General features: G+C 47.2%; 91 protein-coding genes and 1 riboswitch. Of the genes, 28 read left to right on the forward strand and 63 right to left on the reverse strand.

Features of this window, described 5'->3' with window-relative positions; genetic code table 11:
• Nucleotides 1–643 precede the first annotated feature (643 nt).
• Nucleotides 644–2,209 (forward strand): M4 family metallopeptidase, encoded by a 1,566-nt coding sequence (locus A6049_RS18355; protein WP_063566071.1) that lies wholly within the window; start codon nt 644–646, stop codon nt 2,207–2,209.
• Between the two features lie 182 nt (nt 2,210–2,391).
• Here the strand turns inward: A6049_RS18355 and A6049_RS18360 are convergent, their stop codons facing one another.
• Complete coding sequence (locus A6049_RS18360; protein ID WP_063566072.1) at nt 2,392–7,623, reverse strand: WIAG-tail domain; 5,232 nt, start codon at nt 7,621–7,623, stop codon at nt 2,392–2,394.
• Between the two features lie 394 nt (nt 7,624–8,017).
• Between A6049_RS18360 and A6049_RS18365 the strand changes: the two genes are divergently transcribed.
• Nucleotides 8,018–9,148 carry a YheC/YheD family endospore coat-associated protein gene (locus tag A6049_RS18365; RefSeq protein WP_063566073.1) on the forward strand — a complete coding sequence of 377 codons (1,131 nt, stop codon included), beginning with the start codon at nt 8,018–8,020 and terminating at the stop codon, nt 9,146–9,148.
• An 85-nt stretch (nt 9,149–9,233) separates the two neighbouring features.
• Complete coding sequence (asd, locus tag A6049_RS18370; protein ID WP_063566074.1) at nt 9,234–10,025, forward strand: archaetidylserine decarboxylase; 792 nt, start codon at nt 9,234–9,236, stop codon at nt 10,023–10,025.
• Between the two features lie 500 nt (nt 10,026–10,525).
• Here asd and A6049_RS18375 read toward each other — a convergent pair whose 3' ends face one another.
• Both A6049_RS18375 and pdxR read right to left on the reverse strand, forming a co-directional pair.
• On the reverse strand, nt 10,526–11,311 hold the full coding sequence (locus A6049_RS18375) for a helix-turn-helix domain-containing protein (RefSeq protein WP_053783204.1): 786 nt from the start codon (nt 11,309–11,311) through the stop codon (nt 10,526–10,528).
• Nucleotides 11,312–11,432: 121 nt separating this feature from the next.
• Complete coding sequence (gene pdxR / locus A6049_RS18380; protein WP_063566075.1) at nt 11,433–12,890, reverse strand: MocR-like pyridoxine biosynthesis transcription factor PdxR; 1,458 nt, start codon at nt 12,888–12,890, stop codon at nt 11,433–11,435.
• A 136-nt stretch (nt 12,891–13,026) separates the two neighbouring features.
• Here pdxR and A6049_RS18385 point away from each other — a divergent pair, with 136 nt between their 5' ends.
• The 3 genes from A6049_RS18385 to A6049_RS33625 all read left to right on the forward strand — a co-directional run bounded on the left by A6049_RS18385 (nt 13,027) and on the right by A6049_RS33625 (nt 15,542).
• Nucleotides 13,027–13,644, forward strand: coding sequence for a pyridoxamine 5'-phosphate oxidase family protein (locus A6049_RS18385; RefSeq protein ID WP_063566076.1), 618 nt, complete (start codon nt 13,027–13,029; stop codon nt 13,642–13,644).
• A gap of 178 nt (nt 13,645–13,822) precedes the next feature.
• Nucleotides 13,823–15,121: an aminotransferase class I/II-fold pyridoxal phosphate-dependent enzyme gene (locus tag A6049_RS18390; RefSeq protein WP_063566077.1), complete on the forward strand. Its 1,299-nt coding sequence runs from the start codon at nt 13,823–13,825 to the stop codon at nt 15,119–15,121.
• Nucleotides 15,122–15,404: 283 nt separating this feature from the next.
• Nucleotides 15,405–15,542, forward strand: coding sequence for a hypothetical protein (locus tag A6049_RS33625; protein WP_162842448.1), 138 nt, complete (start codon nt 15,405–15,407; stop codon nt 15,540–15,542).
• Nucleotides 15,543–15,701: 159 nt separating this feature from the next.
• Here the strand turns inward: A6049_RS33625 and A6049_RS18395 are convergent, their stop codons facing one another.
• From A6049_RS18395 to A6049_RS18415, 5 genes are all read right to left on the reverse strand, one after another.
• Nucleotides 15,702–16,919, reverse strand: a complete 1,218-nt coding sequence (locus A6049_RS18395) for an ABC transporter permease (protein WP_063566078.1) — start codon at nt 16,917–16,919, stop codon at nt 15,702–15,704.
• Between the two features lie 2 nt (nt 16,920–16,921).
• Nucleotides 16,922–17,674, reverse strand: coding sequence for an ABC transporter ATP-binding protein (locus A6049_RS18400; protein ID WP_063566079.1), 753 nt, complete (start codon nt 17,672–17,674; stop codon nt 16,922–16,924).
• A 27-nt stretch (nt 17,675–17,701) separates the two neighbouring features.
• Nucleotides 17,702–19,075 carry a DEAD/DEAH box helicase gene (locus tag A6049_RS18405; RefSeq protein ID WP_063566080.1) on the reverse strand — a complete coding sequence of 458 codons (1,374 nt, stop codon included), beginning with the start codon at nt 19,073–19,075 and terminating at the stop codon, nt 17,702–17,704.
• Nucleotides 19,076–19,287: 212 nt separating this feature from the next.
• Complete coding sequence (locus A6049_RS18410; RefSeq protein ID WP_063566081.1) at nt 19,288–20,061, reverse strand: SDR family NAD(P)-dependent oxidoreductase; 774 nt, start codon at nt 20,059–20,061, stop codon at nt 19,288–19,290.
• Nucleotides 20,062–20,117: 56 nt separating this feature from the next.
• Nucleotides 20,118–20,576: a chemotaxis protein CheX gene (locus A6049_RS18415; RefSeq protein ID WP_063566082.1), complete on the reverse strand. Its 459-nt coding sequence runs from the start codon at nt 20,574–20,576 to the stop codon at nt 20,118–20,120.
• A gap of 447 nt (nt 20,577–21,023) precedes the next feature.
• Between A6049_RS18415 and A6049_RS18420 the strand changes: the two genes are divergently transcribed.
• Nucleotides 21,024–21,926 (forward strand): LysR family transcriptional regulator, encoded by a 903-nt coding sequence (locus tag A6049_RS18420; protein WP_063566083.1) that lies wholly within the window; start codon nt 21,024–21,026, stop codon nt 21,924–21,926.
• Between the two features lie 32 nt (nt 21,927–21,958).
• Nucleotides 21,959–22,768 (forward strand): histidinol-phosphatase, encoded by an 810-nt coding sequence (locus A6049_RS18425; RefSeq protein WP_063566084.1) that lies wholly within the window; start codon nt 21,959–21,961, stop codon nt 22,766–22,768.
• A 474-nt stretch (nt 22,769–23,242) separates the two neighbouring features.
• On the opposite strand, the gene A6049_RS18430 is transcribed toward A6049_RS18425, so the two are convergent.
• The 6 genes from A6049_RS18430 to A6049_RS18455 form a co-directional block, all read right to left on the reverse strand.
• Nucleotides 23,243–23,875 (reverse strand): GNAT family N-acetyltransferase, encoded by a 633-nt coding sequence (locus A6049_RS18430; RefSeq protein WP_090810516.1) that lies wholly within the window; start codon nt 23,873–23,875, stop codon nt 23,243–23,245.
• Between the two features lie 177 nt (nt 23,876–24,052).
• Nucleotides 24,053–24,787 (reverse strand): metallophosphoesterase family protein, encoded by a 735-nt coding sequence (locus A6049_RS18435; protein ID WP_063566085.1) that lies wholly within the window; start codon nt 24,785–24,787, stop codon nt 24,053–24,055.
• A gap of 39 nt (nt 24,788–24,826) precedes the next feature.
• Nucleotides 24,827–25,768, reverse strand: a complete 942-nt coding sequence (locus A6049_RS18440; protein ID WP_063566086.1) for a metallophosphoesterase — start codon at nt 25,766–25,768, stop codon at nt 24,827–24,829.
• Between the two features lie 177 nt (nt 25,769–25,945).
• Nucleotides 25,946–26,710 carry a succinate dehydrogenase iron-sulfur subunit gene (gene sdhB / locus A6049_RS18445; RefSeq protein ID WP_063566087.1) on the reverse strand — a complete coding sequence of 255 codons (765 nt, stop codon included), beginning with the start codon at nt 26,708–26,710 and terminating at the stop codon, nt 25,946–25,948.
• A gap of 341 nt (nt 26,711–27,051) precedes the next feature.
• Nucleotides 27,052–28,794, reverse strand: a complete 1,743-nt coding sequence (gene sdhA, locus A6049_RS18450) for a succinate dehydrogenase flavoprotein subunit (RefSeq protein ID WP_063566088.1) — start codon at nt 28,792–28,794, stop codon at nt 27,052–27,054.
• A 43-nt stretch (nt 28,795–28,837) separates the two neighbouring features.
• Nucleotides 28,838–29,506 carry a succinate dehydrogenase cytochrome b558 subunit gene (locus A6049_RS18455; RefSeq protein ID WP_063566173.1) on the reverse strand — a complete coding sequence of 223 codons (669 nt, stop codon included), beginning with the start codon at nt 29,504–29,506 and terminating at the stop codon, nt 28,838–28,840.
• A 312-nt stretch (nt 29,507–29,818) separates the two neighbouring features.
• Here A6049_RS18455 and A6049_RS18460 point away from each other — a divergent pair, with 312 nt between their 5' ends.
• Entirely contained in the window at nt 29,819–30,742 is a 924-nt protein-coding gene (locus A6049_RS18460) for a LysR family transcriptional regulator (RefSeq protein ID WP_063566089.1), read from the forward strand.
• Between the two features lie 55 nt (nt 30,743–30,797).
• Here the strand turns inward: A6049_RS18460 and A6049_RS18465 are convergent, their stop codons facing one another.
• Nucleotides 30,798–31,469: a potassium channel family protein gene (locus A6049_RS18465; protein WP_063566090.1), complete on the reverse strand. Its 672-nt coding sequence runs from the start codon at nt 31,467–31,469 to the stop codon at nt 30,798–30,800.
• A gap of 17 nt (nt 31,470–31,486) precedes the next feature.
• Nucleotides 31,487–32,821, reverse strand: coding sequence for a TrkH family potassium uptake protein (locus A6049_RS18470; RefSeq protein ID WP_063566174.1), 1,335 nt, complete (start codon nt 32,819–32,821; stop codon nt 31,487–31,489).
• A gap of 475 nt (nt 32,822–33,296) precedes the next feature.
• On the opposite strand from A6049_RS18470, the gene A6049_RS18475 reads away from it, so the two are divergent.
• Nucleotides 33,297–34,994: a CPBP family intramembrane glutamic endopeptidase gene (locus A6049_RS18475; protein ID WP_063566091.1), complete on the forward strand. Its 1,698-nt coding sequence runs from the start codon at nt 33,297–33,299 to the stop codon at nt 34,992–34,994.
• Here the strand turns inward: A6049_RS18475 and uvrC are convergent.
• On the reverse strand, nt 34,963–37,053 hold the full coding sequence (gene uvrC / locus A6049_RS18480) for an excinuclease ABC subunit UvrC (protein ID WP_063566092.1): 2,091 nt from the start codon (nt 37,051–37,053) through the stop codon (nt 34,963–34,965). The two genes, A6049_RS18475 and uvrC, sit on opposite strands and share 32 nt — an antisense overlap.
• 350 nt (nt 37,054–37,403) lie before the next feature.
• Entirely contained in the window at nt 37,404–37,721 is a 318-nt protein-coding gene (gene trxA, locus A6049_RS18485) for a thioredoxin (protein ID WP_036605788.1), read from the reverse strand.
• Nucleotides 37,722–37,983: 262 nt separating this feature from the next.
• Between trxA and A6049_RS32655 the strand changes: the two genes are divergently transcribed.
• Complete coding sequence (locus A6049_RS32655) at nt 37,984–38,139, forward strand: YqzM family protein (protein WP_090810527.1); 156 nt, start codon at nt 37,984–37,986, stop codon at nt 38,137–38,139.
• Nucleotides 38,140–38,255: 116 nt separating this feature from the next.
• Here the strand turns inward: A6049_RS32655 and dnaI are convergent, their stop codons facing one another.
• From dnaI to A6049_RS18540, 11 genes are all read right to left on the reverse strand, one after another.
• Nucleotides 38,256–39,206: a primosomal protein DnaI gene (gene dnaI, locus A6049_RS18490; RefSeq protein ID WP_053783224.1), complete on the reverse strand. Its 951-nt coding sequence runs from the start codon at nt 39,204–39,206 to the stop codon at nt 38,256–38,258.
• A 230-nt stretch (nt 39,207–39,436) separates the two neighbouring features.
• Nucleotides 39,437–42,214, reverse strand: a complete 2,778-nt coding sequence (locus tag A6049_RS18495) for an alpha-mannosidase (protein ID WP_063566093.1) — start codon at nt 42,212–42,214, stop codon at nt 39,437–39,439.
• 4 nt (nt 42,215–42,218) lie between these two features.
• Nucleotides 42,219–45,392: a beta-galactosidase gene (locus tag A6049_RS18500; protein WP_063566094.1), complete on the reverse strand. Its 3,174-nt coding sequence runs from the start codon at nt 45,390–45,392 to the stop codon at nt 42,219–42,221.
• Complete coding sequence (locus A6049_RS18505) at nt 45,389–46,708, reverse strand: glycoside hydrolase family 125 protein (protein WP_063566095.1); 1,320 nt, start codon at nt 46,706–46,708, stop codon at nt 45,389–45,391. The genes A6049_RS18500 and A6049_RS18505 overlap by 4 nt, the downstream gene beginning before the upstream one ends.
• A gap of 291 nt (nt 46,709–46,999) precedes the next feature.
• On the reverse strand, nt 47,000–50,107 hold the full coding sequence (locus tag A6049_RS18510; protein WP_063566096.1) for an alpha-mannosidase: 3,108 nt from the start codon (nt 50,105–50,107) through the stop codon (nt 47,000–47,002).
• A 4-nt stretch (nt 50,108–50,111) separates the two neighbouring features.
• Entirely contained in the window at nt 50,112–52,460 is a 2,349-nt protein-coding gene (locus A6049_RS18515; RefSeq protein ID WP_205412029.1) for a glycoside hydrolase family 3 N-terminal domain-containing protein, read from the reverse strand.
• 34 nt (nt 52,461–52,494) lie between these two features.
• A complete protein-coding gene (locus A6049_RS18520) occupies nt 52,495–53,349 on the reverse strand; it encodes a carbohydrate ABC transporter permease (RefSeq protein ID WP_205525065.1) in 855 nt (284 codons plus the stop codon).
• Nucleotides 53,350–53,433: 84 nt separating this feature from the next.
• Nucleotides 53,434–54,363 carry an ABC transporter permease gene (locus A6049_RS18525; protein ID WP_063566098.1) on the reverse strand — a complete coding sequence of 310 codons (930 nt, stop codon included), beginning with the start codon at nt 54,361–54,363 and terminating at the stop codon, nt 53,434–53,436.
• Nucleotides 54,364–54,438: 75 nt separating this feature from the next.
• Nucleotides 54,439–55,911 (reverse strand): ABC transporter substrate-binding protein, encoded by a 1,473-nt coding sequence (locus A6049_RS18530; protein ID WP_063566099.1) that lies wholly within the window; start codon nt 55,909–55,911, stop codon nt 54,439–54,441.
• A gap of 282 nt (nt 55,912–56,193) precedes the next feature.
• Nucleotides 56,194–57,708, reverse strand: a complete 1,515-nt coding sequence (locus tag A6049_RS18535; RefSeq protein ID WP_063566100.1) for a response regulator transcription factor — start codon at nt 57,706–57,708, stop codon at nt 56,194–56,196.
• A gap of 1 nt (nt 57,709) precedes the next feature.
• Complete coding sequence (locus A6049_RS18540; RefSeq protein WP_063566101.1) at nt 57,710–59,539, reverse strand: sensor histidine kinase; 1,830 nt, start codon at nt 59,537–59,539, stop codon at nt 57,710–57,712.
• Nucleotides 59,540–59,750: 211 nt separating this feature from the next.
• Between A6049_RS18540 and A6049_RS18545 the strand changes: the two genes are divergently transcribed.
• Complete coding sequence (locus A6049_RS18545; RefSeq protein WP_063566102.1) at nt 59,751–62,507, forward strand: endo-beta-N-acetylglucosaminidase; 2,757 nt, start codon at nt 59,751–59,753, stop codon at nt 62,505–62,507.
• 88 nt (nt 62,508–62,595) lie between these two features.
• Here A6049_RS18545 and A6049_RS18550 read toward each other — a convergent pair whose 3' ends face one another.
• The 5 genes from A6049_RS18550 to A6049_RS18570 all read right to left on the reverse strand — a co-directional run bounded on the left by A6049_RS18550 (nt 62,596) and on the right by A6049_RS18570 (nt 67,109).
• Nucleotides 62,596–63,252, reverse strand: coding sequence for a hypothetical protein (locus A6049_RS18550; RefSeq protein WP_063566103.1), 657 nt, complete (start codon nt 63,250–63,252; stop codon nt 62,596–62,598).
• The gene (locus A6049_RS18555; protein WP_063566104.1) at nt 63,253–63,771 is read right to left on the reverse strand and encodes a DinB family protein; all 519 of its coding nucleotides are present in this window, start codon (nt 63,769–63,771) and stop codon (nt 63,253–63,255) included.
• Between the two features lie 95 nt (nt 63,772–63,866).
• A complete protein-coding gene (locus A6049_RS18560) occupies nt 63,867–64,838 on the reverse strand; it encodes a helix-turn-helix transcriptional regulator (RefSeq protein ID WP_063566105.1) in 972 nt (323 codons plus the stop codon).
• Nucleotides 64,839–64,924: 86 nt separating this feature from the next.
• Complete coding sequence (locus A6049_RS18565) at nt 64,925–66,460, reverse strand: replication initiation and membrane attachment family protein (protein WP_063566106.1); 1,536 nt, start codon at nt 66,458–66,460, stop codon at nt 64,925–64,927.
• 355 nt (nt 66,461–66,815) lie between these two features.
• The gene (locus A6049_RS18570) at nt 66,816–67,109 is read right to left on the reverse strand and encodes a YuiB family protein (RefSeq protein ID WP_053783239.1); all 294 of its coding nucleotides are present in this window, start codon (nt 67,107–67,109) and stop codon (nt 66,816–66,818) included.
• A gap of 230 nt (nt 67,110–67,339) precedes the next feature.
• On the opposite strand from A6049_RS18570, the gene hemQ reads away from it, so the two are divergent.
• Nucleotides 67,340–68,086: a hydrogen peroxide-dependent heme synthase gene (gene hemQ, locus A6049_RS18575; protein WP_063566107.1), complete on the forward strand. Its 747-nt coding sequence runs from the start codon at nt 67,340–67,342 to the stop codon at nt 68,084–68,086.
• Between the two features lie 133 nt (nt 68,087–68,219).
• Here the strand turns inward: hemQ and A6049_RS18580 are convergent, their stop codons facing one another.
• Complete coding sequence (locus A6049_RS18580) at nt 68,220–68,474, reverse strand: hypothetical protein (protein WP_024632648.1); 255 nt, start codon at nt 68,472–68,474, stop codon at nt 68,220–68,222.
• Entirely contained in the window at nt 68,471–69,664 is a 1,194-nt protein-coding gene (locus tag A6049_RS18585) for an NAD(P)/FAD-dependent oxidoreductase (RefSeq protein WP_024632649.1), read from the reverse strand. The genes A6049_RS18580 and A6049_RS18585 overlap by 4 nt, the downstream gene beginning before the upstream one ends.
• 534 nt (nt 69,665–70,198) lie before the next feature.
• Between A6049_RS18585 and A6049_RS18590 the strand changes: the two genes are divergently transcribed.
• The gene (locus A6049_RS18590; protein ID WP_211754064.1) at nt 70,199–71,173 is read left to right on the forward strand and encodes an NAD(P)/FAD-dependent oxidoreductase; all 975 of its coding nucleotides are present in this window, start codon (nt 70,199–70,201) and stop codon (nt 71,171–71,173) included.
• Between the two features lie 84 nt (nt 71,174–71,257).
• Nucleotides 71,258–71,509: a hypothetical protein gene (locus A6049_RS32960; protein WP_072735483.1), complete on the forward strand. Its 252-nt coding sequence runs from the start codon at nt 71,258–71,260 to the stop codon at nt 71,507–71,509.
• Between the two features lie 21 nt (nt 71,510–71,530).
• Here A6049_RS32960 and sda read toward each other — a convergent pair whose 3' ends face one another.
• Entirely contained in the window at nt 71,531–71,674 is a 144-nt protein-coding gene (sda, locus tag A6049_RS18595; protein ID WP_024632651.1) for a sporulation histidine kinase inhibitor Sda, read from the reverse strand.
• Nucleotides 71,675–72,029: 355 nt separating this feature from the next.
• Nucleotides 72,030–72,689: a YheC/YheD family protein gene (locus tag A6049_RS18600; RefSeq protein ID WP_063566108.1), complete on the reverse strand. Its 660-nt coding sequence runs from the start codon at nt 72,687–72,689 to the stop codon at nt 72,030–72,032.
• Nucleotides 72,690–72,925: 236 nt separating this feature from the next.
• On the opposite strand from A6049_RS18600, the gene A6049_RS18605 reads away from it, so the two are divergent.
• Both A6049_RS18605 and A6049_RS18610 read left to right on the forward strand, forming a co-directional pair.
• Entirely contained in the window at nt 72,926–73,180 is a 255-nt protein-coding gene (locus tag A6049_RS18605) for a hypothetical protein (RefSeq protein ID WP_063566109.1), read from the forward strand.
• A 26-nt stretch (nt 73,181–73,206) separates the two neighbouring features.
• Nucleotides 73,207–74,733: a Ppx/GppA phosphatase family protein gene (locus A6049_RS18610; RefSeq protein ID WP_063566110.1), complete on the forward strand. Its 1,527-nt coding sequence runs from the start codon at nt 73,207–73,209 to the stop codon at nt 74,731–74,733.
• Here the strand turns inward: A6049_RS18610 and ppk1 are convergent.
• A complete protein-coding gene (ppk1, locus tag A6049_RS18615; RefSeq protein ID WP_063566111.1) occupies nt 74,693–76,774 on the reverse strand; it encodes a polyphosphate kinase 1 in 2,082 nt (693 codons plus the stop codon). The genes A6049_RS18610 and ppk1 overlap by 41 nt on opposite strands.
• Before the next feature lie 247 nt (nt 76,775–77,021).
• Between ppk1 and A6049_RS18620 the strand changes: the two genes are divergently transcribed.
• From A6049_RS18620 to A6049_RS18630, 3 genes are all read left to right on the forward strand, one after another.
• Nucleotides 77,022–77,249: a hypothetical protein gene (locus A6049_RS18620; RefSeq protein ID WP_063566176.1), complete on the forward strand. Its 228-nt coding sequence runs from the start codon at nt 77,022–77,024 to the stop codon at nt 77,247–77,249.
• Between the two features lie 416 nt (nt 77,250–77,665).
• Nucleotides 77,666–78,646 carry a glycoside hydrolase family 53 protein gene (locus A6049_RS18625; RefSeq protein ID WP_231952713.1) on the forward strand — a complete coding sequence of 327 codons (981 nt, stop codon included), beginning with the start codon at nt 77,666–77,668 and terminating at the stop codon, nt 78,644–78,646.
• A 486-nt stretch (nt 78,647–79,132) separates the two neighbouring features.
• Complete coding sequence (locus A6049_RS18630) at nt 79,133–79,642, forward strand: hypothetical protein (RefSeq protein WP_063566112.1); 510 nt, start codon at nt 79,133–79,135, stop codon at nt 79,640–79,642.
• 102 nt (nt 79,643–79,744) lie between these two features.
• On the opposite strand, the gene A6049_RS18635 is transcribed toward A6049_RS18630, so the two are convergent.
• Nucleotides 79,745–80,386 carry an NAD(P)-dependent oxidoreductase gene (locus tag A6049_RS18635; RefSeq protein WP_063566113.1) on the reverse strand — a complete coding sequence of 214 codons (642 nt, stop codon included), beginning with the start codon at nt 80,384–80,386 and terminating at the stop codon, nt 79,745–79,747.
• A gap of 218 nt (nt 80,387–80,604) precedes the next feature.
• The gene (locus tag A6049_RS18640) at nt 80,605–80,961 is read right to left on the reverse strand and encodes a HesB/IscA family protein (protein ID WP_063566114.1); all 357 of its coding nucleotides are present in this window, start codon (nt 80,959–80,961) and stop codon (nt 80,605–80,607) included.
• A gap of 628 nt (nt 80,962–81,589) precedes the next feature.
• Here A6049_RS18640 and mqnE point away from each other — a divergent pair.
• Together mqnE and A6049_RS18650 are read left to right on the forward strand one after the other, a co-directional pair.
• Nucleotides 81,590–82,696, forward strand: a complete 1,107-nt coding sequence (gene mqnE / locus A6049_RS18645; protein WP_063566115.1) for an aminofutalosine synthase MqnE — start codon at nt 81,590–81,592, stop codon at nt 82,694–82,696.
• A 207-nt stretch (nt 82,697–82,903) separates the two neighbouring features.
• Complete coding sequence (locus tag A6049_RS18650; RefSeq protein WP_063566178.1) at nt 82,904–83,965, forward strand: NAD(P)/FAD-dependent oxidoreductase; 1,062 nt, start codon at nt 82,904–82,906, stop codon at nt 83,963–83,965.
• Here A6049_RS18650 and A6049_RS18655 read toward each other — a convergent pair.
• Nucleotides 83,962–84,216: a YuzB family protein gene (locus A6049_RS18655; RefSeq protein WP_063566116.1), complete on the reverse strand. Its 255-nt coding sequence runs from the start codon at nt 84,214–84,216 to the stop codon at nt 83,962–83,964. The two genes, A6049_RS18650 and A6049_RS18655, sit on opposite strands and share 4 nt — an antisense overlap.
• 80 nt (nt 84,217–84,296) lie before the next feature.
• Between A6049_RS18655 and A6049_RS18660 the strand changes: the two genes are divergently transcribed.
• Complete coding sequence (locus A6049_RS18660; protein ID WP_024632664.1) at nt 84,297–84,542, forward strand: NifU family protein; 246 nt, start codon at nt 84,297–84,299, stop codon at nt 84,540–84,542.
• Nucleotides 84,543–84,610: 68 nt separating this feature from the next.
• Here A6049_RS18660 and A6049_RS18665 read toward each other — a convergent pair whose 3' ends face one another.
• Entirely contained in the window at nt 84,611–85,390 is a 780-nt protein-coding gene (locus A6049_RS18665; protein ID WP_063566117.1) for an SDR family oxidoreductase, read from the reverse strand.
• Nucleotides 85,391–85,714: 324 nt separating this feature from the next.
• Here A6049_RS18665 and A6049_RS18670 point away from each other — a divergent pair, with 324 nt between their 5' ends.
• A complete protein-coding gene (locus A6049_RS18670; RefSeq protein WP_063566118.1) occupies nt 85,715–86,713 on the forward strand; it encodes a DUF2167 domain-containing protein in 999 nt (332 codons plus the stop codon).
• Between the two features lie 185 nt (nt 86,714–86,898).
• Here the strand turns inward: A6049_RS18670 and A6049_RS18675 are convergent, their stop codons facing one another.
• The 6 genes from A6049_RS18675 to A6049_RS18700 all read right to left on the reverse strand — a co-directional run bounded on the left by A6049_RS18675 (nt 86,899) and on the right by A6049_RS18700 (nt 92,435).
• Nucleotides 86,899–87,735 (reverse strand): MetQ/NlpA family ABC transporter substrate-binding protein, encoded by an 837-nt coding sequence (locus tag A6049_RS18675; protein ID WP_053783256.1) that lies wholly within the window; start codon nt 87,733–87,735, stop codon nt 86,899–86,901.
• Nucleotides 87,736–87,814: 79 nt separating this feature from the next.
• Complete coding sequence (locus A6049_RS18680) at nt 87,815–88,474, reverse strand: methionine ABC transporter permease (RefSeq protein ID WP_063566119.1); 660 nt, start codon at nt 88,472–88,474, stop codon at nt 87,815–87,817.
• Nucleotides 88,475–89,509 carry a methionine ABC transporter ATP-binding protein gene (locus A6049_RS18685; RefSeq protein WP_063566120.1) on the reverse strand — a complete coding sequence of 345 codons (1,035 nt, stop codon included), beginning with the start codon at nt 89,507–89,509 and terminating at the stop codon, nt 88,475–88,477.
• 127 nt (nt 89,510–89,636) lie between these two features.
• A riboswitch (SAM riboswitch) is annotated at nt 89,637–89,778 on the reverse strand.
• Nucleotides 89,779–89,908: 130 nt separating this feature from the next.
• Nucleotides 89,909–90,637: a Cthe_2314 family HEPN domain-containing protein gene (locus A6049_RS18690; RefSeq protein ID WP_063566121.1), complete on the reverse strand. Its 729-nt coding sequence runs from the start codon at nt 90,635–90,637 to the stop codon at nt 89,909–89,911.
• 212 nt (nt 90,638–90,849) lie between these two features.
• A complete protein-coding gene (locus A6049_RS18695) occupies nt 90,850–91,788 on the reverse strand; it encodes a COX15/CtaA family protein (protein ID WP_063566122.1) in 939 nt (312 codons plus the stop codon).
• 302 nt (nt 91,789–92,090) lie between these two features.
• Nucleotides 92,091–92,435, reverse strand: coding sequence for a thioredoxin family protein (locus A6049_RS18700; RefSeq protein WP_063566123.1), 345 nt, complete (start codon nt 92,433–92,435; stop codon nt 92,091–92,093).
• Nucleotides 92,436–92,578: 143 nt separating this feature from the next.
• Here A6049_RS18700 and A6049_RS18705 point away from each other — a divergent pair, with 143 nt between their 5' ends.
• Nucleotides 92,579–93,859, forward strand: coding sequence for a DUF2515 family protein (locus tag A6049_RS18705; RefSeq protein WP_063566124.1), 1,281 nt, complete (start codon nt 92,579–92,581; stop codon nt 93,857–93,859).
• Nucleotides 93,860–94,010: 151 nt separating this feature from the next.
• On the opposite strand, the gene A6049_RS18710 is transcribed toward A6049_RS18705, so the two are convergent.
• From A6049_RS18710 to A6049_RS18760, 11 genes are all read right to left on the reverse strand, one after another.
• Nucleotides 94,011–95,639: a putative polysaccharide biosynthesis protein gene (locus tag A6049_RS18710; RefSeq protein WP_063566125.1), complete on the reverse strand. Its 1,629-nt coding sequence runs from the start codon at nt 95,637–95,639 to the stop codon at nt 94,011–94,013.
• Nucleotides 95,640–95,699: 60 nt separating this feature from the next.
• Complete coding sequence (locus A6049_RS18715; RefSeq protein ID WP_063566179.1) at nt 95,700–96,140, reverse strand: DUF456 domain-containing protein; 441 nt, start codon at nt 96,138–96,140, stop codon at nt 95,700–95,702.
• Between the two features lie 54 nt (nt 96,141–96,194).
• On the reverse strand, nt 96,195–96,944 hold the full coding sequence (locus A6049_RS18720) for a Cof-type HAD-IIB family hydrolase (protein ID WP_063566126.1): 750 nt from the start codon (nt 96,942–96,944) through the stop codon (nt 96,195–96,197).
• 672 nt (nt 96,945–97,616) lie between these two features.
• Nucleotides 97,617–98,489, reverse strand: a complete 873-nt coding sequence (locus A6049_RS18725) for a metal ABC transporter permease (RefSeq protein ID WP_063566127.1) — start codon at nt 98,487–98,489, stop codon at nt 97,617–97,619.
• Entirely contained in the window at nt 98,489–99,448 is a 960-nt protein-coding gene (locus A6049_RS18730; protein WP_063566128.1) for a metal ABC transporter permease, read from the reverse strand. The genes A6049_RS18725 and A6049_RS18730 overlap by 1 nt, the downstream gene beginning before the upstream one ends.
• A 3-nt stretch (nt 99,449–99,451) precedes the next feature.
• Complete coding sequence (locus tag A6049_RS18735) at nt 99,452–100,273, reverse strand: metal ABC transporter ATP-binding protein (protein WP_240321484.1); 822 nt, start codon at nt 100,271–100,273, stop codon at nt 99,452–99,454.
• Between the two features lie 31 nt (nt 100,274–100,304).
• Nucleotides 100,305–101,288: a metal ABC transporter solute-binding protein, Zn/Mn family gene (locus A6049_RS18740; protein WP_063566129.1), complete on the reverse strand. Its 984-nt coding sequence runs from the start codon at nt 101,286–101,288 to the stop codon at nt 100,305–100,307.
• A 201-nt stretch (nt 101,289–101,489) separates the two neighbouring features.
• Nucleotides 101,490–103,469: a peptidoglycan D,D-transpeptidase FtsI family protein gene (locus tag A6049_RS18745; protein WP_090954697.1), complete on the reverse strand. Its 1,980-nt coding sequence runs from the start codon at nt 103,467–103,469 to the stop codon at nt 101,490–101,492.
• Between the two features lie 287 nt (nt 103,470–103,756).
• Nucleotides 103,757–105,781: a peptidoglycan D,D-transpeptidase FtsI family protein gene (locus A6049_RS18750; RefSeq protein ID WP_063566131.1), complete on the reverse strand. Its 2,025-nt coding sequence runs from the start codon at nt 105,779–105,781 to the stop codon at nt 103,757–103,759.
• A gap of 105 nt (nt 105,782–105,886) precedes the next feature.
• Entirely contained in the window at nt 105,887–106,984 is a 1,098-nt protein-coding gene (locus A6049_RS18755) for a transglutaminase domain-containing protein (RefSeq protein WP_063566181.1), read from the reverse strand.
• Nucleotides 106,985–107,053: 69 nt separating this feature from the next.
• Nucleotides 107,054–107,509 carry a hypothetical protein gene (locus A6049_RS18760; protein ID WP_063566182.1) on the reverse strand — a complete coding sequence of 152 codons (456 nt, stop codon included), beginning with the start codon at nt 107,507–107,509 and terminating at the stop codon, nt 107,054–107,056.
• A gap of 216 nt (nt 107,510–107,725) precedes the next feature.
• Between A6049_RS18760 and A6049_RS18765 the strand changes: the two genes are divergently transcribed.
• Both A6049_RS18765 and A6049_RS18770 read left to right on the forward strand, forming a co-directional pair.
• Nucleotides 107,726–108,901, forward strand: coding sequence for an MFS transporter (locus tag A6049_RS18765; RefSeq protein ID WP_063566132.1), 1,176 nt, complete (start codon nt 107,726–107,728; stop codon nt 108,899–108,901).
• A gap of 506 nt (nt 108,902–109,407) precedes the next feature.
• The gene (locus tag A6049_RS18770; protein ID WP_063566133.1) at nt 109,408–109,755 is read left to right on the forward strand and encodes a toprim domain-containing protein; all 348 of its coding nucleotides are present in this window, start codon (nt 109,408–109,410) and stop codon (nt 109,753–109,755) included.
• 80 nt (nt 109,756–109,835) lie between these two features.
• Here A6049_RS18770 and A6049_RS18775 read toward each other — a convergent pair whose 3' ends face one another.
• Both A6049_RS18775 and cyoE read right to left on the reverse strand, forming a co-directional pair.
• Complete coding sequence (locus tag A6049_RS18775; RefSeq protein ID WP_082935236.1) at nt 109,836–110,447, reverse strand: SCO family protein; 612 nt, start codon at nt 110,445–110,447, stop codon at nt 109,836–109,838.
• A gap of 229 nt (nt 110,448–110,676) precedes the next feature.
• Nucleotides 110,677–111,606 (reverse strand): heme o synthase, encoded by a 930-nt coding sequence (cyoE, locus tag A6049_RS18780; protein WP_063566135.1) that lies wholly within the window; start codon nt 111,604–111,606, stop codon nt 110,677–110,679.
• Nucleotides 111,607–111,859: 253 nt separating this feature from the next.
• On the opposite strand from cyoE, the gene A6049_RS18785 reads away from it, so the two are divergent.
• A complete protein-coding gene (locus A6049_RS18785; protein ID WP_063566136.1) occupies nt 111,860–112,840 on the forward strand; it encodes a metal-dependent hydrolase in 981 nt (326 codons plus the stop codon).
• A gap of 107 nt (nt 112,841–112,947) precedes the next feature.
• Here A6049_RS18785 and A6049_RS34150 read toward each other — a convergent pair.
• Nucleotides 112,948–113,052, reverse strand: a 105-nt coding sequence (locus tag A6049_RS34150; protein WP_240321487.1) for an alpha/beta-type small acid-soluble spore protein, incomplete at its 5' end; no start/stop codon positions are given.

Below are 113,052 nucleotides of genomic sequence, written 5' to 3' on the forward strand. Positions count from 1 at the left end.
GGCTCAGTCAATCCATTTATTTAGACAGAATTCGTCAAAATATGCGAAATATGCTACGGCTCCCCTACTTCAGACACAATTTTTAAAAAAATTTAAAATTGCATCTTTTCCAAACTTTTACATTGTGATAATATACGTTGCAAGCAGTGGATTGACAAAAAAATCCTAATGAGGAACGAATGTTCCTTAGTGATCTTTTTTCATTCCTGTTAATTGACCTGGGGTTAATTATGCGTACAGGATGATACAAGAGGCTGTTTTTGCTCTGTTGCATGTACCTTGAGAGGAGTGATGCCGTTCAATACGTAGTTCAGGCTCTATTATGTGAACCCGGAACGAACACCCCGGCTCCGTAAGAACATCTTCTGCTTCGCAAGTGGACAAGACCCCTGGCTTCTGAAAGAGGAACCACAATGAACGATTAAGCCTCATGGCTGAACCGGATAAACGGTACTCCTTTGACACGCCCAACCACAGGCATACAGGATCTGCCGACTTTGTTCCTTATCGTTTCTTGTCATATTCCACGTTTCAGATTCAGCCCCACACTCCGCGCTGCCCAAGTTGCAGACGGAACTCCAACCGAGATTGGCATAATTATGTGTTTTCCAAAAAAATCATATTGAGAATGGGAGAGTTTACTATGAAATTTGCTAAAGTTATGCCAACAATTCTTGGAGGAGCTCTTTTGCTCGCTTCCGTATCTTCTGCTGCTGCAGCTCCATTGTCTGATCAGTCCATTCCATTGCAGGCCCCTTATGCCTCTGAGGAGGGTATCCCGTTGAACAGCGGTTCTGACGAAACAATCTTTAATTTCCTTGGACAACAGGAACAATTCCTGAATTCCGACGTGAAATCCCAACTCAAAATTATTAAAAGAACTACGGACACCTCTGGTGTAAGACACTTCCGCCTGAAGCAGTACATTAAGGGAATTCCAGTCTACGGTGCCGAGCAAACGATCCACCTAGACAAAACAGGCCAGGTTTCATCCGCACTTGGAGATCTCCCACCGATTGAAGAACAAGCCATCCCTAATGACGGTGTCGCTGAAATCAGTGCAGAAGATGCGATCAAGATTGCATCGGAAGAAGCCACTTCCCGCGTTGGAGAGCTTGGCGAACCACAGAAAACCCCTGAAGCGGAACTAAACATTTACCACAACGAGGAAGATGACCAAACCTACCTTGTTTACATTACGGAAGTCAATGTGCTGGATCCCGCCCCATTACGTACCAAATATTTCGTGAATGCCGTTGACGGCAGTATCGTATCTCAATATGACCTCATCAACTTCGCAACAGGAACAGGTACAGGTGTACTTGGTGATACCAAAACCCTTACAACCACCCAATCCGGCAGTACCTTCCAACTGAAAGATACCACTCGCGGCAATGGGATTGAAACTTACACTGCAAACAATGGTTCCTCCATTCCAGGTACACTCCTGACAGATTCCGATAACGTATGGACTGATCGTGCTGGCGTAGATGCCCACGCCCATGCTGCTGCCACGTATGATTTCTACAAAAACAAATTCAACCGCAACGGTATTAATGGCAACGGTTTGCTCATTAAATCCACTGTGCATTATGGCTCCAACTACAATAATGCATTCTGGAACGGAGTACAGATTGTATTTGGTGACGGTGATGGAACGACTTTCCGTTCACTATCTGGTGATCTGGATGTAGTAGGCCACGAATTGACTCACGGTGTCATTGAGTATACAGCCAATCTGGAGTACCGCAATGAGCCAGGTGCATTAAATGAAGCCTTCGCTGATATTTTCGGAAATACGATCCAAAGCAAAAACTGGTTGCTTGGCGACGATGTCTACACCCCTAACATTGCAGGTGATGCACTACGCTCCCTATCCAACCCTACATTGTATGGACAACCTGACAAATACGCTGACCGTTATACTGGAACAGCGGACAACGGAGGCGTTCATACCAACAGCGGTATCATTAACAAAGCGTACTATCTTGCAGCTCAAGGCGGTACACATAATGGTGTCACTGTAACAGGGATCGGGCGTGATAAAGCCATTCAAATCTTCTACAGCACACTCGTGAACTATCTGACACCTACATCCAAATTTGCTGCTGCCAAAACAGCGACAATCCAAGCCGCTAAAGATCTGTACGGTGCGACTTCGGCTGAAGCTACTGCAATTACCAAAGCTTATCAAGCTGTAGGACTGTAAGAATCATTCGTTGTTGAACTCATATTAAATCGTTCAGGCACCCCTCATCGTCCGAACGGAGCAAGCTTATATATGAAAAAAAGCGGTGTCCCGGACATATCCGGGAACCGCTTTTGTCTATTTAAACATGTGAAATCATTCGTCTACAGATGTCTTGAATGAGGACACATGATCTCGCATTCTTACACGGAAGGCCCAGCGGCAATCCATGACAATAATCCATAGGTGTGTGTGGAGCCCGTAGTTCGTGACACTTCCAGTACGGCTTCATCCTCACTCTGGGAGAGGAGCGACACCTGGAATCCCCGATCATTACACATGGCTACAATCACATAATGCTCCGATATAAACGACTCCTCAAAGGCTACCGTTACTTCCACGCACTGTTCATCCTCAGGCAATATAAAGGCCTCCATACCGAACTGCTGCACCACAGGCTGACGGCTGACACTTCGTACGGGCTGGAATGACAGGTGTTCAGGACCCACAGCTCCATGCTGCAACTGGCTGCTTCCAACAGCTCCATCACTCAAATGCTCCTGCTTAACTGCTTGCTCCCTCAGCTTGAACTCCTTAATTCCATCGATCTCATGTGAAAATTCAGGCTGTGGTAGCGGTAGCTGTGGCTGGACCGTGCCAGCTGTCGTCAATGAATCTCCAAGCTGGTTAGCTTGCGATGGATGCTCTTGTTGTTGCCCCAGCTCCTGACCCGACGTCTGGATAAACTGCGTTTCCTTCAGATCGACACTTGAGGGTTCCACGACAATTGCCGGCTGTGATGGCGGTACTGCCTCACTTCCTGCTTGAAGCAATCCCTCTTGTCTTTTGATAGCTGCCAGTTGTTCCAGCGTTTCTCCACTGAACTGACGAATCGCATTCCATATCTCTTCGCTCAAATGCGCCGGACCTACAATCCCCGCATTCAAATGATTAGAGGTAATACTCTGCTCACTCAGTTTGCTGCCGTTCACGCTGCCATCGGCCAATTTGGCACTTGTGACGGACCCATTCTGTAGATGGATCCCGCTTACTGCTTCCTCTTCCAGATGGGTTGTGCGAATACTGCGTTCCTGAATATGATCAGCAAGAATCGTTCCATCCTGAATATGCCGAGATTGCACACTTTTGTCTGCTATGTGGATAGCCGATACCGCACCTTCAAGCAATTTATTACCGTTTACACTGCCGTCAGCCATTTTGGCACTTGTTATGGAACCATTGTGCAGATGAATCGAACTGACCGATTCCGCTTTGAGGTGGGAGATTCCAATGCTTCGCTCTTGAATATGGTCAGCATGGATGGCTCTCTCTTGGATATGACTGGATTGCACACTTCCATTGGCAATATGGACATCCGACACCGCATCTTCAAGCAGTTTGCTGCTGCTCACACTGCCATCGGCCAGTTTGGCACTCGTTACGGACCCATTTTGCAGATGAACCGCACTTATTACTTCCTCCTCCAGATGGGACGTACCAATGCTATGCTCCTGAATATGATCAGCAAGGATCGCTCCTGCCTGGATATGGCGAGTTTGCACACTTTCCGACGCGATATGGCTCCCCAATACAGCATCTTCGAGCAATTTGCTGCCGCTAATGCTACCGTCAGCTAATTTAGCACTCGTTACGGACCCATTTTGCAGATGAACCGCACTTACTGCTTCCTCTTCCAGATGGGTTGTGCCTATGCTTCGCTCCTGAATATGATCAGCTTGAATGGCTCCTGCCTGAATATGCTCGGATTGCACACTTTCCGATGCGATATGAATCCCGGATACCGTACCTTCGAGTAACTTGCTGCCGGTTATACTGCTATCCGCCAGTTTGGCACTCGTTACAGATCCATTTTGCAAATGAATGGCACTTACCGATTCCTCTTCCAAATGTGCTGTGCCGATGCTTCGCTCTTGAATATGATTAGCAAGGATTGTTCCCTCTTGAATATGACGGGATTGCACACTATCGTCTGCAATGTGGATATCCGATACTGCTCCTTCAAGCAACTTGCTGCCGGTTACACTGCCGTCGGCCAACTTGGTACTTGTTACAGATCCATTTTGCAGATGAATGGCACTTACTGCTTCCTGTTCCAAGTGAAGCATGCCAATGCTGTGCTCCTGAATATGGTCAGCAAGGATTACTCCTGCCTGGATATGGCGGGATTGCACACTTTCAGAGGCGATATGGATTCCCGACACCGCATCTTCGATCAACTTGCTGCCGGTTACACTGCCGTCGGCCAGTTTGGCACTGATGACAGACCCATTTTGCAGGTGAATCGCACTTACTGCTTCCTCCTCCAGATGGGTTGTGCCGATGCTCCGCTCCTGAATATGGTCAGCATGAATGGCGTCTGCCTGAATATGCTCGGATTGCACGCTTTCGGACGCAATATGAATCCCCGATACGGTTCCTTCAAGCAATTTGCTGCCGTTTATACTGCCATCCGCCAGTTTGGCACTTGTTACAGATCCATTTTGCAAATGAACCGCACTTACAGACTCCTCATCCAGATGAACTGAGCCAATACTGCACTCTTGAATATGATCAGCAAGGATTGCTCCTTCTTGGATATGACGGGTCTGCACACTTTCATTAGCAATGTGAGTAGCCGATACGGTTCCTGCGGCTAATTTACTGCCATCCACACTACCAGTTGCTAGTTTGGAGCGTGTTACAGATTCATCCTGCAATATAATCGTACTTACCGCTTCTTCTTCCAGATGAGACGTTCCGATGCTGCGTTCATGGATATGATGAGGAAGAATCTCACCATCTTGAATATGACGGGAATGCACAGCTCCTTGCTGCAGATGAACAGCACTTGTCGACTCTGCCTGAAGATGCAAACCACTAATTAAACCTGGCTGAAGATGAGCCGCTGTAATGGATAAAGGTGCCAGATGGTCTGTTTCAACAGATCCAGGTGCCAAGTGATGCGATGTGACCACCTGTTCAGCAATATGCTCCTCATGAATGATGTCTGCCTTCAGATGCTGTGAGCTAACTACTTGAGTTCCCAAATGGTCAGATTTCACGCTGCCTTCAGCCAGATGGACGGATTGTACAACGGATGGCTGCAAGTGCTCGCTACCTACAGCAGCCTGTTGTAGTTCTGTCCCCGATACCGAGTCTGCTGTCAAATGGTCCGCACTTATGGAGTCATGCCGAAGTTTGTTGCCGGTAATACTGCCATCAGCGAATAATTCCGGCGAGCGTATTTCTTCCGACAAATGTTCCAAGGAAACGGCATGCTGCTTCAGGTGATATCCGCGAATGGTTCCTGATGGAATATGTTTGGCGTTAATGCTCTCTGCCATAATCTTGGAAGAAGTCACGCTGCCGTCTGCCAGTTTAGCTGACGTGACAGCAAAATCCGCCAGTTTATCTGTGGCAACACTCTCTGGTGAAAGCTTGGGGGAGGTAACCGCATGATCTGTTAGATGAGGCGGAAAAATGGACCCGCCAGCCAGCTGGGCTGAAGTTACACTATCAATAGCCAATTTATCTGTTGTGACCGCGGCCCGTGCAATCGCATCCGTTTCAACACTGCCTGGCTGAAGATGAGGCACACCTACGGCATGTTCTGTCAGATGTTCCGATTTCACTGCATAAGGTCTCAGAGCCTCGGAACCCACGCTGCCTGGAGCCAGATGTGTACCTGTGACTCCACCACTCGCAAGATGCGAGGATATAACACTTCCCGGGGCAAGCGCTCTGCTACTCACCGATGCCGTTCCAAGCTTTTCTGTTGTCACACTTCCATCCGCGAGTTTAACGTCTGTAACGGCAGCATCCTGCAATTCATACGTACCCACGGCCGACTCTGCAAGATGCCGCTCACACACCACGTCGTCTGCGAGAGCATCTCCGGACACACTTGCGGTAGATAGATGAGTTGCCTCGATGCTCCCACTTGCAATGTGAATGGAGTGAATTGCAGAATTGTCCACATGTACCGGTGTAATTCCCCGATTCGCAATGTGTTCCGCACGAATGGACCCTTTGGCAAGATGTTTACCTTGTACGGCTTCATCCGCAATTTTGGAAGAAATGACGCTCTGATCAGAGATCTTGGATGCCGTAATGGACTGCTCCAGCAATTTTGCTGTTCCCACAGACTGGTCTGCCAGTTTGCTGCTGGTTACTGCACCTTCCGTCAAATGCTCACTGCCCACTTCTCCATTGCCAATCTGCTCCTTGCCAACAGAATGAGCGCGAATCTGGCTTGATCCGATTGAACCGTCCAAGAGATGTCTTCCACTTAGTGAACCCTCAGCTAAATGTCTTGTTTGTATGGACCCATCCTCTATCTGGTCACTTCCAATACTGCCATTTAATAGTTGTGAACGACCGACAGACCCTTCTGCCAGATGTGTCTGTTTAACAGCACATGCCTGAATATGGTGAGACTCGATGGATAGTTCTTCGATTTTGCTGCCTGTGACAGCAGCTTCCCGAATTTTGGATGTAGTCACTGCATCGTCAGCCAGTTTGGAGGTATTCACAGCTCCCCCCGTGAGATGTCTTGTATCCACCCCGCTAATCGCAATCTTGTCTCCAGTTACGGCATGATTCTTGATTAATTCTTCCGTTACCAGCATGCGGCTGAGATGTCTTGTGCCGATGGAACCGTCGGCAATTTTGGCCGAATCGATGACCTGGTTGCCAAGCTTCTGAGAAGTAATGCTGCCATCTCTGATTTTCTCACCTGCAATAGAAGCATTTCGTATTTTATGACCAGACACAGAGCCGTCAATCAGGTGCTCCTCAGATACAGACGCTTCCGCAAGTTTCGCTGAAACAATGGCCCCGTCTGCTATGTGTATGCTGGTCACCGCATAATCCTGCAATGCTTCACTGCCGACCGCATCCGGTTTCAGCTTGGAGGCATCCACAGAGAAAGGAGCCAGTTTGCTCTCCGTAACAGCAAATTCACTCAAGTCGTCCGTGTAGATATAGTGTCCGGTATGACCAGGCATCTGGTTCTGGTTCAGGATCTGCAACCGGTCCCTGCTTGCTGTTTCTTGCTTGTTGATACCCAGCTCTTCTTCCAAAACAAGCGGAGCCACGCTGCTGACCTGAATCTGCTTTTCCAGGATATCTTGCGTCTCGACGACTTTCTCGCTATCAGACTCTACGGGTTCCGGTTTGATGGCTTTGGTTACGATCTCCAGGTCTTCCAGCTCGTTCGTTGAAGCAGGTAGCTCCATTGATTCGGATAGGAATTCTTCTGATGCCTGAATGGCCTTCGAATTCCGTTTATTTGTATTCAAGCGTTCTTCCCTATTCGAAGTGAAACCTGAGTCCATTGTGTCTGACCGTCGATTGGTCAGATCCAGTTCCTTAAATTTAGGACTCACATGCCGCAGTTTTGGCGTAGGAACCTTCTTATTGCCTTTTTTACTCATACAGCTAGCTCCTTCCTCTAACGTTCGTCTCCGGCATCTTATGCGTCAGTATGGGCATCTGCCACTGTAATTCATGACTTTGGTGGGTTACATTTTCATCGCTGCACAAGCTTCAAGGTATGAATGATCGAGCTGTCCCTATTGAAATAGGCTGTACCCGTTCACTTATGTAAGGCGGCTGTCCACGCCCCTACCCCAGAGATGTCATACGATATCATGTAAGCCATTTGCATAAATCCATATGATGCAAAGGGCTGGAAAGAGCACTCTTTGATGCATATCGAAGCATCATGATTCCGGTCTGCGTTATCGTGATGTCCAACCATGCGGTGACAGGCCGGCATTCCATGGATGGACGATCCATGGTCGCGATAACATTGAAGGAGGAACGGTCATGCTACAAGAAACGATCGGTATTCTGTTCGATTCACGCATGTACCGGGGGATACCGGCTGGAAGGACGGGTCAGGAATCACTCGCGAATGTTGAACAGGCAGCGGCCTGTTATGGATTAACCCCTTGTTTTTTGCGGCTGGAAGACGTGGATTCGGACAACAAAACCTGTATGGCTTATGTAAAAAAAGAGGGTATATACGTTCGTCAAAGGATGCCATTGCCCTCCGTTATTCATAACCGGGCTCTCCAGCTTCGCCGTTCGGAGCAGCATCAGGTGACCAAACTGCTGTTGCAGGGCATACAGGTTTACAATGTCCGCAATCGATACCGCAAAGACCACATTCACGAGATGCTTTATCAGGACCCCGGTCTCAGGCAACATCTCCCCCGTGCGGTCAAAGCTACACCTGATTCTTTGGCATATATGATGGAACATTACGATGATCTGGTAATCAAGCCATGCAGCGGAAGCATCGGTCACGGCATTATGCGGATATTCCAAAAGGACGGTCAATGGAAACTGACATGTGAGACAAGGACTTCACGCAAGGGATGGGCCACCTTTCGACTGAATAAGGGACAACTGCCATCAGCCACCCTGCGCCGTATTTTCCGGCATGCCTATCTCATTGAAGAACGCATACCTCTGGTTCGTTTTGAGGGAAGACCTGTAGATCTGCGGGTATCCGTGCAACGAGGAAGTGACGGATTGTGGGCGATCACAGGCATATTCGCCAAGGTGGCTCCGGCGCATACGTTTGTCACGAATATCGCCCAAGGCAGCAAAGTCATGACGCTGGCTGAAGCTCTTGACTTGCAGGCAACCGACTGGCATGCACTTGAACTGGAGAACAGAATCCGGTCTGTCGGGCTCCGAATCGCACGGACGCTGGCTTCGAGCCTGCCTCATCTTGCGGACCTCGGACTTGATCTGGGGATCACAGAGAAGGGCCAGATTTATTTTATCGAATGCAACGGAAGGGATCAGCGCTACGGTTTCCGCAAGGCCGGAATGACGGAGACTTGGAAAGCCAGCTACCGGCAGCCGATGGCTTATGGACGTCTGCTGCTGGAGCAGAATTCGCGCATACCAAGGCAACCCCAGACGTATGATCGCGGCCTATATTGATTTCGTGGGCATTCTGTGTCAATATTATGCAGAACGGCCGGCCCTGCCGGCCTTGAAGTTCGCACTAACCCTAAGGGGGATATTCATGGCAAAAACGCTGTTGCGGTTAATGACCGAGCTTTCTTCTCGCAAATGGATCTCCCGGACTGTGGGAGCCTTCTCCAAGAGCCGGGGAAGCAAGGCATTTATCCCTTATTTTGTCCGGACCTACGACATCCCTGTTCAGGAAGCTGAGAAAGACTGGAAGGAATATCGTTCATTGAATGATTTCTTTACCCGTAAACTTAAACCGGGCATGCGCCCGCTTGAACTTTCAGAACATGCACTGATCAGTCCGGTCGATGCCAAAATCACGGCAGCCGGTCCTGTATCTGCTGGAACGCTCCTGAATGTTAAGGGACAAAATTATACACTTGCTGAATTATTAAACCACTCACCACATCTGGAGAAGTACAAGCACGGTTATGCCTTTGTCCTGTATCTCAGCCCACGCGACTATCACCGCATTCATGCTCCTGTTAGCGGTCGCCGCATTGAGAGTGAACATATTAAGGGCAAGGTTTATCCCGTAAATGATTTTGGTCTGACCCATATGAAATCGGTGCTGAGTCGGAACGAACGGCTCATTACGTATATTGCTCATGATTATGGAGAAGTTGCTGTCGTGAAAGTAGGCGCAATGAATGTGAGCAGCATACAGTACGCTGGTGCGGATGTAAGTTCATGGGCACAAGGCGATGATCTCGCATATTTTGAATTCGGTTCCACCGTCGTACTGTTAACACAGAGCGGTACATTCGAACCGGACCCAGGCTTGCAGCCTGGCGACTCCGTCAAAATGGGAGAATTGCTCGGTCGGTTAAAACCAATCCATTGAGCAATACGCAGATGATTCCTGAATAACAGGAGTCATCTTTTTTAATTTCTGATCTCAAGAAACAGATTACACAGAACTTTGGCCTATATAAAAAAATAAATATAAAAAGGTACTCACAGCCGGAACACCTTTTAGGGTAAAGTGTCCAGGCTATGAGTACCTTTTGCCGATCAGAGAATCCGATTATCCGCTTCAGAGCTATGTAGAAGTCAGGATGATTACCGTTCCCATTCCATGTATACATGCAATACGAAGCTAAGCTTCGTCATATTGGTTTTCTGACCATTCCTTAAAACCATACGTCCTGCATTTCCTCTGCCGGTTTGGAGCGGCGCAGGCGGTTCCGGAAAATATTAAAGCCCCTGATAGAGCATCCCCGGTTGCGGACCCGACGTTTTCCGTTCATCACAAGTTCCCCCTTTCGATCGTCTGGAATGCTACATACTTACCCCTGCTTCCCGGAATTGAAACGTTACCATATTCTACCGGACAGAGAGGCCCTAACGAATCTCGGACGGACTTTTGCCGGTATACTGCTTGAACTGACGACTGAAGAAAAAGATATCGCGGTACCCCAGGGCATCTGCCACTTCGGTCACATTCATGCCGGTATGCACCAACAGATGCTCAGCCCGCTCAATGCGCATGCGAATGATATAGGATTGCACGGACGAACCAATCAATTCCTTGAACTTGATCGAGAAGTATCGCGGCGATAATCCAGCCCTTGCAGCGAGGTCTTCCACGCGATGTGTTATCCCCGGATGTTGGCGTACATAGTTAGCTACCTCCTGTATGACATCGGACAACTGGTTGCTCACCTTTTTCTCCACAGGAGCTTCTGTATCTGCACGCAGCAAATGAATCATCAGCTGTTTCAGAATCAGTCGGCTCTCCTCATCCCGCCCATATACATCGGATAGGAACAGTCTTACATAACGAGCCAGCAAGTGCTCGAATTCCACCGTTTCCAGTACCTCACGATAGGACTGGGGAACATCATTAACGGGTATATCTACATCAAAATGAATATACGTTAGTACCAACGGTTTTTGCTTATTATGTGTTGCAGTAGGATGATCGCCTGGCCTGAACAGAAAACAACTACCCTTGCCAACTTCATACGACCGGTCATTCAGCACAACGGTCCCTTCACCACTCCATACATAAAATAAGTCATAGTTTTGCATCGGTTTTTCCCGCTTCTGCCACTTCCATCCCGGTTCGCAGACAATTTTGGCGACGGCGGGCAAAATAACAAAAGATGACGGCGATGCCTGCAGCATGTCGCCACTCCCCCTTGAAAGTTAATCTCTTTTGCATACTGCATCAAAAATGATGCGATATGTGTTTATATATTTCTGCTCCTGCTGGAGCGAAACGTCTTATTCCATTATACAGCGGAATTCACCGAAACGAAAATGTGCACTTCTCCCATGCTAACCGCATTCGCCTTATCCCCTCTTCAATCTCCTCTTTCTCCAGATGTGCAAAGCCAAAACACACAGCCGGCGGACCTGGAGTCAGCCAATAACGAACCGCATCACGGAATACGACACCTTCTTCCTGAGCCAGTGCCTTGAACCGCTCGTAACTGTCAATATCCCCTTTCCACGTAGCATAAATATGCAATCCAGCATCCCCAGGCTGCATGATGAAAGGTTGCGGTAATTCCTGCTTCATCTCACTGACAAAAAAAGCATGCCGTTCCCCATAGAGACGGGTTAACCGTCTTAGATGGCGCAAATACCCTCCTCGGGCCATAAACTTCGCAAGTGCACGCTGCTCCAGAAGGGCAGGAGGTACAGGTTCGTACAGTGCTTTTGCAGCGATCAGTGGCTGCACCAGACTGGGTGGCAGAACCGCGTAACCAAGCCGGAAGGATGCAACCATCGTTTGTGAGAACGATCCGACATAAATGACCCGTTGTTCACGATCGAGTACTTTGAGCGGTTCAATCGGCCTACCTCCCCAGCGAAATTCACTATCATAATCATCTTCAATAATGACGGCATTTCGCTCCGAGGCCCATTCAAGTATGGCTCTCCGTCTGTCCAGACCAAGGACAGCCCCTGTAGGAAACTGGCGGGTAGGTGTCACAAATAACGTCTGTGCTTCCCAGGACTGCGGAATAATCCCCCCGGTATCTACTTCCGCTGGAATAATCTTTCCTCCGCAGGACTTAACGGCATGAGCAATTCCCTGATATCCCGGGTTTTCCAATACAACAGCGGCCCCCTCAGGGATAAGCAGCTGTGCTATCAAAGTGATGCCCTGCATGGAACCACTAAACAGTACGATCTGTGATGCCTCAGCCTGAATGCCCCGTGTCCACCTCAGATGTGATGCGATGGCCTCACGCAGTTCAAGGTCTCCAGCAGCACCACTTCGTTCATGCGATCCGCTCCGATGAACGGCGGCCAGCGCACTTTTCCATTCCGCTTGTGGGAAATGCTCGGCAGGCATACGCTGTACATGGAAGTTGATGACCCGTTGCTCCCGGTCAATGGCTGACGGTTTTTCCTTTTCATTCTGAATATTCAGCGTACTCAACCGCTCTCCCCATGGAGAAAGTTGAATCATTGCCTCCTGCTCTGCATGGTCCTGTGCTGTTATGGTGTCCGAAACAAAAGTCCCTCTTCCCCTATGCGCTCGCACGTAACCATCAGCCAGCAGCATGTCATATACCTGTGCCACGGAGCCGCGTGACATTTCATATTGACGTGCCAACTCTCGAGTGGAAGGCAGTCTTGTGCCTCCAACCAGCGTCCCTGCATGAATGGCGTCACGCAAAGCATGGTACAATGCCTCGTATTTGTAACGGTGTTGAACCACGTATGAATCCATAGGCAGCCACAATTCCATCGTGCACCTCTTTTTCCAAATAAATTGGTCTATTAAAGTGAATGTAAATTGGATCTTTTTATATGTCAATGCAAGTTCTATTGTTATGGCTAAGGTACAGCGATTTAATCCACATGCTATTCAAGGGGGAACACCGATGAGAAGAAAAGAATTCAATGTAGATAAAGAACAGGAGATGATAACATTTCTGGACCAATGCTCCTTTGGTTTTCTGGGAACGGTTAGTCCGGACGGGCAGCCACGGGTAACACCGCTAAACTTCGTATATATGGACGGTTGTTTTTATTTCCATGGCAGTCTTGCCGGAGAGAAAATGAAACAGATCAAGCAGGATTCCTCCGTCAGTTTTACCGTGGCAGAAGAGTTTTCCCTGATTCCATCTTATTTCAGTGATCCCGAATTAGCTTGTCCGGCAACTTCTTTTTTCAAAAGTGTAATGGCATTCGGACAGGCAGAGCCGGTTCAGGATCTGGACGTTAAGGGCCAGGTTCTTCAACGCTTTATGGAGAAACTCCAGCCGCAGGGCGGATATGTTCCCATTGATGCAGCTGATCCCCGCTACAAGGGTAATCTCAAAGCCGTTGCTGTGGTTCGCATTGTTCCTGAACGGATCAGTGCCAAGTTCAAATTTGGACAGAACCTCTCTGCTGAACGCTTTGACCATATTAGCGGCGAACTGGAACAGCGTAACGAAGGACGAGATGCAGAAACTGCCGAAATGATGCGGAAATATTGTCCTTTCCATCAGAAATAACATTCATTTTCCATAGTATAATCAATCGGGAGAAGTAACATTAACCTCACTCAAAAACACCCGCAACAACGCGGTGAAGTGATAAAACTGTCATTATGCGTAATTTCCGTGACGGGGGCAAGGCAAGGTGTTATAATGTTAGGCAGTTGAATCCCAAAGACTTGGAAGGATGAAAAGAATGAATCCACTGGCTGAACAGTTGAACGAAAGTATTCAGGCAGGCAGCAGTCACGTCTACTCCATGCTGTCGCAGCTCGGCAAAGAAATCTATTTTCCAAAAGAAGGTATCTTGAGTCAGTCTGCTGAAGCAGCAAGTCTGGCCAAAACCTACAATGCTACGATTGGTATTGCTCTGGAGGGCGGTGTGCCGATGCACCTAGCTGTTATTCAGGATAAGCTGTCCGCATACCAACCGAAAGATTTGTACCCTTATGCTCCGCCTGCAGGGAAGCCTGAGTTGCGGACCGTATGGAGAGACAAGATGCTGAAGGAAACACCTTCCCTTGAAGGTAAAACATTTGGTAACCCCATTGTGACTAACGCATTAACTCATGGACTGAGTATCGTAGCCGACCTGTTCGCCGAAGAAGGGGACGCTGTTATATATCCGGATAAAAACTGGGAAAATTATGAGCTGACCTTCGGAATTCGTCGTCATGGCGAGTTAGTTCATTATCCCCTGTTCGATGATCAATTGAACTTCAACAGTGCTGGCCTGCTCGAAGCGTTGCTTGCGCAGAAGGACAAAGGCAAAGCCATCGTGCTGCTGAACTTCCCGAACAACCCGACAGGTTATACGCCTGGAGCCGAAGAAGCAGATGCAATCGTGGATACGATCCATCAAGCGGCTGAGGCTGGTGTGAACGTCGTTGCTGTGACAGATGATGCCTACTTTGGTCTCTTCTTCGAAGATTCCATTCACGAATCCCTGTTTGGCAAACTGGCGAACCTCCACCCACGTGTGTTAACTGTTAAAGTTGACGGTGCCACGAAGGAAGAATTCGTATGGGGCTTCCGCGTTGGATTCATCACGTACGCCCATGAAGATGCTGCAGTTCTCCATGCTCTGGAGCAAAAAACACTCGGTATTATCCGGGCAACCATCTCCAGTGGTCCGCATCCTTCCCAAACTTTTGTATTGGATGCGCTGAAAGCACCTGAGTTCGAAGCACAGAAGCTGGAGAAGTTTGAAATCATGAAAGGCCGCGCCAACAAAGTAAAATCCATCCTCGATAGCGGTAAATACGGTGAGGTATGGGATTACTATCCGTTCAACTCCGGTTACTTCATGTGCCTGAAGCTGAAGGATGTCGGCGCAGAGCAGCTCCGGACCCATTTGCTACAGAAATACGGCGTCGGTACGATTGCGCTGGGTGAGGCGGATCTGCGAATCGCCTTCTCCTGTATTGAAGAATCCGGACTGGAAGATCTGTTCGACACGATCTATCGTGGAGTTTTGGATCTACAGACAACTTAATTTATATGCAGTAATGCTAATCCAAATAAATAAGTCAGGGGGCGGACTTGCATCCGTTGCCTGACTCAAATACGAACCCCTTTGTATCCTGATGAATGTCTCTCGATATAAAGGGGTATTTTGTGTTCCGCTTTGAAAACGTGTGGCTATCTTGACGGGCAAAGGCCCAAAACGATGAATTTTCAGGCTCTACCGGGCAACGGCCCAATCAGCCTATCCCCAAAGCACATAATATACGATGTACGCAAGGGCGTGCCCAACACCACTTGAAAGGGGAATGACCATGTCTGGAGTAGTTGAAGAAACAAGAGGCGGTTATGGATGCGGCGGTTACGGTTACGGAGGAGGATTTACAAATACAGGTGCCATTCTCGTTCTGTTCATCTTGCTCGTCATTATCACAAAATCGTTCCTCTGTTAGTTCATACGTCCTCACCAGGAGTCGGAACAAGGTAAGCTGACTGTAGCACAAAGAAGGGTACTCCGGGATACAGCTCGGAATACCCTTCTTTTGTTATGTTACGCAAGCGTCCCTAGTCGGCGTTGCCATTGAACGTTAACTAGTCAGACGCTCGATCGTTCATTCATCCTCTTCTTCTTTCAACCACTTGTTGCCCTGAGAACGTCGCATCAAGTAGATGACCAGCACACCAAGAACCAGTGCTGCTCCGATCATGCTCAGTCCATTCCATCCCGCAACCAGCATCGGCAGCCACATGAGCAAGGCAGTCAGTGCATGCAGATTCGAGATGAACCCCAGCACCTGGGAACGACGACTTTCTCCCGAGATGGGATAAATCATAATCCAGAACGATTCACCATGACTGCGACGCAGTGCACCCAGTTGCACACCCACAAGCAGCAGGAAGAACAGGTATACACAAATCCCGAAATAACTGCCTGCCGTCCACCAGGACAGCAGCATGCCCAGTACAACCAAGCGCACAACGATAGAGAACACTTCAGTTCGGATGAACGTTTTGGTGATCAGATAGCGATAGGCTTTCCCTGCGTTCCACGGGAGGCCACTCCCCCATTTGCTGAGCCAGCGGCGAGAACTTACTTTTTGGCCTGATGAAGGCACATCTACGAACCATCCCAGCGTGCGCATCACTCGTCCAGCCTGGCCCTGCTCCACCTGAATGAGACGGTCCCATGAAACCCGATGTTTCAGAGGGATACGCAGAGCAACGATATAAACGACGGCCAGCAGCAGCAGGAACCAGATACTGCGCTGTGGAGGCTGCCACAACCAGGCGGCAATCGCCAGTATAGCCAAAGCCCATCGGAGCAAACGATATCCTCTAGCGGCACCGATTTGCACCATGCGTAGTTCTTGCCAAGCCCCATAGCTCGATAACCCTTTCCACAACAGAAGAAGCAGGATAAACCAGCCAAATGGCCTTGCATCCTGATCTGCTCGAACATAGAGCGGCCACAACGTTACAAATACGAGCAGCATACCCAAGGTTTTATAGATAATGCCACGAGCAAAGCTGTTTTTCAGATATTCGTGCATCCGATATTCCTGCGGACGTAAAAATACGATGTCTGCCGGATGTAGATATGTACGATAGCTGCTAAACAGCACCAGTGGCGCCAACAACAGCAACGTAATCCAGCGAATCGGAAATCCCGCCGGAATGTGCTGTACAAACGATGTATACCAGGCGGAGAACGCAATGACGAGAAATAAGAACACCATGGCTACGCCGCTCTGAATGACATAACCCAGATAAGGAAGAATTCCATTCCAGAATCCCGTGCGTCTTTGCTTCCATAACTGCTTGAGATCCATGCTTAATCCCTGCCTTGTACAAGGGAATAGAACATATGCTCCAACGTGGCATCCGATTCCCCGAATTGAGTACGCAGCTCATTCAGCGTCCCTTGAGCAATGACCTGTCCTCGATGCAGGACAATAAAACGGTCACAGTAATTTTCAATGGTGGACAGAATGTGTGAACTCAACAAAATGGATGATCCCGAAGCCTTCATTTCAAGCATAAAATCAAGCAAAGAGCGGATTCCGAGGGGGTCAAGTCCCAGGAAAGGCTCATCAATGATATAGAGTGGCGGACCCGCCACAAAAGCACACATGATCATGACCTTTTGCCGCATACCTTTGGACAGGTGGGTCGACAGACTGGTACTTTTCTCATTCATGCGGAACAAGTCGAGCAGTTTCTCCGTACGCTTTTTGAAATCAGCCTCAGAAACGCCATATGCTCTGGCCGTAAACTCCAGATGCTCCATGACTGTCATCTCGTCGTACAGCTCAGGAGATTCCGGTACAAAGGCCATGGCGGATTGATATACCTGTGGATCTTCGTCCCGCTTCTTGCCCATGACCCGCACTTCTCCCTGTTGAGGAGTCATCAATCCTAAAATATGCTTCATCGTAGTACTTTTGCCAGCACCGTTTAATCCGATCAGTCCGACCATTTCTCCGCGTCCAACTTCAAGATCGATGCCGTGGAGGACGGGCCGTTTGGCACTATATCCTCCGCTTAGCCCGTTGATTTTCAATACGGGTGGTTGAACGTTTTCCATCTATCCCTGCACCTCTTTCGTCAGGTTTTATTCTTCAGAGCGTGGCTCTTTACCTTTACTCCATTTAGGAGCGCCCTTGTTCTTACGATCCTGGTCCCGTTCTGTTCTGCCTGTATTGCCAGCTGGCTTGCCGCCCGCCGGACGTTGATTCGAAGCAGCAGTTCTGGCGCCGCCATTGCGGCTGGCCTGACCAGGTTTACGATCCCGGGACTGCCCTGGTTTTCTGGAGAAAGAATGTCCTTCAGGCCGCGTATCCGGACGCGGATCAGCCTCCAGCACTTTACCCCCGAACAATACACGTTCCGGCAATTCGATTCCAAGTTCCCGCGCAAACTTGCGCATAATGAAAATTTGCGTTTCGTCCACGATCGACAACACGATACCACTGCGACCCATACGACCTGTTCTTCCTGCACGGTGAACATAGTGTTCCGAATCAAATGCAGGATCATAGTTAATGACCATCGGCAAACCTTCAATATCCAGTCCTCTGGCTGCAACCTCGCTCGCGATCAGCAGTTGCAGTTTCCCGTTACGGAAAGCGGATAACACGTTGCTGCGGGTCACTTTGTCAGCATCTCCATACAGCGCAGCTGCCGAGAAGCCCAGATGATTCATTTTCGCTTCAACCTCGCCAATATCCTCGGTAGCATTCACAAAGACGATGGCACGATCCGGGTTATACTGTCTAACCAGACGGCGCAGCATATCAATTTTGTTGCGGTTTTCTTCTACAAAATAAAAATGCTCAAGTCCCGCCGCAGTTGCCCGGTCCGGTTCAATTCCGATCTGTACCGGCTCTTTCATCTCCCGCTTCGCAAGTCCAGCAGTGTGCTCATCAATCGTTGCTGACAAGAAAATAAGCTGACGGTCGCGCAGGGCACTGCGCAATACGAAGTCCACGTCACTTACCCCGCCGAGCTGGAATACCTGGTCTGCCTCGTCAATAACAATCGTGGAGACATTGTGCATTTTCAGCTTTTTCAGCGTGATCAGTTCCTTCAGACGTCCTGGCGTTCCTACAACCAGTTCCGGGTGTTCACGCAGCTTCTCGATCTGACGTTTTACTGCAGCGCCGCCAATTAGCCCCAGAACGCCAATTTTGCGTTCTTCCCCATAGCGCTGTGCTTCGCGGACAATCTGCATCGCCAGCTCTTGTGTAGGAGCAATGATGAGCTTCTGTGTCCCTTTTATATCACTTTTGATGGATTGCAACAGTGGCAGCAAATAGGCGAGTGTCTTGCCTGTTCCCGTCTGCGATTTCGAAACCACATCGCGACCTTCCAAAATAACCGGGATTGTCTGTGCCTGTACCGGTGAAGGTTCGTTGATGCCATGTCTGGCGAGTACAGCCTCAAGATCCTGTTCTACGCCAATTGAAGCAAATGTTTGATTCGTCATGTATGTCCATCCTTTAAATTTATTCGTTTTGATGCTCTAGCCCTGCTTGTACTAATAAAACCGAAGCCTGTCATCACATTACCTTTCATTATATGCGAAAAAAGCCTGCGGACCAAATCTTATTCATGAAACATGTCTTTGCACACAAAAAAAAGAAAAGCCCCTCGGCGGAGCCCTTCTTTTATCCGATATATGATGCCCATTGTTGCATCTTACTTCTGATTCATTACTCCGTGCGACAGCCTGTCAGCGAGACGCGGAAATAGCTGATACAGCCACACTCCAGCCGAAGCCAGTCTGGGCAGATTCACTTCTTCCTTGCGCTTCTTCATCGCCCGGATCATATGCCCCGCAACCTCTTCCGGCTTCAGCATCATCCAGCGTACATTATTAACATAGTTACCGGAGGGGTCTGCCCGTTGGAAGAACGGTGTATCGATGGGTCCGGGATTAATGGTCGTTACCGTGACTCCGGTCTTGCGAAGTTCCTGGCGCAGGGCATTGCTGAAGCCAAGTACGGCATGTTTGGTTGCCGTATATGAAGCGGATTTTGCAGTTCCGATCTTGCCAGCCATGGAAGCTACATTCACGATTTGTCCTCTGCCTCGTTGTAACATCTGCGGCAGCACTGCCTTGGTGCAGCGAACAATGCCCATGTAATTAACGTCCATCATCTCATCGAATTCCTGCACAGACATATCCGTCATCGCTGCAAATTTTCCGTAACCAGCGTTATTCAGCAAAATATCGATTCGTCCGTATTTCTGCAACATCGCATCCACGGCTGTCTGAACTTGCTCAGTATTCGTTACATCTAACGTGAGTAGTTCATGTTGCCCTTTCAGCGAAGCACCAATCTCTTCCAGCTTGTCCCGCGAGCGGGCAGCCAGAATCGGGATGGCTCCTTCTTCTATCAGCATCTGTGCACAGAGCGCACCAATTCCGCTCGACGCACCTGTGATAAAAACAACCTGATCTTTCAACATACCCGATGTCCTCCCGTATTGAACACATATTGCCCCAAGAGGCGTATGGTTCTATTCTACGAGATCATCACTTGAATATCCATCTCACCGATTCCGTCCATCAGCAAAGGAATGCTCAATGCCTTCGTTGCACTAAAAGAACTCACGTATTCAGAATTCATCACTTGTGGAGGTGTAATATCAACAACGACACCCTGATTGGACAGGATGGTACTTGCATTGCCGCTAATCATATTGCCAAGTTCAGAAATAGCACTTTTACTCATTTCGTCCATTTCTGTAATGACAAAGCCGCCCATCATGGCAGAAACGATTTTCAATGCTACCGACTCTTGTATTCCAAACACGATGTTTCCGCTCAGTTGTCCAGTCATTCCGATCACGATCCAGACATGGTCTGCAATGTACTCCACATTTTTCACGCCAAGACTCCCGGTGGAAGGCGAAACCTGGATGAGCTGTTCGAATACGTTCCGTGCGGATTCCAGGAAAGGATTAATCACTTCCGCTTTCACTGTCTAATGTCCCCCTTACACTGGGTTATTGGTCACACACCAAAAGTCCCATATTCAATAAATTTATTATACTTTATCACGTACAAGAATTCACCAAGAATTCGGTAAGGCATGTGTACTATAATTTATCGTCATCCGCGGGGCAAATGTTTATAGCTGATTCTAGCGAAAAAACGAGGCTTTTCGCATCTGTTGCAAGAACAATTGCCATAGAGAGGCATGGCAAAAGGCATTTAGGACTTTTTTACTGTTTCTTAAAATGTTAAAAATTTAATTTCTTGAAATAAAATTAATTTCTCGTTCTAATGGACCTCCCCAAATCCATGATGTTCCCTTCATTGCCCTGCTGTCCTGAATCACCTATAATTTAAGGAACGGAACAATGACCAGTTACGGGATTCCACCTATGGATAGACAGAAGACATTTTACGTGCAAGGAGGCCATACATGAATATCAGTCAACTGGAGACGCTGATTACCATCTCGAAAACGATGAGTTTCCGCAAAGCCGGAGAACTTCTAAATCTGACTCAACCCGCCGTCTCGGCCCAGATCAAGAGCTTGGAGGATGAATTCAGAACCGTTCTTGTCGATCGGAACCAACCGGTCACCCTCACCGATCGCGGACAGGTATTTCTTCAACATGCCGAACGTATGCTGGACATCGTGGGGGAGCTGAAACAGAAGCTGATGGATCTCGATGAGACCCCTCAGGGACATATCAGACTCGGTACAACCACATCCATTGCCATTCAGATTTTGCCACGGGTCTTATCCTACTTTCAGGATCAATTTCCACTCATCAAGACCAGTATCCAATCCCTGCCTTCCTCACAGATCTATACCCAGGTCGAGAATGGTATGGTCGATATCGGTATCGGTTATCTTACAGAGCGTAATCCTAACCTGAATACGTCTGTGCTGTATTATGATACTTTCGAGCTTGTGGTATCTCCTTTCCATCCACTGGCGAAGCAAAAGCATGCCGCGGTGGATGTCCTGCGCAGCACACCTCTGATCTTGCTATCTCCGGATACAGTGGGGCGCCGCTTTACGGAAGGTATTTTCAAAAAACATAATATTGAGCCCAATATCGTTATGGAGTTGTCGAGCAGCGAGGAAGTAAAACGGATGGTTGAGATTAATCTCGGGGCAGCCGTTATATCCAAACAATCCGTTGCCCACGAGTTGCGGCAAGGCACACTGCGCATGATTCCACTGAGTGAACTGGAAGTCAGTCACCCTGTCGGAGTCATTTACAAATCAAGTCGTTATGTGAATTCGGCCATGCAGCAATTCCTGAGCGATCTCAAAGGCATGCCGGAGACCCAGTTCATCAGTTCAGAATGATAAATGAGCCATGAGAAAGGAAGGATTTCCATATGAAATTTGATCTTCACACCCATCATTTTCGTTGTGGTCATGCAGACGGCAATATTCGCGACTATATTGAGGCAGGTATCCAGTCTGGACTTCAGGTTATCGGTATCTCGGATCATACACCTTACTTCGGCAGTGACGAGGAGCAGGCATTTCCCCGGATCGCGATGGGCAAGTCGGAATTGCGTCATTACGTGGAAGAAGTACTGGCTCTGAAGGAAGAATACGCGGGCAAAATTGATGTACTGCTTGGCATTGAATCCGACTATTTCCCTGTCCATGCCGATTTGTATCGCAATACACTGGGGCAATATCCTTTTGATTATATTATTGGTTCAGTTCATCATACGGAAGATGTCAGCATATTCAACAAAACCCGCTGGAACGGATTAAGCGATGCACGTAAGGTTGAAGTGAAAGAGAGTTACTATGCATTGATTCGGCAATCAGCCCGAAGCGGTATGTTCCAGATTCTCGGACATATTGATGCCATGAAAGGAAATTATCCACCTTTCTCGGATATTATCGCGGATCAAGCCATCGATGAAACGTTGCAGGTCATTGCAGAATCGAACGTGGCTATTGAAATTAATACGTCGGGTAAAACCAAGCTCAGTGGGGGCTGGTACCCGTCCGATGCCATTCTGGAGCGTGCGCATCATTACGGAGTTAAAGTGACCTTCGGATCGGATGCCCACAAACCGCAGCGTGTTGCTGATGAACTGGATGACGTTCGTACACGTCTGCAAGAGATTGGATTCACCGAATGGGTATACTTCAAGCAGAAACAAATGCAAGTTGTACCGTTTTAAACATAGAGCACCACAATAGCCCTCACGGCGGCATAAAAAAAACGCTGTGGGGGTTTTTCTTTGTATCCTAATATAAAAAAAGATGTTATATACGTTCAACTAAATATTTACACGATAACAGAAAGTAGTTCTGTCATCGGAGTGTTGGCGTAGAAATTCCATAGTTAAACTTATACAGACAAAAAAAATGAACCCGCTAAGCGCGGGTCCCAACAGCATTATCTATTATCAAAAAGGGGGTCATGAGATAAGTTTACCCGCTGTCTGTTAGAGTTCAATTGCAGCTATATTTCATTTGTGTAACAAATAATTGAAGTTCGTTTCAAACCTCAGCTGTTTCATTTAATTCAGCATTTTGCATAATTCGACCCAACTCGCTTCCGAGTAAAAAAATAGACGAATAGAAACATTTCGATCTATATTTTTCTGATTGAAATACGCTCTTTGGATTTATGCAATATACTCTATTCTATGTTACTCGTGCTTGTCGGATACCAACGTTTGCAGGCGATTTTCCCAATGAGAACGGACATGCTGTTCACGATAGAGACTATACACCTTAACATCCAGCAGGGTTTCCGGCGTCTCACCATCCTCATGATTCAAAACAAACGAGGGCAGGGTCCGTTCATAAATCATACCGCTTTTACAGAGAACCCGTTCGGATGATACATTTGCCTCGTAACAGCGGGCTTCTACTTTACACAAATTAAGCTCGGCAAAACCGAATTCCAGCAAACGCTGCACTGCCTCAGTCGCGACTCCCTTACCCCAGCAGGACCTGTTCAGAATATATCCGATCTGTGCGGTACCATTCTGGTCGTTCCAATGCTGGAATGAAGTGATGCCGATGATCTGTTCGCTGCCTTTCCAGCAGATGCCGTAATGCAATGAATCCAGCTTGGCACTGCTGCTGCGGATCTGATTCAATAATCGCCGAGCCCGGATTGGCGTGGGCTGACTCCCCCTGTTTACATAACGGATCACCTGCGGGTCGGAAAACAGCTCCGACAACGTGCTGTAATCACTCTGACGTAATGATCGAAGAACAAGGCGCTCTGTCCATAAAGCAGGCAATCCTTGGCCCAGCATTTTTCGGGTCAGCATGACAATCGCTCCTTTTGCCTAACGGGTTCTAGTCCGGTAAGACAAGCATGCTCTGAGGATGATCCGGCGCAAATAAAATACATGGATAAACAATAACATCACTATACTCCACAATACCCGCTCAGTAGCCCGAACATTAGTATGCCAATTCATTACAGCGGTTTATTCCTGACATAACTAATCCGTTTGCAGCCCGCGATAAACGCCTGTACGAAGCTCTCGGATATAAAAATCAAGCGAAGGCACCTGAGCCTGCTGAGCAATCTCTACTTCCTGCTCAATATCATAAGGCACCCTTACAAATTGAAGGTTGAACGGGGTGTTCCGATCGTTGCTGTTCTCTCCTTCAAGAATACAGTAAGAAGCCTGGGTAAAATCAAGCGGGTTACCCACGCTGCCTGCATTGAACAACATTTTTCCATTCATAAATTGCAAGTATGCATTATGCACATCCCCATATCCCACGACATCCGCCATACCAAGCTCAGGTTCATCTGCCGGAGGATCGAACATGGCCAACCTCTTCTCAATCTCATCCCACGGCTGTACACGGTGATATACACTTTGGGGAGATGCGTGCACCAGACGGATCGTACGACCACTCAGCTCTAATTGGTGGCTAAACGGCAAGCTCTCCAGATATGCCAATCGCTCCTTACCCAGCCGCTTCGCTTGCCAAGTAAAATTCTCATTGTCCTGATTAACCGCAACCAACTCATCCCAGTTGCCACGGATAACTTGCTCACATGTCTCTCTCACCAGATCAACAACCTGTACTGGATCAGGCCCCTTGCCAACGAGGTCGCCAAGACAAAAGATTCGCTTCAATCCGCGACTCCGAATATCTTTTAATACCGCTTCCCAAGCAGTCATGTTGCCATGAATATCGGATACAATCGCAATTCGTTCCATCTGGCTAACCTCCCTTTATGCTCTATATTCTTTATGTTGTTAACCCTTTAGTTCAAAAACCGTCAATTCCGGCCTGCACAAAAAGCGAATCGGCAGTTGGGTCATGCCAAAGCCTCGGTTCACATAGACTGGCATATGCTTATCCCCAGCGTAATATAACCCTTGAATATACTTGAGTGACCCTCTCGGTGTAGTCAGTGCCCCAATCCAGGGAAAACGCACCTGCCCGCCATGACTGTGTCCAGAGAGCTGTAGTCCGAAACCGTAAGGTGCTGCAATGTCTGCATAATCGGGCTCATGCATAAGCAGCAGTTTCCAGACCTCTCTACTCAACCCCTTGATTGCTACAACAGGATCAGGTCTGCCCGTAAGCGCGTCATCCAGACCTACTATCGCAATACGTGAATCCCCTCGTTCAATCAGAACATGGCTGTTTCGAAGCAACGTGAACCCGGCCTCTTTAAACATCAGCTCCACTTCATGCTGCTGCTGGCCTCGATAATCATGGTTCCCCAATACGGCATATTTGCCATACTTCGCTTGCATTGATGCCAGTGCAGGAATACATTCACGCATCGGTTCTGCTTCCCGTTCAACCATATCTCCGGTAAAACAAATCAGATCAGGCTGCTGTTCCCGTATCGTTTCAGCCAGCTTCTCCATTTGTTTCAGCCCCGTATGGAATCCAAGATGAGCATCACTGAACTGAATCACACGCAATCCCTCGAATGCTTTTGGAATCTTGGGCAGTTTCAATTCAACGTGCTTGATCTCCAGATGACGAGGCTCCCATAACCAGGCATATCCTCCTGTGAGTATACTGGCACTCGCCGTCATTAAGATCATGCGCAGCAAAAAACTGCGCCGGGAGGGATCATGATCCTTTTCCTCTCCGGGAAAAATGGAGTCCTGCGAATCAGATCCATTCTGTGAGCGCCGGGGCGGCGAGATCTTGCTGCCCTCACGCGGTGTTTCTCCCATGCGTCCCCCTCCTTCTTCCGCTACAAATCCATCCCCTTAGTATACCATATTCTGCATGACTAGCCCGGTTCCTTTGCGAGTACAGAAAAAGAAGCCGGGATCTTAGGCTATATGTGCCAAGGATCACGACTTCTTCTAATGGTGCAGATCCGAAGTTCTGCATTAAATATGACTAGATTACACACCCAACCAGCGTTTGAACATGTGTTTGGTTGTTTGTTTGTTCATTTCGGCAATGGAGGTAGTCAACGGAATACCTTTTGGACAAGAGCGTACGCAGTTCTGCGAGTTACCACAGCCCTCAATACCTCCGTCTTCCATAAGTGCTTCCAAGCGGTCTTCAGCGTTCATCTCCCCTGTTGGGTGAGCATTGAACAGACGTACTTGAGAAAGAGCTGCCGGACCGATAAAGTCTGTTTTCTCATTGACGTTCGGGCACGCTTCGAGGCATACACCACATGTCATACATTTGGACAGCTCGTAAGCCCACTGACGTTTCTTCTCTGGCATCCGCGGACCTGGACCAAGGTCATAGGTACCATCAATCGGAATCCACGCTTTAACCCGTTTTAGAGCGTTAAACATCCGAGTACGGTCGATGACGAGGTCACGAACCACCGGGAAGGTTTTCATCGGTTCAATGCGAACCGGTTGTTCGAGCTTGTCGATCAGGGCTGCACACGCTTGACGCGGCTTGCCGTTGATGACCATGGAGCATGCTCCACAGACTTCTTCGAGACAGTTCGATTCCCAGCAGACCGGGGCAATGGACTTGCCTTCTGTATTAACCGGGTTCCGCTGGATCTCCATCAGGGCGCTAATAACGTTCATGCCGGGACGGTACGGAAGCTCAAACTCTTCGTTGTACGAAGATGACTCCGGGTTGTCCTGACGGGTGATGATAAACTTGACGGTTTTTTTTGCTGTAGCTGTGTCCGTCATATCGTTGTCCCCTCCTTTGAGTGACGATGATTGGTGTTGCTGATGCGCAAAGTTACTCTTTTGGTGCAAGGGTGGCGCTCCGGCAGCGGAATGCCCTTCTGATCGCTGTTATCCCAGGGTTAAAATCCGGTGATAAAGGCGAGCGCTTCGCTTCTTCTGGGCATTTCCGCTTCCTCCGCTACGTCGTGCTTATAGAGTCGCTTTACTGAAAGTAGCAATAATTCATTCTGGTGGCAGTAACATTGAGAAGCTCCGTGTACGCTTTGCCTCTATGTGTCTAGTGCTTTTCCGTTAAGATGCTAAGTCTTTAACTTTATGAATAGACCGAAATTTCGCTTTACTTAATCCTTCGAGTAGTCCCGGATCCGTGGTGGGATCAGGGAAACGTCTACAGGCTCGTACGAAATTTTTGGACCTTCCTTCGACCAGCTTGCGATCGTTGTTTTCAGGAATTCCTCGTCATTACGTTCGGTGAAGTCTGGTTTGTAATGCGCTCCACGGCTTTCGTTACGCAGCAGTGCGCCCAACGTCATCGCTTCTGCCAGTTCAATCATGTTCCACAGCTGACGGGTAAATGCTGCACCCGGGTTGTTCCAACCGGAAGTGTCGTACATGTTGATTTTGCCGTAACGCTCTTTCAATTCCTTGATTTTGCCGATGGTTGCTTCCAGCTTATCGTTGTAACGTACCACCGTCATATTCGCCGTCATCCACTCGCCAAGCTCTTTGTGAATGACATAGGCATTTTCATTGCCCTGCATGTTTAGGATGCCTTCGTATTTATCGGTTTGGCGCTTAGTATAACCTTCGAATACGGAAGAACTGATATCTGCGGACGATTTTTTGAGTCCTTTGATATATTCAACCGCTTTCGGTCCAGCTACCATACCACCGTAGATTGCTGATACCAGGGAATTTGCACCCAGACGGTTCGCACCATGATATTGGTATTCACATTCACCAGCTGCGAACAGTCCTGGAATGTTGGTCATTTGGTTATAATCTACCCACATGCCGCCCATGGAATAATGGACTGCCGGGAAAATTTTCATTGGGATTTTACGTGGGTCATCCCCCATGAACTTCTCGTAGATCTCAATGATTCCGCCGAGCTTCACATCCAGCTCCTTCGGATCTTTGTGTGACAAGTCGAGATATACCATGTTCTCGCCGTTCACGCCTAGGCCCATATCCACGCAGACGCTGAAAATTTCACGCGTCGCGATATCACGCGGAACAAGGTTACCGTATGACGGATATTTTTCTTCGAGGAAGTACCAAGGCTTACCGTCCTTGTACGTCCAGATCCGTCCACCTTCACCACGAGCCGATTCGGACATCAGACGCAGCTTGTCATCGCCTGGAATGGCTGTCGGGTGAATCTGAATGAACTCACCGTTCGCGTAATTTACACCTTGCTGATACACCGCACTTGCGGCAGTACCTGTATTGATAACCGAGTTGGTTGTTTTACCGAAAATAATGCCAGGGCCGCCGCTCGCCAGAATAACTGCTTCAGCCGGGAACGTCTGTACCTTCATCGTTTTCAGATCCTGTGCTACAATGCCGCGGCAGATGCCTTCGTCATCAATAACCGCCTGCAGGAACTCCCAGTTCTCATACTTGGTCACGAGACCGGCCGCTTCCCAGCGACGCACCTGCTCATCCAATGCGTAGAGCAATTGTTGTCCTGTCGTTGCACCGGCAAACGCTGTACGGTGATGCTTCGTTCCGCCGAAACGACGGAAATCAAGCAAACCTTCCGGTGTCCGGTTGAACATTACGCCCATCCGGTCCATCAGGTGAATGATGCCTGGTGCCGCTTCACACATCGCTTTGACTGGAGGCTGATTCGCCAAAAAGTCACCGCCGTATACTGTATCGTCAAAGTGTACCCATGGGGAGTCGCCCTCACCCTTGGTATTTACCGCACCGTTGATACCGCCTTGGGCACATACGGAGTGGGATCTTTTGACGGGAACCAGTGAAAATAAATGAACATGGACTCCGGCTTCAGCCGATTTGATCGCCGCCATCAATCCCGCGAGACCTCCGCCCACAATAATTACATTAGATGATGCCATTGCTGTTCACTCCCTTATAAGTCAGCATTTAAAGTCCAAATGCTTAAATCAGAACTGTCTTAACTGCGTCAATCATCGAAGTGGCTACCTGGAAATCCATGCTCCGGAAAGCAAGCAACGATACAATAAACATGATGGCTACGATAGCAAACAAGCTCATGCAGATGTAGGAAGATACACGCTGCGCACGCGGACCGACGGTAATTCCCCAGCTAACCAGGAACGACCACAAACCGTTGGCAAAGTGATAGGATGCCGCAACCACACTGATCAGATATAAAATAAACGTTACCGGGTTCATCACGATGCCATGTATGACACCGCCAAGCTCTTCGTGTGTGACATTCCCCAGCGCAACCTGGAAACGAGTCTCCCAAATATGCCAGATGACGAACACAAACGTAATGACACCGCTGACGCGCTGCAACGTATAGCGCCAGTTGCGCTCATTGCCAAAACGTCCCACGTTAGGCTTGGCCTGATAGGCAATGTACAAACCATATACACCGTGATAGAACAGCGGCAACCAGATGAGAAGCGTTTCAAGTACAATTACGAGCGGCAGGCCATTCAGAAATGCAACTGCATCGTTAAAGCCTTCTTTGCCGCCTTCAACTGCCGAGAAGTTCGTCACCATATGCTCAATGAAAAACAGACTGAGCGGAATGACGCCAAGCAAGGAGTGCAGCTTTCTGGAGTAAAACCCTTTCATAAAATGTCGATCCCCTTTCGCTAAATACAACGTTTTCATAAATAAAATTCGCTTATCATGACACAAACCTTTCCCAAGGAAAGGTTCGACAAATTGTTCCGTTTTCTTCAGGTGTGAACAACTTGTGTCACGATTCATGTTACTCCTTTTTTTCTTATAAGGGAATTGCAATATAATTATTAAATGTTATAACCTATAGGTATAAGTTATAAACATCGGTCGTGCAGGCCATACAACATGGAGAAATATTTGACAAGGAGATGCCTCACGCAAAGTACGTTCATACGTTCATTAGAAAAGAGGTTAGTGCTCATGTTCGAGGAATTAAACGCTTTTGCGGCGGTTGTAGAGCAGTCCAGTCTGAACCGTGCATCGAAATTGCTGAATCTGTCACAACCCGCGCTGTCTCGCAAAATCTCCAAATTGGAGGATGAGCTCGGCGTAGCGCTCTTTCATCGCCGTGGTAAACGACTTGAATTAACCAGCGTAGGCCAGTTCGCCTATACTTTCGCGGTAGAGCAGAAACAGCAGCAACAAAAATTTCTGACCATGCTGGCCCAGTACAAGGACGAAGAACAAAGCTCCATTACGCTTGGAGCCAGTCTGACAACGCTTCAAACCACATTGCCACCGCTGGTAAATGCCTTTATGGAGAAACATCCGAATGCGGAAATCAAGCTGGTGACGGGGAAAACACATGAAATTGTCTCTTTTGTGCGGGATAAAAAAGCTGATGTAGGTATCGTTGCCTCTTCTATAAGTGAAGCCGGGCTAAACTGTGTGCCACTTTTTGATGATCATCTGGAGCTGGTTGTGCCTTTAACGCATCCCCTATCGGGTAAAGAAGCCGGAATGGAACATTTGCAAGATCTGCCGATGATTACGTTCTCCAAAGGAACCTGGTATCGAAAATTAACCGACGACCTGTTTCAGCGCTGCGCCGTGATGCCTGATATTCGCATGGAGATTGATTCCTTTGAAGCGATTGTCCGTCTTCTGCCTACCTGCAAAGCAGCAGCCCTGTTGCCCAAGTCGTATCTCCGCCCTCAATTGCTTGCGGACAATGATCTTGTCTCGGTATATCTGCCGCAACTGCAACAGACCCGGCGCACAACCTGCATGATCTATGGGGAAAAGGAAGACCTCAGCCAAACCTCCAGACAGTGGGTCAGGGAAACGGCTGCTCTCTTTACAGCAAAGGCGCCGCTGCCCTCACGGAGGACTACGACGCCTTAGCATTCATATTAATCAGCCGAGCTCAACGCTCTGCTTTCATTTAATAGACTCAGCTCTAGCTCTCTTGGCTGATCACTTCTTCCTCAAAACGGTCAATGTCATCATTCATGCCGATAATCACCATGATATCACCCATCTGAAGCGAGTCCAGTGCAGTCGGGGCAATGATAACCCCGGCTTCCTTTTGCAGAGCTACAATGCTGCAACCAAAGCGTACTCGAGCATTCAGAGTGGACAGCGTTTTATTATGCAGACAGGCAGGAACTTTCATCTCCACAATACTGTAATCATCGGACAATTCGATATAATCCAGCAGATTCGGGGTGACGAGCTGATGGGCAACCCGAATTCCCATATCACGCTCAGGATAAACGACACGATCGATCCCCAGCTTGTCCAGTGCCCGTCCATGAAGGACTGAAATGGCTTTGGCCACAACTGTTTTCACACCGAGTTCCTTCAGTAAAATAGCAGTGAGAATACTGGTCTGGATATCAGCCCCAATGGCAACAACACAGCAGTCAAAATTACGGATGCCCAGGGAGCGCAGCACTTCCTCATCAGTTGAATCCGCGACGACGGCATGGGTGACCAATTCACTCATGTCTTCGACGACTTCTTCATTTTTATCGATACCCAGCACTTCATAACCAAGCTCCATTAATTCCTGTGCCAGACTGGAGCCAAAGCGCCCTAGCCCAATTACCGCAAACTGCTGTGTTTTCATTGTTCTTCACGAACCCCTTATCCAATAATCATTTTGCCTTCCGGATACCTGTACAATTCTTTACCCTTTTTCTGTCCGAGTGCATACGCGAGCGTAATTGGTCCAAGACGTCCCGCAAACATGGTGAAACAGATCAAAAGCTTGCCGATCGTGGTCAGCTTCAGTGTAAGCCCCATAGATAAACCAACGGTACCGAAGGCGGATGTCGTCTCAAATAATATCATCAAAAAACTGCTGTCTTCCGTCGTACTAAGCACCATCGTAACGGCAATAATGAGCAACAGGGCAAGCAGTGTAATCGTCAGTGCTTTGAAAATGCGTTCTTGTAGGAGCCGATATCTGAAAAAGACGATATCTTCCCGTCCCCGCATCATGGCATAGACAGCTCCGGCCATAATCATGAATGTGGTTGTTTTAATGCCGCCTCCAGTAGAACCGGGGGAAGCACCAATAAACATTAATATAATGATGAAAAATTGCGTTGCCTGTCTCAGGCCAGCAATGTCTACCGTATTCGCCCCTGCTGTTCTTGGGGAAACCGACTGGAAGAACGAACCGAGAATTTTACCACCCCAGTTCAAACCACCCAGTGTCCGGGGATTGCTGAATTCAAAAACAAAAATAACCAGTGCGCCAAATACGATTAACAAACCTGTCGTCAGCAATACCACTTTGGAATGCAGCGAAAGCTTCTTCGTCCTCCGATACTCCACCAGATCAGATAGAACGACAAAACCGATACCGCCTGCAATAATCAGGAACATGGCTGTAAAATTCACGAGCGGATCATACACATACCCGGTTAAACTTCGGAATTCACCGAACATATCAAACCCAGCATTGTTAAACATGGAGATGGCATGCCAATATCCATAATAGATGGCCTGCCCCATTGGCATATCAAACGACCACCGAATGGCGAACAACGTGCCACATATGCCTTCCAATATGAGCGAGTAGATCACAACTTTGCGAATAAGGCGGACAATCCCCTCCATCGTACTCTGGTTCATCGCTTCCTGCAAAATCAACCGCTCACGCAGAGAGATCCGCCGTTTGAATGCAATCGCCACCAGTGTCGACATCGTCATAAAGCCAAGACCGCCAATTTGAATCAGGATTGCAATTATAATCTGACCCAACGTCGAAAAATGAGTACCTGTATCCACCACAACCAGCCCCGTTACACAGACTGCAGAAGTCGCAGTGAAGAGTGCGTCAATAAAAGGAAGGCTGACTCCGCTTCGACTGGATGTCGGGAGCATCAACAGAAGTGTCCCGAGCAATATAATACCCGCGAACCCCAGGACCAGAATTCGGGGTGGCGATAGACGCATCCATTGAACATTCATTTTCACTTGAGTATCATCCACCTCTGCCAAAAAGAAAATGACCCCACGACGTGGAGCCTTTCTCCGAAGTGCTTTTCCATATCACTTGACGGAATAGCCAAGCCCTTTGAAAGCCCTATTTCGGAGCGTAAACATGTATGATTTTCGCTGTAATACATATACATTAGGTTGGAATGCCTTTTATACCTTCTATTCGTTCCCTTGTTAGCCTAAAGACATGCGGAATATTGGACATTTGATTCAAAATTATAAGCGCTGCGACGTTTGTACACAAAACGATTTTTGTGTAAATAGCATCGAATTCCGTCAAAAAGGGAAAAACTCAGATATGGCGACGGATAGATCAGATTGTTTCGATCATTTTCATTCGTTTTCATGCATTTGCACCACTTCTCGTTTCGCCATTGGCATTCGGGGCTTGGGCTGTGCTATCTTTACTTTAATATCCACATTAATAAAGGAGGAACAATATTAAATGAATCCCTTAGGGCAGCCTTTGGTACTCAAAGCTAACTTCAAGCGTTTAGGGTTGCTTGCGGCGATTGGTCTGATTCTGTTTTTCGTTTTTCAAATCTTTCCTGCCACCTCATCGCAAACGACTGATATCCAGTCTACTTCCTTCATAAGCAAGGAGAAAGCGGCGGAGTCGGCACGATCTTTTGCAGCTTCTCTACCTGATTATACCCTTCCGACGGATACCGGAAACGAGCTGGTGACGTACCAAACCCATTCCGATATTTATGGGTATATGGCCAAAACCAAACAGTTAGAAACCTATAACAAGAAATGGGAAACAACCTATCCTTACGATGTGTACCGCGTTCGTTTGCCCGATCAGGACAAAGGCGGTTATTTGAATGTTGACGTACATATGAGAACAGGAAAAGTTGTCGGTTTCAAGCGCGAACTGCCTTCTTCCCTGTATGCATCCATTGAGGCTGAGCAGGACAAAAGCAAAGTGAATGCTGCCCAACGTTTAGCTGAAGATAACCTTTCTCTAAATGAAAAAGAGCAGCTTGCCGCTAGCGTCCTTGGCGAATTCGGGTATACTGTACCGAAACTTCAACTGGACACCCGTGAAGAAGAAGCGGGGCTGCAATACACAGATAATGAAAAGCAAATTGGAGATTCCAAGCTGGAACTGAATTTTACGTTTGAAAACGGAGCCGTTCGCTCCTTCGAATCGGTCTTCTCAGTCCCTGACTCCCATACTGACTATGTAGAAAATCAGACTCGGCAAGCCAACTGGATGACTTACGGCGGTTATGCTTTCCTGACCTTTGTGCTTGGCGTGCTCGCGATCATCTACAGTATTCTGACGAGGGCAAACACGTCGTTCAAACGCGGAATCGTTCTGTCCTTGGTATACTTTGCGGCTTCCGTGATTGGCACACTGAACATGATCCCGCTCTTTCAGGCGCAGGGGCTATCTAATTTTATGCTGACCTTCCTGATGGTGATGCAAGCTGGGATAACGCTGGTTATGAGTGCAACCATCTATCTGTCGCTCGTTGCCGGTGACGGCATGTGGCGCAAAATCGGTCTGAATCCTTGGCCTCGGGCCAAAGAACCCGGATACGGCAAATATGTACTGCACAGTATGTATACAGGCTACTTATGGGCGTTGATTCTACTGGGTGTGCAATCCGTACTGTTCTTTATTCTGGAGCGCAGTATTGGAAGCTGGTCAACAACATCGGCTGACCAGTCCACATACAACATGAGTTATGCCTGGATCTTCCCGATTATGGCTTGGATGGCCGGGATCGGTGAGGAAACGGTCTATCGCCTGTTCGGGATTCGCATGATGCAGAAGGTGGTACGAAATACGTTCATCGCCTGCCTTATCCCAACATTGATCTGGGCTCTGGGACACACCCTGTACCCGATCTATCCGGTGATCACACGTCCAATAGAGCTTACTGTCATCGGACTTTTGTTCAGTCTGATCATGCTGCGCCACGGCTTCATCGCCGTTGTATTCGCGCATGTTATCTTTGACAGCCTGTTGATGGGGTTAAGCCTGATCTTCATGGGTGATGCACTGAACATTTCCGCAGGACTCTTCTGGATTGTGCTTCCGGCCATCGTTGGTTATGTCATCTATAAGATGAATCCAAAACAAAAAGAGAAGCCGTATGTCACGACTCCTCATCACGAAGTGCTGCAATAATCTGATTCGCAAGCTTGTCACCAATAGATAGAGGCCGGAAGTCTTCGACGCTGGCCTCTTTTATTTTTCGTAAAGAGCCAAAATGCTTCAGCAGCAGCTTACGCCGCTTTTCTCCGATCCCCGGAATGGCGTCCAGACGGGAAGTCACCATCGATTTCCCACGCTGCTCGCGGTGGAACGAAATCGCAAAACGGTGGACCTCTTCCTGAATCCGCTGCAACAGGTAGAACTCCTGACTGTCACGCGGCAAGGAGATGACTTCCGGCGGGTTGCCGATCATCAATTGTGAGGTCTTGTGCTTCGCATCCTTCACCAGGCCACATACCGGAATAAACAGTCCCAATTCATTCTCCAAAATATCGACCGCAGCCGAGATCTGTCCTTTACCGCCATCGACCACGATCAGGTCAGGCTGGGTTAAGTTTTCCTTCAATACCCGTTCGTAACGGCGACGGATGACTTCTCGCATCGTTTCATAATCATCCGGTCCTTCAACCGAGCGTACTTTGTATTTGCGGTATTCTTTCTTATCCGGTTTACCATCAGTAAATACAATCATAGCAGATACCGGGTTCGTACCCTGGATGTTCGAGTTATCAAACGCTTCAATACGGTGAAGCTGTTCCAGTCCAATAAAACGTCCCAGTCCTTCAGCAGCTTTCGATGTCCGTTCTTCATTCCGCTCAATTAGGCGAAACTTCTCTTCCAGTGCCACACGTGCGTTATCCACGGCCATGGTGATCATCTGGCGTTTCAATCCACGCTGCGGAATGTGGACTTTGATTTCCAGCCATTCCTGCAATGCTGCTGCGACTTGAGAAGGATCTTCAAGACCTGGGGGCTGTTTATCAGCCGATACATCTTCCTGAGCAACAGCGTCTTCCAGGATAACCATCGTAGCTTCTTCCGCTTCTGCTTCGGGTTGGCTATCACCATAAGATGCACGGGCCTCGGCAACACGTAGCTCAACCACAGAATCTTGCGCCAATCGCGTTGTCTCTTCTGACTCGGCTGTCACCGCCGCAGGTACCGCTCCATCACCATCGGATATATCATCCGCACCACCGTCATCAGTTGCCATATCTTTTGGCATTTCCGGCAGTAAAATCTCCTGTGGCAACGCTGGATTATCACTGTAATACTGGGTCACGTAAGACATAAAGTCACTGTATGCCTCACCGTAAAACGGGAACGTCGACACGTGTCGTTCAATCATTTTCCCCTGACGCATATATAGAATCTGGACACACATCCAGCCTTTATCAATGGCAAAACCAAACACATCGCGGTCTCTGGCATCCGCCATCGTAATTTTCTGTTTTTCCATCATCGCATCAATGGCAATGACCTGATCCCGAAGTTCCTTGGCACGTTCAAAATATAGATCCTCAGCCGCTTCCTGCATTTTGCGCTGTAAATCCTTTTTGATCTCCTCATGCCCGCCACTCAAAAATGAACTGATCTCCTGGGAGATCTCATCATACTGCTCCTTGCCCACTTCTTGCACACAGGGAGCGAGGCACTGTCCCATATGATAATACAGGCATACTTCCTTCGGCATTACGCCGCATTTGCGTAACGGATACATCCGGTCAAGCAGTTTTTTCGTTTGGTGTGCCGCATATGAATTCGGATAAGGTCCGAAGTATTTGGCTTTATCTTTGAGCACCCGCCGGGTCACTTCGAGTCGGGGATGTTTTTCATTCGTAATTTTAAGGTAAGGAAACGTCTTATCATCCTTGAGCAACACGTTATACCGCGGCATATGTTTCTTGATCAGGTTACACTCCAGAATGAGTGCTTCCATATTGCTGCCGGTAACGATATATTCGAAATCACGGATTTCGGACACCAGGCGCTGTGTCTTCCCATTATGACTGCCGATAAAATATGATCTTACGCGATTCTTCAGCACTTTGGCTTTACCTACATAGATAATAGTACCTTCACTATTTTTCATCAGGTAACAGCCGGACATGTCAGGCAGCAAAGCCAGCTTGTGGCGAATCTGCTCTAGTGCCTTCTCCTGCTCCTGCACGTTTGTAATGAATTCATCCATAATTCGGTGGGTCCTCCTTCCCGATTACTGAGAAAGCTGATAGCTTCACCTTACATGAGGCACTCCGATGATAGAATGACCTTTCGATCGCTGTTATCCCCAGATTTCTTTGATTCTTTTCTTATAACGTATAAATCCGGGGATAGGGCATGCTTCCGAAGTAGCTTTCTTTCAGAAAGCTTTTAGGCGACCACTTCGTTTCTACAAGTCATTTCTGCCCTCTTCGTTGTTCATGTAAATTTCAGTTTCACCTTATAATAAATAGTATATCTTATATTGTCCTATATGAAAGTATTCGACGCAAAACGCCCCCGGCGCATAACCGGAGGCGTATGTGAAATCTTGGTTAATTATTGGTGTTTTTCGATAATTCCTTTGAGAGCATCTTTTGAGTTCAGACCAACCACTTTATCAACCGGTTGACCATCTTTGAAGAAGATCAATGTTGGAATGCTCATTACGCCGAAGCGGGAAGCGGATTCCGGGTTTTCGTCCACATTGACTTTAGCAATTTTCACTGCATCGCCAACTTCGGTGGACAGCTCTTCCAAGATTGGAGCGAGCATTTTACAAGGACCACACCAAGGCGCCCAGAAATCAACAAGAACCGTTCCTTCGCCTTCGACTTCAGCGTTGAAGGATTGATCGGATACGTTAACAATAGCCATGAAATTGTCCTCCTTATATATACTTACGGTTTATTTTAACCTGTAACGTCGCGAACGACACTTCCAGTATAACACAGCAACTCTAATGTTGTGAAATGAACGCATCAATGTTCATCTTCCTAACATCAAATCTTCACAATTGGGGAACTAGCGGTTCACTTCAAAATCTTTACAAACGCTTTCTTTTCCAAGTATACTAAAATTACTCCGGGCTTCAGTTCCCTGTAAGGGCAAGCTGTTATCCCCATAAGGAGGCAATACCATGGATGCAAATGTGCGGATCAACGACCCGCGTGAACATGTGAACGAGGAACCCCGTAACGATCTGTTTGATCTGATTGCGGGTGTTGCTGGCATGGCCGGCCTGATGACGGTTATCTTTTTCGGAATGGTGATTTTCAAATTTATCACCGAATAGGATCTTCAGGCTGCACGCAGGCCAGAAAAGCCCGGTTTTCGCGACAATGCGAAAGCCAGGCTTTTTTTGGGACTATATGAGTAAAAAATAGATCAGATCGGTAACATAAATAGAAATTAACGTTTACCCCGTTGATTCTCACCTCGAACCGAGATGACATCAACAAACGGACGAATCCGGTCCATCAAACGCTGGCCTTTGTTCATTTCCTCGCCGTCCCTGCTGGTGAAGCTAAGATGTTTCTCCAGCCCATCCAAGTTGTAATTAGACGTGTAGAATGTAGGTTTGCGATTCATACGGTAATTCAGAATGGAACCCATCACATGATCCCGAACCCATGGGTTCAGATTCTCTGCCCCAATGTCATCAAAGATGAGTAGATCACAGCTTTTCAGAATATCCGTCGTTTCCTTCAGCTTGTTTCCTTCACTAATCATGGATTTCAGATCCTCCACAAAATCAGGCATATAGATAATAACACCTGTGTGGCCCACAACCGCGAGTTCATGCAGCAGATAACACATCAGAAACGTCTTGCCCGTTCCAAATGATCCTTCCAAAAACAGTCCTTGCGGAGACAATCCATTCTCCTTGGTGTCGTTAATATAACGCAGAACCTGGTTCACCGCCGGAGCACGCATCCGATCCTTGCCCATAATTTCCACATCGTTATATCCTGCATTGAGCGCACGCTCGTCCACATAGAAGCTGCGGATTCTTTGCTTGATAACATGCTCATTCTGCCGGGCGATATGTTTGGAACAAGGTGCTTTTTTATCTATAATTTCGGGTTTACCGTTAAAATGCTCTACTTCCAGTTTGCAAAAGTGACCCTGGAAATCGTTAGGACAGTTGTCGAGCCCCGGACAGTTCGCACAGTTCTTCGAATCTTTGGCATACTGATACAGCTTGCTCAGATCGGTAATAAGCTGTGCATCTTTCAGTTCAGGATGACCTGCGCGGAATTCGCGTACGTACGGATCTTCCATCAATTCCGCCGCAATCCGCCGCGACTGTTCACGAAAGGAAGGATTCAGCTGCTGAAGCAGTCCTCCCAAGGATTCCATGGCTTCAAGCCCCCTTAATAGTTTCAATATAGAATGAACAATTGAATTTTACGATGACCATCATGATGGCAGGGTAACCTTCGATCGCTTGTAATTCTACTGTTCATTCTATATAAACTTGAGGAATAACTCAACATTTTCAGCTGGAAAAAGCATTATCCATTCCATGACAGTGCGCAGAACTTCGGTTAGACATTACACAAAAAATATATCCGATCACGCTTGGAATATTAACGACGTAACCCCACCGTAACAATCTCACAAGGTCCCGCTTGAAGAGCCCATTCTTTGCTGATTAAGGCAGTGGAAGATCCATTTATCATCGAAGCATTCAGTTTACCTGTCTCTTCTTCCAGAATGTTGCTCTGATATGCATCTTCCAATGCTTGCGGGATGGACTCAGAAGCAGCAAACTTCAACTCAGTCGTATTCGACCCCATATTATACCAACGCAACATCAGATCACCCGAATCTTCGTTCACCTTCAGTGAAGAAAACGCAAGACCGTCCCCTTGCCACTCAAAAGGTGTGTTGCTTGGCGTTAGGAATCCCGGGTGTACGTTCGTCTGAGCCACAGTCCATGGAATCTGGAACTGATAAGCTTCAATGTACGCTCCGGATGTTGCTCCGTTCCCGTCATGAGGGATAATCTCCAGTTGGAAGGAGTGCTCGCCGAGACACTGAGCTTCCGGTGTCGGGAACAATCCCCAGTCTCCAAGCTCTCCCACGGCACGAAGCAATGTCACCGCAATCGTATTCCGTCCATCCTCAAGAACCTCATATTCATTCAGACCGAGATTGGCTACAACCAACCCAGCCTGATCCTCGCTCACATCAACAAAACTTTGCTGATGTTGGGTGTTGCTCGGATTTTGCCATTCCGGTGCAGGCGTATTATCGCGAGTAGCAATTTCGAACATCGAGTCAACGTGATGAACAGCAGCTGTCAGATCCGTCGGGAAGAGTGCCCGCACCCGATGATCCTTCGCCTGATTGTTGAAGGTTGTTTCGAGCTTGATGCCTTTTCCACTGCGGCTTAACGACACAATGGTTCGGATCTTGAGCGTAACCATTTGTTTAGAACGTTGAGCTTTACGATGCGGATAATAGATAAGTTCCCGCTGCTCACGATCAAGCGTTTCGTCGGCGGATTCAGGAATCTCCCAATGATGAACAATTTCGTACGAAGCTCTGTAAGGCGCATCTTCGATAACTCGAATTTCTGCCCGAAGATCCTTCGTAGTCAGTGCTACTTCGTTCTCCGGTTGCTTGAACATGTACTCATTGCCGATATCACCGACATTTTCATACACGCCAAGATCTTTATACGTTCGGCCTGTCCGTTTATCCGTAAGTGCAAAAGATCCATTGTCTGCAATATTTACGATAAAATATTCATTTTCCATGCCACGTTGACCACGCAGCAGTGTATCTGAATTCGCAGCATTGCTGTCCATGCGAACCAAAGCATACGTCTTCAGGCCAAGTGCAGGCACGTTCTCTGCTTCAAATGTAATACTGACCCGACGGCAGCTATATGGCTGACGGAATCGATCATCCGGCAGATCATAGCCGAATTGCAGACCCAGATCCTCTACCGTACACGGAACTGGTTTTCCTTCTTCATCCACCAATATACGACCTGACAGGTCGATGGCGTTCATTTTGGCTGCCATATCTTCCAATGAGAAACCGTCGCGGAAGTACAGACGGGCCGCATCCAGTTCAATCTGAACCACACCGCTGCGCTCCCATCCCGAAGTGTTAAACACAACCACAGGCCGGGCTTCATCACCATATCGTTCAAAGGTTGAAGTATCCACAGCTGCAGCGATTTGGCTGGTGCTATCCTCAATAAGGGCCTCAGCGACATGACGGCTCTTATCAAACCGTGTGACCATCTCGCGATGTACCTCGTCTACGCTACAGCCACAGATGCTGTCATGCGGATGATTCTGCATCAACGTTTTCCAGGCATAGGTAAACTGATCATGCGGATATGAATGACCCAGCAGATGCGCGAACGAAGCCAGTGGCTCAGCCACTTTTTCCAACATGGCTTGGCCCAGTTGGTTCATCTGTTTCAGATAAACGCGTGCGGAAGCCGTGTTCACCAGAGTGCCCCAGCCATCAGTACGCTGGCTGCGCAGCTCTCCTTTTACAACAGACAACTCCTGAACCGCAGATGCTTTCAACGCTGACAGATAATCCGGGAAGTTGGAGTGAACAAACTCGATATCGGGATACAATTGTTCAGCCATACGGATGGCTTCAGGCAGATCCTTCTGGATCGGCTGGTGATCACATCCATTCATGTACAGCAATTCATTGGTCGAAGCATATTTCTCCGCGTCAGCCAGCTTGGTTTCCCAGAACTTCCGAGCTGAAGCTTCGTCCACCGGAACCTCATTCCCGTTAGAGTACCAGTTGGCAAATAAAACACCGAGCACTTTAGATCCATCCGGACCTTCCCACATTAGCTCTGAGAAACTGGATTCGTATCCATCGTCAGACACCATGTTGTTGAAGCCCGTTGGCTTCACGCCTCGCCCAAAAAAGACATTATCAATGCCCGATTGCAGCATAAGCTGCGGTGTCTGTCCTACAAGTCCGAACGTATCTGGGAAGTATCCGATCTTTGAAGGTGTTCCGTAACGTTTGGCATCCCGATGTCCAACCTGCATATTACGAACGTTTGCTTCACCACTGGTCAGGAAGGCATCCTGCAAAATATACCAAGGCCCAATGACAATCCGGCCATCACGAATATGCTTCTCCAGCCGTTCCTTCTGCTCAGGTCTAACCTGAAGATAGTCATCGATGATGATCGTCTGGCCGTCCAGGTAAAAGCTTTTAAAATCCGGCCCCTGATCGAGCTGATCCAGCAAGGCATCCACCAGTTGCACTAATCGCATATGATGCTTCTCATACGGCAAATACCATTCCCGATCCCAGTGCGTGTGAGAGATAATATGCGCTTTTTTCGATTTGCTTGTTGGTTTGGTCATTGTATTATTCCCCCTCTACCTCTTGTTGTACAATCTCTACTTCATCCGGACGATATACGGCTTGCAGCTGTCCGGCAGCATCTGTGGCAAACAGCACCGAGCGATTTTTCTCCAACAGGAACGTATATATGACTCCCGTACGTGTATCTCTGACTTTCACCTCATGATTCAAAGCGAACTCCGATACAAATACGTACAGATTGCCTTTCGGGAAGCTCAGCTTCCGGCCATAAATCCCTGCCAGATCACCGCCAGATATCCATTCCAGTTCATTTTCAATACCAGCCACTTCTGACGCATATCGATACAGGTCAGCCAGCGGCTCATCCCGGCCGTTCAGCTCCAGCGGCAGTGGGCTCCAGATCAACTTGCCTTTGCCTAATGGCAGTACTGCTAATTCATCAGGTGTATGATTCTCCGCATGAAGTAACGTTTCCTTCGCCACCTCGGCAATCCGGCGACGACCATACGTGACGCGGTGATTCACCCCGTTAATATTCAGCATTTCTTCTCGCTGTACGTTGCCCAGACTGCGTTGACCGACAAGATGATCTGCCCGATCACTTGTTTTCCAATAAGCATCCAACCCGAGCGGGCCCGTAATAAGCAGCGTAGCTCCTTCATTCTCCGCGAAGTTCAATAGCTCGCTTAAGGCATCGCTGTCCATGTTGTGCGGACTCGGAACCATGATCAGCTTCGGAGGTTGCTGCTTCAATGCTTCCAGATGATACTCGGATACAGCCCGGAATGGCTGCTTCAGCTCATAAGCCATTACACGAGTCAATTTTGTGGTTGCATCGTAGGCCAGGGAACGGTTCGAGAAATCGTTGGAATACGGGAAGACCACCGCAATCTCCTCCAGCTCGCGATCGGTAAACAAGTCCCGAATCTGCTCCATGAATCGGCCAAAATCGTAAGACACATCAGCTTCAGGTTTTTCCGTACCATCCGCTCTCAGCGCTCCAATATGAGATTCATTGGCATTATCCATATAGAAGTTCGTATTCCAGATCCATTGCACTGCTCCTGCACCGCCTGTTGAAAAGGCATAGGCGTATTTGCGCTCCAGAATGCTGTGAAGCTCTTCCTCTGTACGTTTGGCCCGGCCATCCGGGGTTTCCACATACATGATGCCTGTCTCCTGAATGAGATTGGGTTTATGTGGTGTTTTGGCGAAAATGCCATCCCAGATCAGGTCATCGTTGAGCCACCAGGAATGCACGGTTGTATAATCCACTTCACGCTCGTAGAAGAACGGTGAAGGGCGCTGTGCTCCGAGAGCTTCATCCTGCCCTACGGTAACCAAATGATGGGGAACAAGATCCTTGATCGTGCCTACAAGCTCTCTCGCCCAAACATTATGCATCTCCATCGAGAAGAGACAGTAATCAAGCCAGCGTGTTCCTTTTTTAGCCTTGTGCATGTCCTGTACATCGAAATTGATCTCTTCCGGTTCAGGAATGACTGCTGCGGTGAAGTCAGGGAGCTGTTTAGGTGACATGTTCCATGCCTCCTGCAACGCTTCAATCGTCTGATGCCGCTGCTGAAGCCACTCGATAAACGCCTGCTGCTCATACGAATCTCTTGCCGAACGTGGCCCATCGGAGAATATGCGCACAGGATCAAACATCGACGGTTCATTAATCAAGTCCCAGTCCACATGTGTGGAATGTCTGTGACGACTAACAATGCTGCGAATGAAGCGTTTCTGTGCATCTACGCTCTGCGGGTCCAAATATGGATTTGTTCCTTCCCACGTCTCGGGTGTAAAGGAGAAAAAGGTGAACGTCACTTGAAGGCCGTGCCGTTTTGCCGTTAACAGGAACGCATCAATAGCACGCAGTACATCCTCAGACATATGACCATCCACCTGCATCATGTTGCGATAGGCAGTCCAGATTCCGGTCCGAATCCAGTTAATGCCGGCCTTCGCCATCTGTGCCATATCCCGATCCCATACATCCGCATTAGGAAGGAACAGGAATTTCCGTGCCACATCAGAGGTCATGTAGGTCATACCAACCACAGGCAATGGACGACCGTCTTTGATAAAATAATCTCTGCTGCGTGTAATGACTTCCCCTTCTGCCAACAAAGCTGCGTCCTGACCCCAGAAGCCTTGCCGCAGTATGCGAACTTCGCCATCCGGTGCCTGAACACGACCCACGATTCGGTACAGCCCGCTCTCGATTGAAACCGGAAGAAGAATGCGTTCAAAACGCTGTTCGCCGGAAAGTTCCAGCTCCAGTTGATGATTCCATACCTTCTCTACCGTGCTGTTTGTGCGATCTTCCCGTTCAACGGTTAAATCAAACGTCCACAGCTCCGGCTCACTTCGTCTGCTTCCCGCACGCTGTAGAATTTGAGTTTGGAGGATCAGTGAAGCTCGTTCACCCAATTCATACGAAGCATAGTTCGGCTTCAGAGATAGCTCGGTCACACCTTTGGCGCAATACTGCGCCCAGTTCACGATTTCGGCTGCTCCGTTCTGATCCCAGAAGGTAGCCGTCAAAGGCAGATGCACAAACAGCCAGCGCGAACCGGCAAACGTACTGCGGGAGTTTTCCCATAATACGATTGGGGCAGCGATGTTGCGACCATCCTTGCTGCGGCCGCGGAGCAGCGGAGAAATCTGCGTGCTCATCGGACCTGAGGAACCCATCTGATGTGGCAAATCGCTTGTTTTGGTTGTATGAGGTACCAGATTCCACGTATCCGCATTCTCGAACAGTCTCTCTTTGCCTGCAAGGAGTGGAATATCTTCTGAGGAAGTTAGTGAATCCACTTTGGCTGCGGATACCTTTAACGCCTCATGAATGTAAAGTTCCTGGTGATACGCCGTTTGTTCCGACTCGGAAATCCATGCCCCATTCTCCTGACGAACAGGACGTTTGAATGGTGCGCCACCAATGCTGATCAGACTTCCCCCCTGATGAAGAAAAGCTGCGATTTCGGTCCAAGCGGATTTAGGAAAATAAGGCGCATGCAGGTTCACGAAACACCCTTCACCTGCCGCTGTGCTCAAAGCCGAAGCCAATTCATCCGCGCCCACAACGATGATCTCTTCCGATGCTTTCCATGAATCAAGAGCACCTTGCGTTGGCAAAGTACCCTCCACTGGAAACGTTGGATCAGAGAAAATAATCAACTTGGTTCTCTTCACCTGTGCGCTACTCATAGCAAACCATCCTTCATGGATTTATAGACCAACTGGGAGAACAGGCTGTTGGACCAAGCAAACCATTTTCTCGTAAAAATCGTCGGATCATCGGCATGGAAACCTTCATGCATATATCCTGTATCCGCATCCGTTGCTTCCAGCATCCGAATGATTTCGAGCTTCTCTTCAGCAGACTGGGCCGTCAATCCTTGCATGGACAGACCCATATGCCAGATGTAATCCGGCGGTGTATGCGGGCTGCCGATTCCTTTGGCAACTTTGCCTTCATAATAGAACGGATTCTCTTTGCTGAGCGCAAAACGTCTCGTATTCTGATAGATCGGATCATCCGCTGTGACGTAGCCAAGATAAGGAATGGACATCAGTCCCGGTGTACCCGCATCATCCATCAGGCAGTAGTTGCCGAAACCATCCGTCTCATAGGCATAGATCGGGCCAAACTCGGGATGACGGTAAATACCGTACAGCTGAATACCATGATCTACTTCGGCTTCCAGATCCTTAAGCTCCTGTAGGAACTCCATATCCCGGAATACCCACTCCGCGAACTCCTGCATCTGACGCAGGGCAACCACGGCAAACATATTGCCTGGAATGTTGTAGTGGAAATCACACGCATCATCACTGGAACGGAAACCGGACCAGATCATGCCTGTGTAATTGACGGGCATACCTCGTCCGTTATTGCGAATTGAATCCGTAGCAATGCCGTTATTGCGGGTAAAGCTGTATGGTGACTTCTCCATGTGATGCTGCTCCACCCGGAACAAATCCACGATTTTGCGCATGGCGGCTTTGAAGCTGGAATCGAAAATATCGGTCAGTTCGGTTTCTTTCCAATATAAATAAGCGAGACGCACAACAAAGCACAAGGAATCAATCTCGAATTTGCGCTCCCACACCCAAGGTGACATCTCGGTCACGTCGGTGGTGTTCCAGTGCCAATCATTGGCTGTCTCGTTGAAGGCGTTGGCATACGGATCAATATGAACGTACTGGATGTGGCGCTTAATCAGACCACCAATAATGCGTTGCAGGTCTTGATCTTCCTTGGCAAATGGAATGTAATGCACCACTTGCTCCACAGAATCCCTTAGCCATGAAGCTGGAATATCGCCAGTGATGACAAATGTTGTGCCGTCGTCCATTAATTTAGTTGTTGTTTCAATCGTATTCGGGAAACAGTTCTTAAATAGTTGAAGCAGCTTCGGTCGATGTGACAGCTTCTGCTCTGCTTCTTTCATTACAGCCTGTACAGCTTGTGGCAATGCAACAGGTGGCATCGGTATTTTGGGTAGTCTGAATTGTTCCATGAATGAGTGCACTCCTTAAACAAATTGAATGGTGTAGCCGTAGCAAGATAAACTCATTAACTGTACACTGGACACTACGATTGCAGTACCATCTTCCGATCGCTGTTATCCCCAGATTTTTTTGATTCCCTTCTCCAATGGGAAAATCCGGGGATAGCGTATGCTTCCGATGTAGCTTTCTTTCAGAAAGCTTTTAGGCGAACACTTCGTTTCTCCATCTGGTTCTGCACTCTCCGTTGTCGTGTACATGTTTTAGTTCATCTTACATAGCTCAATATATTTCAAAAAGGTTTACCGTAATAGCACGGTTTTTATTTCGTAAGGTTTAAAAGATAATGTAATCTGACCATTGGTGGTATCCAAAGGCTCGCCTGCTTCTTCCAAAGCATTGGAGAGATAAGCTTGCTCAAATGCATGCGGCCATTGCAGCGTCACTCGTTCACGTGTGCCCGAAGACTCATAGAAACGGAGTACTGTACCGTTTCCTGCCTCTGCCGGTTTGACCGTATCCAAGATGACATGGTTGCTATCGAATTCAATCCATGATCCAGTTGCCGGGCGTACGCCTGCGTTCTGGTCCACCTGATGCACAGGCACTTCATGGTTTAATTCGGCTGCCTGACGTACCGTATGTGCACTTCTCCAGTCGCCTTCATGTGGATACAGGGAATAGGTGAAGTCATGTTCTCCAATATCCGCAGTCCGGTCAGGCCATCTCGGTGCACGCAACAAGGAAAGGCGAATCGTGCTTCCCTGTACGTCGTATCCATATTTGCAATCATTGAGCAGACTGACGCCATATCCGTGCTCGGCGACATCTGCGAAGCGGTGTCCGCACACTTCATACTGAGCTTGCTCCCAACTCGTGTTACGATGAGTTGGACGCTCCAATGCACCGAATGGAATTTCATAGGTCGCTTTGGAACTCACTACATCGATTGGGAAGCCCACTTTGAGCAATTTATGATCTTCATTCCAGCTTACATGGGTCTTGAAATCGATCCGTCGATTGTCATGATAGAACACCATATCCTGTGTTATCACAGACTGGTGAAGCTTCCACTGAAAACGAAGTACATCCTTCGTAGTACCTGCCAGAACCAGTTTTTTCTCCAAGAGTTCCACTTCTCCAGCAATCTGAGCCTCATAACGACTGTCGATATCCCAGGCATCCCAGAGCGTCGGACGGTCATGGAAAAAGTGAAATTGATTGCCGCGCTCACCTGGCTTCAGAATCTCGCGTTCTGCTGTCTTGTCCCACAAGCGGGATATCTCGCCACGCTCGCTGAACTGAACATGGTAATACGCGGTTTCCCATGTATCTGTAAAGTTCTTTTGCCCGGCAATGCTCGCCATTTCCCGTACATTCGTTTCCCTTGCATTTTCCGGTACGAGCCAAATCGTCTTATGACCAAACGCTGGAATATCCGTCACCAGAACCGAAATTTGGCCATCTTCCTGATCCATGCGCAAACGCTGACCTTCTTCATCTATAACGTAACGATCCAATCCATCTTGCATTTGAAGTTGAACGACTTCACTTCGATTCCAACCAAGGCTGTTGAACACAACATAAGGAACAGAACCCTCTGGCCCCTGCGTGTTAATCCCCCTCGTTAATGCAGCAACACCTTGATTCAGTCCTGCTCTACCCAATTCGAATACCCGAATATACTCCTCATCCGACGTTACATAGGATTCCGTTATGGCCGAACCAGGGATAATATCATGGAATTGATTCAGTAAAATCAGCTTCCATCCATCATGCAACGCCAAACGCACTTCAGCATCCTGCTGCGGCTCCATATCCGGTAAGGCAAGTGTGTTCCAGAGCTCCGCTTCGCGATAAAGCACCTCAGCCTTCCGGTTGTTGCGCTTATTGCGACCATGGGTCGTATAGGTACCCCGGTGAAGCTCCAAATACAAGTCGCCATGCCACTTCGGAAGATCAGGCTGCGCCTTCTCGATTCCGTCAAAAAAGGCACCGGCGGTACTATAACCATTCTTCGGTTGGCCCACCATCAACTCAGAACGATCCACGTACTCCAACATCTCTCGCGTCACGCCGCCGCCACCATCGCCATGCCCGTACAGAAGCATATGCTCAGGATGCGCCGCCTTCTCGCGGTAAGACTGCCAATGATCATGAATGTCCTTCGGCAGCGTATGCTCGTTAACACCATGATTGAGATAAGACAGGATGGACGTGCCATCAATACCTACCCAGTGGAAAAGGTCATATGGAAATACGTTCGTATCATTCCATCCGAGCTTGGTCGTCATGAAGTACTCCACATTGCCATGCTTCAAAATCTGAGGCAGGGAAGCACAATAACCAAATGTATCTGGCAGCCATTCAATCTGTGATGTTTTGCCGAACTCCTCCATATAGAAGCGTTGACCATATAACATCTGACGAATCAGGGATTCCCCACTCGGAATGTTCAGATCCGGCTCAACCCACATCCCGCCAACCAGTTCCCAGCGTCCTTCGGCAATGCGCTTCTTCACCCGTTCATATAGCTCGGGATCATGTTCCTTCAGAAAAGCGTACAACAAAGGCTGGCTCTGGGAATAAACATACTCCGGGTATTCATTCATGAGTGCATCCACCGTGGAGAATGTACGACTGGTCTTGCGCACCGTCTCACGTACAGGCCACAGCCAGGCAATGTCAATGTGCGATTGCCCCACCATATGCTCCAAGCCTTCGGCGTTTCCACCAATCTCTCGCACTTCATGGATCAATCCTTCTTCGATACTGTGGATGCCATTCCCCTGCTTGACAGCGTCTTCTGTCAGACCTACGAATTGATCCATCGCCCGATAGATCGCTTCCAACAGTCGCACACGGCGAAAATCACTTTCCGGCAGCAGCACTGCGGAATCACGCACAATCGTGACCGTGTACATCAGGCTGCGGACAGGTTCATTCGGTCGCACCAACAAACTGCTAATTGATGTAATCGGCGGCTGAATAACCGCTTGTTGGTTCAGTGGATCTACAGGCTCGGGTACCGGATCGAATAACTCAATCTCAAGTTCAGGCTGAGCCCCTACTCGGGAAGGGTCGAGTGTTACATACGTATGATTACGATCCAGCCCCTGATAGGAATGTCCATTCACCCGAAGCAAGCCTTCCCCACCGGATTCAAATACAAGTCCGTAAGGTTCTTTCTGCCAGGAGGCAGGTACATCCAACCGTGTCCGGAAGAAATAGGTCGTTCCCTGATCACTCGGGAAACGATTCAACCCCTCGCCTTCTGGATAAGCCTTCTGATCTTCATATTGTCCTGGCACTTTATAATAAGCGCGGGTGATGTCCCATCTGCGCAGCTCCATTTGCTCCAACCACTGACGTTCGGACAACTCGCGAATAAATCGTCTGATGCGTTCCAATTCCTTACGCCTCCTCTACCGTCAGCTCGGCGAACTGCGTATCTTTCACATGTCTTCCGATATGAATATGGAATTGTCCTGGTTCAACGACAGGCGTGAGATCACGACCGATATATTGCAGCTGCTCCGCTCCAATATGGAAGGCTACCGTCTTCGTCTCTCCAGGTTCCAAATTCACTTTTTCAAACCCCTTCAGCTCTTTAGCTGGACGTGCCACCCGGCTAACCACGTCGGATACATACATCTGAATGACTTCTGCACCTCTGCAAGACCCTGTATTGGTGACTTCCACTGATACGGTGACTGTCTCGTTGGCCGTCATCGATTCTGTACTTAGCTTCGGCTCACTGTAATCAAAAGTAGTATAGCTAAGCCCATATCCGAATGGATAACAAGGCTCCAGATCCTCTTCCAAATAACGCTTGCCGCGTGAACGTTTGCCATTATAGTAAATCGGTAATTGACCCACATGCTTCGGAATGGATACCGTCAGTTTACCGGACGGATTCACTTCGCCGAACAAAATGTCCGCAATGGCATGCCCACCCTCTTGACCTGGGTACCATGCTTCCAGAATGGCATCGGCATGTTCATCCACCCATGGCTCGGTGATCGGGCGACCGTTGATATAAACAATGACAAGTGTTTTGCCAAGCTTGTGGATCTCCTGAATCAGCTCCAGCTGGACTCCGGCGAGTCCAAGTGTCATGCGGTCAATGCCTTCTCCACACTCCATGTCATTCCATGAGTTATCGGACACATTGGAAGCACCTGTCTTCAGATCGATCGTTCCTTCACCAAAATCACGGGCACTCGAGCCGCCAACGACCATGATGACCGTATCGGCCTGACGTGCAGTTTCTATTGCGTGCTCGAACCCTTCTCTCGAATCACCCTTGATGCGACATCCCGGTGCATAGAAAACCTGATTTTCACTATTCGAATGTCCAGCTGAGCCATCTCCTTCGTGCCCACTCTCACTTACAGCAAGCTTACTGCGGATGCCATCCAGCACCGTAGCCACTTTGGACTTCGGTTGGGGGGAAGTATAATCGCCCAACTGGTTGTAGGCTTGGTCTGCATTAGGACCAATGACAGCAATTCGGCCCGCTGTTGCCGTCGACAGAGGTAACGTTGCAGCTTCATTTTTGAGCAATACCACACCTTCTGCAGCCAATTGGCGTGCCAGTTGAATATGCTCTTCACTGCCAATGACTTCTGCCGCTCGATCGGCATCCACATAAGGCTGCTCAAATAATCCCAGCTTGAATTTCAGTGCCAGCACACGGCGGACAGCTTGATCCAGTACATGCATTTCAAGTTTGCCTTCCGAGATCGCTTGCACCAGATATTGTCCAAACATCTCACCGGACATTTCCATATCAATACCAGCCTGAATGGCCTGTACGGATGCTTCCAATCCATCTGCCGCCACATCATGCCCACTTGCGAGCATGTTGATGGCTCCGCAGTCCGTAATCACCAGACCGTCAAAGCCCCAGTCTTTTCGCAGAACGTCATCCAGCAGTTCCGTATTAACCGTACACGGGATACCGTCGATTTCGTTATAAGCCGGCATAATGGATTGAGCGCCTGCTTCAACAGCTTTGCGGAACGGATACAGATCTACTTCCAGCAGCTCACGCCAGCCCATATGCACCGGTCCCGCATTGCGTCCACCTTCCGAGCTGCCATAACCGACAAAGTGTTTCAGTGTAGCCGCTACCGCATCCTCTTGGTCCAAACGCTCGCCCTGAAGTCCTTGCACGGAAGCAACAGCTAGCTCACCAATGAGATACGGGTCTTCACCAAAGCATTCCTCGGTACGCCCCCAGCGTGGATCACGTACAACATCCAGCACCGGAGAATACGTTACTGCACCGCCTTGAGCACGCGTCTCGCGAGCGACCGCCCGGCACATGTCACGGTACAGATCCACGTTCCAAGTACTTCCTAAGAGCAGGGGAACTGGATAGACCGTACCGTCAATCGCCATATGTCCGTGAGAGCATTCCTCTCCGATCAGAATGGGAATCCCCAGTCTGGAGTGCTCTACAGCATGGCGCTGAATAAGGTTTACTGCTTCTGCCCCTTCTCTGGCAGACAGTCCATTTTCAAGCGTAACACCCGTCCATGGATCTGCACGAAGTGCACCGTACAGGGAGCCTACGCCCCCGTTTTCCACCTGCTGCTTAAAGGATTCATTCAGCGTAATGTTCCCTTGATTATTGGTATATGTCTGCCAACCAAAAGGCTGGATGAGTTGACCCGCCTTTTCCTCCGTCGTCATTAAGCCCAGCAGATGTTCTACTCGCTCTTCCACGGATTTACTTTTGTCCTTATATATCATCATCCTTCGATACCTCCACCCTATAGAAGTGATTCGGTTACTCTTTGACAGCTCCGACCGTCAGACCCTGTACAAAGTAACGCTGGAAGAACGGATAAGCGAAAATAATCGGCAATGTAGCGAGAACCACCATGGCCATCCGTGAAGTATCCTGCGGGATGGATTGCATCGCCGCCAGACTCATCGAGCTGTTCGCCGAGTTCTGCTGGATGAACTGGATGCTGGACTCGATCCGCATCAGCATTGATTGCAGCGGTACGAGGTTGGGATTATCGATATATAACAGTGCATTGAACCAATCGTTCCAGTAACCGAGCGTACTGAACAATCCGATTGTCGCCAGCCCTGGCAGTGATAATGGAATGACAATTTTCATAAACGTATAGAATTCTCCGGCTCCATCAATTTTCGCGGATTCAATGACTGCATCCGGCACACTGGTTGAATAGAACGTACGCAGGATCATGATATAGAAGGCATTCATTGCAAGCGGCAGAACCAGTGCCCATATGCTATCTTTTAAATGAAGAAGTTGGGATACGACCATATAGGTCGGAATCATCCCGCCGTTGAACAACATGGTCAGAATGGCAAATATGGAGAAAAATCTCCGATAACGGAAACTCTTGCGGGAAATTGCATAAGCATACAGCGACATTAGAATCAGACTTATGATGGTACCCAGCACCGTCACCAGAATGGTTACCCCATAAGCACGCAGCAGCGTGTCTCCACTCTGCCACACAAACTGATAGGCTGCGAGACTCCATTCCTTCGGAATCAGTCGATACCCGTCACGGGCCAGTGCTTTCTCGTCCGTGAACGAGATGATAACTACAAACACGAAAGGAAATACACAGATTAAAGCGAATAGTCCGGCCAAAATATTCATAATGACGTTCCAACCATTGGATACATGATGGAAGTCGCGTTTTTTTACGATTTGAGCCACAGTGGTTCACTCCTTTCCCTTGTCCTAGAATAGGCTGCTATCTTTATCGATTTTGCGTACAACATAGTTGGAAATGATAACAAGCACGAAGCCTACAACGGATTGATACAATCCGGCAGCGGTACTCATGCCAATCTCACCACTTGTTTTCAAGCCACGATACACATAGGTATCAATAACATTGGTAACGGCATACAACGTACCCGAATCCCTTGGAACCTGATAGAAGAGACCAAAGTCGGCATAGAAGATGCGACCCACAGCCAGCAACGTCATAATAATAATGATAGGTGAGAGCAAAGGAATCGTAATGTTGCGGATCTGCTGCCATTTATTGGCGCCATCGATCATCGCTGCCTCATACAGCGACCGATCAATCCCCAGAATGGAAGCGAGATAGACAATGCTGTTGTACCCGATCGTTTTCCACAAAGCTACAAACACCAGGATATACGGCCAATACTTCGCTTCCGAATACCACTGAATCGGTTCCACACCGAACCACCCAATAATCTGGTTCAACATCCCCCGGTCCATGCTCAGGAAGCTGAACGCGAAATAACCGACAATAACCCAGGATAGGAAATACGGCAGGAACATACCTGTTTGATACAATTTGGCTAATCGTTTATTGACCAGCTCCGAGAGCAGAATTGCTAAACCTACAGCGAATACCAGCCCCAGAATAATAATGGCAAGGTTATAAAAAAGCGTGTTTCGAGTAATGAGCCAAGCATCGTTAGTGCTGAACAGGAATTTAAAGTTATCCCAACCCACCCATTCGCTCTTCATCAGACTGGCCCAGAAGCCTTCGCGGCTGAAACGATATTGTTTGAATGCTGCTACTGTACCAACCAATGGCAAGTAGGAAAAGAAGAAGAACCAGATGGCGCCTGGCAGCACCATGAACAGCATGACTCGGTTTCTAATCAGATTTTTCAAAAATGCGGTCATATGAAGATCCTCCTTCAGGCTTGAATGAAAAAGGATCGGGCGCAACAAGCAGCGGCCCGATCCCTGAATTTACCCTTACTTATTTGCCGCTCTCCAGGCATCAAGCTGGGTTTGGGCTTCAGCCATCACTTTTTCAAGTCCGGCTTGATTGAACTTCTCAATCACTTGCTCCAAATTGTTCTCTGGGTCCAGCGTACCTGTCATCAATGCGGCCCAGTATTGCTCTTTGACATTCTGCACAGCTGTCAGTTCCGACGACACCTTACTTGAGTCAAAGTTAAAGCTCAGAATTGGGGAATTTACACCCTCTGCATTAAACTTCTTAAACTCATCCCATTTGTTATCCGGGTCATTGTTGTTCAGATACAACAACATGTTGTTACCGAGGGAGTAAGAAGGCATATCGTAGTTCTTGGATTCAGCGAGATTTTCCATGTGCGTGTCATCCACTTTTTTGTAGTGAACGCCTTCAATACCGGAATCAACCATATTGCGCAGGACTGGATCTGTATTCAACAGGTTCAGAAACTCCATTGCTTTCTCCGGATATTCGGAGTTAGCCGAGATGGCCATGATCGAACCTTGTACAGACGTGTTAGTGATGATCGCATCACTAGCTGGTGTGGAAACTACCGGATATCCGTAACTTGCCGACCATTGGTTGTCTGCAAGCGGTTGAGTCTGTGCACGATCCAGGAACCAGTTGCCTGATGTAGTCAGGTCATTGGTAGAGCCTGTTGTTGCTGCCTCTGCAGATACATAACCAGCTTTATAGTATTTGCTCATCGTTTTGAGTGCTGCTTTCATTTCCGGAGTATCCAGAATGTTCACGATCTTGTAATCCGTTGTATCCAGTTTGATCGCCATTGGCAAATTCTGAATGACATAGTCATAAGGAACATAAGGAACGAAGTTTTTATCCATTCCAAATGGAGTCACGCTTGGCTCATTTTCCTTGATTGTTTTGAGCAAAGGCTCCAGACTGTCCAACGTACGGATATTGGAGATGTCCATTTTGTATTTATCTAGCAGCGTTTTGTTGAAACGCCATACCTCTTGTTGAGGCAGCTCCTTGTTGGCCGGAATTCCGTAATTGTGTCCGTCTACTTTCGAACCACTCAGGAATGCAGGATCAATCGTTTTAATAAGGTCCTGACCATATTTAGGGAGCAAGTCATCCAGTTCCAGGAATGCACCCTTTCTGGCATTTTGAACATAATCGAATCCGCCGGAAGAGGTGAACAGGATGTCCATTGGCTCGCCGGATGCTACGTTAACTTGCATTTTTTGCGGATAGTCACCCCAGTCAACCATTTTCATCGTTACTGTGGCATTGATTTTTTCTTTCGTGTACTTGCTGACTTCTTCCATCACTTTATTAACATCTTTCTGAGGGGTACCAATGGTGTACCAGATCAGCTCGACAGGAGCTTCTCCTGCTTCCCCTGATTCTGAAGCATCCTTGCTTCCTCCACAGGCGCTAAGAACGAGTGTAACCGCCATCAATAATGCAAGTACGAGAGAAAAACTTTTTCTTTGTTTACTCATTTCCTTGATCCTCCCTTTTCGTGTTCCCTTTAGCTCTACAAACTAACTGCTTTAACCTTATCGAATGAAAGCATTTTCAAAAAGAAGATAAACTTAATATTTCGAGGTACAAATTAAAGAGAAATCTGTACTGATTCATTAATTTGTACCTATTTGAATAAATCGCTTACATCAAAAAGACATACTGAGTAACATTTGGCATCAACTCCATTGCATGCCCTCCTGTCCCCAGAATGTCTCATTCATTTCAGTCCACTGGTCCAATCGGTGATCCACTGAACATTATCCAAAAACCTTAAAATCGGTAGGTGAAATTCCCACATACTTGCGGAACTGTTTATAGAAATATCCGGTCTCCCAGTACCCGACATTCCTTGCAATCTCATGTACTTTCAGATTCGAATTGCGCAGCTGTTCCTTGGCACGTTCAATCCGGTATTTATTGATATATTCGGCAAAAGTCTCCCCGGTCTCCTTGTGGAACAGTTGTCCCAAATATACTGGATGAAGATGATAGTGAGCACCCAGCAGCTTCAGGGAAAGCTCTTCTGCGTAATGTTTGTCAATATGTTGAAGCACCTGGTTGACGATTGGATTCTTTAAATCCTGAAGCAAAGACTGAATCGTCTCCGAACCAACCTGCTGCAACGCCTGCACGAGTTCATCAAAGGTTCCGCTGTCCAATACAAGACGAAGTCCGCGTTGGTAAATAGCCGATTCATCCGAATGTTTGATGCCCTCCAATTCCATCTTGAAACGAATGACCACTTCCAGTGCGATGTTCTGCAACTCAGCCGGAGTAACCCCGTCGCGGTGCTGTTCAAAATCGACCCGAATTCGCTCCGCAAGCAGCTCTGCATTACGGGATAGAATGAGCTTCGCGTACTCCTTCCAATCGATCGAAAAGGAAGAAGCAGAGCTTCCCCCCTTCTCCAATATGGCATGATCGATCACTTTGAGATCGGGATAGATCATCACATACTGGAGCGCCTTTTTCGCCTCCTGATAGCTTGTCGGCGCATGGTGAAGTCCACGTATCAGACTTCCTACCCCAATCAGAACAGCAGGATGTGTCTCACATAGCGCAGCGGATAATGCCTGAAGGCACTCCATAAACTTCTCTTTCTCGTCCTCGCCTGCATGCACATTGGCAACGATGACGATGTCCCCATCGATGTCATGAAATATATTCACATAGGACTTATCCTTCAGCATGTCCTCCACTCGCTCGAACATGCCGGATACTTCCCCTTTAGTTCGCAGGATAGCTACTGCAACATCGGGTGCATCCAGCGAAAGGTTCAAGAACTGTGCCCGTTCCTCGAATTCCATGGCGGCAATCTGTCCCGTCAGCCATCGATGAAGAATGTTGTCTTTCAGAATCTGAACACCATAAGCATCATCCGTTTGAGGAGACAATGCATGGTCCAGCTTGGAAGCCGTATTACGAAGCGTCGATTCCAGCTCTTCCACATTGATCGGTTTGAGCAGGTAATTTTCGATGCCTAGCTGCATGCCCTCTTTCAAATATTCAAACTCATTAAAACCACTTAAAATAATCACCTTGATCTCAGGCTGCAACTGCCTTGCTTCCCGAATCAGATCCAGACCATTCATGAATGGCATCGATATATCCGTGATCAGAATGTCCACAGGCTGCGCAGACAAGGCGTTTAATGCGGCTTGTCCATTGCCGGCATGACTTACAATTTCCATATCAAACGACGACCAATCCAAAATATCGTACAATCCTTCAATGATGAACGGTTCATCATCCACAATAAATACCTTGTACATATTAAAAACCTGTCCCTTCTGTATGAGGATAACGAACCCTGATCAGGGTTCCTTCTCCGAGTGTACTTTCTATCGTGATGCCGAATTCCGGTCCATACAGGAAACGCAAACGGGTGTGTACGCTGCGCAGTCCGAACATTTTACCCGACTCTTCCGGACGTTCCAGTTCTTCTAAAATTTCAGTCAGGCGCTCAGGATCAATGCCTTTACCGTTATCTCTAACCTCTACCTGCAAAGCGTCGCCCAGTTCTTCAACAACGATCGCTAATTGATTATCCGAACGTTCTGTCTGAATGCCGTGCACCACATAGTTCTCAATAATCGGCTGCAGGGACAGCTTAACCACCGGATGCTGGTTATGCACAGGGTCCAACTGAATCGTGTACATGAAAATATCCTTATACCGGATTCGGAACAATTCCAGATACAGACGGCAAGCTTCCATCTCATCCTTGAGCGTATAATTTTTCTTCTGTTGAACAAGGCTCTTGAATAACACGGATAAACTGTAGATCATCTCCCCGACATCTTTCGCCCCCTGCGAAATTGCCCTCATTCGGATGACCTCCAACGTGTTATAGAGAAAGTGAGGATTAATCCGTGCCTGGAGAGCGACCAGTTCTGTCTCCTTTTGTTTGATCTCGGCTTTGTAGACGCGTTCAATATATTGATTAAGTTCATCCAGCATATCGTTGAAACTGTGCGAGATCTGTCCAAGCTCATCATCACGGGCATCATCGATGCGTGCTGTCAGGTTGCCATATTTCACCCTTTGGGTGAAACGAATGATTCTGCGGGTGCGTTTGGCAAAATTAATAATGAAAAACGCCGGAACCAACACTGCAAACAGGATACATATGATGCTAATCGAAACGATTGTGTTGCGTGTACCCGCATAGGCCTCAGCCATCTCATCCACAGGAACCGTGCCAACGACCACATAGCCCTGATCCGCCGAGACAAACTTGTTCACATACATATTTCGCTCCTTTTTCATCGAGTCCATATCCGTCTGATCAAACAGGGAATCGGCCACATTGATATAGGGGTACTTCTTGCCGTAATAGTTACTGTTGGAATCGAACAATACTGTACCTTTGGCTGACAGCACCACAATTTCTCCCTTGAGATTACTTTCGTAACTATCCAAAGCGTTGCCAATACCTGCTGAGTCAAAGAAAACAAGGAACTGACCCAAATTTCGAAGGGTCTGTGTATCGTTGATAGGCACCCGAATCGCATACAGCGCCGGGTCCCATTGATCAATTTCTTTACGAATCCAATAGTTTGGTGCGCTGATATTCGGTGTCTCCATCGCCATCACGTCAGGAATATAGGAATGAGCCACATTGGTGTTCAGCTTTCTGAACTGCTTATGTTGATTGAAGGAGGACAGATCCTGCCGCTCGGCACTATATAACATCACTTGATTGATATCCGAATTGCGATCCATGATATTTTGAAAATGTTTCAGTACATCAGCTGAATAATCATCCTGATTCGCATAATAGCCATTCGTCAGATGCTGTACATACTCGGCGTACGTGTGGTTCATCAGATAGGTGATATTGGCTGATAAGGCCTCATTCTGATGCATGTCCCTCACCATGTTTTGCACCGATTCATACTGCTGATGAATATATCGGTCAACACTCTCCATGGCCGCTTTCTGGATCGCCAGTTCTCGGCGAATTGTGGCATCGGACACCGACAGGAAAATGATATAGGATAAGGTAATAATCGTTACAATTGAGATCATGGAGAAGATGAACAGCATCTTCATAAACATATTATTTTTAAAGAAATTTTTGTAAACGCTAACAATTTTCAAGTCACATGTTCCCCCCGATGCTGTTTTCCTGTCTAAAGTATATCATTTGCCTTCTAACATTAACTTGTCACCTCGAACTTTTCTTTAGTTTATACCTTCCTTTCTTTAATTTCTCCCTATTTGAAAATGCTTTCATACCCTATCGTTAACCATAAGTTTATTTTTGTGTAAAAGAATACCTTACATTCATTCGACTTGAAGGAGGAACAACATGACACGCAAACACAAACCCAAAGGCCTTATCCCCAAAGTAACCGCAATGGTTCTCACTTCGGCTCTGCTTGGACAAGTCATTGCCTCATCCGTTTATGCCGGAGACACGCTTCCTTACACAGGTGACAGCGCCAAGGGAGTAAATCAGCCTTATCAGCATGGCTACACCGCTGCCCAGATTCTGAATTGGACACCCGAAAGTGATATCCATGGTGATCTGCTTCGTGCTCATGTACCTTTGCAACCACGTAACGATGCCTTTGCGGCCACGCAGGCTTATCCCGAACTCAGCCCGGACACCCAGCTGTTTACGATGAGTGGCGATTATGGCAATTCATTCTTCGATAGCACCCCTTACACGAATGAATTCAGCGAGTACCTCTTTAATTATTGGCAGTACACAGACTATTATAGCTATTGGCATGGTATGGCTTCTGCTGGCGTGCCTGAGGAATTGTATGACCCCAATAAGGAATGGACGGAAAAGTACTTTGAGTTTGGCATTTTGAACATTCCGAATCCGGCTTACACCAATGCTGCACACAAAAACGGTGTCCGTTCCATCGCCAACATCTTCTTCTCAGACAACGATCGCGGTCCACAAACCTACAAGCAGATGCTTGTGCAGGATGAAAAAGGGAATTTCCCTGTTGCTGCAAAGCTGGTCGAGATGGCAAAGTATTATAATTACGACGGATACTTCTTCAATCAGGAAGAGGTTGCCAAAGGCGTTGCGCCTGAAGACATCGCTTCCTACAAGAAATTCATGAAATATTTAAGAAACGAAGGACTATATGTTCAGTGGTATGACTCCACCATCAATACAACGGGCAAAATTCAATACCAGAACCAGTTTAATGGACTCAACAGTCCTTTTGTGCAAGATTCTGCTTTAGGCAGAGTCTCGGATTCGATCTTCCTGAATTACGTGTGGAACCATGACATGCTGCGTGATTCACGCGATCATGCCATTGGTTTGGGACTTGACCCACTGGAAACGGTATTTGCCGGTGTCGAAGGTGGGAATGACCAGTTTGGCCGTTGGAAGCAGCTCTACGATCTGCGTAACAATCTGGACGAGAACGGTCAACCGATGAACAGTATTGCAACACTTGGTGCTGACTTTACCCATAATGCCCTGGATGAAGAAATGGGCGATGGCAGCACGAATCATAGAGCCGATGATGAGTACCAATGGATGACCTTTGTGCGTGACCGCGCTTGGTGGTCAGGTCCAAATCAGGACCCAACCAACGCACGCCGTACGGCATCCGTCGATCTGTCCGATGTGTATGCTCTTGGTGCAAAGTGGGACGGCATCGCCGCTTATCTCACCGAACGCTCCGTTATTCACGGCTCCAATTTTGTGACCAATTTCAATACAGGCCACGGTCTGAAATATTATGAGGGCGGAACCGTCTCCAATGCAACCGAATGGTCCAATATTAATATTCAGGATATCCCAGTCACCTGGCAGTGGTGGATGGATAGTCAAGGTGACAAACTCACTGTTGATTTTGACTATGGTCCAACCTATGAAAAAGGTGCTCGTTATACGTATGATTCCGTTGGTGCGTTCACTGGCGGCAGTTCTCTTGTGGTGAACGGAAGTCTAAATGCGGACAATTTCCTGCGTCTGTACAAGACGGATCTGTCGATCAACGCCCAATCCAAACTGGAACTCACCTATAACAAACCGTCTGTCAACGACGCTTCCTCCATGTATGTCGGACTGATATTTGAGGATGAACCAACCAAAGTAGTCAAAGTCAAAGTGCCAGATTCAGGTCAGCACACGGCAGGCTGGAAGACTACTTCACTCGATCTAAGTGCACACCAAGGGAAGACCGTTGCAGCTTTTGGTCTATCCTTCAATCCTAATGGTACTACGATTGAAAAATATCAGATGAACATTGGTGAAATTCGTATATCCGACGGTTCTGCCGCCAAACCGAATGCTCCAACCGGATTCCATATTACCAAAGCACTGACCAACACCGATGAGTTGGTTGTCGAATGGGATATCGAGGACTATTCAAAGGTTAAGCAATATAATCTGTATGAGAACGGCGCTTATGTCGGCGGCGTGTATGACTCCACATTTTATATTAAAACGCTCAAACATCCCGCTGGCGAATTGTCCATTCGTGCTGTAGGCGCAGATGGTACCAAGAGTGAAGCAACCGTCCTGTCCTATGATTTGAATGCAGCTGTTCAGGACATTGATGTGAAATTCAAGAACAATGGCGATGCTATTGTCAGTTGGAAAAACCCGAAGAAGAACCCAGGTAAAGAGCCGATCCAGCTTACACTCCAAACCGAGTATACGAAGGAACCTTTCACCAAGACACTTCAGGTCAAAAAAGGAAAACAGTCTGCCATTCTGACAGGTCTTCCGACCAATGGCGAACATTACGTCCTGGATATTGCCATTGGCAAACAGAATCCAGTCACTACGACTGGACAACTGGTAGATACTCAGATTACACCATATGCCAAGGAAAAGGTTACGGTAAAGGATGGAAAGTATACCCTCGCATTGCCTGATTTGGAGGATTGGTACAAAATCTATATCTATGAAAATGAGGTACCACGCGAATTCGGAGTAACTTACGTTTCGCAAAAGTTCCCTTATATCATTCGGGGCAGAACGAAGCTGGGTGAACTGACCTTCACGCCTTCGTCTAGTACCAGCTCCCTGAAGCTCGTTATCGAAGATTATGCTGGCAATAAAGCAACGACGATTCTGCGATAAAAGATTCACAAGAAATCAATCCAGCCCTTTCGCTTCCCTACAGGAAGTCGAAAGGGCCTAATTTATGTTTGGCACTTTTAATTTAACCCTACAATACGCCGTTCATCCCACCAAATATCCGACCTAAAACATTAAAATAGATCATAATAAATGACAATATAACTACTATCGATAGAATGGGTAAAAATTGTTTTTTATTTATCGGTATGATCAGCAACAACACAACAATCATGATTAAATATATTATCATAAGGACTGGAATTAAATAGTAATGAGTGTGAATGGGTAAGTAAGCGTGACGTAATTGAAACCCTTCTGACAGTAATAATGTAATGGGGAGAGCTGCAACAACATTAGATAACAGCCCATTCCCACGTGCATACCACATAATATAAGCACAGATCGGAGATACCACCGCACATATCCCCCAAAAAAACATAGCCTTCTCTGGAGAAAAATGTAGAAATAACACGGTGTAAACATAATACACGGTCAGCATTGACCCAAAAAAGATGAATATTTTTACTGCCGCCAATTTTGGAGAATAGCTAAAAACCGCTATAAGCGCTGCAACAAAAACCCACACACCCAGACGACCACCTATACTGTCAAATATAGGGTTTACCCCCGGAACATCAACAAGTTTGGCTGCCACCCCCATGATAACTCCGATCAGCATGGCATACCCTATCGATACAACTTTTTGTTTTGTGGTTGATTCGCTCTTCACTCTAATCTGATTCATTTACCCTTGAACTTTCTGCTGTTCCAACAAATAAAATATATAATCGGTTGGCACACCGCTATAACCCTGCTGTCTCAACATCGCCGTCACATTGCCCCGATGATACGTCCCGTGGTTGACAACATGCTGCAGGATGTCGGAAAAACGTGTTTCCATTTTACCGTATTTTGGATGCTCGATCGTCATCTTCTTGTCCGGTTCAGGCGTATTCCGCAGTAAATCGCGGAAACGTTCAGCAACGTTGCCAAACAGCTCCCGCATCTCATTCACAGTTTTACCCTGCGCTTCCTCTGTCCAGCCCGAGATTTTCGGGAAGATCTCCTCGTTCGGAACTTCCGCGAGCACGAGCATATAGAGCTGTTCGAACAAATACATGTGTGCACATGTTTGTGATACAGATGGGAACACGCTCGTCACTTCCGCATGGAATACCTCCTCCGGGAGTTGCTCCAGGTGTGCAAACAATCGATCGTTTGCCCAAACATGATAGTCATACTGTTGGTATGGTTGTTGAAGCATCGATAAATTCACCTTTCCCTTCTTCGCATGGTTTGGCTGCCGCTGCTGTGTCTTTATCATATAACAAGTTCGCTGACAAATGTTGTCAGCAAACTTCAATTCGGATCGTTTTCATAATGTTTGGCGATACCGTATGCCTTTTCCTGAATCCGCCGCTTCAACTCCAGTGGTTCGCGGATGCGAATGGCCGTGCCCAACGTCAGGAGATATGTCGGAAGGTACTTGTTCATCGTCGGAGCATCGATCAGAAACCGTGCCTCCCGATCGGTTCGTTCCGTCAAATAGTGGCGCAGATGCCAGTGGTTGCAAACCGCATTAAGCGTGTCAGGCTGTCCCTCGATACGGATAACGGTTAACGGCCCATCTGCCTCCCGTCTCTGGTTGGACTGCTCACAGAAAAACGCGGACGCAGAGAAAGACTCCGGCTTGTCAAACCTCGCTTCGGTTGACTCCAGCTGTTCGATTCGTTCGACGCGAAACGTCCGCATCGCCTGCGACCGATGGCAGAACGCGACAGCGTACCATTCATTTCGGTCATACGCTAGCCCATATGGATCGACTTCACGTTCGTCAGCCTGCTCCGCATTCGCTTTGCGATAGACCATACGGACCGTTCGCCCGTCTTTCGTCGCTTGTTCCAAATCCCGCAACAACGGAACTACAGAAGGTGCACGCGCTGAAGAAACGACGTCCAAGCTGCTCTGCTGGCGAGACAGATCGTGGCGCTGCTCCTCGTGCAGTCCGTTCTCCACCTTCTTCAACGCATACTCCAGCTCCTGCACATACGGATAACCAGCACCTTGGGCAAATTTAAACGCATCCACAAGTGCCTTCAACTCTACAGAGTTGAAGAACAATGGCGTTTCCTTAAAACTCTCCAGAATACGAATACCGCCATCATGGCCCGATTCCGCAACGACCGGCACGCCACTTGCGCATAATGCGTCGATATATCGGTACACGGTGCGGACGCTAATCTCCAAATTGTCTGCGATCTGAGCGGCGGTGAGCTTTCTTCCGGATCGCAGCATCCAAAGCATGGACAGCATGTTATCCCATTTCGCCATCGGGAGTCCCCCTCTTTTCTTGAAAGAATAAAAGGCGAGTCTCCTTTAATTTAGGTGACTCGCCTTTTGGATGTATATTATGAAAATTATGAAGTTCCCTTTTGTTTGCTTGCCTGCATCTGCTGGGCAAACCTCATCATCTCTTCAAACTCTTCTTCGGATACGGCATCGCCGTCGGCGCCTATGTCTTGTACAATCGGAATTTCGGGTTTGGCTTTGGTTCCTTTGCCGTATGTACGGGAACGGGTTCCAGCTGCACCAGCAGCCTGTTTGCCTTTGACCTTAGCTTGGTCACGAATGTATTGTACCGCCTTCTCATAGGAATTCACCTGCTTGAGCAGCATGTTGGAGGCAATAGCCTCAACAAAGTTACGGTTAATTCTTTGCTCACCGCCGGATACAAGCAATGCCATCAAATAATGAATCAGCACATTGATCACTTCACCAGGCAACTTGTAACTGAGGTCGATCTTCTCAAAAATGTCCACCAGGTTGTCCGGTACGGCACCAGGGAAGAACGTCTGAAGCAATCGTGTGTAAGGCTCATTACGCAGCATCATATTGTATTGATGAATATCACACTTGGTCGAAAATTGCGGAGGCACTTCGACGTAGTATTCCATCTGTACCACATGTTCGACAGGCGGTTCACCGGAATCCTCTTTATGCTCAGGCTCCTCCATATGCTGTCTGAGAGCAACAACCTTCGCTGCCTGCACCGTCTGCTGCTCATGTCGCTTCTTGGTCTGTCTGAACTGCAGGCTTGCCTTGTGTTGAAGATCATCCAGCACCAGCTGCCCCTGTGGGTTAAAGATATCATCTTCATCCAACAAACGACATACATCCTGTACGCTGAGATTGAACTTGTTCACCACATAATTCACAATGCCGAGCTGTTCGTGATCGAACCGCAATTGCTCCACATGACGGCGATTGACCGACTCACGCGGAAAACGCAATATAATGTCGGCATAATTCAGGCTGTTCTCTTCGGCCGCACCACTTATCCCGCTGCGCTGGGCCGAAGTCGAAACTTCCGACAACGCTTGTTCCAGTTCATAATCAATGACATGGGTATTCAATTCAAATATATCGTAAAAAGGAACGGAAATATTCTCTTTATTCGCTGCTGGGTAAGGCGCGTCACCGCTCTCTATCGCCGAAAAACCGGAACGTAGTGAGAGTACGGCGAACTTGCCGATTTTGTCACGAAGCAACAGTGTCAAATGCTGTGTACGGAAAAATTCTGCCGGAGAGAGCGGAGGTTGCAGCTCATATTCATAAATGTAGTCGTCATTTTCCGGAATATACAGCCGAGAAGTCTGAAGCAAACCAACGGCTTCAAGCTTGGATGCCTGCTCCACCAAATACTTGCGCCCTTTCTCGCTGGGCTCGAGTCCCAACGTCATGAACAGCCTCCGTTGCTGTTCAAGCGGCGAGTAACCGACCTGTTCACCGGGAAGATGCTGAAATAGCAGTCGATACAAGCCTATCGCAAAGGCACCTACCATTGGCTGATACGCTCCGGTGAGCATGCGGTCATCCAGGGCACTAAGTCCAAACTCCCTGTATACGCAGTAGCGATGATGTTCAGTATAATGGTGCAAATTCTTCATGCGCATAGCTTGATCTCCTTCTCCCCAAAAGTATGTTTATCTATTCTATCATAAATGTCCGATCCTCAAATGCTCAAAAACAGGTAAAAAACGGACCTGTTCTCGCTCCGTTTCGTCCTAGGTCGACAGCATTCACGTTTTCGCAGAGTTGCTAGATTACTATAAAAGCTACAGCCTTAGAACACAAGTAAACATATGGAGAAATGTTATCCAGATATATATGAGACATGTCCGCATTATCATGCACAATTTTTTGATGCATGCCAAAAAGCCTTCCCTTTGCACTCGTAAGCGTTTACGACAAAGGCAAGACCTTTACGGAAAATGCAGTCCAGCGTTTGCTGCCAAATTGGCTAGCCGATTAAAACATTTTGTACCCACCCAGACGAAGTTTGCGAATGGCCCAGCCACTGATGACCGCTCCAGCAAGTCCAGCTACGCCCGTCATATAGTCTACAATATGGAAAGAACCCAAATGCGACATCAACGATGCCGTATGATCCCATAAGGAATACACGACGACAGGCAGAATGACAATAATGAACAGATAGGAAGGAAACCAGGTTGTCTTCATCAGCATATTCAGAATGAAACCGATACCAAACATCATAACGAAAAATAACACCATTAATACCAGCACAGGTATAAACTGCATCGGGTGACGTTCACCTCTTCTTTCACTGACTCGGTTTCTCTTACTACGGATAGTAGATAGTGTACCGCAAAAAATGTGGCGAAGCAACGAACTTTCTGGACAAATTTCCCTATATTCACCTTCTCTTCATTTGCCCTTCTGCTTCCTGTTGGGATACAATGAAGACGATAAAGTACTCAACCGTCCCTTACCGGGATTTGGAAATATAACCTGCAGGAGGAATCAATTCAATGAACGAAGCCGCATCAACACTGGAGGGCTGGTACGCCCTGCACGACTTCCGCTCGATTAACTGGGCCGCCTGGAAAGCAGCCGATGATGAGGAACGCGCCGTAGCACTGGACGAGCTTCAGGCATTCTGGAAGGAATGGAAAGCAGTAGAGGATTCATCCAAAGGAAGCACTGTCGTTTATACCGTTGTGGGACAGAAGGCTGACCTTGTCATGATGCACTTGCGTGAAACGCTGGAAGATCTGAAAGCCGTTGAGAACGCGTTCAACAAAACAATGTTTGCCCAATACACCACCAAATCATATTCTTATGTCAGTGTAGTGGAATTGAGCAATTATCTTGGCAAAGAGGGCGAAGACCCTATGCAAAACCCGGAAATTATCGCCCGTCTCAAACCGGTCCTGCCACAGCGGCAATACATCTGCTTCTACCCGATGAACAAAAAACGCGAGCTGAACGACAACTGGTACATGCTGTCGATGGACGAGCGACGTACGATGATGCGCAGCCACGGCATGATTGGTCGCAGTTACGCTGGCAAAGTGAAACAAATCATTACCGGTTCCGTTGGTTTCGACGACTGGGAATGGGGCGTTACGTTGTTTGCGGATGATGCACTTCAGTTCAAGAAGCTCGTTTACGAGATGCGTTTTGATGAAGTCAGTGCCCGTTATGGCGAATTCGGCTCTTTCTATGTAGGAAGCCTGCTGAACGAAGGAACATTGGAAGAGATGCTCAAGCTATAAATCGGATAAATTACAAAAAGCACCGCGATACCTCCATTAAGGAGAGGATCAGCGGTGCTTTTACTTTTTCGAATGAATATGAAATGTTCAATAATAAATGGATGACTCATGATCTTTGGGATAACGTGAATGCTTAATCCTGATCCTCTTCATCAACCGCTTTCAGAGATTCCAAAAACTCAGCCGTTGCCCGGTCACGGTCACGTCCCTTCTCCTTAAGCCGCTCAATGGCAGGCAAAATGAGAATATCAACTTCCTTCTGAACGATATAAGCCAGATCATACTGATCCTGTTCCTCCAGATAACCGCCAACCTGCATCAGGGCGTTGTAACGATCCAGTTCTTCGCGTGTGAGTAATCCTCTGACCTGAACACTGCAATGTCTCATCCAAAAAACCGCCCTTTCTTCAGAACCAAAGGAATGCCACCGATGATAAACAAGTACCGGAGATCCACCAGCTTTTTCAGCTGAGCCGCCTTCCATCCCTTGTATTTCTTACCGCCTACGACGGCGATAGCTTCACCTTTCCCCAGTGACGCAACCGTACCTTTACTTGTAAACACAAAAGGTTGAGGCTGCTTTTTGCGGATGGCAGCGACAACGTTTTTGGCACAGTTAACACCTTGCTGCATCGCGATCTGAGCTGTTGGTGGATATGGACGCCCTTCGTTATTGAAAACCAGTGAATTGTCACCGATGACATAGACGTGCTCATGCCCTGGGGCACGAAGAAATTCATCGACCTTCACCCGTCCGCGCATCACTTCAAGACCTGCCTGCTCAAGCAGGGCGTTTCCACGAATACCGCCGGTCCATACAACCGTTGCTGCATCGAGTTTTTCTCCTTCACCCACAATGACTCCGTCTGGCAGACATTGTTTGATCGGAACACCGATTTTAAAAGTAACACCTTTTTTCTTCAACACGTTCATTGCATGCTCAACCAGTTCTGGATCAAAGCCCGGCAGAGCTGAAGGCGCTGCTTCCACATTATAGATGTGCACATTTTTGGGATTCACGTCGAACTCCTTGCAAAGCTGAGGAATTCGATCCGCAAGTTCAGCCACGAATTCGACACCACTGAAGCCAGCCCCACCCACAACAAAACGAATGCGGTTACGTTTATTATCGTTTTTGTACATAGCAAACTGATATTCGATATGTTCGCGAATCATTCTGACCGAGTTAATGCTGCGAATCGTCATGGCATGATCGAGCATGCCTGGAATACCGAAGGTCTCCGGTTCCCCACCCAATCCAATAATCAGATAATCATAGGATAACGTGCCATCCTCCAGAATAATCTTCCGATCCTGCAGGCGGATCTCTTTCACCGAGGATTTGACCAGATCAATCTTGAACTCGTCAATCAGCTTCGAAATCGGGACCCTTGCATGTTCAATGGTATCTGTGCCGGCTGCCGGCATATGTAGATGTGTAGTGATATAATGATAATCATGCCGGTTCACCAATGTGACATCGGCCTCGTTATAGTTCAATTCCTTCTGCAGCCGCTGGGCTGTCAGAATCCCGCCATAGCCCGCGCCGAGGATGACGATTTTGGGAATACTGCTCATGTCTATACCCCTTCCGGTTTCGTTGCATCAGCCATTCGATTGTTTTGTTGTAAAAAGGCTCTTACTTACCCATATTGATGAGGTCTTATCCATTATGACGACAAATGTTAACTTCGCGAATTTATTTGAACTTTTTGCATGCAAGTTATCGATTAAAATTGTGAAATTATACACAAGATTCAACAAAACGCGGGTATTGTCTTCACATTACAAATTGGGGCTAAATTAGACAAAAAAACACATAGTACAGGTCAAGGATATCTGTATTTCTGGCAAAGATCAAGGTTTTTTTTGTTATTTTTCATAACCTTTCATTTCCAATTTCATCCTATTCTCACCTGATCTTCATCTATTGTTCCCAGATTCATCAAACTGCCAACTTTGCAACCCAGTTTACACCGTTTATAATGAGAAAGACAGTTCAGCAACAAACGCTGGTTACCATACGTACCCGGCTTTATTATTTCTGTTAACTACCTATTAAAATAAGAAAGGTGTTGTTGATTCTTGACTGCACAAACTGCCGGTCATGACATGACCGATTTACTTATTATTGGTGGCGGCCCTGCGGGTCTGTTCGCCGCGTTTTACGGAGGGATGCGTCAGGCATCTGTTACTCTGGTTGAAAGTATGCCACAACTTGGTGGACAACTTGCCGCCCTCTATCCCGAAAAATTCATCTATGATGTAGCCGGGTTCCCGAAAGTTACCGCTCAGGAGCTGGTGAATAACTTGGTGGAGCAAATGAGCCATTTTAACCCGAACATTCGTCTTGAGGAAAAGGTTGTATCCGTAGAGAAATTAGAAGAACGTCACTTCGTCGTAAAAACCGATGTGAATGAGTATCACGCCAAAGCCGTAATTATCACTGCAGGTGTGGGTGCATTCGAACCCCGTCGTCTGGAGCTTGAGGGTGCGGCCAAATTCGAAAAAACCAATCTGCACTACTTCATCAGTGACCTGAATGCCTTTGCAGGCAAAAAAGTACTGATCAGCGGTGGCGGTGACTCCGCTGTAGACTGGGCGCTTATGCTTGAGCCAATCGCTGAGCAAGTAACCCTGATTCATCGCCGCGACAAATTCCGCGCGCATGAGCACAGTGTCGAAAACCTGATGAATTCCAAGGTGAACATCGTTACACCTACCGAAATTACGGAGCTTCATGGTGAGGACAGCATTACCAAAGTTACTTTGGCTCACGTTAAAACCAAGGAAACACAGGAAATTGAAGTCGATGATGTAATCGTCAATTTCGGCTTTGTCTCTTCCCTGGGACCTATTGCAGAATGGGGCATCGAAATTGATAGCAATTCCATCGTGGTCGATTCCCGCATGGAAACTTCGATTCCGGGTATCTATGCTGCCGGAGATATTACAACTTATCCAGGCAAGCTGAAGCTGATTGCTGTCGGATTCGGTGAAGCACCAACCGCAGTGAACAATGCCAAGGTTTACTTCGACCCAGACGCTAAGTTGTCCCCGGGACACAGCAGTAACATGAAGCGCTAATTCCTTATGGAATCAAATAGAACATAAAAGACACAAAAAAGGGTATCTTACTCCTGAATGAATTGAACATCAGGAGGGATACCCTTGTCTTATATATGCCCGCTGTGTAACGGTCTGGTTGTACCGGAGCAGGCTTGTCCCCACTGCCTTCAGGGACTGTCAGAATGCGGCAAATTGGACGATTACACCGGACCATACAGCCCCTACGTCATTCACACTTCCTCTGACACGGCAGACGAAGCCGAAAACGTTTGCAATCATATGATGTACTGTCACCATTGTCAGACAAGCACGCTATGGCCTGTCAATCTATGGGACATGTCCGGAAACCTGTAGCATTGCCTGCAATGAGGATCTCTAGTGAAGAATGGCAGATACGTCGGTACCCAGTTTGCGCTTATGGATTTCTGCCAACAGCAGTGCGATGAAATCTCGTTCGAGATCCAACTCAATCGCCTTATGGTAGGAATCCAACAACATCTCATCGGATAACATAGCCATTTCCCGCCACAACCTTTCCTTTTTTTTCCTCAAAACTATCATATCAGAGATTTATAAAGAGAACAAGCGTTCTTGTTATCCACAACGTTATGTGGAAATCCTGTGTATAGTTTGTTGATAAATGGTAAAAATGTTGATTGATCAACGTGGATAGTGTGGACAGTATTTATACACAGGATCGTAGCTTACCGAACAGAACGATTATCAGAGCATTTTTTTTAGAATAAATTCATAGTTTCAAGAGTTGATGCGAGTAAATTACCCTTAATTGTTAAATTTCAAACGTTTTCCATCTAGTTTCCTACTATATTACTATCGGATTTTCTTTGGATTTTTTTAGCTTTTTTAACCATTTTCATTGCGGTCTGGTGTTCACTTCCAAAATCCATATCTTGCCTGAATGATCCAGTCCATAATCGAAGCCGAGCTGCCCCACACCTGGGAACTGACTTTCCATGATATGTGTACAGGTGAGTGTCAGTGAACGCATCTCGCGACGTTTATGTTTACCGGAAATATGAGGTAAGGACAGAGCGAGCGCTCTCCTACCGGACAGCATCGTCCCTCCTTTGCTAAGATTGGTCACGACAAGTCCCGGACGAGCGAGCCGTCCCACCATAGAACGGAATACCCAGCCTCTTTCCGTCTTGACAACTTTGACTCTGTAATCGATTGGTCTGCCTTGAATGGTTGCGAGATGAATGCCTTGTTGAATAAGGTATCTCCGTCTGGCTTTTACACGGATTAGGGAGCGGTACATCTGATCAAACTGAGTAAATGAACGGGTTATCTTCATATGAGTGTAACGATAGGCTCCTCCGCTTCCTGATACTCTAATGACACCGTAACCTCCACCACCGACAACAGGTTTGATATACACCATTCCATAATGACTAAGCATGTTTAGCAGATTCCCCGAGTTGAACGCCTTCGTCTGTGGAATGTGGACAGCAGCTACCGGATATTTTAACAGCGCCGCTGTCTTCAGCCATTTGCTTGCAAGCTGTCTCGACATGGGTTGATCTCCTTTCGTGAACAATAGTCCTTCCTTATACATACTCAACAGAAGCCGTGCTTTCTTGGATGTCTGTCCAAGGCTGGGGCCCCTTTTCCGTTGATATAGTCCATCAGCTTGGTTCAAGGCCGGAACAGGCGCCTGGTTTGCTTTTCAAACGCATCAATCTATCGTATGCTACTAAGGAATGGTTTGGAGAGGCTTAAATATGAGGATCTAAGGAGCGTTCAGAAGACATGGAATCATTTTTTAAATCACTGTATGGCGTAGCCTATTTTGCAATTTCTATCGTTCTGGTAGCCATTACGGTACTTCTATTCGTTACAGGTATTCGACTGTTTATGAAGAAAAGCAATCGCGGTTTTGCTGTAAGTTGTATTCTGTTTGCCTGCTTTATCGTCTTCATCATTGTGGTCATGCTGACCACGCCCTTCTCCTCGACGCCTCCGGGTTCACCGGAAGCCATGGCTGCCTTGCTAAAAGTCGGGTAGATTAACCTCTGTAGAAGGAGATGCTTATGACACATAACGAAATACTCGGAATCATCGATATCGGCTCCAATTCCATTCGTCTGGTTATTTATGAACTCGACCAGGATGGAGCCTATCGCATCATTCATGAAGACAAATATGCCGCTCGTCTAAGCAATGTGGTTGAACAAGACGGAACCATCCTGCGACATTCACTGGATAAGGCCATTACGATTTTGCGACAATTCAGGGCTACTTGCGAAGCATATCAAACCAAGCTTATCCGCGCTGCAGCCACGGCTGCGATTCGAAATGCAGGCAATGCCCCAGAAATTATAGGTTGGTTGGAAGCCGAGACGGGACTTACCATCGAATGTGTATCCGGCGATCAGGAAGCCTATTACGGTTTCCTTGGAGTCACTCAATCGATTGATCTGGCAGATGGTTATGTCGTGGATATTGGCGGTGGCAGTACCGAGATCACTGTATTCCGTGATCGAAAAAGACTGCACAGCATCTCTCTGCCTATTGGTGCGGTTAACTCTCATGCCCGTTATGGTGGAGAAGATCAGTGGACTGAGGAAAATGCAGCTGCGCTATGTAATGAAGTTATACAGGCATTGAGCGGTCAGGATTGGATCAGACAACATCCCGGACTACCTCTTATTGGACTTGGTGGCACCATGCGTACACTGGCCAAAGTGGAGCAGAAGAGAACACAATATTCACTACCGGTTACGCATCATTATGAAATCGGTGCAGAAGAGATGGAAAATATCGCTCGTTCTTTGCCACATCTAACCTCGGCACAGCGCAAGAAAGTACCCGGACTGGCCAAGGATCGTGCCGATATTATTGTTCCAGGTGTACTCATATTGCGGACGGTCTTCCGAATCATCCAAGGGGATCGTTATGTCGTGAGCGGAGCGGGATTACGCGATGGTTTGCTAAGGGATCTCCTTGCTGAAGGTAAGCCAGTCGTGCCAGATGCGCTGCGGGACAGCATTCGCAACTTCATTCATTTTGGTCCACCCATTCCGGAGAAACGTCTGAATCGGATTCACCATGATGCACTTACTCTGTATACTGCCCTACAAGGTAATGCTCCCGATCCAGCGGATACCCGAATTCTGTATACGGTCTCCATGCTGCACATGGCTGGAAAACAGATTAACTACTTCCGGTATCCCCAGCACTCGGCTTATTGGATCATGAATGCAAGCATCTACGGACTATCTCACCGGGAGACCATCCTGAGTGCTGTTGCAGCCGATTATCATCCAAAAAAAAGAACGCCCCAGCTGCTGCATAAGCACAAGGACATTCTCAAGGATTCGGACGAACGGCATGCCCATCGTTTGGGCTCTCTGCTGCGCGTGACTGAAGCGATTAATCGATCTGAAAGTATAACCGCCATAAAGGCGGCAAAAGAAAACGACTCGCTGCAGATGCAATTCATCTGTACAGCCGAGCCGTTACTGGAACTCAGTGGCCTTGACGATGCCGTCAAGGATTTACAGGAAGCTTGGGGAGTTACGTTAACGCACTCCATTCAGCAGGCTTCCAGGGAATAATGCCCATCGCCTCCGTCTGACTTCTCAGCGGGGGCTTTTCATTTTGTACAAAAACATAATTGCCGCCAGGCATAAGCTCTCTTGCCTTCACATTATCCATGAGCGACAGATTCAATATATCGACCAGCATCTTCTTCAACTCCGGATCAAACACGGGACACATCAGTTCTATTCTCCGCTTCAAATTACGGGTCATCCAGTCTGCGCTGGATAGATACACATCCGGGTTCCCGCTATTTTCAAAATAAAACAGTCTGGAGTGTTCCAGAAACCGGTCCACGATGCTGATTACCCGAATATTCTCGCTAAGTCCTTCTACCCCGGGACGCAAGCAGCATACACCGCGCACGATTAGATCGATCTGTACTCCAGCTTGAGATGCCAGATACAATTCATCAATGATATCCTGATGGGATAAGGAATTGATTTTGGCAATAATCCTGGATGGTCTTCCCTTGAAGGCATGCTCCCTTTCCCGACGAATGAGCGCGAACAGTTCATCCTTCATGCCGTCAGGGGCGACGCGGAATGCTTGCAACGCTTTGGGTCCTGAATATCCGGTAATCTCATTAAACAATTCCGATGCATCCTCACCAATGATGGGATTGGAGGTAAACAGTCCTACATCGGTGTATATTTTGGCCGTACTTTCATTATAGTTACCTGTTCCAACATGCACGTACCTTCTCAGACCACTCTGTTCCCTGCGTACGACGAGAATAATCTTGGCATGAGTCTTTAATCCGACCAATCCATATACGACATGACAACCTGACTTCTCCAGCGTGCGGGCCCATGCAATATTCCGTTCTTCATCAAATCTGGCTTTTAATTCAACAACAACCGTCACCTGTTTGCCGCTCTCGGCTGCATGAGCCAGTGCGGGGATGAGACGGGAATCCCCATTCACCCGATATAACGTCATCTTGATCGCCATCACACGCGGATCTTCCGAAGCTTCCACAATAAAGTCCGTTACCGGTTCGAACGATTCGTATGGATGATGCACGAGCACGTCCCGTTTACGCAGCAGTTCAAAGTGACTTTCCCGAGGAAGGAACTCCAGAGGATACACAGGCTGTACCGGACTATATTTCAAATGAGAGAAGCCTTCCAGACTATCTACAAACCCGGCCAGAAAGCTCAAATCCAGTGGTCCATCGATCTCATACATAGGGTCTTGAATATCGAACTCTTCCTGCAACTCTAGCAACGCATCCGGGCGGAAATCCTTACAAATTTCCAGTCTTACCGGTGCTCCCCGGCGTCTGCGTCGCAGCTCCTTCTCAATTGCTTCAAGCAAATCCTCAGCTTCTTCTTCATTAATGGAAAGATCCGCATTGCGGGTCACCCTGAATTCCTGTACAGCCAGCGGCACATATCCGCTGAACAAGGTATGAATATGATGTTTGATGAGATCTTCAATCAGAATGAACGTTTTCTTTTTACTATTCGCCCTTAAAGGCGCCTGAACTACGCGCGGCAGATTGGAAGGCACCTGAACGATAGCCAAAAATGGCTCGCCCTCCTGCTCTTCTTCCTTCTGCAGCATCACGGACAGATATACAGATTTATTGTGTACCAGTGGGAATGGCCGGCTCGAATCGATCGCCATCGGTGTTAAAACCGGGAAAATGATCTCATGAAAATACTGGTCCATTGCTCGCTGTTGGGTCATATTCAGATCGGTATATTCCTGGAAATTCACGCCTTTCTTGGCGAGAAGACGAATGAGCTCCCGATAGGTTTTATATTGCTCGGCGACCATGGTCCCCGTTCGTTTAATCAATCTACGGTACAATCCGGCAGGGGTGTAGCCAGTAAAATCCTTTTGCGTAAATCCAGCCTTGATCTTCTCTTTCGTCTCCGCTACCCTTACACTTACGAACTCGTCCAGATTACTGGCGACAATACCAAGAAACCTCATGCGTTCCAGCAGAGGTGTTGTTGGATCTTGCGCCTCCTGAAGCACACGACGATTGAATTCTACCCAACTTAAATCACGGTTAACGTAGTTACCTGTTTTGACATCTCTATGCATGTATGGCCTCCGAATTTGTTACATATCTATTCTTGGTTAGATGTTATGAACTAATTGTACTATTCGTGATTGGCTACAAGCGTCAGCGTAGTGTAAACGCTATGTAAAATTTATGTAAATGATACCTCATGACGATAACTTTTTCCATCCCTTTACAAAGAGCAGGAGACAGAGTAAAGTGATTTACAGTGTAAAATGTCCGGTTGCTGTCCACATTCTAAAATTGTTTTTGTTAAAGGAGTATATAATGAAATCGAATAAACCTAGAACGTTACAAAAAAATATAGAGTTTTTCACGGCTGCACTATCCCAATGCACGGTAACCGCATGGCAGGAAGATCCAGCTGGCGTATATTGTGAAGTGGGTCGCGGCATCGTAGAGCAGATCAGCGAAGACAGCGTGAGATTTCGCAACGATAACGGTACAAAGAGTCATTATGATCGGGATATCACGATGTTCCAAACCGAAAAATAAATTTTTCGTAAATATGAAAAAAAGACTAGCTTTCCGTAAAAGAGTGATGTATACTCTTGGCACAAGGAAAGGAGGTGCGTCAACATATCTAATCACATGTTGAACGTGTCCCTTACCCGATCCACTAGCTCAAATTAACTGATTCTGGTGGAGGCGCGGGATACGGATCAAGGTTTCAAAAAGCGCCACGGGTAGAAAAGCCGTCTTCGGACGGCTTTTTGTTTTGTCTTTTTTGGGGAGAGGTTGAAAAAACAACCAAAATATTGGAAATGGACCCTGTAGCTGAGTAAACAATGCTCGCTATAATTAGGTTGCAACTCAACCCATATTCGAGGAGGCATATTGTAATGTCCAAAAATGTAAGGGGTTTCAAAACATCCATCGCTCTGGTCTTTGTTTTGTTATTCACCTCCATTATGCTGCCGGCAGGCCAGCATGCCAGTGCTGCACCGAGCTTCGCCAAAGGAGCCGACATCAGTTGGGTGCCCGGGATGGAAGCGCAAGGCTACAAATGGAAAGACAAAAACGGCGTACAGCGTGATATTATTGATATTTTGAAAAATGATTACCAGATCAACTCCGTTCGTATTCGTGTCTTTGTTAATCCTTCGAACGATTATGGTAACGGTTACATGAACAAAGATCGTGCAGCTGCGCTGGCCCTGCGTGCCAAAAATGCAGGCATGAGTGTCATGCTGACGCTGCATTACAGTGATTCCTGGGCTGATCCGGGTCAACAAACGAAACCTGCAGCCTGGAAAAACTACACGTTCCAGCAGCTGATGGATGCTGTATGGAATCACACGCGTGAAGTTATGACGGCCATGCAGAGCAAAGGCGTAACCCCGGACTGGGTACAAATCGGTAACGAAACAAGCAACGGTATGTTATGGGAAGATGGAAAAGCATCCACCAACATGAAAAATTATGCGTGGCTGGTGAATACGGGCCATAATGCCGTAAAATCCATCAGCACCAGCACCAAAACAATCGTTCACTTGGCGGGCGGAGACGATAATGCCCTCTATGTATGGAATATCGGTGGTCTGATCGATAACGGTGCCAACTTTGACATGATTGCCATGTCCCTCTATCCTTCCGCTTCCGGCTGGAACACGGCTGTTACCAATGCTGTGAACAATGCCAAGGATCTGATCAACCGGTATGGTAAGGAGATTATCGTATCGGAAATCGGGATGGATAATACGCAACCGGCAGCCGGTAAAAGTTTTGTCGCAGCGATGAAAACGCAATTCCGCAACCTGCCAAACAGCAAAGGTAAAGGCGTATTCTATTGGGAGCCTGAAGCAACGCCGGGCTACAACGGTGGTTACAGCAAAGGTGCATGGCAGTCTAACGGCTTGCCGACCGTAATGTTGGAAGGATTTATCGACTAAACACAGGGATAAGTATTTTAAGAGCGGCAGGTGGCGTTACGGGTACGGATCGTTCTTCTGATCGCTGTTATCCCCGGATTTTTTTGAATGTCCTATTTCATAGGACAAAATCCGGGGATAAAGGCGAACGCTACCGCTTCTACAGAATCGATTTCGTCCCCTCCACTACGCACGCCGCTTATGAGACAATTCTAAAATGTGTTTAGTAGAAATTTGGGGTAGTAAAAAGAAAAGGCGCTGCTTCCGTTGGGAGTAGCGCCTTTTTTTGAGAGTTGTAGTGAGTTGTTTGGGTTGGATGCTTTAAGCTAGGCTAGGTGGTTTGCTTCTTCAACTCAGTTAGATCGAATTCGTTGAATTGGTTTCATGTTAATTAGGAACGCTTGATGAATCTGAACGTAAATAGTCTTATCGCTCATATACTTATATAATATAAGATATAGAATTCAGACAGCACATGTGCAACCTTATTTCAAAGGTGGGGAATATATGGGATTTTTAAAAGAACTGGGTCAGTTTGCTGGAGAAGTTACCGGAAAAGTACTCGGCGGCACTGTCCGAGTGGCTGGAGAACTTACAGGCAGTCCATTCATTAAAGAAATTGGTAATGGCGTAGAAAAAGCTACGATTAATACAGGGAAAACCGTAGGACAACTTGCCAGCGGTACATATGATATGGCGAGTGGTGTGATCAGAAAAGACAACACAACTTTAGACGCCGGACTTGCCGATATTGGAGGAGCTGTTTCCAATACAGCTATAGGCGTAGTGGTATCAGCTAAGTATGTGTATAACGGTGGCAAAGATGTTGTTGTCGGCATGAAAGACGAGGACATGGAGAGAGTTAAGCTCGGGGCCAAGAATCTAATTGCCGCTGCGGCAGTCACTACATTGGCTGTAGGACTCGTTGAGGTTGTAGATGGTGTTGAAAGTATGGAGTCGGCAGAGTCCGTAGAATTGATAGAAAATCCAAATACAGATGACGTTACACCTTCCTAGCATCGAGGATTACAGAATTCAACTTTACAAAAAAAAAAAAAAAATGGACGCTAATCATTATAATGATTGGCGTCCATTTTCATCTCTTTCAGTTCAAATCAATTACTTCGCTTCGCCTACAACCGTAAAGCGTTCGTTCTTATGCTGCGGGTTTTCGATCTCATCGACCAAAGCGATGGCATAGTCAGCATAGCTGATGTAGCTGTTGCCTTCACTGTTCACCAGAATCTGATCTTTACCCGATTGGTATTTGCCTGTGCGTACACCCTCTGGATTGAAGAATCCCGCCGGGCTCAGGAACGTCCATTGGATACCTGAAGAAGCTTGCAGATCCTGCAAGTTTTTACCCTGGTTGGTCGCTGTTGCTTTGTATGCATCAGGGAATCCAGGGGAGTCTACAACACGCAAGGTTTGAGTTTCATCTGTGAACAGACTGCCTGCACCACCAACAACGATCAAACGAGTATTCGGCGCCTCTTTCAGAATGTTAATCAAGGCTTGTCCTGCTTCCACATGCAGATTCTCTTTACCGGCTGGAGCACCGAAAGCATTGACGATCACGTCGAATGATTTGGCATCCTCTGCCGTGAGGTCGAATACATCTTTTTCAAGTACATTCAGACTTATATCTTCCACTTTGGATGCATTACGAACGATCGCAGTCACTTCATGCCCTCTATCCAACGCTTCTTTCAAAATCAAATTCCCTGCTTTGCCTGTCGCGCCAATAATTCCAATCTTCATCATAATCTCTCCTTTGGTTAGGTTCTGTTAAATTTCATAATGTAACTATATTAGTTACAACATAACTTGTCAACTTCACCTCTCTATAAAAAAGCGTCCAGGTGCCCTCTTAATATGAACAACCAAAATACATACCAAACCACCACGCAAAAAAAAAAGACCTCCATAACGTGATTAGTACAAGACTAATCCGCTATAGAGGCCGCAATTCACAAATATTAACAATCTTTATCCGGTACGCCTGCTTCTTCTCTCGTCCGGAAGGATGAGCCACAGCCGCATGTTGCCACTGCGTTCGGGTTGTGAATGGTGAAACCACCGGACATGCCGGATTCTTCAAAATCAATTTCCAGTCCATTCAAATATTTCAGGTTTTCCTTCTCTACAACAACCTTCATGTTCTGAATATCCATATAGAGGTCCTCATCGGACTCTTTATCGTCAAAGCCCATGGCGTACGAAAATCCGGTACAACCGCCCGGTGCTACGCCAAGACGCAAGAACATACCAGGTGTCTCTTGCTGCTCAAGCATTTCTTTCAATCTGTCTGCAGCCGTTTCGCTGATGCTAATCATGCCAGGTCACTCTCCTTTTTCATATATAATCATGTTCAAAAAGGGCGCTTTTCAGTACCAAGAAGATGGGATGAAGATAGAAATGGAGTAGCGGAGCGTAGGCAAAACTACGTGAGCAACGGACATTTCGGCTGAATCCCATATTCGACGCTGAGATGCCGCTAGGCATCCTTCGTAATCAAAGGCGTACTTTTTGAACAACCTTTCGTTAACTCTTCTTTAAATTATACTCCACCCCGTCAAGGGGCTCAAGTCATCTTTGCCTGTTTCCGCGTTCCCCCTTAACTCCTTTTTCTTCCCAGTGTATTGAACCCCCGGGACACGAGGTTTATAATGAGTAGGTGATCGCTTTGAAATGTCGATATTTTGTCATGACTTATTCAGGCGATGGTCATATATAGAGTTGTAATTTTTTTCACATTTCGAGACTGTACGCAGTCCCCAATGCATATAGAGTCACAAGACTCATTTTGATGAAAAATCAGCTTTACGTACGCAGCATAGGCTGCACCGGGTAAATAAGAGTTAGTCCATATAAGAAGCGGCAGATGACCGCATCTTTTCTATGTAGTTCTGTAAGTAAGTCCTACACACAACTCGATTCCGGTTAAGAATAGGAGGATACAAAATGTCTACATTGGTAACACCGTTCACAGACAAAAGAATGGCTGAAATCGTTGAGAAAGTGCAGAACGGCGTAAGGCTGACCGTAGAAGACGGCGTTTATCTGTATGAAACGGATGATCTGCTGACTTTGGGCCAACTGGCCAATGAGGCCAACCTGCGTAAGAATGGCAAGAAAGTTTATTTTATTGAAAACATGAGCCTTTATTTTACCAACGTATGCGAAGCCCACTGTGCTTTCTGTAACTTCCGCAAAGATCAGGGCGAAGATGGCTCTTACACGTTGTCCGGTCAAGAAATGATCGATTACGTAGAACAGCATATTCACCCAGGTGTACGCGAGTTCCATATTGTAGGCGGACATAACAACCATGTTCCTTTTCAATATTATGTCGATTCCTTGCGTGCTTTAAACGAGAAATATCCGGACGTTACGTTGAAAGCCTACACGGCTGCCGAGATTGATTTCTTCACCCGCATCAGCGGACTAAGCATCAAGGAAGTACTGCAAGAACTGCAAAAAGCAGGTCTGAAATCACTGACTGGTGGCGGCGCTGAGATCCTGTCCGATGAATACCGCAAAAAAATGCGTGTAAACAAAGCGAACGTTGACCGTTATCTGGAAGTGCACCGTACTGCTCATCATTTGGGCATGCGTACCCATACCACGATGCTTTATGGATCCATTGAGTCCTATGAGGATCGCGTGAACCATATGGTACAAATTCGTGAACTGCAAGATGAGACCAACGGATTCATGGTATTTATCCCGCTCTCCATGCAGCCGAAAAGCAAAAACGCCAGCATCATGCGTCGTAACTCCGCATACGAGGATCTCAAAACGATTGCGATCAGCCGTCTGATGCTGGATAACATCGATCATATCAAAGCATACTTCATCAACATCGGTCCACAGCTGACTCAAGTCGCCCTTGGATTCGGTGCTTCGGATGCACACGGAACTATCGTTCGCGAACGGATTAGTCATGCAGCAGGCGCACTAACGCCTGAAGGCCTCACCCGCAAAGAGCTTATATGGTTAATTAAGGGTGCTGGACGCATTCCGGTTGAACGTGATACGTTCTACAATGAAATTCAAGTGTACGAATAGCATGTAGTATGAGCATCATTCCCATAAGCGACTTTCATTCAACTCGGGAGCGTTTGGCATGGAGTGGTGCGGATTACTGAAACATATGCCCATTTTCAATCATTTCAAATCCAGATTAAAAAAACAGGAGCAGCTATGTTATTGCATAGCTGCTCCACAGGTTACAGCCCCGTTCACACGGGACTGATGCAGAAAGGAAGCCGAGTCATGAAAAATTTCGTCATTCTCGGAGGCGGCTACGGTGGCCTCACGATTATCAAGGAACTTCTGGAAGGCAAGATCCCGTCAGATACACAAATCGTGTTGGTGGACCGCAGTCCCTTCCAAGGATTGAAAACTGAATATTACGCACTCGCAGCAGGGACCGTATCCGATTATGACCTGCGTATCCAATTTCCAGTCAGCGACAAAGTCACTTATCGTTACGGAGAAGTAACTTCGATTGACTTGGAACAGCGTCAGATTGAATTTGAAGGACAGGACCCTTTGGAGTATGACAAGCTCGTGATTGGACTTGGATGTACAGACCGATTCCACAATACGCCGGGAGCCGAGGAATATAGCTGTACGATTCAAAGCTTTAGCAAAACACGGGAGACCTACCTTCGTCTTAACGAAGTCAAAGCTTATGGTAACGTGCATATCGTCGGCGGTGGATTGAGCGGCGTCGAGATCGCTGCCGAGCTTCGTGAGAGCAGACCGGATCTGAACATCAGCATCCTGGACCGTGGTGAACGTGTATTATCCGCTTTTCCGCAGCGCTTGTCCGCTTATGTTCATGAATGGTTTGGTGAACATCAGGTCGAGACACGTGGGCATATTGCCATTTCCCGACTTGAACCGAACGCCATTTTCAACCGGGATGAAGAAATTCTGACGGATGCGGTAGTCTGGACTGCCGGCATTCAGCCCGTAAAAGTCGTACAAGATCTCGATGTGACCAAGGATCCACAAGGTCGTGTCGTACTGAACGAATATTATCAAATTCCAGAATATACCGATGTTTATGTAGTAGGTGACTGTGCCAGCGTGCCTTATGCACCAAGCGGTCAGGCTGCCGAAGTACAGGGTGAACAAATCGCCCATATTCAGCATGCCCTCTGGAAAGGCGAAAAGCCCAATCCGCAGCCACTCAAGCTTCGTGGCACACTCGGTGCACTCGGCAAGAAGGCTGGATTTGGGCTGATGGGCAAAACGTCCATGATGGGACGTGTGCCACGTATTCTAAAAAGCGGCGTGCTCTGGATGTCCAAGCGTCATCTCGGTTAATCGAGATCCAGCTCATCCCAGGCATCGGCTTCGGCAATTTTGGCCAATATAGCGTTATATAAATCCTCCACTTTGTCGGTGATGACAAGCTCGCCATTCACCAGTGCAAATGGAGTCATGTAACATTGGCCGCAGTTGCTGAGGCAGCCGTATTCTATCACATCATAGTCTGGATTTTCTTCCAGTTGATCCATGACTTCATCTGTGCCAAAATGCATATTATTGGCACAAAATTCAATAATCGGTCTCATGTAGGTTCACCTGCTTTGTTTGACCATTTTAATTTGTGGCCAATTGTAATATACTATAGTGAGGAAAGGAGTTGAAAAAAATGAGCGAAAACGCACAAAGCACCATGTATGATGAGGTATCTGAAGTGCTTGACAAACTTCGTCCGTTCCTGCAACGCGATGGCGGTGACGTGGAACTGGTCGACGTGGAGGACGGCATTATTAAGCTGAAACTGGTCGGTGCCTGCGGCAGCTGCCCAAGCTCCACCATTACCTTAAAAGCCGGGATTGAACGCGCCCTTCTCGAAGAAGTTGAGGGTGTCGAAGAAGTCGTACAAGTATTCTAATCAATCCTTCACGAAATAAACCTCAAGAGCCTTTCGCTTCACATGAAGCGGAGGGCTCTTTTTTTGTGCTATGCATCCTCACGCTGTATGTTAGGACGAATCGGGTCAAGTCCTCCAGATACATCCATAATGTTACCTGTTATAAAATCGGAATGATCCAGACACAGATAGGTAATCACCCGCGCAATATCTTCACCGCTTCCAGGACGTCCTCTCGGCGTTTCCTCGTCGGTTATACCTACCATCTCATCAATCGTTTTCTCTTTGTTGGCACCGCGAATATCACCTGGACACACCATATTAACCGTAATGCCGTAGGGAGCTTCCTCTACAGCAAGTGTCTTTGTAAATGAAACCAGACCTACTTTCGCAGCAGCATAAACCGCCCGATGAGGCCATGACCTCGCTTCTCCTGCATGACTGAAGCCAAAATGTATTATTCGTCCCCACTGCTTGCGCCGCATCTCCGGCAATACACGCTGATCCAGCAGCATCGGCCCAAGCAGATTTCCTTGCACAAGCATCTGAACCTCATCTTCGGAATACTCGGCAAACAGTCGACGTTCACGGACAAAAGGACCCGCGTTGTTCACGAGAATATCAATGCTGCCCAGTTTCTCTTCGACCTGAGCAACGAGCATAGTGATCTCTTCTGTCTTGGAAATATCGGCCTGGACGGCAATACACCGCACACCCTTGGCTACAATCTGAGTCTTTAACGCCTCAGCCTCCGTACGGCTATGTACGTAATTCAGAGCAATATGGCAACCCTGATCCGCCAGACTGAGGGCCGTCATTTTACCAAGACCTTTGGCACTTCCCGTTATGAGGGCAATCTTTCCCTTCACGTTCATCCCCCTCTTCAAAGAGCAGTCACTCATCCAGTATAAAAGATTTATCATCCCCCCACAACTCGCGTTTCCCACCAATCTGTACCATTTGCAAAAAAGTGTAAATTAAGGACTAAATACTTATCTTTCAAACCACTGAAATAAAATGAATTAGGTCTTTTGTAGGAAAATTAACCCTTTATCTCCAGAATTACCTTGTCTGGTCTGGATGCCTGTGTTAATGTCGATAAGTCCTTATTTTCTTATGAATATAACGACACAATACATATGTTCATGTAAATGACAACATTGCATGACACCTTCGAAAGGAATACAGCGTAAATGAAAAGATGGTTAGCCTCTCTACTCGCAATTTTGCTTATCGCCTCATTTCAAGCTCCATTCTCGACCACAGCATCTGCAGAAAGTGAAAGCAATAGCTCCACCGAAGATTATCAATGGATTGATGGGCCTTCAGACGTAGTCCTTGATAACAAAGCAACATTAAACGTAGCTGAAAATCTCTCCTATCTCGATGCAGCTAACACCCAAAGGTTCCTGGAAGACACGGACTCCTTCCCCAATGGAACGGAAATTGGAAGTATCTATGGCGCCGGCGAAAACTCCAACTGGTATGTTATCTTTGAATATAACGATACCGGTCATGTCGATGATAGTGAGAAAGACGATCTGAATGCCGATGAACTGCTCGATAGCTATAAAAGAGGTACAGAAGATCAAAATGAGAAAACAACACCCGAAAATCAATTGTTTATCACCGGATGGGAAATTGAGCCCACCTATGACAGCAGCAAACATCAATTGATCTATTCTCTTGGTCTTGAGGATGCAGAGCGGGAAAAACTCGTCAATTATAATGTGAATGTACTCACCCGCGAAGGATACATCGGTGTTATCCTCGTTACGGATAGTGCCAATTTTGAAGAAAATCGCAAACAGTTTGAAAGCTCCGTGCTTAACCAGCTCAACGTGATCAAAGGAAATACCTATGAAGAGTTTGATGCATCCGTAGACAAAAAATCAGAACTTGGCCTGACCAGTCTGATTCTCGGTGGTGCTGGTGTAGCTGTAGCTAAGAAAGTTGGATTATTGCTTTTACTTAAGAAAGGATGGTTTGTCATCGTGGCCGCTATTGTTGGTGCTTTCGGATGGATTCGTCGCAAGCTGACCGGCCGCAAAAAAGATGCTGACCCAGGAGATCAGAATTCGCTATCTCCTGCAGAGGAAGCTTACCAACAGCATGCTGCTGGACAGGAGTCCGCAGGCTCTGATAGCCAACAGACAGATGGACATTCAGATACTGATCCGAATAAACGTTAAGCTTATAAGTAAAGCACTTATAGTATTCCTACATCGAAGTGCTCTTACCTCAAAACGTTCTCTTTAACATGATGTACAAAACAAAAAGCCCTGCATTCTCCATAAAGAGAATGCAGGGCTTTCTTTAGTAGTTCCATAACAAGTGGAGCCGAGTATACAATATATTTTCAGCTTAATCGTTCAGCTTAAAACGCCGGTTCTACAGCACCTTGATAACGTTCTTTGATGAATGTTTTAACCTCTTCGGAATGCAGGGCTGCAGCCAGTTTTTGAATGGCATCTGCATCTTTGTTATCTTCACGGGATACGAGGATGTTTGCATAAGGGTTACCTTGAAGATCCTCAATCAGCAGTGCATCCTTCTCTGGGTTCAGATTGGCTTCCAGCGCGTAGTTGGCGTTAATGAAGACCAGGTCTGCTTCATCCAGTTGACGAGGCATCATGGCTGCATCCAGCTCGATGATATTCAGATTTTTCGGATTGGCTGTAATATCCTGAATCGTAGAAGTGATATTTGTGTTGTCTTTCAGCGTGATAAGTCCTTCTTTTGCAAGCAACAACAGTCCACGACCGCCGTTGGATGGGTCATTAGGAATGGCTACTTTTGCGCCGTCTTTCAACTCATCCAATGATTTGATTTTTTTGGAATAGCCAGCAAATGGCTCAACATGCACAGGTGTTACAGCAACGAGATGGAAACCACGTTCTTTGTTCTCTGTATCCAGATAAGGTTGGTGTTGGAAAAAGTTCGCATCCAGTTGTTTATCTTCAAGCTGTTGGTTCGGTTGAACATAGTCATTGAAAGTCACGATTTGCAAGCGAATGCCTTCAGCTTCGAGTTCAGGCTTGATGCTTTCCAAAATTTCTGCATGTGGTGTAGGGGATGCTCCCACTTTCAATTCTACGGTGCGCGGTGCGCCTCCAGCATTATCAGCGCCGCTGTCGGAATCCTTGTTGTTTCCGCAAGCCGCTAGAACCGCAATCAGCATAATACTAAGTAGAGCAAAAGACCATTTTTTCATGTGTAAAACCCCTTCTCCAATAAATTTTTTTGCATTTTGCCCCAAATCGATACCGAATCAGGTAAATGCTATATATGTGTTATTTCCTGGTGAACCATTTAACCAAACGATCGCCAGCCATCTGAAGCACTTGCACCAGAATGATCATAAATACAACGGATATAATCATAATTTCATTCTGATAACGGAAGTATCCGTAGTTGATTGCCAATGTTCCCAGACCTCCACCACCAACCATCCCCGCCATCGCCGTGTAGGAAACTAAGGTAACGATTGTAATGGTGATACCAGCTATCAGACCCGGCAATGCCTCTGGCAGAAGCACACGCCGTACAATCTGTCCGGTTGAAGCTCCCATCGCCTGTGCGGCTTCAATGACGCCACGATCCACTTCACGCAGTGTAGTTTCCACCAACCGGGCAAAGTATGGAGCTGCGGCAATGACGAGTGGTGGTATAACGCCCAATACTCCTGTAGCAGTGCCAACCAGTGAACGCGTAAACGGAATGAGTGCAACAATCAAAATGATAAATGGCACTGATCGCAGAATATTTACAATAAACGATAGTATCGTGTACACCACTTGAGATTGAAGCGAAGTCGACCTTGCCGTCATAAACAGCAATACGCCTAGCGGCAAACCAATGATTATCGTGAATAGGCCCGATGCTCCGAGGATTTGCAGTGTTTCAATTGAAGCCTTACCGATTTCTTCCCAACGTACTGTTGAAAAATCCATTTAACGAAGCACCTCCACATCAAGTCCCTGATCCACTAATTCTTTAATGGTGAGATTGATCTCATCTGACTGCCCCTCAAACCGAACGGTCAGCTGTCCATAGGGAACTTGTTTGATCGTTGAAATGGTGCCTTGCAAAATGGCGAAATCCACTCCTGTTTTGCGAACCGTTCTGGACAAAATCGCCTCATAGGTTTTATTGCCCAGGAAGGATATTTTCACAAGCTTAGAAGATCCATCCTTCTGTAATGAGACATCTGCACTCGCCAGAGCGGTCTCTTCTAATGCAATTCCCACCTCATGGTCCCGCATCATAAAGTCACGCGTAATGGCATGCTGCGGCTTGAGGAATACTTCCGTCACTGGCCCTTGCTCCACGATGCCTCCCTGATGGATAACCGCCACCTGATCACAGATATTCTGGATCACGTGCATCTCATGGGTGATTAGAACAATCGTGAGATTATACTTTTCATTGATATCCAGCAATAACTTCAGAATCGAATCAGTTGTCTGGGGATCAAGTGCCGATGTGGCCTCATCACACAGCAGCACGTTCGGATCACTCGCGAGCGCTCTCGCAATACCTACCCTTTGCTTCTGTCCGCCTGACAGCTGGGCCGGATATTTATTGCTGTGGTCCTCCAGTCCAACCAATGCGAGCATTTCCTTCACTTTTCGATCAATTGCAGCCTTGGGCGTATTAACGAGCTTTAAAGGAAAAGCCACATTGTCATATACCGTAGCTGAGGATAACAGATTAAAGTGTTGAAAAATCATGCCGATCTTACGCCGTTGTTGTTGCAAATCGGACTTATTGAGATCGGTTAGGTTGATTCCATCAACCCAAACCTCGCCTGCCGTGGGGCGTTCGAGCAAATTGATACAACGGATCAATGTACTCTTGCCTGCACCGGAATGACCGATAACTCCGAATATTTCACCCTTGCGGATATTCAAATTTAGTTCCGATAAGGCCGTCATACTTTTTGAGCCTTTACCGTACTTCTTGGTTAAACCTTTTAATTCAATCAAAATTACTGCTCCTTCCCACTGCCTACATGTATCTTTACCCGAATGAAAGGAAAACTCCCCTTTATCGTACAAAAAAAGAGCCCCTTTTGCAGAAACAAAAAGGGCTCTTCACGTGAAAGATTATACCTTCTCATCTGCCAAAATCGTGCCTTGCACCATTTTGTAGGAATTAGCACCTAACATCTATAAAGTATGACACAGCTGTCATGCAGTTATAAATCGGTTGCCGGGCTTCATCGGGCCTGTCCCTCCGCCGCTCTCGATAAGAAATATTTAATTTATAAGTTCAGTAGTAGTTATAATGTTAATGTCATAAATGTTAATTCCATCTAACTGTCGATCAGGAACTCAGTATAATCCAAGTATTCCGATTTGTCAAAGGCAAATATTACTATCCAATCAGTTCGTCGGTTGATTCATTACCTGCTTATGCCACTTCTCGTTGATGTAGCCATACGCTGCTTTTAACGTCTCACATACCATATCCACACCCTGCCGGAGTTCCAAGAGATGCTGATCCAGGTCTTCCAGCTTCACTTTCCCTTGCAAAGTCTGGTGCAGCTGCCACAGATCATCCTGCATTTCGGAATTCATGTAATGAATCTCCATGTTTCGCCGTTTGCGCAATTTGCTCATTGGCTCACGATAAGAGTCCTTGATCCGGATTAGTTCGTTAGCAAGAACATAATGCAGCTTATCATATCCGAACTGTCTTAATACGGTGAAATAAGAATAATGAGTTTTAACATTGGTTGTATTCAGCTCAAATATTTCATTCAACACTGTACCTAACTTATCCAAAATGGCAAAACATCGGATGAAGCCATCCTTATAAAAATAGACGTAACGGGCATACTCCGCTTTTTCTAATAATGTCATATCATCCGTAGAGCCCGCTTTGACTTTCTGACGGAAATGGGAAGCTGCAAAACAGCTTTGTTCCAATTCATCCAGCGAAGAGATCAGTCCCTGGGTCCATATATACAGTTTACGAAAATCATGGGTAGGATCATGGTCCACATGCATCTGTCGCTGAAATAGCTCAAGCGTATCCGCCATCGCTTCCATCGCGTCCTTTAGTATCCCTTCGTTCTTACGCGGCTTTTCACCCAGCAACGTTCGCAGCATATATAGCCTCCTCTTTCCACTCTGCAGATCATCAAATTAATAATAATTCATCATATTAAACTAAATCGGAATCAGAGTAAACGTATGACCGCTGCTTACAATAGGGTGCCCTGACACACCTGACATCAAACAAAGTTCACCTGTCCAATGATGTACATCATCGGATGGTGAACTTCACTGGATTATCCCTGAACTACAATAATTCGGATATATTAGAACCGATTAACGGGCCGATGCAACTTGTACACCAGGAAACTCATATAGGTTAATACACCGAACAAAATAGCAATATCAAGCATATGCGCCAGCGCCACGAACATATACACTTCCGGACGATTCATCGTGAGCATCAGTCCAAAACCAATAACCACTTGCAACAAAACCAGCACAACAGAAATGACGCCAAGTGCTCTTAATTCCGTGTTATCCGGATGTTTGCGATACGCAAAATGACCGAGGATTGCAATGACGATTACTAATGAAACAGCTGCCACCCGGTGAGCAAAAGCAACAGCTACGCCTCCCGAGAGCTCAGGAATAATCTGCCCGTTACAGAGCGGAAAACCTGAACAGCCTCCAGCAGAATCCGTATGGCTCACAAATGCTCCAGTATATACCACGAGGTACGTATAGATCGTGGAAAACCACACCAGATTTCGGAACCCTTTGCTGACTCGCGGATATCGATTCAGTCGTTCCAATCCACCATGGCGAGCTTCCTGCCGAATACCAAGCGCCATCATCAATGAGCTGGCAAAAGCAATTAAGGCAAATCCGAAATGCAGTGCCATGACTGCGGAAGATTGGGAGAATACGACGGCAAAAGCACCCATGATTCCCTGGACAATAACAAATATCAGTGTTAACAATGAAAACAATTGCAGATCACGGCGTGATTTGCCAAACCGCAAAAATGCTACAAAAGAGGCTATGGACAAAAGCCCTGCCAGTGCGCTGACGGCGCGGTGGGAAAATTCAATTAGTGAGGCAACAGTATGTGCAGGCACAAGTTTTCCGTTACATAAAGGCCATTCTGCGCCGCAACCGAGGCCCGATTCCGTTCGGGTCACAACGCCTCCGCCAAATGTGGCCAGAAACATGACAAGACAGGTTAATACGGTTAACCATTTAAACAAGGTTAAGTGTTTCAATTTTTTCTCACCCGCTGTTGGTTTAAGATGGCGAAGAACTACATCCTCCGCTTGATTCGATACTTTGACACTTATTTCACAACTAAATTCATTATACCGGATAAATGTGTCATTGACGCCGCGCTTTGTGACAAAATGTTAACGTCTGTCGAGAAGTTGACCCGCAGGTCATCGGTAAATATGTACATTATTACAACGTTAGTTTCTCCCGAAAACTCGGAAAATACAAACGCCACTTCCCTATTTCAAGAGAAATGGCGTTCATTTAATTATAACCTTTAACATGGTTAACCTGTCATGCTTTATTTATGAATCGTGTTATACACCTCAACTGCACGCTGCAGGAATTGCTCAATCTCTTCTCTCGACTTGCGCAGTTTGTTCACATAACGAACAAGTTCCCGGCCATCTGTGTAAGCTACAAAGCTGGGGATGCCGAGGATATTTTGCTCTTCGCTCACTGTACCCACCTGATCTACGTCGACCTCAACCAACTTCAGCTCACGAGCAAACTTTTCTTCAACTTCAGGCATAAACGGATCGATGTACTTGCAATCACCACACCAATCTGCCTTAAATACAGCTACAGTCAAACGCGGAGATTGGATTGCCACATCAAATTCCGGTTTCGATGTAATCTTTTCCATTACAACATCTTCCTTTCTATACCTTGTCTTATTCTCTAAGTGAAGCAAATTGCGGAGTGGAAGTCAAATATTCGGCGCATACTGACATCAACAGCTTCCTAAACTAAAAACGTAATCAGATTATAAAGAAAGGAGGTCATGTTATGACTTCCGTTAAATCGGATTCCTCCGAGCCTGCCCAACATGGGTCGATATTACAGATGGTTCGATCCATCCCAGGTGCGGCCCGGGAAGTGTGGAGGGGCAAACAGGCGGCTTGGCAGGCTTCTGCACAGCTTCGTCATCCCTTGCGTGATATGGCTTGGGACTCTGACATGGCTGCTACCTTACAAGCTGAAGTGGAGCGCCTGTTGCCTGGAAACGAGAGTTCTTTTGCCCGAAATACGCTCAGTGCACTGGTCTGTGAAGAGGACTGCATCATTCTGGAAGAAATCAAGACATTAACGCAAGAAAACAACCGGAGTAACATCACTCGCACAGCAGCATACCTGGAATGTTACGAACAGTATCCAGAGCTGCATTGGGCCCTGCTTGCCCATATGGTATCCCGCAACGGCGGATATCACATTACCGATCTTCAAAGTGACCTTATGCATAATCTGCAAAATCAAACAGACCGTGAGCACATGTATCGACTACTGGAGCGATGTAATGCCCTCATTTTCCAAGATGCTTATCCCCAGCTTCTGTTATATATGAATAGCCGCCGGATCGGCCGGAGCTGTTTTCATTTGTTGTCCCATTTTCATGTATCGGCGTTCATGACACCGTTCTGGGAACGATTTTGGCTGGAGCGATGCAGCTCGCTGCTTAGTGTGGCATTAATTATTAATGAGCAGAACTATATCGAGAGCCGTGTCGTGCAGCATCCTTATTTTCAAAAACAAGTGCTGTCCAAACCCGCATTCCATCTGCATAATCTGGCTGGGCTGAACCATATCGTATTTCCACTCGGGCGGGAAAAAGGTCTTGCAGGCCGGGTTATTGAACATTTTGGCAAGCTGGATGAGCGGATTATGTTTGGTAAAGGCTTATATGCGATGCTGTTTGGAGTGGAACAAGTGTACACACAAGTATTGGAGTTTGCGCGTTCGGTTCCCCACCGTGGCTCACGTGCTGAATACTGGCCTGGTCTGTTCACCGCACATAAAGATGAAGACGGAGAAGCTGAGCTCTATAGTCAGGAGCTGTTGGATCAAGAATGGCTAGGGGAAGGACAACGGTTATATAGTCCTGAATTGCTGGCTGTATGGGGTGATACGCCGTATGAACCGATTACAAGGCAGGATTGGCTGCAAAATCGCGATTGTCTCGGTCATCTCACGGCCCCGCGCCGCCCTTGGCTGTTTGAGATGAGCCATGAGCATCGGTATGGTATGTTGAAAACTGCATTGGCCCATGATGCCAAAACCTTAACTCATTAAGGACAGAGGCCTTACCAGGGAATACGTCTAGAAGTCAATAATGGACTACCTTTTTTCGGTATTACAAAAAAGCCCTGTCCGCTATGAAAGCAGACAGAGCTTGTACTTATTTCAAACAATATAACGAAGTGTGTATTGTGTGTTGAATCGATTATCCACGTTGCCCGGCTCCACGTTGTAGACGCATGAGCGGACGGAGTATTTTTTGCAAAATACGAGGGTAACTGCCCAGTTCGTCTTTACGAAGTACACGTAGAACAACCATGAGTACCAAGTACACGACAACCACAAGCGCACCCACAAACAGACAGGTAACGAGGAATGATACACGTGTTGGCAGGAATAAATCAAAGATGGAGTTCCCAGCCCAGTTCGCCGCAAAACCAACACCCGCTGCACACAGCACGGTAATGATGAATCCTTTCCAACGATCACCCATGATCGAGAAATCAACAATTTTGCGAAGCACCCGCAGATTGAGATACGTAATAACCAGGAAACACAATGCGGTCGCAATAATGATCCCGTAAATGCCAAAGATTGGAGCCAGAATTAAACTCGCTACGAGTTTGACTACGATACCGGCAGCTACACTGATCATTGTAATCCGTGGTTTACCTACCCCAAGCAAAATGGAGTTGGTGGTCATCATCGTAATTTGGAAAATGGTACCGAACGTCAGCAATGTAATGATTGGTGTTCCGTCTGGGCTGGTAAATAGTAAGCCGTTAACGGAATACGCTGCCGCACACAGAGCGATAACGATTGGCATTCCTGTCAGAATCGAAATGCGCAAAGCAAGCGTCACCTGATTTTTCAGATGAACTTCATCCTTGCGTGCAAAAGCTGCCGAAATGACTGGCACAAGTGATTGACTCAGTGCGATAGCCAGAATCGGAGGAATACCTGCAATACTTTGGGCCTTGGCACCGAGAATGGCAAGAACTCCTGTCGCTTCATCCATCCCGATTCGTCCGCTAAGCAGTGGAACTACCAGCGATGAATCGATAAAGTTAATCGCCGGAACAGCGAGTGAAGATAAAACGATTGGAATCGAAAGTTTGAATATATCGCTGTAGATGCCCCGCATGGGCAATTGCTCCGCACGCTCATAATTCAATTGCGCCGCACGGTCATTTTTGCGAAGTTTCAAGGTGAAGTACAACATGACAGCAAAAGCACCAATGCTTCCGAATACGCCCCCAAATGAAGCCCCTGCAGCAATGGTTTGATCATCATAATTCCATTGCAGCATAACAAACGCCACGATGATCGCTGTACCTACACGTGCAAACTGCTCCACAATCTGTGAAATGCCGCCTGCCGTCATATTGCCGCGACCCTGGAAATATCCACGCATCATTGCGATGGCCGGGAAGAGCAGTAGCGCCGGAGCCAAGGCCCGAATGGCGCTCACCGATTCCGGTACTTTGGATACGTACGTCGCATAATAAGGTGCTGCGAACCATAATAAAGCAGACATAACTACCCCGGCTACAGCCGCAAAGATCAGGGCTGCACGGTAGATTTGTTGTGCTTCACCTGCGCGTCCCAGTGCATAGCGTTCCGACACCATTTTGCTAAGTGTACTCGGTATGCCCGCTGTAGCTACGGTTAACAGCATTAAATATACCGTATTGGAGATGGTAAACGATGCGTTACCGATATCGCCGAGGATATGCTCCAGCGGCACCCGTTGAACCAATCCGAGTACCCTCGCAATTAGCGCAGCTGCCGCCAAGATGAGCGTACCTCTAATGAATGTTTCCTTCTTAGACAAGCCAATTCCCCTTCTTTCCCCCACACCGACGTGCATCCAGATGAAGCCGCTCCCGAACGTCTATGCGAATCTTACCACCCAGATAATAAACAGAACAATCATGACGATTTGCAAAATAATTTTCATAACGGTGCTTGTAAATAGCCCCACCACGGAACCAAATCCGACTTTGGAAGCTTTGGCTGGTGAAGACCCTCCGATCAGTTCCCCGATAAAAGCACCGATAAATGGTCCCAGTACCAGTCCGAATGCCGGAATAACAAATGGGCCTATGATGACACCAATCGTACTGAGAGTCGTCGATAATTTGGAGCCGCCGAATTTCTTCACACCCCAGGCACTGACGACATAATCAGCCACAAACAGCACCACTACGATCAAAATCTGGATAATCCAGAACCATACACCGAACGGAACAAAGCTGAAGAACCAGCCATAGACCAGAAACGCGAAGAAAATCGCTACAGCACCAGGCAGTATGGGATATACCGTTCCGGCCATCCCCACCGCAAACAGCAGTACAATTAAAATCCAGCCAACGGTTGCGAGCAAAGGTTATTCCCCCTTCAAAATATGATCACGGATGACTTCGACAATGCCATCTTCGTTGTTGCTCGCTACGATCAGGTCAGCCGCTTCCTTCACTTGCTCCTGCGCGTTGCCCATGGCAACACCAAGACCCACGGCTTCAATAACCGCCAGATCATTCAGGCTGTCTCCAACAGCAACCACTTCGGACATCTCTATGCCCAGAAGCTTGCAAACTTCAGCTACGCCACTCGCTTTGGATACACCAGCAGGGTTAATCTCAATATTAACTGGTGAGGAGTTCGTCATTTGCAAGCCGCCCATTTGTTGCAGCTCCATCATAATCTGGTGACGGACTTCATCTACTTCGGTATTGAATCCGAATTTCAACCATTCCAGACCTTCAATATTGTCCGTCCAGCGATCACGGTTGAACAGCTCTTCCACGGAGTATGCCCAGTACCAGCTATTATATTTTTCGCCAATCTCCTGCATTTTGCGGATCAATGCCGGGTCCATCAGATGGCGCATATGCAGATCATGCGGAGCTTTCCAGACTTCACTGCCATTGACCGTTACCATCGGGGTCTCCAGCCCAAGCTGTACCGCATAAGGCATCGCATGAAAAACAGCTCTTCCCGTCGAAAGGCACACATGCACTCCCCGACGAATGGCGATCTGAATCCATTTGGCGGTTTCCTGTGTGATCTCATGATTATCGTTAAGCAATGTTCCATCCATATCCAATGCAAGCAATTTGTATTTTAGTTCACTCATGCCGTATTTCCTCCTCAGTTGTCTCTCTCCAAGTTGAACTCATGGATATACATATAGACACTATGTGGACAGAAAACCTTTCGATCGCTGTTATCTTTGATTTTATATATTTCCTTTATAGCTACAACATTGGTATTCCTAAGGGTCTGCAGGGTGAACGTTACGGGGACGGATCGTCTTCCGATCGCTGTTGTATCCAAATTTTCTTGAACCAACTTTCTAATAGTTGTAATTTGGATACAAAGGCGAACGCTTCGCTTCTTCAGATCGATTCCGTTCCCTCCACTACGCCTGTTATTTATAAAACCCAATATACCTGTTTGGAAAAACAAAATTTATAAAACCAAGTAATCGCTTCTTCAGGACTTTTCTGTCCTCTCCGTTTCCCAATGTATCTCCAGTTCAACTTATATGCTCTTTATATCTTATCTAACATACTCTCACAAAAAGATCGCCCGGCATTCGCGTAGGCGGATGCTCCGGACGTCACAGCTAACGACATTTTACCACAGATCGTCGGCCTGCAACAAAGTAACCCGCGATACGGGTGAACCTTTGCAACAAGGGCACAGGTGTCTGTTCCAATTCGTGTAAGAGTCTGGTATAAGATAAAACTTACCCGTATCCATGAAAAAACCGCCTGCAATGCAGGCGGCTGCTACTTTTTATCCATTAACGTGCCGCGAATTTGCGACGAGCATACCGGAAGACAATACCATGCTTTGGAGACAGCAACAGGGCCAGCACAAACAGAATTCCTGCTACCGCCACCATGCAACCTGCAATGGAAGCATCCAGCGCGTAAGCCATGATGTAGCCCCCAACCGAGGAAGCTGCTCCTACGAGCACACTGTACAGAATCATTTTACCCAATCGATCCGTAAGTAAGTAAGCCGTCGCTGCAGGTACAATCAACATGCCTACCACGAGAATAGATCCTACGCTCTCAAATGAAGCCACAGATGTCATGGAAACGAGCCCCATAAGCAGATAGTGGAACAACACCACCGGAATGCCGCAGGCCGCAGCCAGCGCCGGATCAAAGGCACACAACTTGAACTGTTTGTAGAACAAGCCGATTACAAGGAGGATGACCAGCAAGGTGATGCCCAGCATCCAGACCGCCCTTGGGCCTACATCCGTCCCTCCAAGCGTTAAGGTATCCCACTGGACATAAGCGATCTCACCGAACAAGACACAATCGAGATCCAGATCAATATGCCCGGCATTCAAACTGATCAAAATCACACCCACTGCGAAGAGTGCCGTAAACACTATTCCGATGGAAGCATCCGATGATAGTCCTCCAGCCTGTAAGCTTTGAATGAAGAACACCGTCAGTAATCCAAATACGGTTGCCCCAAGCAGCATCCATAACGAATCACGTGAACCGCTCCACAGGAAAGCAATCGCAATACCTGGGAGAACCGCATGACTGATCGCATCTCCAACCAGAGCCATTCGCCTTAATATGAGAAAACAGCCAAGAATAGCGCAGGCGGAGGATACCAGGATGGCCGTTAATATAATCCAAAACGTTGCCATTACAACTCACCCCGTTCCTGCTGTGCTCGCTGTGCAGAGAGTGTCTGTAGCGTGGCATGTTCTTCTCTCAAGTAAGCGGATTTCGCCTGCATACTTCGTAAACGGCGTGCTAACAGTCCGCGCCGTGGAGCAAGCAATGCGGAACCTGCAAATAGCACTGTCGCCGCCAGTACCGTTACTGGCCCTGTCGGTAGATTAGGCACCAATGTGCTGAAGATTGTACCTGTCGCACCGCTCAGTGCTCCAAATACGCCGGCCAACAGTACCATAAGCGAGAGTGAGTCCGTCCAGCAGCGAGCTGCTGCCGCCGGGGTAACCAGCAAAGCGGCCACAAGCACCACGCCAACCGCCTGAATCCCCGCAACAACCGCAATAACGGTCAACAGCAGAATCAGTTGTTCCAGCATGCCAACCGGCAGTCCCATACCCCGTGCGAATCCCGGGTCAAAACTCACCAGCTTGAATTCCTTGAACCATGCCAGACAAGCGATCAATAATACAAGACAGACACCGCCCATGACATACACATCCGTCATCACCATGGATGCGGCCTGACCGAACAAATATTTATCCAGCCCACTCTGACTGCCGCTTGCACCGTGCTGAATCCGAGTAAGCATCACTACACCAATACCGAAAAATACAGTCAGCACAATCCCCATTGCCGCATCCTGCTTGATCCGGGAATACCGTGTAATCCACGATATGCCGAAGGTCGCAATGATTCCAGCCACAAGCGCACCGAACAGAAATAATCCTACTGATTTGGTTTCAGTCAACATAAACGCGATGCAAATTCCTGGCAGAGCTGCATGAGCCAACGTATCCCCCATGAGACTTTGACGACGCAAAAATGTAAAAGAGCCAATAATTCCACTACTGAATCCGAGTAACAAGCAGCCAAGCAATATCCAGCGTGTATTGGGATCGGACAAAATGGCTACTATCCAGTTCCACATGCACTACACCTGGCCTTTCTCCGACCGGCTTCCGATCATCGCTATCCGGCCTCCGTACGTCTCTTGCAAAGTATCCGGTACAAATACTTCATTCGTCGGTCCATCTGCAACCAGCCGTCCATTAAGCAGCAGCACATGGTCGAAATATTCCTCTACTGTCGCCAGATCATGGTGAACAACCAGTACGGTCTTCCCTTGCTTCTTTAGCTGTTCCAACAATGAAATGATAGCTTTCTCCGTTGTGGCATCCACACCTGCAAACGGCTCATCCATGAAATACAATTCCGCATCCTGTACCAGTGCTCTTGCCAGAAAGACACGCTGCTGCTGTCCTCCAGAAAGCTGACTGATCTGGCGGTACATATAATCACCCATTCCGACTTGCTCCAGGCAGTGAGCTGCCAGATCCCGTTCTTTTTTGCCAGGACGGCGGAACCAGCCCAGATGTCCATAACGCCCCATCATGACAACATCGAGGGCGTGGGTTGGGAAATCCCAATCAACAGATTCACGCTGAGGTACATAGCCGATACGGCGCCGCTGTTCTCGGTAGGACTGACCAAAAATTTTCACTTCGCCGTGCATTTTGGGCACTAGTCCCAGAACGGCTTTGATCAAGGTTGATTTCCCAGCCCCGTTTGGACCAAGGATGCCAATCAGCTGACCTTCCGGGATGTCAAAAGATACCCCACTGAGGACCGGCTTTTTATGGTAAGCCACCGCCAGATCCCGAACACTAAGCGGAGCTGATGTAGGCTGTGTTCCCTTCAGATGGTTAGCATTTGGTTGTGATTGAGATTTTTCGGATAAAATTGTATCGCTCATGCTCTGTCCACTCCTCTCTTCATATCGTTTATCATTTTAATGCCTCTACAATCGTCTGAGTGTTATGGCGGATCATGCCAATATACGTTCCTTCTTCTGTTCCCTCAGCACCCATCGCATCCGAGAACAGTTCACCACCAATACTTACGGTATGTCCTTTTTCGGCTGCACCAGCAATAATGGCTTCCATCGCTTTTGCTGGTACGCTGGATTCTACAAATACCGCTTTGATATTGTTGTCCACAAGATAATCTCGCAACGCACTGACATCTCTTGCACCATATTCTGCTGCTGTACTGATTCCTTGAAGCCCCATCACTTTCATGTCATAAGCTTGGCCGAAGTATCCAAAGGCATCATGCGCCGTAACCAATACCCGGCTGGCTTCCGGAATCTCCTGGATTTTTTCCCGCACCTCGGAATCCAATGCCTCCAGTTTGGTTAGATACTGCTCTGCCTGGACCTTGTACTCTTCTGCATGTTCCGGGTCTGCTTCCACGAGTGTATCGCGCACAGCCTCTGTGGCATGCATCCAGTGGCTAACATCAAACCAGACGTGTGGGTCGTATTCCGTTCCGCCTGTATCTTTTCCTGAACGCAATTCCTCCACCGGAATGTTCTCCGAGACAGCTGTTACTATTTTGCTCTTGGACATTTTCTCCAAGATGTCTGTCATTTTGCCTTCAAGATGCAATCCGTTATAGAAGATAACTTTTGCTTGCTCCAGCTTCCTAATATCTCCCTGTGAAGCCTTGTACAAGTGAGGATCTACCCCTGGGCCCATCAGCCCGGTCACATCAACATATGCCCCGCCGACTTCACGCGCTACATCCGCAATCATGCCTGTTGTGGCTGTGACCTGCACCTTCCCTTCACTACCTCCTGTTTCCGCTGCACCTGAGCATGCTGTTAGTACGATAACCAGAACAACAGCTGCCAGTGTCATCAACCCTCTCTGAATGCTCCTCATCTTTACCATCAACAATTCATACCGCCCCTTTCCCTCTCCTAACATAATTGTCCTCATCTAATTTTGTTGTACAAGGTATTAAAATTTATACAAGACTAATAATGTTTCCCTTGTGCAAATTTTAGCCGATGCAAAATAAAAAGGCAAGGGATAATTTCCCCTGCCTGTCAAGATTCATATCTTGTTCACTTCATTAACCTGTTAGATATGATATTAAAAGAGCTACATCTACTGCGTTTCTTCACATTACTCTGTATCTTTCCCCTGATCTTTCTTCCCTTTTGGAGTCCCATCAAGGCCATACACTTCATCGTAAGCATCGAAAATTTTACGTGCAATCGGAGACGCACTGACCGATCCAAAGCCACCTTCGGGCACAACAACCGCTATAGCCAGCTTCGGATTATCCCGTGGTGCAAATGCGATAAATACTCCGTTTTCCTTTTTGTTCGGTCCTGTTCCCTGCTCCGAGGTTCCTGTTTTTCTCGCATAATCATAGGGGAAACCGTTAAACGAACTTACTTTGGTGACCATACCCTTGTGCACTTCATTCCAGTATGCATCAGCAAAATCAACCTCGTTTAACACTTTTGGTTTAATTTTCTTGACTACATTACCCTCCGCATCACGAATTTCCTTCACCAAATGAGGTTCGATCCGTTTGCCTTTATTGGCAAGCATTGTCGTATATTGTGCGAGTTGAAGCGTTGTATATTTCGCTTGCTGTCCAAATGAAGCAAACGCTAACCTCGTCAAGCCTGATTCGTCATTATCACTATTGTATTCTAGTGTACCTAGATACTCTTTCGGCAAATCCACTCCTGTAGACACGCCCAAACCGAACTTTTTCATGTATTTGTCCCACACTTCCACGCCCTCGGTCGCCCCATATTTGTTATAGAGGCCCTTTCCCACCATATCAATCATAAAGGCATTGGAAGATTTCTCAATAGCCCGTCTCGCTGTAATAGAGCCGTTAAATGCCGAGTGTGAATTTCTAACCTTTCTCCCATCTTTACCTAAAGTAGCATACCCTTGGTCATAGTAGGTTTGCCCTGTACTGAACAGACCCTCTTTCAATCCAATTAGTACACTAAGTGGCTTAATAACGGAACCCAACAAAACAACGGATTCCGTATGTTTTTTCGAATCGTCCGGCGGGAAGGAAGCCATTGTTCCGTTGCGATAAACGTACTTGATCTTGTCATAATCCCAGTCATTCGGATCATAATCAGGCATACTCGCCATAGCCACTACATTGCCTGTATCCACTTCCATGGCTACCGCATATCCCGTAACGGCGTTCGGAAGTTTACGCAATTCATCCGTTATTGCCTGCTGTGCTGCCATCTGAATTTCCTTATTGATTGTGGAGACCAGACTGTATCCCTTCTCCGGCGGAGTCTGTTGCATCGTACCCTCTGGCAAATTACGCAAATTAATATCAATGGATTGGTAGCCGCTACGCCCACGAAGCTCTTCCTGATATTGAAATTCAAGGCCATCAACTCCAACTTTTTCTTGCTGGGTATAGCGCAATCCTGGGTCGCGTTCTGTTGCTTCCGATTTGCTGATTTCTCTATACTTATCCAAGTTGTCCTGTTGGCCTTTGAACTCTCTTGTATATCCGATCACCTGAACTGCGACCCTATCCGGATCATACTTTCTTACGTTTTCCTCAAGTACCATAGCACCTGGATATTCAGACTTTTTCTCCATAAAATAAGCAATTTCCTTCATGTTGAGATCCGATTTCACCAGACGAGGAGTATACCCATGTGCCTTCTGAGATTCCAGATCCAGGCGTTTTAAGATTTCTGCTGCATCTGGTTGTTCTTTGTCCCCCGGATTAAACTGCTTAAATACAGCCGCCAGTTCATCAGCAAGTTCCTGTGCCTCCTGCTTGCGGTCATCATTTCTATAATCCTCATACAACAACACATAGAGGGATTGTACAGGCTCCGAATAAGCCAGCGCGACTTCCCCTGTCGCATCATAGATTGGCCCACGAACAGGGGCGAGCGGAATATCTTTGGTATTGCGGCTGGTTTCCATATAGGTCAGTTCAGGTCCCTCGACAAATTGTACAAAGGCCAACCTAAAAATTAGGATACTGAATATCACAAACGCAGCGAAAAAAAACATATTCATTCTTACACTAGACGGCTTGTTGTTGACTGGTGTATCTTCATTGGACATTTTCTTTTTCCTCAATCGGTTAAACATGGGATAAGCCTCTCCGTTCTTATGTAAAAGTAGATTCATCTATCACGCATATTGCATTAATCGGTTCAAATAACATACCTTTCCTTCTACAAGTCTATCAAAGGTCAACTGCCATGTCCTCCAGATTTTGGTTACATTTTCGTGAACATTCTCTTATATAAACGTGGCATGCACGATGTTTGTTACATATTGATTTGCAGCAGCTTGTGGAAAAGAGACCTCTCAGTCCTGGCAAACGTAAAAAGGACCCTCGAAAGGGTCCCTTCTTTTGGAATCAACGACTTACATTACTGTGTATCTGATTCCTTATTTTTATCTTTTTTCGGTACACCGTCCAGACCAAATTCCTCGTCATACGCGTCGAAGATCGCACGCGCAACAGGGGCAGCGCTGCTCGAACCAAAGCCCCCTTCAGGAATAACCACGGCTACAGCCAGCTTCGGATTGTTGCGTGGAGCGTAAGCAATAAATACCCCGTTATCCACCAATTTGCCTCCGACTAACTGTGTGGATGTACCTGTTTTTCTTGCAAAGTCATAAGGGAATCCACTAAACGCTGTTACTTCGGTTGCCATGCCTCGCTGTACTTCATTCCAGTAAGCATCATTAAAATCGACTGTGCTGAGCACTTTAGGTTTCATTTTCTCAACCACATTGCCTTCCGAATCACGGAACTCACTGACTAATTGTGGCTCCATGCGTTTTCCTTTATTCGCTAGCATCGTAGCATACTGTGCCAGCTGCATCGTTGTATATTTCCCTTGTTGTCCAAAGGAGCCATAAACAAGTCGAGTTAGTGAACTTTCATCGGTGTTCATATAATCCCGAATACCCAAGAATTCATTCGGCAGATCAATCCCAGTAGATACACCCAGACCGAACTGCTTCATGTATTTATCCCAAACATTGATTCCCTCTGCGCCATATTGGGAGTAAAGCTTCTTGCCAATCTCATCAATCATGAACACGTTCGAGGAATGTCGAATCGCATCATGGGGAGTTAACGACCCATAAACGTGTCCCGATGAGTTCTGTACTCTACGGTTATCTCCACCGAAAGTCGTTGAACCACGGTCTGAATACACCGTATTTGTTGTGAAAAATCCTTCTTTCAAACCGATCAATACACTAAGCGGTTTAATCGTTGAACCAAGTAATACGATAGATTCAGCTCGTTTTTTAGAATCGTCGGGCGGGAACGAGCGAATTGTACCATTTTGATATACATACTTGATGTCATCATATTGATCGTTGCTAATACTACCCGTTCTCCAGATATTCGTGTCATAATCTGGCATACTGGCAATCGAAACAATCTTCCCTGTATCCACTTCCATAGCTACCGCAAAACCTGTTTTGGCATTCGGATGCAGCTTACCTGAAACTGGATGTGTATGCAGCCAGCTTAGTTGATCCAGTATCGCCTGTTCTGTCTTCACCTGAACATTTTTGTTAATCGTTGTAATCAGGTCGTACCCTTTTTCGGGTGGGGTAGAGCCCGCTACACCTTCAGGCAAATTCCGCAAGTCAACATCAACGGAGTTATAACCACTTTTTCCCCGCAGAACATCCTGATATTGCAGTTCCAGTCCATCAAAGCCAACAAACTCATTCTCGGTATATACAAGACCTGGGTCCGTTTGCTTTTTATTGGCCTCATCGACCTCTTTGTATTTATTGAGTGTTTTAGAGCTTTTGAACTTTTTGAGATAACCAATCGTCTGAACGGCTACCGTATCCGGATCATAGTAACGCACACTTTCCTCTACAATCTGAATTCCCTTGAATTCATCCTTGTGCTGCAGGAAATAAGCCACTTCCTCATCGGACAGATCACTCTTAATCAGACGTGGCATGAACCCGTTTGCTTTACGCGAATTGAGGTCCATTGCTTCTAAGATGTTATCGACCGTAAGGGCCTCGGAATCCTTTTTCTTATACTGCTCAAAAACATCATGCAACCGGGTGGCGATGTCCTCCACTTCCGCTATATTCGGATTTGGCTTACCATCCACATCCCCATAGTTTTTGTATAAAGTCAGATACAAGGATTGAATCGGCTTGGAGTAAGCCAGCTTTACCTCGCCCGTGGAATCATAGATGGTTCCTCTAACGGGAGCGAGTGGTACATCTTTGGTAATATTACTCGCTTCCTCCTGACTGAGCTCAGGGCCTTCCACGAATTGCAAAAATGCCAGCCGTACAATAATAACGCTAAAAATAACAAAGGAAGCGAAGAAAAATACGTTCATCCGGTAACTGAAGCGCCGCTTGTCCGTAAGTTCGTCCTTTTCTTTTGAATGATTTTTCATTCATCCTACCTCTTTCATGACTTGATGCATACCGTCCAGGCTGTACAGCCTCGGCATGATAACCTGGCAACGTCGTCATCTCCCGGACCCATGTCCGGCGTAATATTAAGCTGATTGATCTTTCAGATGGGTATCGGCAAAGTTAGGAGGATTGAACCAATCACCACTAATCGCCCAAGTGGGGTCAAGCGGAATCCAGCTTTCCGAATCACTTAAATATATTTCATTCCAGGCATGTGGACCATATCCACCCTGCCCATTATAACCAAGTCCTGTAACCACTTTGACTTCCAGACCCTGTGAACGAGCCATGACTGCATATAAACGAGCGTAATCGATACATACGCCTTCACGTGTATCAAATGTATTTTGAGGCGTCTGCTCGTGCCATATGCCTTTTTGCTCATAATCATCCACTTTACCATAGTCATATTGAATGCGAGAACCTACCCAGTCATATAATGCCCTGGCTTTGGCTTCATCTGTCGTTTGACCTTTCACAATTTCTTTTGCCGCAGATTCAATATCCGCCGGAATGTTATGGTCAATGACTTCATATTTGCGTTGCAGGATCGCGCCAAGTTCCTTTTGCACGGCTTGCGTAAATACGGGCAGCTTGTCCTTAATAAATGTACCTGATAATGGCTCTATAACAGATTTGGCCCCTTGCATATAAATGGGTGAAGCCTCTACATAGCGACTGAACATGCTGCCCGGATAGAGACTTACAATCATGAACAACACGGCAATCACAATCATCCCACGGACGGAGCCAATGACTGTACCGATCACTGCACCTGTAAAACGGCTGAAAAATCCTTTGGGTCTGCTCTCTTGCTCTGCTGAACTGTATCTTCTGCTGAAAATAAGGGAAGAGAGCAATCCGAGAATCAATCGGATGAAGCCATAACTAAGCACAAACAACACGGCAAACCGCATCAGCGGAAAATCAGCAATGGCCGTAATCAATGTATAATACATCTGCTCCCATCGGTTCAATTCACGGTTTGGCATGTCTGCCGCATGCACAGACAACCATTGTTGAACATATGGCGCAAGCCATAATGTTAAACCGATGGATAACAAAATACCAATGACCGCCATAATGCCATCCATGAGGAACCCAAAGAGTCTTCCTGCCGAACGCGAAGCACCTCTGGACCACCCCTGAAGCAATGAAGCGGCCACAATCAGCAGCAGCATAATCGTTATGCCGTTGAATTCTTTCAGACTATCCAGCCAACTTTGCAGCACGTGTCCATTCCTCCTTTACTACGAAGACGGTGCTGTTCCGTTCTCCTGTGCCTGTTCGACAAACGTACGTATGGTGTCATTGTCGAGTTTCCATTCGCCAAGTGAAATTCCGCGGAAGGTCACATCGACTTTATCTGATTGAGTTCTGCCTTTAATCTCCACATTGGGACTTGTGATGGTGAACGCCCCATCCTGTCCTTTGACGTATTTAGCTTTGGAAGCTTCCTTAAGCATCATGCTGGTCGCTTCTTTCTTCAATGTGTCCATAGTACTTGATTGTACGTCAGTAACTGTCTGTTTGATCTGATCAATGGAGATGCCGCTGTATATCAGTAGAGCCGCAATAATGATGATGGCAATCGCCCATTTCAATACGGTTTTGACCACGTTCAGAACAAAGAACAAAATGATCAACGCAACCACGATCACCAGCCAGTTCTGCATCACAAACTCTTTGATTACTTCTATGTTCATGACTACACCTTCCGTATTAGAGTTGATTATTAACACTTCCCGAATATTATACATGATTTCCGAAGCTGCTGTCAGCTAAGCCCTCCTATGTAAAAATAAACGGTCTAAGTTCGTCCCGCCGGGCGTACAAGTAGTACCATGAGGTTCTGTCCAAGGAACGGGGAACACGTCATGACCAGTTATTGAATATGCATCGCTTAACAAGGAGGGGCTTCTGTGAAAACGGCCATCTGGCTATATCTATTTTTGTTCCTTGCTGTTTTTGATTTGCACGCCCAGTATCCAATCTTGACCCCTTTCGCTATCTCGCTCGGGGCGGCCCCGACCTTCATCGGCTGGATGATGGGCATCTATTCCTTGACTCATCTCCCAGGCAATCTGATCGCCGGAACCCAAATCGACAAACATGGCAGTCGTCGTTACATTGTGTTTAGTTTGCTGGGTGCAGGCATCATTTTGCTTATCCAGGCGCAAATCCATACGCCATGGCAGCTGCTCGCCCTGCGCTCCATCAGCGGGTTTGTACTTGCTTTTCTGTCTCCGGCCTGTCTCGCACTGCTTGCGCAACTGTCAAGTGATCCTATCAAGCAAGGTAAGTATATGTCAGGCCACGGCGTCGTACATACGCTGGCATCCGTAGTGTCCCCCGCCGCAGGCGCATTGATCGTCGGAGCTTTAGGTTTTTCCGCCACCTTTGCGAGTCTCGGTTATCTGCTCATTCTGTCCGGCGTTATCGCATGGTTATCCATGCCCAAAGGCCTCGCTGAGGTTCAGCACGAAAAAGTGACCGAGCCCGCCATGCCTAGCAACCCAGTCGGAGAAAAAAGAAAGTTCCTGCCCGTATCCTGGCGATACTTTGCTCTGCCCCTTGTCATTGCGTGTGCCCAAGGAATTCTTTTTTTTGAACTACCACTGCGCGGAGGCGGACATTCGTCCATGATGTCTACCGGGCTTTTGTTTTCCATTATCAGTATTGGAGCACTATTTACCCTGAGCTTGCTATTTCTCAACCGTTATTCCCCCAAACTGCGGTTGATTGCAGGTGTACTGCTAATGTCTTTATGTTTCTTTGCTATGGCGGCCATACCACAGATTCCGTTATCATCCGTGCTTTTCGTTCTGGGGATGTCTAAAGGTATTATTTTCCCAGCCATGGCAACACTCTTTATTCATTTAAGCGGTGGAAACAAGCTGGGTCGCATCTTCTCATTGCAATCCATTGCTACCTCCATCGGTTCTTTCATCGGCCCCATCACAGCAGGACAGCTTCGTGTGGGTTTATCGCCGTATTTCATTGCCTTTGTATTATTGATGATCGGCATTATGCTGCTCCCTTATTTCACAGCCAGACGCGAAGCTGCCCTATCTGATCCCAAAAGCATACTGGGTTAACCATATCAGAACGCTCCATATCCATACCCTTTGACAACAGAAAGGCTTGTATTTTTCTTGGCTTTGCATCATTCCCCCATTTACAGCTAAACTATATAAAATGGACTGATGTTTTACACACAAACGAGGTGACTTCTTCATCTTCAAGATTTTGTTAAATATCCTCATTAGGAATGGATGATCAGCAGAAGTAGTGGAGGGGACGGAATCGATTCTGAAGAAGCGGTAGCGTTCGCCTTTGACTCCAGATGCTATACCTTTCAAAAATAAATTCAAAACATTTGGAGGCAACAGCGATCGAAAGAACGATCCGTAGACGGAACGACCACTGTTGCTGAGACATTCAGTTTCAGAGTGTGGAAAAGAAGTTGAAAATCAAAGATGTTTCTGTCAGCGTAGTCGCACGTGTAAAAATTAGAAGGTCCATTTTATATAATCCAGTCGATTTTCGCTGCAACATTTCCCGGGGAATGTCGACATAAGCTCTCGATCAAGAGGTGAATATGATGCCTATTCATGTCATTGTGGAAGGTAAAAACGACCGCAGCAAACTAAAACGTCTTGTAAGACCCGAAATCAACATTTTGTGCACATTTGGAACACTGAATTCCCTCAAGCTTGAATCGCTGCGCAAACAGGTTGGTTACGATGAGGTCTACTTATTTATGGATAATGACAGTTCGGGCAAAAAAATCAGGGGTGTGCTGCGAGATGCCTTCCCGGACGCAGTACAGATGTATACACGACGCGGTTACGCTGGTGTGGAGGGAACTCCCGATGAATACATCATCGCCCAGCTGGAGAAAGCCGGATTGGAATCGTATATCCAATATCCTGAATTCCCATCGTTTTAAACCGTAAGAGGCTGCTCGCCGGGATATTCATTCAACCCAGGAAGCAGCCTCTTTATTTGCTTGTTATTATGAACGCATTTTTATTCCTTGATCAGATTGCGAATGTCTTCCGCAATGACTGCTGGTTCAACATCCTCTGTATTAAACGCATTGTATACCTTGCGCAACTGGTTATTCCGATCCACCAATCCAATCATGTTCATATGGGCAAAATCGTCCTTGTTCTCACCCTGAATGAGGATCTGGAATGAATCCTTGGCGAGCTGCTTCGTCTGATCCATATCCCCCCGCAGGAAGTACCAGCCCTCATAATCCGCGTGGAATCGATCTGCAAATTCCTTAATCTTCTCCTTGGTATCCACTTTCGGATCAAATGAGATGGACACAAAAGAAACATCCTTGCCAAAGCTACCGTCCTCTTTCAACAGATCCTGCACCTGGGATAACGTAAACGTCGTAATTGGGCACACATCCGGACAACTGGTGAAATAAAAGTAGAACAAACGCACCTTGCCTTTGGTATCATCCAGAGATACTGTGCTTCCATCCACATTTTCCATCGAAAAGGATTGAATCTCCCGAATTTCGGGTAACTTTTCCTTGCTGGCAAATACGGTGCCCCACATTAAATACACCGCCATAATCAGCGCAAGTCCTAGCAGCATCCATGTCCATTTATACTTTTTCAGCATCATTATCGTCCCTTCCGATATCAGATCATATGAATACGCATACATAAAGTTTTAACGATTTTCTATAAAATTCATGGACTCTGGATCGTGTTTTTAATAGCATTTTCTCATTCCCATACCACTTTGATGCATATGTATACCAAGAACCCAACCGACAATGTGCTCTGTTGTTATTGTAGCTGTTCCACGGACCTGTGCCCATCTAATGTTTATTAGCATTTCCTAATGCTCATTTGTGCACTGTATCCAGAATCATCAATATAAAACTTAAGGATAGATAGTTAATGGAGTAAAGGAATACCTTTTTGGCCCAGGCATCTGTGTTTTGTGCACTAAAGCCTTTAAGTGCATAGTACAGCCACAGCACGGAAAGTATCAGTGAGACGGTCAAATAGAAGATTCCTGCATACCCGTAAGCATACATGAGAACCGGGACAAAGATTTGCAAAACCAGATAAGGAATCATCTGAATCTTGGTCCGTTCAATACCCTTTACAACTGGTAATAGCGGAAATCCACCAGCCCGATAATCTTCCACCCTGCGGATCGCGAGCGCCCAGAAGTGTGGAGGCTGCCATAAAAACAACATGGCCAGAAGCAGCCATGCACCAAGATCCATACGTCCGGTTACTGCGACATACCCGATGACTGGCGGCATTGCACCAGACAGGCCACCAATGGAGGTGCTCCATGTCGACGAACGCTTTAACCAAAGGGTGTACATAATCACATAGACAAACATGCCAAAAATGCCGCATAATCCGGCAAGTACCCCGGAGAAGGAAAAGAGTACGGATAATCCAATCACACCCAAAATAATGGCATAGGATAGAACGACTTTGGGTGTTAAACGTCCTGTTGGCAAGGACCTGTTGCGAGTACGTTCCATTTTGAGATCAAGTTCACGATCAAAGTAGTTGTTAAATACACAAGAAGAAGCCATAATCAGCACCGTTCCAAGCAGGGTCAGCACCATCTTGCCATAGTTGACGTCCCACTGGGATGCAAGCCAAAAGCCACCAAAAACCGCAATAAGGTTGGTTCGAAGAATGCCCGGTTTCGTAATATGGATAAAATCTTTCCACGTCCCTGACTTCATCGGAGGCGCAGATCGTGTTGCTGAATCGGAAGAAGCCTGGTATCTCAATGGATTGTCCACGCTTGTGAATCCCCCTTCTTCTTGATCTCATGGAGGTTTCTCTCTCTGCCTCCCATATAAAGTTTATCACAGGAAAAGGAAAAAGAGTTTGACAATGCTCGTACAATTGCTGTCAATTGAGCAGGTTCTTGTCATATCTTTGGAAATTAGGGTGTTTTGCTTCCCGGTAGGCGGATAATATACACTATATATGGGTATCACCTAGATAGAGAAGCAACTCGCATTAACGATACACCACACAAAGGAGACGTTTATGGATACTTCTACACATTTTGTCATGGGGATTGGTTTGGCCGGTCTGGCTTATGTCGATCCTGTTGTCGCGACGAGTCCCATGCTCGCAGCTGCGGTCATGGTTGGTACCATTGCAGGCTCGCAGGCTCCTGACATCGACACTGCGTTACGTCTCAAAAGTAACTCGCTCTACATTCGGAATCACCGGGGTATGTCTCATTCATTGCCATTTCTACTGTTATGGGTTCTGCTCATCACCGGAGTCATTGCACTGATCTTCCCGGGTGTCGCTGTTGGACACGTCGCGGCCTGGACTGCTGTCGCCGTAGGCGTGCACGTTTTTACCGATTTATTCAATACCTATGGAACCCAGGCAGCACGACCTTTTACAGAACGCTGGATTGCCTGGAACATCATTCATATTTTTGATCCGTTTCTGTTTACCACACATGTGCTGGCCATTTTGTTATGGGCTTTCGATCTGATCGCCCCTGCTCCACTCTTTGTTTCACTGTATATTTTGATTGGCTTGTATTATGTATGGCGGACAATAGCACGTGCTATGGCTGTTAGACAGGTGAAACGACTCGACAAAAATAATTCTGAGGCTCATTATATGGTCATCCCAACGATATCCTGGAACCGCTGGCATGTGGTGAAAAGATTTGTAGACGGCAGTTATGAGATTGGCAAAATGGATCATTCCGTCCTAACCTGGAATCTCCATGCTTCATCGTCCACTCACGCGGCTGTCGCCGCCTCACGCAAATCTCCTGAAGTCACTGCGTTTCTGTACTTCACCTCCTATGCTGTTGCAGAGGTGGAAGAATTACCAGCAGGATACAAGGTTCGCTGGGCAGATGTGCGTTATCGACACCGCAAACAATATCCATTTGTCGCTGTAGTCGTTATGGATCGAAATTTCGAAACGATTGATACGTATGTCGGCTGGTTAAGTGACGAGAAAATGGATAAAAAACTTTTATCCGCACGCTCTTGACGAAAGGTGCATGGAAGGGCACAATCAGACATAGGAACGAATGCGCGCGAGAAAGCCCGGAGCGTTTCCGCTCCGGGCTTCTGCTTGTTGCTTTTTGGTTATAATAATTATTTGCCAGACCCAGCCAGAGACTGCTCAGCGATTTGTACCAGACGTTTGGTGATATACCCGCCCAGAGATCCTGTCTCACGGGAAGTGTAGTTACCGTAGTA

Source organism: Paenibacillus sp. O199 (assembly GCF_001636635.1).
GTDB classification, from domain to species: Bacteria; Bacillota; Bacilli; order Paenibacillales; family Paenibacillaceae; genus Paenibacillus; species Paenibacillus marchantiae.

Excerpts from the sequence above, each read along its gene's own strand:
- asd (WP_063566074.1), top strand. The coding sequence starts at position 9,234 with ATGGCAAAAACGCTGTTGCGGTTAATGACCGAGCTTTCTTCTCGCAAA.
- A6049_RS18625 (WP_231952713.1), top strand. The coding sequence starts at position 77,666 with ATGCTGCCGGCAGGCCAGCATGCCAGTGCTGCACCGAGCTTCGCCAAA.
- A6049_RS18690 (WP_063566121.1), bottom strand. The coding sequence starts at position 90,637 with ATGCTGCGAACGTTGCTGGGTGAAAAGCCGCGTAAGAACGAAGGGATA.
- A6049_RS33625 (WP_162842448.1), top strand. The coding sequence starts at position 15,405 with ATGTCTGGAGTAGTTGAAGAAACAAGAGGCGGTTATGGATGCGGCGGT.
- hemQ (WP_063566107.1), top strand. The coding sequence starts at position 67,340 with ATGAACGAAGCCGCATCAACACTGGAGGGCTGGTACGCCCTGCACGAC.
- A6049_RS18530 (WP_063566099.1), bottom strand. The coding sequence starts at position 55,911 with ATGAGTAAACAAAGAAAAAGTTTTTCTCTCGTACTTGCATTATTGATG.
- A6049_RS18660 (WP_024632664.1), top strand. The coding sequence starts at position 84,297 with ATGAGCGAAAACGCACAAAGCACCATGTATGATGAGGTATCTGAAGTG.
- A6049_RS18680 (WP_063566119.1), bottom strand. The coding sequence starts at position 88,474 with ATGGATTTTTCAACAGTACGTTGGGAAGAAATCGGTAAGGCTTCAATT.
- A6049_RS18425 (WP_063566084.1), top strand. The coding sequence starts at position 21,959 with ATGAAATTTGATCTTCACACCCATCATTTTCGTTGTGGTCATGCAGAC.
- A6049_RS18390 (WP_063566077.1), top strand. The coding sequence starts at position 13,823 with ATGAATCCACTGGCTGAACAGTTGAACGAAAGTATTCAGGCAGGCAGC.
- A6049_RS18730 (WP_063566128.1), bottom strand. The coding sequence starts at position 99,448 with ATGTGGAACTGGATAGTAGCCATTTTGTCCGATCCCAATACACGCTGG.
- A6049_RS18630 (WP_063566112.1), top strand. The coding sequence starts at position 79,133 with ATGGGATTTTTAAAAGAACTGGGTCAGTTTGCTGGAGAAGTTACCGGA.
- sdhB (WP_063566087.1), bottom strand. The coding sequence starts at position 26,710 with ATGACGGACACAGCTACAGCAAAAAAAACCGTCAAGTTTATCATCACC.
- A6049_RS18755 (WP_063566181.1), bottom strand. The coding sequence starts at position 106,984 with ATGCTGCTGCTGATTGTGGCCGCTTCATTGCTTCAGGGGTGGTCCAGA.
- A6049_RS18745 (WP_090954697.1), bottom strand. The coding sequence starts at position 103,469 with ATGTTTAACCGATTGAGGAAAAAGAAAATGTCCAATGAAGATACACCA.
- A6049_RS18475 (WP_063566091.1), top strand. The coding sequence starts at position 33,297 with ATGAATCCCTTAGGGCAGCCTTTGGTACTCAAAGCTAACTTCAAGCGT.
- A6049_RS18705 (WP_063566124.1), top strand. The coding sequence starts at position 92,579 with ATGACTTCCGTTAAATCGGATTCCTCCGAGCCTGCCCAACATGGGTCG.
- A6049_RS18700 (WP_063566123.1), bottom strand. The coding sequence starts at position 92,435 with ATGGAAAAGATTACATCGAAACCGGAATTTGATGTGGCAATCCAATCT.
- A6049_RS18535 (WP_063566100.1), bottom strand. The coding sequence starts at position 57,708 with ATGTACAAGGTATTTATTGTGGATGATGAACCGTTCATCATTGAAGGA.
- A6049_RS18440 (WP_063566086.1), bottom strand. The coding sequence starts at position 25,768 with ATGGGAGAAACACCGCGTGAGGGCAGCAAGATCTCGCCGCCCCGGCGC.
- uvrC (WP_063566092.1), bottom strand. The coding sequence starts at position 37,053 with ATGGATGAATTCATTACAAACGTGCAGGAGCAGGAGAAGGCACTAGAG.
- A6049_RS18550 (WP_063566103.1), bottom strand. The coding sequence starts at position 63,252 with ATGAATCAGATTAGAGTGAAGAGCGAATCAACCACAAAACAAAAAGTT.
- A6049_RS18555 (WP_063566104.1), bottom strand. The coding sequence starts at position 63,771 with ATGCTTCAACAACCATACCAACAGTATGACTATCATGTTTGGGCAAAC.
- A6049_RS18720 (WP_063566126.1), bottom strand. The coding sequence starts at position 96,944 with ATGAGTGAACTAAAATACAAATTGCTTGCATTGGATATGGATGGAACA.
- A6049_RS18435 (WP_063566085.1), bottom strand. The coding sequence starts at position 24,787 with ATGGAACGAATTGCGATTGTATCCGATATTCATGGCAACATGACTGCT.
- A6049_RS18410 (WP_063566081.1), bottom strand. The coding sequence starts at position 20,061 with ATGTTGAAAGATCAGGTTGTTTTTATCACAGGTGCGTCGAGCGGAATT.
- sdhA (WP_063566088.1), bottom strand. The coding sequence starts at position 28,794 with ATGGCATCATCTAATGTAATTATTGTGGGCGGAGGTCTCGCGGGATTG.
- A6049_RS18775 (WP_082935236.1), bottom strand. The coding sequence starts at position 110,447 with ATGCTGAAAAAGTATAAATGGACATGGATGCTGCTAGGACTTGCGCTG.
- A6049_RS18770 (WP_063566133.1), top strand. The coding sequence starts at position 109,408 with ATGCCTATTCATGTCATTGTGGAAGGTAAAAACGACCGCAGCAAACTA.
- dnaI (WP_053783224.1), bottom strand. The coding sequence starts at position 39,206 with ATGGAATCCTTGGGAGGACTGCTTCAGCAGCTGAATCCTTCCTTTCGT.
- A6049_RS18360 (WP_063566072.1), bottom strand. The coding sequence starts at position 7,623 with ATGAGTAAAAAAGGCAATAAGAAGGTTCCTACGCCAAAACTGCGGCAT.
- A6049_RS32655 (WP_090810527.1), top strand. The coding sequence starts at position 37,984 with ATGGATGCAAATGTGCGGATCAACGACCCGCGTGAACATGTGAACGAG.
- A6049_RS18560 (WP_063566105.1), bottom strand. The coding sequence starts at position 64,838 with ATGGCGAAATGGGATAACATGCTGTCCATGCTTTGGATGCTGCGATCC.
- trxA (WP_036605788.1), bottom strand. The coding sequence starts at position 37,721 with ATGGCTATTGTTAACGTATCCGATCAATCCTTCAACGCTGAAGTCGAA.
- A6049_RS18520 (WP_205525065.1), bottom strand. The coding sequence starts at position 53,349 with ATGAATATTTTGGCCGGACTATTCGCTTTAATCTGTGTATTTCCTTTC.
- A6049_RS18650 (WP_063566178.1), top strand. The coding sequence starts at position 82,904 with ATGAAAAATTTCGTCATTCTCGGAGGCGGCTACGGTGGCCTCACGATT.
- A6049_RS18515 (WP_205412029.1), bottom strand. The coding sequence starts at position 52,460 with ATGATGATATATAAGGACAAAAGTAAATCCGTGGAAGAGCGAGTAGAA.
- A6049_RS18365 (WP_063566073.1), top strand. The coding sequence starts at position 8,018 with ATGCTACAAGAAACGATCGGTATTCTGTTCGATTCACGCATGTACCGG.
- A6049_RS18455 (WP_063566173.1), bottom strand. The coding sequence starts at position 29,506 with ATGAAAGGGTTTTACTCCAGAAAGCTGCACTCCTTGCTTGGCGTCATT.
- A6049_RS18675 (WP_053783256.1), bottom strand. The coding sequence starts at position 87,735 with ATGAAAAAATGGTCTTTTGCTCTACTTAGTATTATGCTGATTGCGGTT.
- A6049_RS18605 (WP_063566109.1), top strand. The coding sequence starts at position 72,926 with ATGGAATCATTTTTTAAATCACTGTATGGCGTAGCCTATTTTGCAATT.
- A6049_RS18565 (WP_063566106.1), bottom strand. The coding sequence starts at position 66,460 with ATGCGCATGAAGAATTTGCACCATTATACTGAACATCATCGCTACTGC.
- A6049_RS18505 (WP_063566095.1), bottom strand. The coding sequence starts at position 46,708 with ATGGAACAATTCAGACTACCCAAAATACCGATGCCACCTGTTGCATTG.
- A6049_RS18655 (WP_063566116.1), bottom strand. The coding sequence starts at position 84,216 with ATGAGACCGATTATTGAATTTTGTGCCAATAATATGCATTTTGGCACA.
- A6049_RS18355 (WP_063566071.1), top strand. The coding sequence starts at position 644 with ATGAAATTTGCTAAAGTTATGCCAACAATTCTTGGAGGAGCTCTTTTG.
- A6049_RS18580 (WP_024632648.1), bottom strand. The coding sequence starts at position 68,474 with ATGAGACATTGCAGTGTTCAGGTCAGAGGATTACTCACACGCGAAGAA.
- A6049_RS18375 (WP_053783204.1), bottom strand. The coding sequence starts at position 11,311 with ATGCTGCAGGCATCGCCGTCATCTTTTGTTATTTTGCCCGCCGTCGCC.
- ppk1 (WP_063566111.1), bottom strand. The coding sequence starts at position 76,774 with ATGCATAGAGATGTCAAAACAGGTAACTACGTTAACCGTGATTTAAGT.
- A6049_RS18570 (WP_053783239.1), bottom strand. The coding sequence starts at position 67,109 with ATGCAGTTTATACCTGTGCTGGTATTAATGGTGTTATTTTTCGTTATG.
- A6049_RS18620 (WP_063566176.1), top strand. The coding sequence starts at position 77,022 with ATGAAATCGAATAAACCTAGAACGTTACAAAAAAATATAGAGTTTTTC.
- A6049_RS18635 (WP_063566113.1), bottom strand. The coding sequence starts at position 80,386 with ATGAAGATTGGAATTATTGGCGCGACAGGCAAAGCAGGGAATTTGATT.
- A6049_RS18735 (WP_240321484.1), bottom strand. The coding sequence starts at position 100,273 with ATGAGCGATACAATTTTATCCGAAAAATCTCAATCACAACCAAATGCT.
- A6049_RS18750 (WP_063566131.1), bottom strand. The coding sequence starts at position 105,781 with ATGAAAAATCATTCAAAAGAAAAGGACGAACTTACGGACAAGCGGCGC.
- A6049_RS18460 (WP_063566089.1), top strand. The coding sequence starts at position 29,819 with ATGTTCGAGGAATTAAACGCTTTTGCGGCGGTTGTAGAGCAGTCCAGT.
- A6049_RS18545 (WP_063566102.1), top strand. The coding sequence starts at position 59,751 with ATGACACGCAAACACAAACCCAAAGGCCTTATCCCCAAAGTAACCGCA.
- A6049_RS18670 (WP_063566118.1), top strand. The coding sequence starts at position 85,715 with ATGAAAAGATGGTTAGCCTCTCTACTCGCAATTTTGCTTATCGCCTCA.
- A6049_RS18420 (WP_063566083.1), top strand. The coding sequence starts at position 21,024 with ATGAATATCAGTCAACTGGAGACGCTGATTACCATCTCGAAAACGATG.
- A6049_RS18465 (WP_063566090.1), bottom strand. The coding sequence starts at position 31,469 with ATGAAAACACAGCAGTTTGCGGTAATTGGGCTAGGGCGCTTTGGCTCC.
- A6049_RS18525 (WP_063566098.1), bottom strand. The coding sequence starts at position 54,363 with ATGACCGCATTTTTGAAAAATCTGATTAGAAACCGAGTCATGCTGTTC.
- A6049_RS18760 (WP_063566182.1), bottom strand. The coding sequence starts at position 107,509 with ATGAACATAGAAGTAATCAAAGAGTTTGTGATGCAGAACTGGCTGGTG.
- sda (WP_024632651.1), bottom strand. The coding sequence starts at position 71,674 with ATGGCTATGTTATCCGATGAGATGTTGTTGGATTCCTACCATAAGGCG.
- A6049_RS18740 (WP_063566129.1), bottom strand. The coding sequence starts at position 101,288 with ATGTTAGGAGAGGGAAAGGGGCGGTATGAATTGTTGATGGTAAAGATG.
- A6049_RS18590 (WP_211754064.1), top strand. The coding sequence starts at position 70,199 with ATGACCGATTTACTTATTATTGGTGGCGGCCCTGCGGGTCTGTTCGCC.
- A6049_RS18600 (WP_063566108.1), bottom strand. The coding sequence starts at position 72,689 with ATGTCGAGACAGCTTGCAAGCAAATGGCTGAAGACAGCGGCGCTGTTA.
- A6049_RS18585 (WP_024632649.1), bottom strand. The coding sequence starts at position 69,664 with ATGAGCAGTATTCCCAAAATCGTCATCCTCGGCGCGGGCTATGGCGGG.
- A6049_RS18785 (WP_063566136.1), top strand. The coding sequence starts at position 111,860 with ATGGATACTTCTACACATTTTGTCATGGGGATTGGTTTGGCCGGTCTG.
- A6049_RS18430 (WP_090810516.1), bottom strand. The coding sequence starts at position 23,875 with ATGCTGACCCGAAAAATGCTGGGCCAAGGATTGCCTGCTTTATGGACA.
- A6049_RS18495 (WP_063566093.1), bottom strand. The coding sequence starts at position 42,214 with ATGACCAAACCAACAAGCAAATCGAAAAAAGCGCATATTATCTCTCAC.
- A6049_RS18715 (WP_063566179.1), bottom strand. The coding sequence starts at position 96,140 with ATGGCCGGAACGGTATATCCCATACTGCCTGGTGCTGTAGCGATTTTC.
- A6049_RS18725 (WP_063566127.1), bottom strand. The coding sequence starts at position 98,489 with ATGGCAACGTTTTGGATTATATTAACGGCCATCCTGGTATCCTCCGCC.
- A6049_RS18395 (WP_063566078.1), bottom strand. The coding sequence starts at position 16,919 with ATGGATCTCAAGCAGTTATGGAAGCAAAGACGCACGGGATTCTGGAAT.
- A6049_RS18470 (WP_063566174.1), bottom strand. The coding sequence starts at position 32,821 with ATGAATGTTCAATGGATGCGTCTATCGCCACCCCGAATTCTGGTCCTG.
- mqnE (WP_063566115.1), top strand. The coding sequence starts at position 81,590 with ATGTCTACATTGGTAACACCGTTCACAGACAAAAGAATGGCTGAAATC.
- A6049_RS18400 (WP_063566079.1), bottom strand. The coding sequence starts at position 17,674 with ATGGAAAACGTTCAACCACCCGTATTGAAAATCAACGGGCTAAGCGGA.
- pdxR (WP_063566075.1), bottom strand. The coding sequence starts at position 12,890 with ATGGAATTGTGGCTGCCTATGGATTCATACGTGGTTCAACACCGTTAC.
- A6049_RS18500 (WP_063566094.1), bottom strand. The coding sequence starts at position 45,392 with ATGAGTAGCGCACAGGTGAAGAGAACCAAGTTGATTATTTTCTCTGAT.
- A6049_RS18405 (WP_063566080.1), bottom strand. The coding sequence starts at position 19,075 with ATGACGAATCAAACATTTGCTTCAATTGGCGTAGAACAGGATCTTGAG.
- A6049_RS18385 (WP_063566076.1), top strand. The coding sequence starts at position 13,027 with ATGAGAAGAAAAGAATTCAATGTAGATAAAGAACAGGAGATGATAACA.
- A6049_RS18640 (WP_063566114.1), bottom strand. The coding sequence starts at position 80,961 with ATGATTAGCATCAGCGAAACGGCTGCAGACAGATTGAAAGAAATGCTT.
- A6049_RS18610 (WP_063566110.1), top strand. The coding sequence starts at position 73,207 with ATGACACATAACGAAATACTCGGAATCATCGATATCGGCTCCAATTCC.